The sequence below is a fragment of the Paenibacillus sp. JT22N7 genome, from assembly GCF_059383875.1.
Genome location: NZ_JBXENY010000001.1, coordinates 864,383 through 979,725, shown reverse-complemented (window position 1 = coordinate 979,725; position 115,343 = coordinate 864,383). Strand labels below are relative to the sequence as shown.

The following is a 115,343-nucleotide window of genomic DNA, read 5'->3' as shown; positions in this document are numbered from 1 at the left end:
CGATCCCCTTCAAACCCAAAAAACTAGCCATTTGTCCACTGAAGATGATTACGGCAATGCCCGCGGTAAACCCAATTGTAACAGGCCGAGGTATGAAGGCAATCAACGAGCCTAGCTTAAAAAGGCCCATAGCAACAAGCATAATGCCAGCCAGAAAACCGGCAAGCAATAAATTTTCGTACCCATATTGCAGCACAATAGCGAACAAAATAGGAATAAAAGCACCCGTTGGGCCACCAATCTGAAATTTTGAACCTCCGAAAGTCGAGATAAGGATGCCCGCTATAACTGTCGTATATAGTCCGTATTCAGGCCTGACGCCTGAAGCAATAGCAAACGCCATTCCAAGTGGAATGGCGATAATACCGACAATGACACCCGAGACCATATCCTTGCGAAGCGCAGATAAATGATATCCATCAAATCTCCCTCTCCCCTTCATTTTTCATAACCTTCTTTTCTTCATATATTTGATTATTTGAATATAAAGAAAAGATACTCCTGTGCTCCCTTTATGTCAAACACACGAATCAGCCAAGGATGCGTATAAGTCGTTATAAAAAGCAAAAAAACAAGGTTTTCCTATTTGATGCTCACGGATTCCCTTGTTTTTTCAATTATGGTTCTTTACGAATATTTTCCAATAAGGAAATAGCGTCGACGAGATGATTGTCAAAAATCTGCTTCGTTACCGACAATAAATCCTTAATTAATGGATCACGCAAGGAGTAAATGACCGAGGTGCCTTCTTTCACACTGTGGACAACGTTTTTGTTGCGTAATACAGCAAGTTGCTGCGATACGGCGGAACCTTCCGATCCTAAAATGCTTTGCAGCTCATTTACGTTCTTTTCCCCTTCGCTTAACACTTCAAGGATGCGAATTCTCATCGGATGAGCCAAAGCTTTATAAAAATCGGCTTTAAACTGTTGAATGTGCTGATTCATAAACTGCTCCTTAATAGTAAACTTTTGAATATATGAATATCATAGCATACATCCAGAAATGATTGATAATGAACTGTAGGCTTGTTGATTATTTTCATGGCGCGTATAATACTTAATATATTCATACTTTTGAATATTTGATTTTAAAATGATTCACAGGAGAGGAAAGGATTCGAATGCCCGGCTTTACGATTCAACAACCATCTAGAGAAAATTCGCTAATCCTTGATGAAGGACCACAAAAAATAAGCAAGCAAGTGGTCATTGACCTTGGAATGGCCTCCCTGCAAGCGATAGGTTCTGACCATATTTGCAAAGTTTGCATTTCAAATAGCGGTTCCTGCTGCAGCGGCTGCCGACATCTTTCAGATCGGGTTGGATGCCAGCGCCGCAATACAAGCTGTACCGCATGGTTATGTGGGTTTATTAAATATGTCCTTTATGAAACGGGATATTTGCAGCAGTGGAACGATTTTTGGGAGCAAGTGCCTGGACAGGACTTCCGCGTAGATTACACGCCAGACTCCTTTTCCATTCATCATTCTTTAAAGCTTCCAAACATGCGCAGCTTAAGCGAAGCGCTTGCTGCCGATTTGCAGGAATTGGCTCAAACCCATATCGCGATCGGTTTTATTTTAACACTTAGAGAGAAGCTGGATAAAAATATAGATCAATTCATGTTTTATCATGATGAACCGGCGAAACAAGCTCGCATTAGAAAAAGAATCGAATTTTTATCTCTCCCGTTTGAACGCTTCCATCTAGCCTTACATGATTTTATGGAGAAGCGCAGCGCTCTGACTGATGAAAAAGACGGATTATCGAGCTAAGTGAGAAAATCTAACTTTGATTAGGGACGGGCAAGCGGAAGCCCAGATTCTCTAGTTAATCAAATTCGATTTCTCTGAGATGGGAGCAGCTCATGCTGGGTTCTGCTGAATACTATGTTTGTTGTGCGGCAACTTACGTTTTATTCGAACTCACATGGGCTTTTTTTCTGCTGTTGCACCTCGTAACATTAACTATCCAATTTATGAATCATCCCCAATCATAATCAATGATTTTAACAAATTGACCCGTCTCGGTATTTCGTTCATATGCAGAAAACGGTTCGTCATCTACAAATGCTAAAAAAGAATCGTCAATATTAAGCGCCGCTCCAAGTGATACAATTTGGTAATTTTCCAGATTCCCATTGTATCCTTCAGGTTCATGGCCGCTAAAAAAGATCCAGCCTAAATGATTTTCTTCATTCGGCTCATCTTTCAGCATGAGACTGAAGCTTCTCTTTTCTAGAGCATCTCGGGTCATTACGATTTTTGTATCCATATAATAATTCCATTTGCTCGCTTCTGGATCTTCCAGCTTCGTATCGCATATATGCTCATAAGTAAATTGAATTTCTTGTCCATAGCTTAGTTCAGTTATGTAAGATGGTATATTTCTGAGTAAGCCCTTGAAGTTGTCCTCATTACGCTCCACAATTTCAACCCACATTCTTTCGCCAATAAATTGCTCGTGCTCCTCATCGGACAAAAAAATCAATTTTACAAGATCCCCGGCCTGTAACAGCTTTAACATTGGAGGGCTAGGCAAATAAAAAGTGTAAGGCGCTTCTTTGTTTCGATCATATACGCTATCAAGCGTCCAAGTCATGAATATTCCACCTTATTCATTCGTAGTATTTAGCAGCCGTATGCCCATAATGCCATTATAACAATAGTTTAATTGTGCGACTACAAGCGAGAAATTTTTTGAAAAATAAAATACCGTTTGTTATTGGACTATCACAATCCAATAACAAACGGTATAGGCAATTCGCTATTGGTCGGTTTCGACTTGCTGATGTTAATCGTATAGCCGAAGATAAATGAAATCGAATCAATGTTGCCGAAGCCCTGTGCATCAAGAGTATTGAGGGAGTGAAGTCATTATTTGGGACTTACTTCTTTAATGATAGACAACCTACCAAAACCAAATATTTATCGGGTTCCAGTAGGATTAATTACGGGCAAAATCGCCTAAGAACAAGTTAAGCGATTTTCGTAGTAATGTCAAATCCCTTCATTGCATTTCTTATTACTTGATATACTTTGTCTTATATGTAAATCGACGCGATTCAAGCGGGAGCAAAGACTTTATTGTAATACCATTCAACAAAGATAGGGTGTCGGAATTCGATGGGTCAATTTGTCGCTGTAGAATAAAATAAAAAAACCGTCCAACAACACGCCGTTAAACGGTTCTGCTATGTGAAAAGAAGTCTCGGAGGGTAATCCACGAGTTCGACAATACATCGTATTCGGAACGGGTTGGATTCGTGACGTTATTTCATATACGCTTGAATAAGCTGAGAACCAACTTTTTTTATTGAAAATCTGTCCTTCACTGTTTTCGCACCAAATTCACCTAATAATCGAGCCCTACGGGGTCTACTTAATATGCTATTGACATCTTCCGATAGCTTTTTAACAGTGATAGATACAATAGCTCCATGATCTCCAAAGTGAACTCGAATTATTTCGTTTATATTCTTAGGCTCTACTACACCGCAGTATCCCGCAACTCCTGTCGCGATAACTGGTCTTGCACACGCCATGGCTTCAAGTGCAACACGCCCTGTCCCCACAATGACATCTGCTGCATAATAAGCATGTTGTATGTCTGGTAAGGGAGGACGAATATATATTGCTCGTCTACCAAGACGGCGGTTAGCTTTAGCAGCAAGTTCTTCGAGTTTTGATCTCGTCACGGAAGAACCAGGGCCAAATAAAACAGCTACAAAATTAAGGTTATTTTTTGCAACAATCTCTGATGCCAAGATCACTTTTTTTGCTATGGGCAATTTATCAGATGAGAATCTTCCAGCATAAACAAGAATCTGGGCAGATAGTGGTAAAGTAAGTGCTTTTCTCCACTTTTTTTTATTAGATATCGAATTGAATGTTAGAGTATCGATCCCATTAGGTATCATTAGGATTTTATTGGAAGAAATTTTCATGTGTCTAACCAACCAGTTTGATAAATTTGGCGAAACAGCAATGAGATGTTTTGCCACTTTTGACGTAGCTAACAAAGCAGATTGTTTATGATAAGTACCATGCACAGTAGCAATCAATGGTATTTTATATTGTCGATGCAAAATTGCTGCATATCGAAATGACATAGAATCATGGGCGTGTAAAAGCCCGTACCTTCCTTTGGAAATGATCAAGGATAATAAGGATATTCGTTCTACTAACGATTTTTTTTTGGGGGATAGAAGGTGAACAGTAATCCCTGCTTTTTTAAACGAATTTAAAAGTGGCCCTCCCATAGTAACAACGCCAATTCGAAACCCTTTTGATATTAAATATCGGGAAACAGAATGAATGTATTTTTCGGTTCCTCCAGTATTTAACTGCGAAACGAACATTAAAATATTCACATTTTCACCAACCTCACTTAAGACTCTAACAGTGGAGATCAATAACTTACTGACCGTTTGGTCTATTCAGTAACATCGGTTATGTGCTTTTTTAGCAGTACATCAATTGGTTTGGAGTTACCGCCCTGGCAAACGTTAGTTACAATCTTTTTCGGATGGCCTAATCGACCGATCACACCTGTCGTTTCCCATTTGCCTCTTGGGTTTTTCTGCACCATAATCCTAAGGTCAAAAAGTCGGTTGTTGTGCCGCAGTAAATAGATTCCATATTGAATGACATATTTTTCGCTTTTCGTTTTCTTATGGATGGAACTAGTCATACTATTAATGGAGTTGAACGTCCTTGTGACAGTATTTAGTTGGTATTTATAAGAACCTTGCCCTAGCATTTCCACACCTATGATGCCCTTGCCACCAGTTCCCCTATTTGGCTTGACATAGACCATTTTGTACTTGTTTTGTAACGATTTGCTTACATTCTTTTTTAATTATAAGTCCAACCATATTCAGCCGACCCCTTTTACATAATGAGTATCCGTATCAAAGTATGTGCCTTTACTAAAGGCTGCTTGTGCTAATGTCCGTAGCATAGGGGCTGATTGGTGTGTACATTAGTCACTATATCTGAGTAGGTGACTTCTGCAAATGCAAATATCGACTCATCAACTAGCAAAAGGCACTAAGTTCGAAACGCACATTACATTATCAAGGTTAACTCCGTGGGAAATACAGTCATGATAACGGCGGGGGTACAAGAAGACGAAACGGCAAACATCCTAGCGGCAAAAAAACTGTTGGATTTACTACAGAAGGACATCCTCCACATCGAAAACGGAATGTTGATTATCGTTCCAATCGTTAATCAGATCGCCTATAAACGGCGTATCAGGGATATTCCCGATTTGAATCGGACAATCCTGCGTAAACCCAATCAAGCAGCGAGTCACCCACTTTCGGCCGCATTATTTCGGTTAACGACTGAGTAGTATATTGATCTACATGAAGCTAGAGGCATTTTTCGGTCCGTGTCCAGCTTCACCAGCACGAGCAAACAGCATGCGATGAGTGCGATCCAAATCTGTTACGGCATAGTCGATGTAGCCACCCTTCTTGATTTCTTCTGCCGTCAAAATTTTCTTGACCTTCCGCTGAACCTTTGGGTTCTCTACGCTTTCGACTGGATTCTTCGGTATCTCGCGTTCGACCTTGTAAAGATAATTGAAAAACACTTTGATGTTGCGAACGTAATTTGCAATGGTTGTCATTGACACTTCTTTTTTTGTAGTCGGTGCGATTCTCTGGGTGGTTTTTGTCTTTTGACTCAGCATTGTTTACGAGTGCGCACTTGCTCCTCTCACGAACATACTTGATGTATTGTCGAACATGACCCGACTGAACTTTTTTAACATCTTCATCTGGAATTCTTCAAGCAAGTACTTTCCGAACAGCTTTAACGTCTGCTCATAACTTGCCAAGGTTTTACGCGAAAGGTTTTTGGATGAACAGTAAAGCATGAAATTATCCAGTTGAAAGTCAAAATCGATCATAAGAAATACCACTTATTTATTGGTTTCGAAGAACCAATAAATAAGTGGTATCAGCTGGTTTGCTATTCAAAAGTTTATCGGTTCAAATTACCCATTTTCGGATATTTATAGCCATCCCTGTTTTTGACATTGACACTCTCAAACCCTTGATGCAACAGCAATTAACTCACCTTATGCTCAATCCGCAGTGGATCGTCTACACTTAGTTGGACAATAAAAATGAGGGCTTGTAGAATAAACCTATCATACTAAGGAGCGGATCTCTACAATGCCGAATCAACGACGTACGTTTACAGCAGAGTTCAAGAAACAAATGGTGCTACTATATGAAAACGGAAAATCCAGAGCAGATTTGGTGGAGGAATATGGTCTCACCGGATCGGCTTTGGATCGCTGGATTAAACAAGGCCAAACAACAGGCTCTTTCTCAGAGAAGGACAATCGCTCGCCAGAAGAAAAGGAGTTACTTACTTTACGCAAAGAAGTTCAACGCCTCAAAATGGAAAACGATATTTTAAAGCAAGCGGCGCTGATCATGGGACGAAAGTAGCTATCATCCAGAAAAACCGTGATAAATACTCGGTATCAGCAATGTGTAACGTCCTGCAAATCGCAAGAAGCACGTTTTACTATGAAGCAAGCGAACAGTCGCTAGAAGACGAAGTGACCACAGTCATTGTGGACATTTTTCAGAAAAATCGAAAAGCATACGGCACCCGAAAGATCAAAGCTAAGCTGCATGAGCGAGGACTCGTGGTTTCCAGGCGCCGAATTGGTCGGATTATGAACGAACAGGGGCTGGTTTCGACATACACGGTGGCACAGTATAAGCCCCATAAAACCGCTTGTAATGAAGCGGCTACCTCCAATACACTGAACCGCGAGTTTAATCAAACAGAAAGCAAGCGCGTGGTGGTCAGTGATCTAACCTATGTGAAAGTCCGGAACGAGTGGCACTATATTTGCGTGCTTATGGATCTGTTCAATCGAGAAATTATCGGCCATAGTGCTGGTCCTCATAAGGACGCAGCGCTGGTTTCCCGCGCCTTTGCGACCGTGAAAGGTGATCTGCGTCGGATTCAGTGGTTTCATACTGACCGTGGCAGCGAGTTTAAAAACCAAAAGATGGATGAGCTTTTAGAGACGTTTGAAATTGGACGATCGCTGAGTGCGAAAGGTTGCCCCTATGACAACGCTGTGGCCGAAGCCACCTATAAAATCATGAAAACGGAGTTCGTGAATCAGATGAACTTTCAGAGTCTTTGTCACTTGGAGCTGGAGCTATACGATTATGTTCATTGGTTCAATCAACATCGTATTCATGGAACTTTAGGCTATATGACGCCTGTTCAGTATCGCCTTACAGCCCTTAAAAAAGTTGTTTGATTTACTGTTGACAATCCAGACTCATACAAGGAGAATCGCAATCGCTCATCCAAACAAAATGAGTTAATTACCTTACAAGAAGAAAACCAGCGTTTGAAAATGGACATTGATATTTTAAAGCAAGCAATGTTGATCATGGTACGAGAGTAACTATCATTCCGCTCCACTGTGAAAAAACTCGTTTTCAGCCATGTGCTAAGAAGTGCATTTTACTAAGAATTGGAGGAACAAGCTAAAAAGACAGGATCAACAGAAGCGATTATGGAGATATCTCAAAACAACCGCTGAGTCTTAGTCATCGCAACGAAAACATAGAACATTGGGAATATCGTTATGCAGCGCTAAAAAGGCTTTTCAATCTACTATTGAAATTCTACTAAAGCAGTCATAGTATTTAAAATGGCTGCTTCACAACCCTTAATAAACAACTTAGATCCAATTTTCGTATAAATCAAAGCTATTCGCGCTGCTGATGTGCTAGCCCCTGTGCAGAGTTCCAATTAGTTTCTAATGCCGAAAACCACCCCCCACTACCTGTGTCTATATTCCCAAACAAAAACCCTCTCTCTGGAGGGCTTTTCACGTGTACTATATTTTATCATCTTCTTTAAAAGCGTAGGTACTTTATCCTTATACGCTCTCTTGTTGCTTGGCAATATGACCTTCAAACCCCAGCGCAGCTCCTCTACATACTGAACACTTGTAAAGGTTTATAAATCATCTGTTGTGCATGCTTTTGAAATCCAATTTACTCTTCAATGCAACATGCATATAAATCCACATAAAAGATTAATTATACAAGACAAATTGATTAAATACTCGCTCTAAGCAGCCTATGTCGCGAAACCCTAATTTCGCGACATTAAATATCGCTATATTCCGCAAATTAGTAGTGCATCATTATGCAATAAAAACTATCTGTTTCACGAGTTTATTATGTCAATATCCCATTGATTCTTAGGGATAACTCAAACTATCTCATTACCAGTAACATTCATTCCAATCTTACATAGCGACCCAATAATGATGCAAAACTCACAGGTTCATATGGTTCGAAACACAACATATAGATTTCAAAATTTTCAGCGAGTCAAAATATTGTACCTGAGTAGTAACAATAATGTCATCGCCTATTTTTATTATTTACATGAGTTATATATATGTTCAAGAAATTGATTTCTATTTTCAAATTTAGATAGTATTCTATACGATATTTTACTGAAAACTAAATATACAAGATAACCAATAATTACACCAGTAGCATTAGCTATAATATCATTAATATCGATTGTGCGATAATTGTAATTAATCAGGATTGAAATTAGTGCTTGTGATGACTCGATTATAATTCCAAAAAGAAGTATATGAATAAATATATTCACCTTTTTCAAAATAAATCTTATGGCAAAACCATAAGGAATAGCTAATAAAACATTTAAAATTGTTTCTCGTCCTAATGATTTTAAAGGAATAAAGTTTACATTATGCCAAAAAATTTGGCCTTCTCGAATAAATACTTCTGACTGGAATGGCACGGGGAATATTGTGAATTTAATAACATTTAAAATATATATGTAGAAAACAAGAAAAAAGATTAAATGTATGTTGCTGGTTTTTTTTCGAATTTTCAAAAAGGCCGCTATTATTAAAAATATCACCATAAATATAGATATCCAAAATGTATTGAAAAGTAACATGTTGTTCCTCCTTGATAAGCTGATGACATTAAAATGCCACCAGCTTTTCTTATTCAATAGTCTATTTAGTTACTAAACTACCACTACCCGAAACATCCCAACCGTCATCTTCTAATCTAGAAATATACATATAGAATGTACCTGTAGATACACTTCCTAAATTTTTACTAAATGAAGTAGTAGAGTGTAAGGATGCAGTAACGTTCGTACCTACAGAGCCAACCGATGAAGAACCTATTAAAGTCTTTTTGTACACTGCCACAGTGATAGTGTTAATACTATTATTATATACCGCACCTCTAGCATATGGGGTCATTGAACCGCTAACTGTCATAGTCCCGCCGTCAAGTCCGTGAGATTTACCGTTTGCTTCGCCATCAACTACTCTGTACGTCAAATCAAAAGTGAATGCACTACTGTTAGCAGACACGATAGGAACTAAAGTAGCACCAAGTAAGAAAACTGCAAACATAGAACTAGCGATTTTTTGTTTCATTATTACACCTCATTTTGTTATTTGAAGGCCTTCTTAGTAAAATATAACACCAAATAATCATAATGTAAATATAGGAAAAAATATTTTATATGTTTCATTATAGTTTTATAAGTTCTCTTAATTTTCAATATTTTCTGTAATTCATATATCTAGGAACGAAAAAAAGATCCTTTACAGTGGAATAGCAGGTATTTCCTGTCTATAGTCCACTAAAAGGATCACTCGCATGGATAAGGATACCCTATCCCCTTCATTTGGTAAATGGATTTCGCAAAATTGCACAAAAGAATTTACAGCTACATAACCAAAATAGACCTAGATAATTATACAAAAAAGATTACAACTGTTGCCCACCCGAAACTTTTTCTTCATACGCAATTTCTGAAGTATAATAGGCTGCGCGATATCCCTGTAGACCTTGCTCATCCGCATTTCAGCAGGTACCTAGACTCAAACTCCGCTTCCTACATAACTAAATGGAACCCCTTAGTGTTCTACCTAATAAGGTGCAATCTCTTTATGCCGTGACTCATCATACTTACTGTGTGATGAGTCTTATCAAAACACGAATTTCGCAAAATACTATTACACATACTTTAAAGCATACACAATAATTATACAGCCTTACCTTATCCAAATCGCTTTTTACACTCTAAAATTGTTGGGAAGTTTGTACCATGTGTAAAAGCATAATATTTCCTTAACACATTTTGAATCGCACCATTTTTATCGCCAAATTTCTCTTGTATTACTTGTAAAGTCTGATATGTCTGTTTATCATCCTTGACTACTACATCCAAATTAATACCTAATTCTCTTTCTATCTTACGACCTTTGCTTAATCTCGAACTCACTGCTTTATCTTTACTTGAAATACTATCAGATGATACAAGATAAGCAATAAATTGTTCTTCCTTCATGCTATCGCTCCTAATTATGAAATTTTATCGTTGGCTATATAAATCACTCCTTAAGTTCTCTGACTATCAACTACTGCCAACACCCTCTCAACCTGTAAACCTCAATCAATAAATAAATTTCCTCTATGATACTCTAGATATTGAAAATGTTTTTCAGAAGGTTTAATCCTCATATTGCTGTTTACCGCAAAAAGTTTTTGTACTTCATCGCTCACTCTAAGATATTCAAGCACTTGAAACTTAAGTGGATAGGAATCTGGAGTTTTGTCTTTCAGAATTTCAAAAATTCGACTTGAATTCAATGTATAATCTAAATATTTAATAGCTAGTGGACTGACACAAGTTGGATTTTGTCATAGAATCCTCCACGTTCATCCAACTTTCTGTGTCTAACTTTTTCCACCTCATCCACAGTAAAGCCTTTATACCTTGCGAAGCTGTAGATTACTTCAAGTAGATCAGCAAGTTCCTCCAACTGCTGGTTAACGTCCGTTGCTTCGAGAAATTCCATAAGTTCTTCCTGCATCTTTGTCTTTAATGAAACCCCATACTCAGCATCATTAAGCACCCTCAAAGTGCATTGCTTGCCGCTTGCTTCGATGATCTGAGGAATCTTATCACGTACCAGCTTATTGTAGGTCTTCAAACTATAACCCTCCTATCATCTTCTTAGCCTTGACACGCAATCCAAAACTTTCGGACAAGGTTACTCTCGATAGCCAGTTCGAGTTCTGAAACATGCTTATCAAGCTTGCCTTGTTCCTTCATAAGTTGAAGCATTGTCCTATTCCTATCTTCAAGTCGCTGAATCATTCCCTCATTCGGTATGACATTAGACTTACTACTATTACATGACTGGTGTGCGAACACTAGGTTCCACACGTCATCCGAATAGAGATACGACCATGGGATAACATGATCTATTGCTGGTGTTTCTCCTTCTATTTTTGTCCCGCATAAGAAGCAATAACATTCAGGATTCACAACTTTAAGATATGATGCAAACTTACCAAGCGGTTTCCGTCGTACCTGATCTTCATCAATTATCCTCACTTTCTTCGACAGTCTTGGTGAGTGGTTGAAATTCTCCAGCATTTGCGTCCAACGATAATTGATGGCATCGAAAACCATCAGCCTATTCACTTTAAGTGCAAGCAAGCTATCCGTTCGAATGAACAGGCTATCAGCTTTCTGCTCGTATTGATAGACTCCCTCAACCTCTTTGCCTTCAACTCGTAGGAATCGATAACTCACATCAGTCTTCAACGCCTTCACAGTAGCGCTAACAGCTTTCTCATACTCTGTACTGCACACTAATTCAATGTTCGATCTGAACCATTTCACTGGCTTCACTGACCCTGACAGAGCCTGATAATTCATTATCAGATTCTTCGCTATTGTTATAGCCACAGGAGGCTTCACTGGATTCGAACTTTGTTGCAGACTGAAGAACATCGTTTGTTCGAAGTAATAGCGAAGCACCTTTTTCGCAATCTCTCGTAGTTGGACTTCTATCAGACTTGTTACTTCTAATGCAAATTTTTCTTCATACTCCACAGCTATTTCAGTAAGAGCCTTTGCCCAAGCCATTTTGTATGTATTATCAAATGAACAGTTTCTTATGATATGCAGCCATTTGTCTATGAAATTCATATTCTACTCCGATTCGATTAAAATGTTGTTCCAGAGGGAAAGTACGACATCCATTTGGTAGTTATGGGACTTTTCTACTCCATTCATAACCTCTCTCCATAGTCCAAGCTTATCATCTACCAACTCAGGCTTGTCTCTCAGAATCTGCACAGCCTTAACAGCGTAATTCTTGTTCTTCTGTGACGTACTTCTCTCTGCATAACTTCCTGGTTTAATACCCTGTACCAATCCTTCTTCACATAATCCGAGAAAAGCATTTTTCGGACACCCTTTACGTTGAGCCCAAGTCCCTTCACCAAATGCTTCCGCTGCTGCTTTTTTCCATGCAATCAGAGGATGTACGTCTTCTCCACTCAACATAGAGTGGACTGCATTAACTGCCACCACACCATATCTATTCATCGACATTTATCTCCTAAATTTATTAATATGCGCAAGCACCTTCCACCAACTTAAAGAAGTAGTTATAATTACTCATATACATCCTAACATATACCAAATGCGTAGAGGTAGATGTATGGGCAAGAAGACCTGAAAAATCGCCAATATTCGTAGATATTATATTGCAACTTGTTTTTGGCTGTGCCTTTTTGCTTGCCTTCAACATCACCTTCACCAAGTATGGCAAATTAATCGGTGGGACATGGATGAATATCCTCCTAATATTCATAATCGTTGTGTTTGTGGCTAGTATCGGCTTTCGCATTTACTACATTGCAAGAGAAGCTAAAGAAAGCCATCAACCACGAGATCAATAAGATGAGCAGGGCGATGTTCGAGCGTTACCTATAGCAGTATTTCAAACTTCAGGGATAGAACGTGATGTTTACAGGTGGTAAGAGTGATTATAATGCAGACAATATTCTGTCATGAGTAACGAAGAAGGTAGTCATTCAGACAAAACATTGGAAGAAGAGCATGGGATATGAAGCTATTCAGAAAGCATACACGAGTAAGGATGTATATGGTTACCAAGAGGTATGGGTAATCACAAACAGTGACTTCACTGAAAAAGCACGAGACGGTGCAAAGAACCTTGGCGTTAAACTATGGGATAGAGAATTTCTGATCAAGCAGATGGCCATTTAACTGCTGCACAAACGATTAAGGTGAATGAGTATGAGCCTAATGATGAAGTTATGGCTTTGGCTGCCCCTACTCCTTATAAACAAAAGATGACTAAAATATTTGTGCAAGATGCAGTATAACTGTTATGAAATAGGTTAAGTACTACTGTTTATCGATTCTGAAACAATTTAATGGACGAATATATTACTACCATCATTAACAAAATTAATGTTCTTTAGGAGGAATGCTATGAAAAGCTATCTTGAATATTTCCCAATACCTTTTCTGGAAGACCTTGTTAGAGGTAATTGTATCCCCTTTGTCGGCGCAGGCTTCTCAAAGAATGCAGATATTCCAGAAAATCTCTCTATGCCTTTGTGGGATGAATTAGGCTTGCACCTTGCAAGTTTAATACCTGATTATGCTTATTCTGGTGCAATTGATGCAATATCTGCATTCGAGTATGAATACTCTAGGTCAAAGCTTGTCGAAAAGTTAACTGAGCTTTTGTTGGTGAACAAGGCCAAACCAGGAAATACGCATAAGGCATTTTGTGAAATCCCCTTTGAAACAGTAATCACCACTAACTTGGAGTTTTTGTTAGAACGAGGATATGATGCAACACACAGATACTGTTGTCCAGTTGTTGAGGAGGATAGATTAGCAGTAACGATTGGGAATATTGGAGTAAACTTAATCAAAATTCACGGTGATCTGCATCATCCTAAGCATTTAATAGTAACTGAAGATGATTATGACTTATTCATTGAAAGGTATCCTTTATTTTCGACATACTTAGCAAACCTACTTATATCAAAAACAGCACTATTCATAGGCTATAGTTTGGACGATCCAGATATGAGGCATATTTGGCAGGTTGTAGGAGAAAGGCTAGGTAAGTTGAGAAGACTCGCTTATACCATAATGGTCAATGCTAAACCACATGTGGTAGCACGATTCGAACGAAGAGGAATAAAAGTAATCAATTTACCAGGAAAAGAAAGTGATTATAAAAATATCCTTGAAAAAGTGTTTGTTGAGCTTAAAGAATATTGGGAAAAGCAGTTATTACAAACAAGCATTGTGGTTGAGGAAGGTTTAAAACAAGCTCTGATAATTCCAACAGACTCTAATAATAGACTGTGCTACTTTTCAGTGCCAAACCATCTCCTGTCATTTTATCGTAGTAATATATTCCCACTAGTACTAGAACAAGGACTCACGCCAATTACTGCTGATGAGATAATTACACCCGTTGATACAATATCGGCAAAGATAAGCGCACTGATTGAAAGAGCAAGTATTTTTGTAATTGATATTTCTACTGCATACACACAACGTGAACTTAACATGATTCTTTCTCGGAAGCTACAAAGTAGTCGAATATTAATTATCAATGATGATACTAACTCTAATAACACAGAGATTGACCAAAACCAAATATTGCTAAGACCGAAAGATGTTCTTAACCAAAATGAAGATTTTATAAATCGATTACTATCCTGGCTACGGATTCTATCTGAGGAACTTGCTCCTCAAATCTTTGATGAACCAAATAGGCTAATATTAGCACACGAATACAGGCCTGCAATCGTCTCTGCTATAACTTTACTTGAAGCTCAGTTAAGAAATAATGTTTTCTTTGATATACCAGATAGCACTAGGCATAGGTCTCTTAGAGAACTAATCGAACTTGCAACCAATAAGGATTTGATTACAATTAAAGAAAGTAAATTTATTTATGATGCACTTAAAATACGTAATGATATTGTTCATGGTATAGAACGAAACATAACTCATCAACAAGCGATCAAAATTGTTAATGGAGTTTATTCGATCATTCAGAAATTTACAAACAGAAACAACAAATAAGATCTACATAAAACTCAGATTTTATTAATGGCACATTCCTATCCTACGTTAAGGAGTAGACGGGAATGTGCTTATTTTATTTGTATTTAGCACAACTTAAATAATAACAATCAGTAAGTCTGACGGTGTATTTAACAACAAACTGTCCGCTGAAGTGTTCATTTATATTATGTAATGGCACTTTACATTGAATACTGTCAGTAAACTTAGAATATCTGGCGCTAACCGCCTACGCCTTCGTCTAACAAGCATAAACCATTAAGGACATTAATCCTCCACCATACTCCTTCTTACAGTTACAATGGAAGCAGTATCGTTTAGAGAGCATATAATCTATAGCGCCTACAACGGCTTCTCATTGACAACTCCATCTAGGTCTACACGTAAGCAGCACTTCACTTAGCTAGCTATAGTTAAACGTGCTGCTCTTTCACATTAGCTCACTCCTCTAATAGCTGTTCATTTAAGTCTTCTAGCTGCATTAGTATTGAAATGTCCTCTATTTTAAGCGCTACTGCGATTCTCTCCAGAATAGCAATATTCAACTCTTTCATATTATTGTTACAAAGGTTAGAGATTTTTGATTGTGTTACATTGGAAAGCTCTGATAATTCATTTTGTGTCATATTACGCTCTTTAAGTATTTGTTTGAGTTTTATTTTTAGTCTCATCTTTGATGACCTCCCGATTTGATATGTTGACAATATACCGACGTAGGTATATTATAATTCTTATCCTAGACTTTAATTAGTATATATTTGCAGCATTTTCAATTCAACCTATACCCAATATAAGGAGTATGATTATATGAATAACGAATTTTTAATCTCTGGAGAATCAATTATAGCTACTTCCGACAACCTAGTTACCGCATTTGCATGCTATGGTTCAAAACGCACCATTCTACACAAGAATAGAATCCTCAATACTCGTGACTTTACATTTACATTTGATATTGAAAAAGCTCTGGAGTATGAGGACTATAGAATCGCTTATGGTGAAGAGATTAATTGGTGGACAAGCGCTTTCAGCGACTTACCTAAAGATAAATGTATTATTTGCCAAGATGGAGTGTACATTTGGCAAGAACTTCGGGAATGGACAAGTGAAGGCTTCGACATTATAGATATGGGTTATGAAAAGATATGTCCTCTTTTTAGTGCCATAAGCTTCTAACGATCATGTTCGTAGCAGCAGCCATCAGTAGATTGTATTAGGCATTAGTTAGCCCTTATATCGTCATTTTTTTCTGGATAAGTGTTAAATGTCATGTTAATATGTAATTGTATAATCTCGGATAAGTTAGAAGCATGATAGGCATTCCCCCCTTATCTTTTTATCAAGGAGATGCTGTCATGGAATACGCTTTTGAACTTCGTCTTTCTATTCAAGCATTAGTTATTATTTCAGTTCTTACTTTGTTTATGACTTATCTGATTGGACGAAATAAAAGATCCTGAATCATTTTAGGCTGTCGGCTAGTAATTCGCTAATGCATTGATTGTTGAAGAAACAAAGATAGACTTACTAACATCCACAAAAAATACACTTATCCGAGTATACTTCTCACAAGGGGGGAGTGTACTCGGAATAAAAGAGAAAAATATAAATTTAACAAAAACATCACTGTTTTCAACGAAAAAAAGGAATTCACTTTGACTTGAGTGAGTTCCTTTTTGCTGACAAGAATACTTGAACAGACACTTGCTTTTATTCTAAATAAGGTTGCTCCTATTCTAAATTGGGATTTTAAATAAATCAGTCTTTATAATTTCCTAATATTAAGACTTCGTAAAAGATAGTCTGCCTATCGGCAGACTGCTGGACTGGAAACAAAACTAGGTAGTCTTTTTGATATTTTTAGTCTTTTTAGCATTTTTCATTATTAACATCTCATTCCAATCTTTCGCACCACTTCTCAAAGCAACCGTTACCATGCTTCGACAGCGCTTCTTGTGCTTCCTTCAACTCTCGACCTAACTCCGTATATGCCTTACCGACAATCTCACGCATGTTGACTTCTTCGTTTTAAGGAAATCCGCTATAGGAGCGTCTAACTGTCCGTAATGCACACCTGTGTTCCGCCTCCTCCGTATTATATTTTCGTCAGGAATTTCCTGCAACTACCGCAATTAGCGTTTCCCTCAAGACGCGGAAATTAATTAATGACGCTAATAACCGGTTTTTATACGGCTTTCACCGTACTCGTTACGCTTATCTTCCTAGTGAGAAGGGATATTCCCAACTTTTTTCGGCACATATTAGATTAGCTAAGTTATCCACAACTCCGTTATTCTCGCGATATCTCTTTAATTTGCTGTTTCATATATTATCTCATTCCGCGCTTACTCTCGCCCTTAAACGTCAGCCTTCCGCACTGTTCTTGTATCCGATCGGCCAACCGTCGGTCGAATAACGCTGTTAATTCGATTATCGCGATATTGGACGTATAAACCGTCGGTAAGTCCGCCGCTACTCGCGAATTAATCAACGTATGAAGATCGGCGCGAAAAGCCTCGGACGCATCTCGAACGCCGATATCGTCCATAACGAGAAACGGTACACTCGCGGCAATACGTTGCGCTGCGTAATATCTGGCGGCGGCTGGCGCGGCTACGTCTTCGGGAACGCGCGGCCTGTTAAACGTATTATAGTCCGTTTGCCAGGCGTTCACGTCAAGAAAGTATGCCGGTTTTTCCGCCGGTGCTAATCCGCGCTTGATGCTGCCGATATAATGCGCGATCAAGTAGGCGTTAAGTAGCGCGGCGGCGGCCGTCCTTCCTGTACGTATATCATATAAAAGTCATTCATAAAAAACACCAAATAATCGGCCATCTTTATTTTTTTTGAAACGCTCCTACGCTAATCTTTCCGAAGTATCAACTCATCGCCGTTTCTCGCTTTTATTATCCTTACACTATATTCTAAGTAAAACGAGTGAAAAAGGTAAAGTGGCGTAAGAAGGCTAGGTGGGTTAAAACACATCAAAATCTCAGCGTTATCAAGGGTTTAAGTTAAATTAAAATTTTATTTAGTATCGGATATTTTCGCATCTTTCCGCCACTATAACCACGCCTCCATTCCGCTATAAGCCGCTCCTTCAGCGCTCACCTTTACACTTTCCGTAAAACAAAAAAAAAGCGGTCACTCCTCGTAAGGAATAACCGCATATTTATCGCGTACTTTATGTTCTTTTGCTCAGTTTGTTGAGGTAACGCAATATCTCACCGATTCCCATTACTACAAACCCCAGCGCGAATATTGTGGTACCGGTCGATATACTTGAAAATAGCGCTAGTAATACACCTATTACAATAATGACTATTCCAGCAACTCCGTATAAATTTATCGCAGATTTTGCTTCTGCGGCTTCTATTTCCGAAGTACTACGCTGCGCCCAACTCGACGCTGTGTCTCCACTTTTAACTTCGTTCTTCGACTCCATGGCGTAATCCCCCTGCGATTTCCTTTTTAGGTAATACGTATAATATCGGTTTATGTAACGGAAAAATGAAGAAAGCGACCGCACTACGGAATAAGCTCCGTAAGCGGCCGCCTCGATCGTCAGTAGATTTAATCCGTATATTCGTGTAATATAATGGCTACGTTGACTATTCGGAACTGTGCGAGTTTATCGCAATCTTTGCGAGATTGTTTATCGGAACGATGAGGCGGGTTTAGCCGCAAATTCACCGTTTCAGCAAACGTTTAAAGAGCGAAAACCCAGTAACGACGCGGTTTTACGACACTTTATGCTCAATCCGCAGCTTGTCAGCAACCATCGCGATAAATTCGGAGTTCGTTGGTTTCGACTTGCTAATATTAATCGTATAGCCAAACAGGTGGCTGATGCTGTCGATGTTGCTAAAGCCTTACGCATCAAGGGTTTGGAGGGAATAGAGTTCTTGCTAGGGACTTACTTCTTTATTGATAGTCAACCAACCGAAACCAAATATTTATTGGTGTCCCGTTGAAGTATTTATGGGCAAAATCGCCTTATAACTAAGGTAACTTATTAGGAGGACAAATGTCAATTTTTTTCATCTTGTTCGTCATACGAACTTCCTTTATTCATTAACTGTACAACAGCCGAAACAAGGATTCGCAAGTTTTCAAATTCTTCAGGCATAAATTCTTCATTATGTTCTAAAAAAAAGTAGTCAGAGTCAAGGTCAAAACAAGATAAAAATGCTTCGTCATACGGAACGTTCAAATGATTTCCTGATTCTCTAATGTTTCTTAATTTAATACTATGGAAACTAAAATTAGTCCGAACTGATTTTGTGCTTGTTGTGTAATGATACCATCCATCTAAACAATAAATTGATGCGACCTTTTCGGATAATCCTGCTATAGTCACAGCTAAAAAGTCAGTCCTTGTTATAAAATTGGCTTGATTAAGAATTTCATCAATCTTTTCCTTATCTATGTGTTGATATTTAACAATGTCAAGTACACAGGGTTGTCTCTGTTCTTCACCCATAATAGCTTCATAGTAGCCGAGATATACTTCCGTTTTTTTATAGGCATCTAAAGCTTCCAGTCCAATATATTTTTCAACAAATTCCTCCGTATAAGATTCTGTCAGCAAGTCCCCTGTCCTAGAATAAATTTCATAATCCATAAGCAACACTGGAAATGGGTCTATTGCCAGCCTAAACACAGCTACAGCCCCAATACAACTAACTAAACAGTTTTCAAAATCCTTAATGAGGTGTTTTCTGTCATTATTTCTAGCTGCCATATGATTTCTTGAAACATAAAATGTGTTGAAGCCTTGTTTATGTACATGTTTGTTCATGTATTCCTTTACACGTTGAAGATCATTAAAGTAGTCTTCCATTTTTCCTTTTATATCAGAAAATGCATTGCCATTCTCATTTAAAAATTTTAGCATTTGCCCATACATCGGAAATCTACTTTTACTTTTCCATTTTCTCAGTTCTTCCTTTTTCATATCCGATTCAAGTTCCATTAGGTATACCATAGTAGTAGATACCTCTAACGACTGTCTTAGCGAATAGTAAGCACAATCGAGATAGCCTTTCTCAAATAAGGCAATTGCATTAATGATTAGTTGAACAGCTTCTTGAATGAACGTATTGGCTAGTTGTGCGTCCATCCTTCCAGTCCAACTTTGTTCAAGATTCACAAGGTCTCTATAATAAATTTTTTTCTCCAATAATTCTAACGGCATCAGATTATTAGTTTCTTTATATGCAGTAAAATCAAAAGCCATCATTATCCCTCCCGACATCAACTATTCGATTATAAGCAAAGGTATGTATTCCATTATCATTGAAAGAAATTCCTCTGAACAGGGCATAAGTATTACTAAGTTATAGACAACACCCCAACAAAAAAACCGCTAATTTCAGCGGCTAATCTTAACACATCCTATTAAAGCCTTGTCATCAAACGAAGCAGAATGTTTATCAATAAAAAATCATTAATACAACCTTCTTAGACAAATCTAATTAACGTTCTCAATATCAACAGTAGCCTCATCAGTAACCCATATTACCATGATATTTAGTGTCTTTATTACTGACTGAATCTGATCTACCAGTTTTCTATGCCCATGATTATTTGGCAGTGCTATTGCTACCCTGAAACATTCTCCTTGCTTTTGTGTTAATAACTTTGAAACAGTTAGCAATGCTCTTGATACATGAGATTCGATCTGATTATTATTAAATGGTTGTCCATATCGTTTCGTTGTACTTAATGCACTTGTTTCTCCTTTAGCTTCCACGTACAACATAAGATCGTGTTGCTTAGCAATAATGTCAATCCCCTTCTCAGAGGTATGTAAGGATTGTATAATTTCAAAATCTAATGATTGCAATTTTGTACATGCAGCAGAAATCACATCATTTTCAGTCAACATTTTTTTCACCTCTTTTTGATTATAAAAAGTAACCTTTTCCCCTAAGACAACATCTGATGTTTTCCATCCAACATCCAACCATGCACGAGCATGTGAGTGCTGACCTTCTTTTTCATTTCCCCACCAAGCTGCATAATTAAACGCTGATGCAGGCAGTTTGAAACCCAGAATGCCTTCGATTTCTGTTGTTGTAAGAGTGATGGCAAGAGTTTCATTACTTCTATTCAAGTAATCAAGTAAACCAGAGTATTTACCTCTATACAAAATATAATCCCCCTTATCTAGAGCAAGCTCTATTAGCTTTTTTGCTCTATTCCACTAGTCTCAAGTTAAATCATTTCACAATTGAGTTCAATGGGGATTGTCAAAGTCTGTGTATTTTTTATTTGAACCATATGCTTTTTCAATCGGATACTTTTTCTGATTCTTATCTAATTTAGCTAATATCACCTCTTCGACATTCAATTGAAGTTCATTAGCCAGTAGGATACTATAAATTAATATGTCTGCTAGTTCATCCTTGATATTTTCTGTATTTTTATTAATCGCTTCTTCACTACTCTTCCACTGGAAATTTTCTAACAACTCATTTGCTTCCAATGATATTGAAATGGCTAAATCCTTTGGATTGTGGAACTGTTTCCAATTTCGTTCATCTCTAAACATAATTACTTTCGCAATAATGTCATTCATCCACGATTCATTTTTAGACATATATATCTCTACCTCCATTTTGAGTGTGATAAATTAAATTTCATATTGACAACTTCAAATACTCCATTATTATGACATTAAGTATATATTTTTGTTACCATTATGTTCAAATATCAAAATGAAGATGGAAGTGAGAGATTATATGAAATACGGACTAATTAAATTGTCTCTAAATAAAAATCTAACAAGTACTAATCAGAAATGCATAGAGGCTTTAAGAGATAGTGAGCAACAGATATTAATCACTGGGTTCGTGACTTATATCTATTATAATTTATCAAAGAAGACTGTATACATTGGTCAAACCAAACAGTTTTGGGAACGCCATAATCAGCATCTCAATGTTAATGAACATCAATTCAAAGATGGAGAGTTCAACAACTGTATTGTAGTTTATAATGCTAGCTGTTTTACAGAATCCCATACAAAAGATTTAGAGTATATGATTATTAATCACATGATTGCAGAAATAGACATAACTAAATTCAAAATGTACAACCGAAATAACGGTCAAGCTCAGCCCGCCTATAAAGACCATGATTTAGTAGAACAGGACGTGTTTAGTCGTCTATGGGGGAATGAACTATTTGATACAGGATTAGTGAAAACAAAAGACTTACAAAAAATAAAACAGAAGATTCTCTTTAAATACTCACCCTTTACCCAATTGAGTTTTCAACAAGCAGCCATAGAGGAAAAGATAGTCCAAGAGCCCTTTCAAAAATACTTAATACATGGAGGTGCTGGAACAGGGAAATCCGTTTTATTAATGTCACTCATGTATAGATTAGTAAATGATTATCCAGATAAAAATATTGGGTTAATTACTACTAGTAACTTAATAGATAAGTTCAATAGAATATTAAAGCAATTGAATTTGAAAAACAAACTTACATTTGTTCGAGCTGGCAAACTAATTGATGAAGCACGCAAGCAAAATATGAAATTCGATATTATTTTGATTGATGAGGCGCATCGTTTACAAAGATACTATCCAAAAGGGCATCCTGAATCGAAGAAACACTTTGATAAAACTACTCTTGAGGTTAATGAAATACATATGCTTGAGGAAATTTCTGAAGGCTTAGTTTTATTCTACGATCGATTTCAATCTATCCGCCCGCAAGATATTGTCAGAAGCGATTTTATTAAACAAACTAAAAATTATATAGATAACTCATTAGATAAACAGTACAGAATAAAAGGAAATGGATCGTTTAGCGGTGATGACTATATAAAAGGGATTCTTTACTCATTAGATATTGATAATGACTCTACATTTAATTCAGATGTTTTTACATATTGTAATGAAGATTCCTATTTTAAAATCGTAAATTCAATAAATGATTTATTTAAATACACTGAAGATATCGAGCTATTACATGCAAATACTACTAATCGTGTAATTGCTGGCTATACTAGAGAATGGGCATCAAAGCCAACTGCTCCACATAATAAAGGAGTTAAAAAAGAGGATTTACCTTATGATTGGGTTGAAGGTGAAAACAAGTGGAGATGGAATAATCAGTATGAAAAATGGGTTGAAATTGAAAGTACAAAAGAAGAGATAGGCTCAATCCATGCAATTCAGGGAGCAGATATTGACTATGTAGGAGTTATTATTAGCAATGATATTCAAGTTTCCGAAAATGGGAAACTTAGAGCAGTCAGAGAAAACTATAAAGATACTGGTGGAACACCACTATTAAATGAGTTTAATGAAGAAGACTTCACCAGATATGTACTTAATATTTATTACGTTTTATTAACTAGAGGAATCAGCGGGTGCAGGGTTTATTTTGAAGACCCTAATGTACGGAAATACTTTGAAGAAAAAATACAAAAACGAAATATATAGTCAGACTGAACCCCTAAAACTGTGGCAGCAAAGAAAATACTTCTTTACTGCCACAGTTCATTTTGTTAATTCCTTCATAACTTCCACCGTTTCTTAATACTACACCCTACCGAACCTCTAGTTTCATGTTCATTTTCATATTTAGTTAGGAATTGAATATTAGTATTGTCTAAAACACGATGTTGGACAAAGAAACAATTAGCAGAAAATAAAAATTCATATTATAGTTACCTCTCCTCAATTAGTGGGGTGAATGTAACGTCTCCATTGAATCATCGGAGAAGGTTATTAATACCTAGGTGTTAATCCTAGGCAGATTTTTAACTTCGCAGATTCTGAGATTTTGGAAGGCAAAGCGGACAAAGAAGCGACAAGGTGCTGTTGTAATTTAAATGGTTCTAGTGCCAAGCTAATTCGTTCCCTTACGCCTAACTTCCATACCAGCAGTAGAAGGATATTAAAGACTTAAACAGAAAAGCTTTAGAACATAATACAATGTCAAGACTAGTTTTGCTTTAATTGAGTATAATATAATTTCATTCTTAAAATGAGTCTCAATCCTTTGTATCATTTTCTTTCTTCCAATCCTCAACAAGTTTTGATCTATCAATTACTCCATCAAGAGATGCAAATTCAAGTTCAATAATATCTCCAAGTAATAGTCCACAAACTGAACAATCAAATGAGACAGGATTAAACTTCAAATATTCGAGGACTATTATTTTTGAGTTATCCCATAAATCTTCTATTAATTCGTCCTCTTGAAAAAATTCAGTTTCACCATATAAAGTTGCTTTGGATTTGCAAATCGGACAGATCATCTGAAGTTTATTCCAATCATCAGTCAAAATGGCTTCACTTTGAACTTCAAAACCTGCTGACTTTGATTTACTTTTTGCTTCTCCAATTTTCCTTTCATATTCTTCTACTTTAGTTCTTTTATAATCTTCTAAAAATTTCATTTCAAAATTGTCCTTACCAAAAATGTGGTCGATAAATAAAAGCATCTCACAACATAAGTCGTGAACTTTTATTGCTGTATATACAATTCGATCTAACTGATGTTTATTATATTTAGGAAGATATGCATGTACACTGTTATTTCTAATATCGGAAATGTTATCTAAATAACCAGAATACTCTTTTTTTCTATCTGGAAATAACTTATAGAAGCGTGTAACCGCCTCATTAAATTCTATACTCTTAGGTTTCTTGAATGAAGATAGTTCACTTGCAAAATTATATGCTTTTACTTTGTTAGGGTATGTTAGAGCCATTGCGATTTCATCAGAAAGCGCAGAGTATAAAAAAATAAATGCTTCTTTTGCAATTATTGCCTTGAGCATTAATTCTATTGATATACACAGATTTCCAATAATTACTTGGACGTTATTTTTTTTGATAAATGAATCTTCCGCGATCTCCTTTAGATATTGCTTGTAAAGATTAATGCCAACTTGATAATAATCATGCGCACTCTTTTTTATTCCTTCCTGTATTTCTTCGACTACACTTTTTAATTGCTCACTATATTTTTTATTTTCTTCGTTTTCAAATGAAGTATACTCAAAAGTCATTTAAAATCATTCCTTATATTTTTACGATTTTATTCCTTACTTTCCCATCACTCTCTTTACATACTTCTCAGCTTTGTAGTCCTTCTTTATTTCTTGAAGCACAGAACTATTAGCCTCACTCCATGATTCTAAAATCATTCTTGGCTCTGCTTCAATCCTATCTATTACTCCCTGAATATCATCTCGTTTGAAATCGTCAATCATAACTATCAAGTCACTTCTGTCTAACAACTTCACATGATTAATACCCGCTAATGTCTCACAAGGCTCAGTAAACTTGGCTGATGCAATTACAATAGCTTTCTTCGCTTTGTAGTAACGCATGCATGAGAAAACCTCCTGCACTGCACTTATGCCAACTGGATTGTCCTCCGAATATCGCTTCGCCTGCACCACATTCCTTATGCCCTCTCGATCAGTAAACACAATATCTGCGCCAAAATCTCTGCTGCTTGTTGTTTTGTATACACCATGATAGCCCAATTCTATAAAAAGCCTGTATAGGTACATCTCAAACTCAGAACCATCGAGCATCATGTCAATATCAGCAATTCCAATTGTTTTTATGTCGCAACCGTCAGGAACAGTTCGAGTTATATGAATCTTTTGCTTTCTACCAAACCTGAAAATTAAAACAAGCCCTAAACCAAGGGTAAAGATTAATATTCCCATTATTAGATAGCCACTCACTAAATATCAACTCCATTGGTTTAAAACTAACGATTGTTCACAGGCTTATTTGTGAGAGTGAAATATCACTATGATCAAAAATTCACATAAGAATCACACTACTCGAATACAACAAAGTAGTGTGATTTTAAGTTAGCATTATTTATTCTTGCTTGTTATTTTACCATTAACCTGACCATTCAAGATGGATTCAGCAGATTGCAATTAATGTAGATTTTTCAAAAACAATTTCAATAACTCATTTAATTGCTCGTCTTTAATTCCTTTTGGACTAAACTTTGCACGAATTAATTGGAAATCTGCTGAATCCTTTACATCAATATTCATTAGATTGATGTAATTTATTACCTCTAATACTAATTTTAAAAATTTCTTCGCGTACATACGAGGCGGTACTATCTTTAAAAGTTCCCCTAGTGCATCTGCTGATAAATGTATTCTAACTTCTTGTTTAGCAATCTTTTCATTAACTATAAACTTGGTATTAGGATTGTTTAATGTAATTTCATTCTTTGTTTTCACTTCAAATATTGTTGCGTTGTTCTCTATTTCTCTAATTTCTCTAATTTCTTTGCTTTCTTTGCTTTCTTTAATGTTGTCATTTACTTTATTTATTATTTTTATAAATAATGATTGACCTTCATCTGTTACTAATTTATATGTAGTTACAATTGTATTTTTTACGTTCACCTTATGTTTTATTTTTTCAACTAACCGCGCAGAGTTAAATGGACCAATACTTACTTCATTTCCAATTCCTATATTAGGCAATTGCTCTTTTACTTTTTTGTTATCAAAGAAATCCCATAGTCTTTTTTTAGACTCAAAATTATCCTCTGTTCTAAAAGTATTCACTAACTTCCTTATATACTCGTAATCTTGAACCATTAACCACTCAGGTGGAATCCATTCTGTTCCATGTAATGCACCTAATAATCCTCCAACCATAGAAGCATTAGTATCAGAGTCTGAGTCCTCTAAAAAGGCAGTCTCTAACACACCAGCAACAGGGTCTGCTGCAAACTTTGAAGCCATGTAAATAGACACGAGAACTGCAACTGTACCTGCACCGCGAGTTGACTTATCAAAACAATTTAGCTTCCTCAAAGTATCTTGACCTGTATCTAGAATCCCTCTTTTTATTGCTGCTTGTGCAATTTTCAAACCCTCAAGCAACTCTCCTAAAGTATTACTCCAAAGAACCGAGTATTTATTGTTTGTTGATACATTAGCAGCTTCTAGCCAATCATTCATATTATTTAAAGTTGGCTGGAGACTCCACGCATCTTTTTGGTCAATTAAATAATTAATTAGTTCACCATACTGGAGAGTCTCATCTTTGTTCAATAGGTAATTAAGCGCGCAAGCATACAAGTTTGAACTTAACAATGCTCTAGGGTGACCATGAGTAGATATTCCATTTAGAAACACATGATTGATTATCTCATCAAGCTTTCCATTAGAAAATACAACATGTGGCAAAATACGCATAGCTACGCCATTACCACCTGCGTCAAAGTACTTCTTAACATTGCTACTACCTTGTTTTTCGATATCCCAAGGCATACTTCCACTACTCCAAGCTTGCGCCGCTCTTTTAGTGGCACCACCACCACCTCTTTCATAGAGAACCCAAGAAGGAAGCTCAATTTTCACGAAATGAGTGAACCAATTTTTATACTTCAAACTTCTTGCTGTAGAAAAAATTAATTGAGTATCATCACTATAAGCACCTGCTTGTATTTCTTCCTCATGGGAGTAGTATCTTCCACCTGATTTTCTCTTCCATTTTTGAAGTAGAACTTGTGTTTTCGTTGAAGGCCCCATTCTTGAACCTCTATCTTCTTGGGGCCAACCTATTGCATCTCCAGCTACTGCACTTAATATTGAACCAAACTGTTTATCAACTAATTGCAACCTGTGCTGCTCATTCATACTAACACTCCTCAATATATGGAGTTTCCATTGGGCGTATTCCACCCCTAATCATTGCATTCCAGTTTACATCAAACAATTCTGGAGCAACAATCCAGTTTAAATCTTGCGGTACATCTGAGAGTAAACTTAACCTAGACTTTTCTTTTCTAGCCTGTTCCCTGTTAGGGGTTGCAATCCCGATAATATCAGAGCGCGAAATATTTTTGTGAATCAATACCTCTGCTTGTCCATCCGTTGGACAACAACTCAACATTGACTGTGTACGGTACAATGTTCTCTGACCTTCAACGGGATTGTTAAACATACCTCTAAACGCATCTTCACCAGATTTAATATGTCTACCTCGGTCAGCTGCTGCGTTTCTATGGCAAAATAAAGTACTTTCGTCCAAAATCAAACGTGGATGTATTAAGAGTACAACCCACTCTTTGAATATTGGGTCATTGTCCTTTATCCTTTTCAAATACCATGTGTTTGGATATTGTACTGAGCAGCAAACATAATCCTCTTTACCATCATAACGGTATTGATCATTCTTTTCTAGCAAATCAAGTTGATCGTCTAAACTTGTGTTCGAAATGATGCCAGACTCACTTCGAAGAATATGTAACAATTTGCTTGATCTCGTGAAGTGACACAACCTAGTGATTCCTCGTTCCTTAATATCATTATCCAATTTATTCATTTTCAAACTCCTGATAAAGGTTATTGTCGCGCGGTAGCATCTCCGTAAGTTCACCAGCATATGTGATAATTAAACCTCGTCTTGCTCTTGTAACACCAACATATAACAACTTTATCTCTTCGCTCGTTGCTTCATCTTTGGAATCAAGAGCTGTAATTCTTTCTTGTGCGGGTAGCCTATCCTGAGTACAAAATGGCATTATAATTATATCAAATTCTAATCCTTTTGCAGAGTGATATGTTCCTACCGAAATGCCTGGTTTTGTATTCCAAGATATCATCTCACCACTAAGTTCTGTCGTATCAACTCTTCTGTTTGCAAATTCAGTGCGTAGGAACGCAACTGTTTCTCTATCACGAACTAACAACGCTACAGTCTGAGTGCCAGCTATTTTGGGTATCTCATTTAAATGGTACTCAATTTCATCATCTTCATTATCGAATTTTAAAAGTGCGGGCAACGGACCAGAAGCCCTTGGGAATTTCGGCTCAATTAAATCAGCGTCATCTTTAAAATAAGACATCTTCGATATTGCAAGACCCAGCGCTGCAATTTCTTTTGTGTTCCGATAATTCTGGCTAAACCTCCAAATCTGAGGATTCATAAAACCAGCTGAACGCCAAGAAATTCTACTACCGTAAATTTGTTGGGCAACATCACCAAAATATGTGAGGCTCCCATCACTTGGAATAGCAAGCGCAAGCGATTGTAACATTGTTGGAGAGAAATCTTGCCCTTCGTCGATTATAATATGTTTGTACATACGCTTAGTGTTGTCTTTTTTCAATTCTTCACGTACATAGTAAGCAAGGTCTTCCATATCATATAAATAGCTTTTTTCTTGACGTAACGACAAATATCTATCATATACCATATAGAAATATTTTCTGTTTACTCTTGTAATTCTGGTTCCAGCACGACCGGTCCTCTCAACATCCTCATATTCAACTTGGCTTGTTATACCGTTCTTTTGAATCCAGTTAATTTCTTCAATGAAAACTTCTACTGGTCGTTCCAATGTGGAAACACCTTTATTTTTTGATGTAATTTCCTCATGAGCAATTCTGATTAAGTCGGTTTTTGTATAATATCGTGAAGAATATGGTGGTACTATATCATATCTTCCCATTTTTTCTCGACTAGCTAAATAACCTCGTGCGAATTTGTGATAGTTAAGTACATGTACGTTTTTTAAAAGCTTATTTGAAATTGACTTTAAAAATGTTACTAGAGCCTTATTAAATGTCACAATCATTGTATTTTCGTCAGAGGCACAAAATGTCTTCGCAAGATAGGCTGCACGATAAATAGCGAGAGTAGTTTTACCACTACCCGCGGTACCTAAAACAACATAATGACCTTGCTCAGGTAGCGCAAGTACTTCAACTTGTTGACCAACTGGATTTGGAAGTGTCATATTCTATCTCCTTACTAATTGTGGAAGTATACTCATTATAGTATAATAGACCCATAATTAATAGCCGAAAATGTTAAATACAACAAATGCGGGTAATATGAACCACAAAATCCAGATAGTCCAAATGGTAGTGTTCTTCTTTTTAAAACGTGTTAAAAGTCTTAAATGTATAAGTACGATTATTTGTGATTCAATAGACTACATACTTTGCGCACTCCCATCTTAGGACCTTTAATGCTATGTTCTTTGAATTACTTTCTTCTGTCTTAAAAAAGTTACAACATACATTTTATTATTCGACGCTAACGATTATCTATATAATTAATGTTCAATAACAGCACCTACATAAAAAAATGTAATTATCAACTTTTCAAAGTTCCTAATCAAGAAATTTTAAGAAAATAAAAGAATATGAAAAGAAGTATAATATGGATCTCATAAGTTATAGTGGCTGAGGTAAACCAGCCTACAAGTAAACAGATTTTAATGCGTACTTAATATATTAATACTGCATAGTAAAAAACTTGCTGACTCAACCTAATTGTAACAAACATCTTTTTCTTACAAATTTCGAGCTTCAACATATAACGAAAAGGAGTTCTATTCGTAAATGTCGAATCATGTATTTTGTAGTAAGATATTGGTAGATAAATAGTACCTTAATCGAGGTGTATCATGTCAAAAAATATTAGGCGAGAACCTACTCAAAATGAAAGCATCATCCTTTTTAATGAAGTCGATGGTCTGTGTCCATTATGCAATAAAAGTCTCATGCAAACTAAGAAAAAAGTAAAAATTAAAATATTTGAAGCAGCACATATCTACCCTTTAAACCCAACCGAGGAAGAAATAGAATTATTGAAAAATGAAGAACGACTGACATCAGATGTGAATGACTTAGATAATTTTATAGCCTTATGCAGGGCATGCCATAAAGTATTCGATCATCCCAGAACTGTGGAGGAATACAGAATATTATACAAGATAAAAAAAACTATTATCACTAGAAATATCACAAAAGTGAAATTCCACGAGTACCCTATGGAGAATGAAATTAGAGATATACTCTTGAAGTTAATAGGAGTAGCAGACGAAACGAGGCTAGTTAAATTAAATTTAGAAGCACATAAACTTGATGATAAAGCAAACACAACTTTATCACCATTCACCAAAAGAAAAATTAGGAGTGACATAACTGATTATTACATATTTATAAGAGATGAGTTTAGTCAACTGGACAAGGCGCATCCAAAATCATTTAAAAAAATCGCTTCACAAATCAGGTCTTTTTATGTTCAAGTTGATTCCGTTGAGGAGTCTCAAGAAACCGTTTACGATATTGTTTCTGAATGGTTGTCTAAAAAGACAGAAAACAGTTCGAAAAGTGCGTGTGAAATTATAACTGCTTATTTTATTCAAAATTGCGAGGTGTTCGATGTTAGTTCCAAATAAAATTATGCGATATAATGATTCTATTATTAAGAAAATGATTTCTATCTTAATAAAACTAGAAAATGAAGAAATAAAAATCGAGAAATTATATCACGAAACACAGAATGACTTTGAAGAAATAGATGAATTTCTTTACTCATTGGATGTATTATACATACTTGATAGTATTGAAGTGGATTTCAGCAGAGGAGTAGTGAAATATGTTAAAGCTAATTAAATGCGATATATTCCAAGAAAAAGAGATACGATTTCATAATGGATTAAATGTAGTTCTAGGCGACAATCTTGGTTCTAATTCAATAGGGAAATCTACATTATTAATGATCGTCGATTTTATTTTTGGTGGTAATACATATATAACTCATAATAAGGATGTTGTTGCTAGACTTGGGCATCATGAATTTTTCTTCATATTTGAATTTAACAAAGTCGAGTATTTTTTTTCTCGCGGTACGTTAAAGCCAGAATTAGTTTACAACTGTAATAATCAATTTATTAAAAACACCTCAATAGAATTGGACAAATATAATGATTTTTTAAAATTATCTTATGGCATTCACTCTGAGAAATTAACATTTAGATCCGCGGTAAGTCCATTTAGTCGAGTATGGGGTAAAAATAATTATGATGTAAAGAGACCATTACATGCTCATCACTCTGAAGCTAACCTAGAGACAGTTAATAAACTAATTAAGATTTTTAATGAATATCATAAGATAAATACACAAGATAACGAATTAAAAAGAGCAACTGAAGAAAAAAAAATATTTCGAAAAGCAAGTGATTTTGAATATATTCCAAGAATAACAAAGATGAAATATAAAAATAATTTAAAGGTAATAGAAGAACTCCGGACAGAAATTAATAATCTAGGAAAAGCTATTTTTGATCCTACAAATAACATAACAGATCTAATTACAGATGAACTTCTCATCTTAGGTGACAGGAAGAGAATTTTATTAAAAGAAAAAGAATATTTGAGATCCCGATTATTTCGAGTGAACAAAGGATCAACAAAGACAGTCAATGCTGAGTTCGATAATTTATTAGAATTTTTCCCACAAGCAAATATTACAAAGATACAAGAGATCGAGCGTTTTCATAACGGGATTTCTTCAATTTTGGGTGATGAATTTGAACGTGTAAAAAAAGAATTAAACAACGGCATTGAATCGTTAGAAGCAGATATCCGTGAGATAAATAATAAAATGGATAAATTAATAAATCCTGATGAGAAGCCTAATATATTTATAGATAAGTTACTTGAGGTTTCATCTAAACTGAAAAATGTTGAAATTGAAAATGAATACTATACCAAGATGAATAAGATTAGCAGCGATGTAGATTTACAAAAAAACACTCTTAATAATCTTAAAGAAACCATCCTTAAAACCATTTCACAAAGCATCAACAATAAATTGTCGGAAATAAATACAGAAATCTATATGGGACAAAGAATGGCTCCTGAACTTTTATTGAAACTAAATGACTATGAGTATAAGTTCTTTGATAATACTGGAACCGGAAAGGCATATACAAATTTAATAATTTTTGATTTAGCAATCTTTTTGTTAACTGATTTACCATCAATTACTCACGATTCATTTTTATTTAAAAATATAGAACAACCCGCTATAGAAGAAATTATTAAATTATATAATTCGAGTGCAAAACAAGTTTTTATTGCTATCGATTCTATACACTTTTATAGTAAGTTAACTCAACGGTTATTAAAAAAGAACAAAGTAATACAACTTGATGATAAGAAACTTTTGTTCATTTTGGATTGGAGAAATATGAAAAACGATGAGCCAGAAAGTAATTAGTGTTTTAAAAAACTCTATCAGCTTATTAATCACTTAGATAGTTTTTCATTCATTTACTACGGCACAAAAGATTAACGTGAACGAACATGAAACAGCTAATGAAGTAGCAGCTGAAGCTATTCCTACCTCTATGAAGATGATTTGTTTGTGCTAAATGAGTGACTACTCAAGATTGAAGATTACTGTTTGTCCATTCCTATATGATTCAATGGAAGGATATATTGCTATAATTATCAACGATAATGAGGTGCCGTCATGCTGAATTATGGAGAGGAATTGGTTTATTGGTATTTACGTTTTAATGGTTTTTTTTTAATTGACAACTTTGTTCTTCATTCTTCTCATTCAAGAGGTAGTAGAACATCTGATTCAGATTTACTTGGTATTAGGCTACCATTTGTTTACGAAGAAGTAGGGGGACAAGAAACAGATTGGGACAAACTCAACCTTTTCAAGAATCTTGATATTAGAAGACGAATTGCTATAATATGTGAAGTGAAAACAGGTAGCTTTGATAAAGATAAAATTTTCAGAGAACAAAATATTGAAAAATCATTGGCTAGATTCGGAATTTCCTCTGTTTATTCGAAATATGTCTCTCAGATTCAGAACAATGCTATTACAACTATTGATGACTTTCTAGTAGCTAAAATTTTATTTTCAAGAGAAATCGAGAGTCCTCGGGATGATTGCCTTCATGTTGGAATTGACGAAGTGAACAAATTTATAAAAAAAAGATTACGGAAATACAATAACCGAAAGTACAATGATAGAATGTTTTTCTCTTCCTCTTTAATTCAATACTTGACTTGGGAAGAACAGCAGTAGCTAGAAACTTCTTCAATGCACCATATTCCATTAGCTCGGTCAAAACAAAAGAAAGGGGCTAACCAATAAGTCAGTGAAACTGACTACTGGACAGCCCTTTCTTTTCAATCACTTTAGTTAATATCAATCCTCGCACCAACCAACTTGATATTACCTGATGCTTTCAAATCAATGTTACCGTTGATATTTATATTTAATCCTTCACTGCCTAACTCTGCTATACTTCCATTGGGCAACTGCATATAAATTGTCTCTCCCGCTTCATCCATTCCCATTTTCGCGCCCGATGAGTGTTTCAATTGAATCCCTCCACCTTCTGAGTTGATTCGAACCTCTTTGCCCATAATATTAACTGGTTTATTCAGACTAGTTATATCAATCCCCTGATCATACAGCTTAATCTCACGCAAATCACCAGAACTACTCGCGTTATACTTGAAGTGGAACTCATTCGTTGTTTTATAAATGTAGCCTCTTGCACTATCTCCCCATGTCGAGCCTGTTGTTCCAGTAATGACACCATCACCAGCACCCCATACGCTATATGGATACGAAAGCGCACCAGAGTCTTGGAATGCGAATTTCAGCTTCTCGGTATCATCGAACTCGTAGCTGTAAGCAATGTGAGCTGTCACCTCTGTAGTGAGATACTTCTTATCAGCATCCTTCCAGTACAGCGTATTGCCACGCGAGTCAATTGCAGGAGTTTTACTGGTTACCTTTCCTGTAATCCATTTAGAGTTATTGTCTTTAATGTCGATGTAGTCTACGTACTGCCCTATCTCTGCGTCCTTAGCCAATGTTCTCAAATGGTTAACAGTCAGATCAGCAATATATCCATCATCTGCTGTAATCGTGTTTGTAATAATATGCTCAGATGTGATCAAGCCAGCTCCAATGATATCAAACTTGTTGAGGTATAATTTTCTTTCATCTCCATCAATTAGCATATCACCTTCACCAGAGAAGATTCTGAGACGAATCGCTTGAAGTTCTTCTGCATAAAGATTTCCTTCTATATCAGCGTAGAACTTGTCTACCCAAATCGGGGACTGAGCTGTGTTGACATTCTTTTGCAGTACAAAGCCTCTTGTAGCGTTCATGATTGCCCTACTCATAACGTTACCTCTCGTCACCATAATGCCATTCTCAGCGTCAATAACAGTAGAATTGTACGACCTCCCAAGCTGGACTGAACTCTTCTCTAGAAAGTCAGCCAGCTTCGCTCTAGCGCCCTCATAAGCCTTGTAGAAGTCTTCCCACTTCGTATGGAAGATAAGTCTAGTGGAGCTGAGATCGTAAACGATGTGTGTAGTAGCGTTCATGTTTGCGAAGATAGGATTCATGTAGGTTGTCAAGGCATTATACGCTGCTTCTAATGTGCTTTTTGATGCAGCTAACTGGTTCTTAGCATCATCAAGACCGTAGTAGGAAGAATCTCTGTCATTGTATACAGAAGAAATATATCTCTCCAACTGAGTTCTCAGCTCAATATACTGCTTCGTGATGCTCTTGTAAGTGTTCGACAGTGTAATCTTCTCCGTAGACACGATAACATCATCTAAGATGATAGAATCCAATACAGAGAAGTCAAAATTGAGAGCATCAGCATCAAGCAAAACATTTCCGCGCTTAGTCTCAATTCGCAAACGTTTCGCCACTAAGTCCTCTGCAATCAGTGTACCATCCTCATAAGTGGAGCTGCCGATAGATGCATAAACTTTGTTAACCCATTGCCCCTCCCACTTCTGTAAAGCCAAGCCATTCGTAGCATTAAGCACCGAACGATACTTGCCATCATTACGCAGCGCAATAAATCCATATTCACCAATGACCACATTGCTGTAAAATTGTCCCATGCTAATTCCAGAGTAAAATTGAGCATCCTCGATCTTATTCCGAAGATTTTTCTCTTCATCATAATAGGTCTTGAATTTCAAGATGAATACTGCCCGATCTGTGATCTCACTAGTCTGGTTGATCATCGGGTCGTTAACATCAATGTTTAATGGATCAATGGAGTTGACTTTAATGTACTGAGACATGTACTGGATGAGTGATACGTAAGCATCTGTGAGCGGTTGCGTTGAGTACAGGTCGATTGTGCTTGGAGTTTTCGTGAAGAATTGAGCGTCCATGTCAAATATATCGTCCCTTTGAGATGTTTTATACTCTTCTGCCTGCTCAAGCATTCTGTGATAGCCAGCTTCAATCTTATAAAGTTCAGTGATGATCTGCATTTTTTCAATTGTCGTAAGCTTGTTATCAGCAACAATAGTACTGAAATCTCCAATATCAAGGTAATTATTCTCAGCATCCAGAATGACTTTTCCGACATTGTTAACGATCTTGATGTTCTCAGCTACAAGACCCTTCGTGTATAATATTCCGTCATTAGTGTCCGACCACATAAGCTTTTCCCATCCATCAGGATAAGTTGATGTGTCTGTTGTTTTTCTATCAATGACAAAGCCATCTAACTGATCTATCTTAACTCTAGTAATGTCGTTGAATGCATGTAGTCCGAACGTGTCAGGATTTTCATCAACCAAACCCATCTTCATGACCAGCGTACCATCACGATCAAAGATTTCACCTTTGGAGCCTTGCCACTTAACGACACCATCTTCGTCTTCAAGGGCGAGGTGTATACCAGTATAAATTTTTCCGTAGATATACTCCCCAACAATACCTCTACCTGTGATTGCATGCTTCCATGTGTTTCCACCATCATTGGTGATTGCAAGCATACCATTCAGACCCACAAGGTACGTTGAAATGTCATTCGGATCGCGAATGATAAGTCCACGATCAGAAATCTCAATCACTTGGTCTTTTGCACCAATGATTGCTTGCTTATTGGCATCCCAAGCATTATTGATAATCTGATTGATAGAACCCTTATTCTCCATCGACAAATCCCATTTCCATGCATCGATAGAAACCTGTGTCGATGTGCTGTAGGACTTGTAGAGCATATCAAGGAACTTATCTTTATTTGCATACAAATCTTTCACATTACTCAATGTTACACTGATGCCCGAATCTTCAAAGTTATATTCGATCTCAGTCAGCTTTGCTTTGAACTCAATCATCAGGCGTTCATGTTCAATTGCTACTGTATCACCAAGTCCAAGCTTATCCCAATTCCTTTGCTCTGTAATCATGGAAAGGAAATTAGCGATATCAACTTTCAACGTAATCTTCTGTTCTTTAAACTCATTGAAAGCTTTGATTCCTTCTGCTAAAAGATCATTGGGATCATCAATATTAGAGTCTTGCCATTCTTTCTCGATGATGTACTGATTTCTCTCGTCAAGCAATTCAGGAGTAAAGTTATTCCTAACATCTAGCATGACTTTGAGGACATTGATTTCGCTCAGGACAGCTTGGTATAAATCATCTTGAATGACAATCTCAGCTTCCTTGCTGCCAACTTCTACTTCCTTCGCTCTAATCTCAATCAGCTTCGCATTCAGCTCGATAAGAAGTGACTCCCTGTCACTTTTAAGGAGTGCTGTATCCTCATACACATTATCAGCGCGATCAATATCGTCACTAAGTATTGCGATTCGAGTGTTAAACACATCTCTCTCATCGAGGAGAATCTTGTATTGAGCTTTTAACGCAGCCAATTCAGTTCTCTTCGTATTTAAGATTGAATTGAATGTTCCCCTTTTAGCCACCAGAGTAGCAAAATCATCTTTATAATCCTGCAAGAGTGCATCATACTCAATAATGGAATGACAGAGATCATCAGACATATAATCACTGTGACTTAGCACATCATGCTCTTTGCTTTCGATAGAAATCTCGCTTACAGTGAATGCTTGATTTTGTCCGATGTATCCAAGCGAACCAGATGAATGTGTACTATCTTTGGCATTCAATATAAGCCTGTCACCAATCCATACTTTGATCGTGCTGTTATAAGCTTCTACAGCCATCTTGTAGTTTACATTTTGACTCCAACCATCAACTGCTGTCGTTTGGGCAAGCAATGTGGAAACGCCATTCTCGACCTTGTAGATGCGAACATGATTTGTTCCCCATCCAAGACCACCATCCACCTTGCCAGAATCCCAGCCTACATAATAGTAGTTTGCAGCATCTTGATAGCGGACTACAAAGCCCATCACATTGTCATCACCTGACGCTCTGAATGTAGCAGAAATTTTGTAATTAATGCTGTCTTCATAATTAGGAACAACAACAATCTCATTGTTTACTGCATGACTAGCGATCATCGCTTTAGAGTAATGACGAGTTTCTTGGTAAGGGTAGATGAAGTAATTGAAATCCTCAATGTATGTTGTACCAGTAGGATTAATCTCGCGAATGGAGATGTCTTCCTTACCATACATCTTTAATCTGGTGATTATCTCCTCCGCATTATCTTCTTGATTAAGCGATTCAAGGTACTTGCCATACTTGATCTTAAACCCCTTGTCCTGACCCACTAGATCGGGCTTCCTAAAGCTTACAGTACGTTCTAGGGTGTCCCATACCACCAAGGCATTGAACGTCTTAGCGACCTCAAATACAAGCTCTAAGACAGTGCTGGATGATACCTCTAAACCTCTACGCTTCAACTCATATTCAGAGTCGATATAGCTGACCTTCCAGATCGTATCCACCAACAGATCGTTCAGGAGTTCAGTAGCAGACTTGGAGACAGCCGTATAGTCACGAATGATCTTGTCATTCATTTCAAATCCCAACGAGAGACATTGTACATCTATCGTTTCCCCATCATCTTTACCATCTCTGGTTAGTGTAGTGAGGACAAAGAACTCAGTGTATGAGCCTAACACAAGCTTCGCCAGATAACGACCTCTAATGGTATCAGCATTAATGTTGCGACTGATCTCATGATGTTTGTCAACAAATACTGGTAAAGTGAAGCTCAGCTCATTTAATGCACCAAGCTTCTGGCTGAAAACAATGTTGTATGCTTCACTCAATTTTGATACCGCTTCTTTATTTGGCTTGCATAGGAATAATTGCGGCGTAACAGGCTTTCTCTTAAAATCTATGTCACCAAGTCTTGCTACCATGGTAGCACCTCCATCAGTTTGAATTGAAATTGCAGCATTTGAGTTAGAAAAATCATCTCTCATTTGGGTAGTTGTTGTGGCGTTACTCATTGCTATTCACTCTCCATTTAATTTCGTATAAAACAAAAACCTACGAGCATTTAAACATGCTCGTAGGTTGTTTTTCATTTCAATGCTTATTCTTCTACATCAGTATCTTCGTCACGCATGGCTTCTAAGCTTTGTTGTTGGTAAGCTTCGCTCTGAAGTTCAAATCGCCGTATTTGTCTGTAATGCTTAGGTGTCTTCAGCAATTGCTCTACCTCGTTTTCATCGCGCAAGACACATATAGTCTCCTCTCTCGCTCTCTCGCTTAGAAGATGAAATGGTATTGATGAAGAGTGTTGCTCCCGCATCTTCAACCAATACTCAATATCTCCGATGACATCGAGAGTATTTGAATCATAGTATTTCTCTAAACAATCAGGTTTTGTGCATTGCGAGCCAGCAACTCTAATGCTCAAGAGTTGCTTATTATTAGATTTCAACGGAACATCAAGTTCGACACTCTTCACTTCATCACAACCGCAGATTACACAGTTTAAAATATTAGGTGCATCTTCTCGAAAATCAGGCATTCGCTTCCTCTCCTCGTATTTTGCTATTTGTTCTTCCAAAAAGCTTTTGCCATCAACGGATTCTGGGGTATTACCATTGTCTTGGCTTCTCTTCATTTTCCCTACTCCTTTATATCAACTCAATAAAAGATGAGTTCCATTTAGAATTTTCAATAACGCTTGAACTTCCGAATGATGTACATCAATTATTTCTCCATCTTCAACTTTAGACATTAATCACCTCCATATTAGCCACTCTCCAATTTCACATTTATACAACTTACTGGCTCTGCGCATTAAGATTACATTTCAATCCCCCCCCTCGCAACGAATGCCAAATAAAGTACAGTGCCTAATTTTCGCATTAAAAAAGCAGAGTAGCTTATTAGCCACTCTGCTTATCAATAACATATAGAAAAGTCTCGGGAATCAAATCATTAGGAAAGCTCATATATGCTCAGCTCTTTCGTTATAGATAATGTATTAAAAAAAGAGTATCACACTAACAGCATAATAACAATATATTTGTTTGTAACTATATTTATGAAAGCTAAATAAAGTACCGAGCTATATCGATTATTTCAAGTGCCTGACGCGGACTACGCTTCGCTCAAGTCCTTGTCACGATTCGAACGCTTCGCTTTTCGAATCGCAAGTTTATAATTCTCTTTTTGCACATCCTTAATCGAGTATTTTATCAACTTCTACTTTAAGGATTCTGATAAAAAAGCCTTGATTTTACTGGCTTTTTTCGAGGTACTTAGGAAGCCTCTTCCCTTAAACCTATACATTCCAATCGCTAGGTGGTTCATCTATGATTGCATTCTCAGGCGGCGTCTCAAAGAAATCACTGCTTAAATATTTCTCCAACAAGCCACGCATCCGACTGCTTGGTATATAAAGATTGACTGGTTCAGGGATTATTTTTCTAATTCTGCTTCGCCACAACCACTGAACAAGTTCTGACAAAGCCCAGGCATCCTGATCGACTGATACCCCATACTGTTCGAAGAATTTCTTCTCAATAGGGTTCATGAATCTGTTTATTAAATAGGCAAGGTGATACTTCTCATCAAATTTATTTGTCGCTCTGGCTGTCATAGGAACAAAAGAATCTTTAAACCCCCTTGGTCTGACTTTATTCATAATACTATGGTCGTCTTTTGATTTATTTTTTGTCTTATTCGCTTTATTTCCCTTAACAGTTGTCCACATTGATGAAGTCGTTGTGGCTTTACACTTGTTGGTCAAAAAATTATATGTGTTGTTCCTTAGTGTAATAATCAAGTCTGGATTTTTTCCGAACCAGCTAGACGATAATGCATTCCTATTATCTCCAATCTTATTCAGGCTTCCATGATAGATGTTTATTAGCGGAGCAATCTTTGTTTTGTCATGCGTGCATCTATCGACATATGGAACAAGATCGTATTTATCTTGGGTCTTACTCACAGAAAGATATCTATACTTTATCTCATGTAAATCATAGTAATAACGTTGAAACTGTGCCTTGAATAAATAAGTCAAGATGAATACATCTTGGAACATTGAAAAAATATCACATGGGAGATTCCATATTAGAGCGGAATTATCACAAAGCATGAGATTCCCTGTTTGTGCCAAATACATTATGTCATTGTATTCAGTATCATAATTAGTTTTGTCCTCTATCCAAGTTACATACTTCAACCCTCTGTCATTGGTCTTAATGTCAATAACACCTGCATCAAACAAGATATCCAAGTCATTCTTTCTGAGCGGTACCTGCCCAATGACATTCATCACTTCATCTAATATAAGCGTATAACAATTACTTCGTATCAATTCACGCGTCTCTGCATTTGCCAATTGAAACAACGCATGTGTAGTAGCAATATCTTTCCCTTCTCTTAGAAGGCGATGCAAGTCATCCAGCTTCGTTATGCCTTTATTGAAACTGGGTTCGTAGAGTTTTCTCGAATAAACTTTGTTTTTAACTCGATCAGCCTCATCTAAGAATGGAGTGACATAGATGAACTTATGAGACATAATGTCCATTTCATTCATATATTGAATAGCCCACGATGTTTTACCATATCCACATGGTGCATCTATGACATTTACTGTTATCATTTTCACATTGCTCCTTTCACAAATTGTTTAAGCCTTTTCTTGAGTTCTTCTGAGATCATATAGGACTCATTGTGCAGCCATCTGGACATATGTTCCCTTGTTACTCCACATCTTCTTGCAATGTAAGCAAATGAAGCCCCATATCTTACTTTGAACTTTATAACCGCTGCTTTCAGTTCAGTATCTGTCATAATATTTTCCTCCCCACGAAAAACGTGATCTAATTAGCAAAAATAAAACCTCCGAGATATTTTCTCGGAGGTGCTTCAATACTAAAACTGTTTTATCAAGCAGTACTTCTGCTGTTTTGGCAGATTGCTTGTTTTAACGTACTTAAAAGAGTTTAAAAAGGTTTAAACCCCGTTAAAGATACTTTAAAAGATCTCGGATTATATGTCGTGCTAATCTTTAAAGTGTTTTAACCGCGTTAAATTTCTTTAAAAGCTTACAAAGGTTTGAACCGCGCTAAAAGAGCAACTGACTTCTAGCGTTAATGAACTCTCACTAAAACCATCATATTCAATTGACCAAGACATCAACATTGTTGCAGAGGCTAAGTCTTTATCTCATGACGAACTGTTGAATGCAATTGCACAACTAAGCGATAGCGCGAAGTTTGAATTGTTGAGAATAATCAATAAAGAGTAGGGTTTCAACCCTACTCTTTTCGGTGAAAAACCCAAAAGTATGGTTTTTGACCTCACCTATATAAATAGATATATAATTATATATATAGTATTATATAAAACAGTATAATGATTCTATTTATAAAGGCGAGGTCAAATTCAGTACTTTTGGGTTTTTGATTATGAAAGACAAATAAAGTACCGTCTATCAATTTTAAGACCTCTACAAGCCTCTCAGATCGATTTTATGTCTCAGAGCATTACTTATTCCTTTTCGTCTCACAACGTCTTAAAACCCCTTCCAGATTGTCTCATGCCCAAAATAATAGCCCACGACCTCTGGTCATGGACTCATTTAATCGTATATACCTTCTCTAGCAGCTTGTTTCCAAGCAATTTTCTTCTACTTCCCAGCACTCCAATGGCTTCAAGTCGCTGCGTATATCTCTTCATTGTGCTGTCGCTGCAACCTACCATCTCACACAATGCTTGATTCGAAACCTGATAACCTTGGGGAAACTTGTCACACATCATGGCGACATAAGCGTAGATGTATAAGCCAACATGACCCAATTTATCGTCAGAGATTATCTTCATGTATCGTTTAATGTCAATTAAATGTGTATTTTGAAACGAGTAGAATGTCCCTGTATAATGCTCCTCATCGAATCTTGTCGTTGCTTTTAGCGGCAATTTGACACAGAAGCTGGGATTATGTTTCGAATCTAGATTAGGTATCCTCTTTCGCAGCTCCTTGATTGTCGCAAACTCCAATAAGTCATCATCCATATAGTAAGCAATGGGATAATCAGTCGTTGTTCTGGTATAGCCTATTACATCAAGCAGCCCCTCCTTCTTTGTTATGTAAGAGACAGCACTTTTATCGCTTGTGAATACCTTGATGATATTCTGCTGGCTGTATCTCTCTATGTCACTCCTACCAAATATCGCGTTCCTGTACAGATAGGTAGTCATATAGTAATAGGCATATGCAAAACACCTGTGATTGAAACTTTTAAAATCTGCTGCGCAAAAGTCATCGAATATCTCATTAGGCATTTGGATATTGACGCAATTCGATGTGTCGAGCCATTTTTCTAAATTAACCTTGCCCATTATACACCCTCTTATTGATATTATATAAATGCGATATTATTGTACTTTATTTCGTATTCATAGTCAATTTAACTTATAAAGGTATACTTTTAACGAAATTAAAACTCTTTAAAATCCTTTTAAACATTTTCAAACACTTTAAAACCTTTTTAAATAATTTAAAACCCTTTAAAAGATTTTAAAACTGTTTCAAACAGTTTTAACTAGATTCAAAGTGTTTTAAACTCCTTTAACCTCGTTAAAATAAATGCTATTTGCATGTTTAAAATGAGCAAAATCCCCTGAAATGAGCCGAAAATGACTCAAAAAAGCTTAAATATCGTTCAAAATGGGCAAAAATAGATCAAAAACACCCAAAATGATCGATTTCCTGTTAAATGTGTCGCTCGACACGCCTAATTACACTTAAAATGACTAGAAAAAGCGGCTGCTTAAACGGAGGATCACCCCTCAGAATGTCTAAAACCTCTCCTACGCGATTCAAGGAAAGCCTTATGTATTTATACCCTTTTGCCGACAGAGCCTTATCGTAGCCACGATAGGGGATTTGAGACGAATCGGTTCGTAAATCACCGTCGGAAGACTGAGAGTATGTGTTATGCCCTTGAGAACTAAAAATATTTCAATTTCACCTGTAAACCATCCCCCCCCACCACCTCCACACTTTTTCCATAATTATAGTTATGGAGAAAATGATTCATCCCCACTCTTAGCATGACTAGAAGCAGGCAAAGTGCAAAAAAGCGAGGTAACGATGATCGGATTCTCACATAACTTTTAAAGGTTTAAAACAATTTTAAACAGTTTCAAACTGTTTAAAAGCTCAGGTTTGATTTAACTAATCACTGACCCTATCGCATCGCAAAATATAATTGGTCATTTGCTGGGAGCAAGTAACCTCACTCACTTCGATACACAGCAAACGATTTGCCTCCCTTATATAGCTATGGTGAACTAAGTTAAAAACACACGTATCGTATAAAAATTTATGCTTGCCAAATCAAAAGAACAAATGGTGTTTACGACACTTTTAGAATTGAGAGAGTGAAAAGCAGTACATACCGCTTTTATAAGAGTGACTAATAGATAACCCTTTGCCAATATTGGCAAAGGGTATTTGTCGTTCTCTCCTCAACAATTCAATATAGAGGATGGGATATTATGAAATTTAATGAAATGAATAAGCATCAAATTGAGAATTTGCAAGGCGAAGAGTGGCTTCCAGTAGTAGGTTATGAAGAATTGTATGCTGTTTCGAATCTTGGACGCGTCAAGCATCTCAGCAATAATGCTAAAAGCAAAGAACGGATTCTGCAACCACAAATACAAAGAGATGGTTACGCAAGAGTCGATCTGTCCAAAAAAGGTCAGAAAAAGAGAATGGCTATCCATCGTCTCGTAGCCATTGCATTCATTCCTAATATAGAAAACAAAGAGCAAGTTAATCATTTGGACGCTGATAAATTGAATAATAAACTAACGAACCTTCAATGGGCAACGCGAAAAGAAAATATAGCTCATGCAATCGCCCTTGGACTAATGAAGAAAAATAACATTCCAATGATCGCTACTCACTTGGACACAGGAGAACAGCGCCAGTTTAAGTCGCAGACAGAAGCATCTAGGGAGTTGGGGGTTAGTATGAAGAATATCTCTAACACATTCAACGGAAGAATCGCGCATGTAGGTAGATGGGTATTCGAGCGTAGTTCGTTAGACCAGAAATCATCTTAACAACAAGCATGAAATTATTGAAATGTTTTATGTCGACATAGTTTGTCTTCTCATATCAACCCCTTATACGAATAATTGTGTTTGGGGTTTTCGCTTTAATTAAGTGAAGTTAAAGGAGTGAAATCAAATGAACGATAAGTATTTTTTCTGTTACTCAACAAACTTGAAGATGTTTTTAAAAAATAAAGGGTTCAGTTATATATGTTGCGCTTATCACGCAAAAACTTTAAAAATGTTCTGGCAGTTCAAACACAATCAATCTTTGCAGGATGCATTAGACAAATATCGTGAACAAGGTCTTGAGTTAAATAGGACTTAACAAGGAGACTTGTTGAGTCTTTTTTATTTAACTATACGCTGATTATTCAAAAGACAATTGATAATTCAAAGGGGCGTTCATTAATGCAAAAGGAAGTTATCAAGAAACTCAATGATCTATATATAGTACAGACTGGAAAATATTTAAAGCAATCTAAGCGGGGTTACATCACTTGCATTGCAGGGCGACCAAACAATCAAAAAAAGAAGACTCTAAAATTAAATGACTGGCACTTTGAACAACATCTAAATGGTAAGTTTACAGTTGGCACATTCAGCGGCGAACAAACAACAAGATTTATGACGTTTGACATAGATTTTCATAATAAAATAAAAGCAAAATGGATTACAGGTAAAGTTGCAAACACATTGAACGACTTGAATATCGAACATCACATCAGTTTTAGCGGCAACAAGGGTTATCATATCGATTTATTCTTTGAAGACCTAATCAAAATTGACAATGCAAAGAAATTCTTTAATCATATTATTCAAATTTCAGAGATAGTTGAACATTCTGACGCTGGCAACAAGGTTGAGTTCAGGGTTACTAGTAGCCAAGGTGTAAAGTTACCGCTAGGGATTCACCAGATGACAGGAAGGTATTGTGGATTCATTGATGATGATTTTAATGTGATGAACAAGCAACAATCAGAAGCGTATCTGCTAACTATTAACAAAATAGATAGTCATCAAGTATTAGACATACTTAAGATCAACGACACAGATAAGCAAATGATTAATACGAAAGATTTGATTAAAGTTGAAGATGCAGTAAGTCCATTCGTGCCACCAAAGAGTCACGAACATTCTGAGGTCTATTCCATTGAACTTGCACAGGATTATTTACTGAATGGATTAAAAGTTCAAGGTTCTAGGCATAAAGTAACTCTTTTAATTGCCATGTACTTAAAATACTCTGGAAACAACAAAGATGAATGTAAAAACTTGTTGTGTAGTTGGATGGATACGCAAAACCCTGATTCATATACAACCAAGTTAAGCGATTGTTACAAGGACATTGATCTAATTGTTCGAGATGTTTACGAGAAAAATTATAATCTAAGCGGTAACAATAAAGACTTGACTGTCAATATAAACGAAATGAAATGGATTATTGACCGATGCCCTGAAAAGAACCAGAAATTAATCACTTATGCAATGCTGAAACAATCTAAACGCCATGCGGATATGCAAGGCGTTTTTTATATGCCATTTTCAATGATTGAATCCGCAACAGGTGTAGTTGAGAAAACAGCAAGAAACCAAGTAAACAAATTGATTAAACTAGGTGTGATTGAAGTTGTCGCTCGTAACAGAAAGCCTCTAGGGGGCAAAGGGTTGCAACGTAATCTACCGAATCTGTATCGCTTAAACATTGATATTATTGTTGATGATTCAAATGAGTTGACGATTAATGAATCCCATGATTTCAAGGCATGCATGTTGTTTTTCTTTGACAAAAAGGAATTGAAAAAGAGGTTACCTAGAAAGCAATATGAGAGTTTGGTTAGCTGATTTTGAATATTACTTCCACATTGATGCTGTTGATATAATTAGCGCGCATACTAACTGTTAATCACTTTATATTAATTGAGTACACTATACTGTAGTGCATGTGGTTCTTATAGCCGCTGAGTTACAGACTTAAAAGAGATAAATAATCTATTGTAGGTAATATCGTACAATGATTAAATGCTAATAAGTAAATTGAATGCGAGTTCTATTGAGAAACAAGGGAGCGAAATAAATGAATATACGTTCTGCTCGATTTTGTACGTAAATCCAACTTATCCAAAAGCAGTAGTACATTATTTAGAATTTGATATGTTTTTTCATTATTATGGCGATAGGTTAACGTTAACATCATCGGTGGAAGCTGCTAGAGTTGATTCTAATTACGACTGACAAAAAACAGTAGCAGATAAAGATACCTGCTACTGTTTTTTCTTCTTTATCCTATTAGCTTTTTCTTTTGAGATTCAAACTCATCTACACTGATTATTCCCTCATCTTTAAGCTGGACAAGTTTTCTAAGTTCATCAGCAACGGACTCATTGCCTTGGAAATTGTTGCTACTCGTTGAAGTCTCTTTTCGCTTGTCCTCCTCGTCGGCTTGCCTAATAAGAACTCCAATTAGCTGATGGCAATGATACGCTGTATTGTAGCAATCTTTATATTCTTGACTGTCCTTTGGATATGCAGAAAACTCCGAATCTAAAAATGCAATCTTATGTATGGGGTTTGCAGTATCATTGACAATTACGTTCAAATAAATTTTTTTCACTTTTTCTTGGCTTGTCGTCGAACCAGAAAGCCCTCCAATCAATGCTCCAACACCGCCAGCAATTATACCACCTATTAAAACACCGCCTAATTGACTTCCCCTGTTTGTAGACGTAATACTAATACCGTCAGTCATAATCTCAGATTTCAAAATGTCATGATAGCTATATACTTTATCCTTATATGAATTAAGGGAAATGAATGATATTTGCTTGTTAGTCTCATCGATTGATAATGTAACATCTCCATTTACTGAGATGAATCTTTGTGACGACTTGTGATTGGGAATACGCTTTAATCTGTCATCCGCTTCACACTGCTTCTGTGCCATTTTCTCTTCTTCCAGTTCTTTATGTTTTTTATAACAGTACCACGAACCAATTCCAAATCCAATAAATAGAGTCCATACTGCAATTGGATTATCACCGCCACCCAATAGAATGATGATGAACATGAAAAAAGCAAAGATTGCTAATATGCCGCCAAAACCAAGATACATTTTATTCTCCCCCAAATCCATAGTATAACTTAACACTTACCCGCTTTTTTGCAAGTGTCGAGATAATCATTCATTAAATCGGTATCCTTTTTTAACTGATTTATCTCCTTATCGAGTTGTTTAACTCTTGCCTTCCGTTTATCGCTCTCTGATTCACATGCTGTTCCCAAAAGAACCAAACAAATACAAGTAAAGCTGAGTATGTAGTTCGTTATTCTCACATGTATACACCTCCGTAGTTGTAAAAACATATATCAAATATAATATCGTATATATACGATTATTTCAAAAAAACTTCTGATATATGATTATGTGAAAATCTACAATCCTTCCATACGCTTGTATGGAAGGGAAGTGATAAGAGTGTCTTCTGATTTTTTAAAATTCTTTGGTGAACGTATTCGTGTAATACGGAAAGAAAAAGGCTACACTCAAGAATCCTTATCAGAAAAAAGTGGAATACATGTTACATACATTTCGGATATTGAGCGCGGTGAACGAAACATTTCGATGGAAACAATGGAAAAAGTGATTATCGCTTTAGATGTAAGTCCTGTCGAGGTATTTAGAATTGAGGGTATTGAAGGCATCGAGGAGCGGACTGATAGACAAGAATTGATTGGAGCGCTTAACTCTCTGTTGACTGGAAGAAAAGTTGAAGAAGTACAGATGATTCTAAGACTCGCTAAGGACGTTTTAGAGACATACGATAAATTGAGATAGTACATCACCCATTCGAGTCGCTACGAATGGGTGATTCTACATTTACATATGAACATTTTCAGTTAGAATTAGCGATTCCCACATAGTGTATCACACTAAAAGCTATTAATTATATGTGTAAACCCTTGAACTAAGTCTCTATACTAGTAAAATCATCGCTATGTTCGAGGAATACTCTCTATGGCACTTCACGTTTTTACGTAACCTATTTGAATATAAGCAGCCTATCCAGCAAATACTCGATCTCATCGATTCTGTACATGCTGCGGTACTCAACAATTTTGTGGTATATCTCGTTCGCCTTTTCTTTCTTTTTCTCGAACAGAATTACTACTTTATTGAGCATCGATTGGCTCGCCTTTTTAACCAGCAGCTTTTGAATAATTTTTTCTTGAGCTGCTACATTAATATGAGGTTCATAAAAACAGCTTGTGAACTCATCGAAATCAACAAATGACTGCTTGTCCTGCATGTGCTTCTTAAATTTATGCACAAGTAGCAGACTGGTTACCGCTCCCTCTTCCTCTTCGGTTTTTAGAATGAAGTTATAGAATGCATACAATGTATCTTCATCCACGATGATGCTGCGTAGGTCGCGCAACATACTGCCTTTGAAGCCTAGTGCTGATAACACATCTCTTATTGATTGAATCTTAATTTTATCTTCTGCGGAAATCATCTTTATCAATTTACATCCTCCTAATTAAATGAATTGGTTATTCTTTCTCAGGTTACTTAACTGAATAGACATACTTTAAGAATCTTAATTAACACAAAAAAGTAGAGTTTCCATGTTTATAATGATATGATTATTATACGATCTAGCGTATATTAACTATATTATACGCTAGATCGTATAATGTCAATATAAAACATTGGAGTGATTCATATATGCTAAAGCTTCGTCTAAAACTTGATGAGATACTAAAAGAACACAAGATAACACAGAGCAAACTAGCCCAAATCATTGAAGTCAGACAAGCTACCCTTTCAGACATGTGCCGAAATGCACGAACTGAAATCAACATTCCGATAATAGAAAAGATATCAAATTATTTCGGAATCACTGATATTACTCAACTAATGGAGATTTATGAAGAAAAGGAGGAGAAATAATGATCTCAGACAAAGCACTTGCTGAATTTGGAGTCGTAAAAAGCGAAGCAGGGGTCTTCATTCCCAATGATTTCTGTTTGGTATCTCTGTTGAATTGGTATCAAAGTCAAACTAATACGCTGTCGGACGAACAACATAAAGCCATTACGGATTTTTTATTTCATTTGGAGTTGGATTTTGGAATCTGTGATGGGACAAACGGAGAATACCTGAAACAGCGGGTTGTTGAAGAAGAGTGAAACTTGGGTGATGTTATGCAAGAATTTTATACCGCTCGGCTTTCTCAACTGTTTTAGTATTACTTCAAACCTCTCGTATCGGCTGACTAGCAATTTCTCTGTCTATATCCAGCAAACATCCATGCGTGCTTCGTTCTCTGATGCTTATGAGGCGGAGATTAACATGGGTAAAATCCAGAACAAAGCCTCTGGATGATTTTGAAGTACCAATCAAATATCAAACATTTTCGAGGTGAAATTCAAGAAACCTTACCACCTCTTTCATGCAGTAAGGTTTCTCTCTTCACCTAGCCTCTGTATGCCATGCTTGATTGATTCAAGACATTCAGACGCTGAATTGCTTGTCCAAGTTCTTAAGCATGCTTAGAATGGCTTTGTGCAATCCTCATGAGCTATAGTGTAGAATGTTCATCCCCCATAACCAACAATATTCCCCTTTGATGTCTTAGCTTATATCTCCAAAAAAGCAAGCGGGCTATGCTTCTGATATTTTTTCGCAATTTCATCATCAGTAAAATCGAGATATGCCTTTTGCGTGACCTCAACGGAACTATGACCAAGTATTCGGCACAAGCTGAACCAGTCGCCATTATTCATAATGTAATACTTCGCAAAGTTGTTCCGCAGTTGATGTGGATGGATTGGCACTCCTACCCGCTCCCCTGCCTCCCTTAATGCCCTTTCATAGTTCCTTACCTCTAATTGTGTTCCTCTTGTGGTCGGAAACAGGAACGGACTCTCAGAGTAACGATCTTTGTATCGCATCCATTGTTTCATTTCATTTGCCGATTTGAATGAGAAGTAAACATATCTTTCTTGCCCATTCTTAGGGTTCCTAATAAGAATAGACTTATGCTTGAAATCAAAATCTTCTGGTTGAAGGCTCAAACATTCCCCAATCCTCATTCCTGTGTCGAGGAGGATTCGTGTAATCGCATAGTTCCTGTATCCATGAAATGCTGACGTATCGAACTGACCTAGCACCTTCTTAATTTCTGCTGGTGTCAGTGTTTTCTTAACCTTACGCTGTACTTTCGGATTTTCTACACTCTCAACAGGATTCTTTGGTATCTCTCGCTCAACCTCATACAAATAATTGAAGAACACTTTGATGTTACGAACGTAATTTGCTATTGTCGTCATTGATATATCTTTCTTATAGTCAGTTCGATTTTCGGGATGATTCTTATCCTTGGACTCCACTTTATTTACAACGGTGTATTTACCCCTCTCACGTAAGTACTTGATGTACTGTCGGATATGACCAGACTGAACCTTCTTTACTTCCTCAATCTGAAACTGTTCAAGCAAGTACTTTCCGAACAGCTTCAACGTCTGCTCATAACTTGCCAAGGTTTTACGCGAAAGGTTTTTGGATAAACAGTAAAGCATGAAATTATCCAGTTGAAAGTCAAAATCGATCATAAGAAATACCACTTATTTATTGGTTTCGAAGAACCAATAAATAAGTGGTATCAGCTGGTTTGCTATTCAAAAGTTTATCGGTTCAAATTACCCATTTTCGGATATTTATAGCCATCCCTGTTTTTGACATTGACACTCTCAAACCCTTGATACAACAGCAATTAACTCACCTTATGCTCAATCCGCAGCTTATCGGCAACCATCGCTATAAATTCGGAGTTCGTTGGTTTCGACTTGCTAATATTAATCGTATAGCCAAACAGGTGGCTGATGCTGTCGATGTTGCCGCGCGTCCAAGCGACTTCAATAGCGTGGCGAATCGCTCGTTCGACGCGGGAAGGTGTCGTTTTGAATTTTTCGGCGATTGCTGGATATAGCGTTTTTGTAATCGCACCCAAAATTTCGATATTGTTATACACCATTGTGATAGCTTCGCGCAAATACTGGTAGCCTTTAATATGAGCAGGCACGCCAATTTCATGAATGATGCTTGTAATATTGGCATCCAGATTTTTGCCTTTAGCAAGCGGAACAACATTCGATTTCACTGTTGACGAACTCGAATTGTAAGAAGATGATGCCGAGTACGAAGAATTCCCGAACAGCTGGCGAATCCGGTTAGCCAAAATATCCATATCAAATGGCTTAAGAATATAATAAGAAGCACCCAATTGAACTGCTTTTTGTGTAATATTTTCTTGACCAAAGGCGGTCAACATAATGATTTTAGGCATTGGCGAGATATTCATTTCCCGCAAGCGCTCCAAAACGCCAAGTCCGTCCAAATGAGGCATAATAATATCAAGAATGAGTACATCCGGTATTTTACGGGATTCTTCCAAGTGCCTCAGCACTTCTTCACCGTTATACGCTACACCACTCACATTCATATCACTTTGATCGGATATGTATTCCGATAACAAATTAGTAAATTCTCTGTTGTCATCTGCCAATAATACATCAATTTTTTGCAAGATATTATCCTCCCTCAAATGATAATCCAATTTTCACTCTTGAACCTTCCCCTAGTTGTCTTGAGTAACATTTTCGACACGCTGATATAAATTCCTTCTGTCGAAAATTATTTTTCTTTATTTTTTTTCGCAATACCGTTATACTGATTATTTATTTACAATTAGCGCTTCGTTTCGCTGAGTTTCGACAAAAGAAGGTGTCCAACAAAAGTAAAACAACCGCCTGCAGCGTATTCGCTCCCTGCCGCTGGCGGTTGTTTTTATGCTGCCGTTTGACTGCCTTGCTGCAATGTAGATTTTAATAACACCCCTGCATCTTGAAGCATCCATTCAATGAAACATCCATAACCCGATGTAGGGTCATTTACGAACACATGGGTCACCGCTCCAACCAGCTTGCCATTTTGAATGATGGGGCTGCCCGACATACCTTGTACAATGCCACCTGTTTTATCAAGCAGACGCTTGTCCGTTATTTTAATAACCATTCCTTTAGTTGCCGGACTGTTCTGCTTCATAACATGAGCAATTTCAATATCAAATTTCTCAACCTTTTGACCATTTACTACGGTATAAATTTGAGCGGTGCCTTCAGCTACTTCCTCAGCAAAAGCAACCGGCATCGCATTGCTGTTATAGCTGTGGGTAGGATTTTCATTCATTTTGCCAAAAATGCCAAATGGGGTGTTTCGTTCCACATTGCCGAGCACTTTACTTTCCTTCACAAAATGGGCCCTTTTTTCGCCTGGCTCGCCATTTTGGCTTTTGTTAATCGACGTTACGCTGGATTGAAGAATTTGGCCATCACCAACTTCAATAGCTGTTTGCGTGTCCATATCTGTAATGACATGTCCAAGCGCGCCGTAAACGCCCTGATCAGGGGCATAAAACGTCAGTGTGCCTACACCGGCAGCTGAGTCGCGTATATAAAGCCCTAGCCGCCACGTTCGATCCTCAGCATCATAAGAAGGATTCAAAACGGTTTTGCCTAAATGCCCGCCTCGCTTATATACAATATCAAGCGCTTTCTTGTTGTTGCCTGCATGATCAACGAGCTCTGCAACTTTCCTAACTTCAGAAACCTTTTGACCATTGATCTTGACGATTAAATCGCCCAGACGCAATCCTGCGAGCTCACCTGGAGATTGTTTACTGCCATTCTGACTAGTCACTTGATGATGACCGACGACTAAAATTCCGGCTGACTTCACCTTGACCCCAATGGTTTGACCACCAGGAATGACCTTTAAATCAGGTACAACATTGACTTTCACCGTCTTGAAAGGAATTTTACCGAATAATTTCACTTTCATCCTCGTCTCGCCGCTTTGCTGCGAATGTAAGGATAGCGGTTCGTTCAAATTGACTGATAAAGACCGGGTCGATGAGCCATTCACTTGAAGCATACGCGGGTCCACCGTAACTTGAGCATGAACAGGAACTCCATATTGTAATCGTTTCGATTGGCCAGTGAACAAACGCAGTTCATTCGGGATTGAGGCTAAGTGCTGAAACGGTGTGGAGAAGCCTACCATGCAAATCAAAATCACGAGAACCAGACCGAACCATCTCTTCCTCTTGCTGGAGTTCAATGATTTCACGCTCCCTGTAATTCCATCGCATGACGATAAAGGATTAATCGCCATTGGCGTACCTTTAAGTTACCCCGCCCCCACCGTTTTATGACCACAAAAAACTTCCCTTAATGCCCTCCATTAGGCTCCTTTCTGCCGCAATGCCAAATCAAGCATTTCTTGTGCATGATGTCTCGTTTTCTCGGTCACTTCAACCCCGCCCAACATGCGGGCTAGCTCCTCTATTCGGGTATTGCTCATAATTTCTTTAATGGAGGTAGCTGTACGTTGATTAACGACTTGCTTGCGAATTTCATAATGGTGATCAGCCATACAAGCTACTTGCGGTAAATGCGTGATCGAGAAAATTTGGCAACGACGCGATAGTTGGGAAAGCTTCTCCGCAATCGATTGAGCTGCACGTCCGCTAACACCTGTATCCACCTCGTCAAATACGAGTACTGGAATTTGGTCATGCTCAGCAAATATCGCTTTCAGAGCCAGCATAACGCGCGACATCTCGCCGCCTGATGCGATTTTATTCAATGGCTTAAGCGGCTCTCCAGGGTTCGGAGCCAGCATAAATACCGCTTCGTCACAGCCATTGCTATTAAGCACAACAGCGGTTTCCTTTTGATCGTGCTGCTTGATTATGTCCATTTGTACAGAAAAAATCGTGTTAGGCATTTGCAGTTGACGCAGCTCGCGCTCAATGGACTCAGCCAATCGTGTAGATGCATGATTGCGCAGCTTGGACAACTCCTCAGCAAGTTCAAGTGCTGACTTATACAACGTTGCTTCGCTATTACGCAGTTTTTCTAAATAGTCATCGCGGTTTTCGATCTTGTCGCGTTCCACGACGATGCTTTTATAATAAACGAGAATATCCTCAATGCTCTCGCCATATTTGCGTTTCAAACCATGAATGAGATCGAGACGATCTTCGATAGTCGCAAGCTGCTCTGGATCTGATTCAATGGTATCTCTGTAATCTCTAAGTTGAAAAGCGGCATCCTCAGCTTGATAATATGCCGATTGGAGCTGTTCCAGCAATGGCCCAACAATAGTGGGATCATATGTCTGAATATCCGAAAGCTTAATAATCGCTTTGTTTAAAGCATCCAAGCCAGCATCGCCATACAATAAAGAATATGCTTCGGTTACATTGTCCATCCGTTTGCTGGCGAATTGCAGCTTGCGTTTCTCTTCAGCCAAGCTTTCATCTTCTCCAACCTTGAGCTGGGCATTTGAAATTTCTTCGATTTGAAAACGGTACAAGTCCAGCATTTGCACATTATGGCGTGCTGAATCTTCAAGCTCACGCAGCGCCGCTCTTGCCTGCTGCAGCTCTTTATATACCGCTTTATAAGTCTGCTTGCGCTCAATGAGCAGGTCACCTGCGAACATGTCAAGCCATTCCAAATGCCTCTCTGTGCGCAGTAAAGATTGATGCTCATGCTGACCATGAATATTAACTAAGCATTCTCCAATTTCACGAAGCATCGTCATAGTAACCAGCTGTCCATTCACTCGGCTGCTGCTTTTGCCTTGGGAAGTGAGCTCACGACGAATGACGAGCATCTCGTCATGTGATGCCTCTACCCCTAGTCTCTCCAGCACATGCCATACGGGATGCATCCGCGGCAAATCAAACATCGCATCCATTTCCGCCTTCTGACAGCCATACCTGACCATATCTGCGGAGCCTCGTCCTCCAACAATTAAGCTAAGCGCGTCAATAATGATGGATTTACCCGCTCCCGTCTCCCCCGTCAAAACATGAAAGCCATGGTGGAACGAAACCGTCACCTGCTCAACTACAGCTAAATTTCGAATGGACAGCTCTCGCAACATAAACTGATGCCTCCTAAAATTGGTATGTTAGTTTAGTTCAACAGCTCCAGCAACCTTTCTACAACCTCATTGCTTTGAGCTTTCGTGCGGCAAATGATCAAAATCGTATCATCTCCGCAAATGGTTCCCATTACTTCCTGCCATTCCATATTGTCCAGCAGCGCGCAGATCGTATTGGCTGTGCCCGGCAAACACTTCATTACGACAAGATTGTCTGTAAAATCGATGTTCACGAAGTGATCGAGCAGTGCCCGCTTGAGCTTGTGAATCGGATTGATCCGTTGTTTCTCCTGCGGCAATGAATATCTATATCGGCCATCCTCTGCTGGAACTTTAATGAGCATTAGCTCCTTAATATCACGTGATACTGTAGCTTGCGTTACCTGCAATCCGGTATTGCGAAGCGCTTCAACTAGCTCCTCCTGCGTCTCCACAACCTGATTCGTAATTATTTCCTTGATTTTAAATTGACGTATCCCTTTCATAAATAAAGCGCCTCCCAAACATGCTATTCTACAACTGAAAAACAACTTTTCTAATGGAGCGTTCCTTCACATTAATAAACAGGATGCCCTGGCATTTCGGCAGCAACAACGCGTATACAAGCAGCCTGTCTCTTATTCCGCTTCCCGTCCAATCCATCGGCATACGATCCCTTGCAGTCTTCACGATGTATAACTCTCCGTCAAGTTCTGCAATATAATCAATATACAAACGGCTGTCCAGTTCTTGGCCATCCAGGTCAATCTGAATGGGAATTCGGTGTTTGCCTGAGACGACATGATAGCCACTCTGTTCAAGAAACAAAATGTTCTCATCATTCGGATCAAGCGGGACACCTTTACCAAGCTTCAAGCGGTTGAAGGAGGCTGGCTCATGAAGCCAGCGATGAAACAATCGAAACAACCACAGGATTAACAAGGCTGAGGCAACTAGCATAATTAACCAGTCACCGTATTTGTCCATATGCAACCCTCCATCCAAAACATCCATATATGTAATGGTTCGAGATGGAGGGTGCATATTCCTGTCAATGTTTATAAAGCGAACGCATGTTTGGTTGAGTTCAGTGTATCAAAAAAGACCCAACTCTGTAAAGCAAAAAATAGGGGAACACCCGATCGCCTTAGCGATGCAGGCATTCCCCTCGCAGCTTGCTACTGTTTTTCAGCGGAAAAGGTGCCGCTCGCCTGCTTGACGAGCTCCATAATTGCCGCATCATCGGGAACCTGCTGATTAGGCTGGTTTTCCCAAATCCAGTAAGCCAAAAATTCAATATTGCCTTCTCCGCCTGTAATAGGAGAAAAGGAAAGATCACGCAGCGTATAACCCATCTCAGCGGCCGCCAGCGTTACATGCCTCAGCACCTCTGCATGCACCTTCGAATCCCTTATAACACCTGATTTCCCTACTTTATCGCGCCCTGCCTCAAATTGCGGTTTGATCAATGCCATCACGCCTGAGCCCGGATCAATCAATCCCGAAAGTGCAGGCAAAATGAGCTTCAATGAGATAAACGAAACATCAATGGTAGCAAAAGTAGGCTTGGGCCCAAGCAGTTCCTCAGGCTTCATATAACGGAAGTTAACACGCTCCATGACGTTCACGCGTGGGTCTTGGCGAAGCGACCAATCCAGCTGATTATAGCCGACGTCAATGGCATAGACGTATTCCGCTCCATTTTGCAAAGCGCAATCTGTAAAGCCGCCTGTTGAAGCACCAATGTCCAGCATCGTACGTCCAACGAGATCCAGCTCAAAGGCGCGAATTGCCTTCTCCAGCTTTAAGCCCCCACGACTGACATAGGCATGAATAGCCCCTTTTACTTTAATATCCGCCGTGCGGGCAACTTTCATTCCGCTCTTGTCGATCGGTTCGTTATCCACCAGAACAAGGCCTGCCATTAGCGCTTTCTTCGCCTTCTCCCTGCTTTCATAAAAACCGCGCTCGACGAGCAGCACATCTATTCGTTCTTTAGGTGTCGTCATTCTTTTACCTAGCCTTCTAATGCTGTCCGGTTACGCGCATTTTACTGCGAGGATGCATGTTTTTAAGCTCAGCTGCTATGCGTTCGCCCGTCAGGCCAACTTCAGCGCGCTGTTCTTTAATGGAACCATGTTCAATAAACTGGTCCGGAATACCAACGATACGAATCGGCAAACCATAAATGCCGCGCAGCGAATAAAATTCAAGAATCGCACTGCCCAAGCCGCCAAGCTCCGCGCCTTCTTCCAGCACGATGATGTTTTTACCTTCATTCGCAAGTGACAGAAGCATTTTCTCATCCATCGGCTTAATAAAACGTGCGTTTACAATGCGGACATTCATGCCGTCGCGCTTCAGCAGATCCGCTGCTTCTTCCGCCACTTGAAGCATGGGGCCAATAGCAATAATAACGGCTGAATCGCCTTCGCGAACCGTCTCCCATGAGCCTATAGGCAGCGGCAGAAGCTCAGCATCAATCGTTACGCCAAGTCCATTGATCCGCGGATAACGGACTGCAATCGGACCATCATTATAATTAACCGCCGTCTTCATCATCCGGCGAAGCTCATTTTCATCCTTAGGCATCATTAAGACCAGATTCGGCACATGGCGCAGGAAGGGAATATCATACACGCCATGATGGGTTTCTCCATCGGGACCTACAAAGCCTGCACGGTCGATAGCAAAAATAACATTCAGGTTCTGGCGGCAAATATCATGCACAACCTGATCATAAGCCCTTTGCAGGAAGGTAGAATAAACGGCAAATACCGGCTTCATTCCTTCGATCGCAAGTGCTGCAGACATCGTCGCCGCGTGCTGCTCGGCAATACCTACGTCGATCATGCGGCCTGGAAAACGCGCTGCGAATTCCATTAATCCCGATCCACCCGGCATAGCAGGTGTAACCGCTACGATACGCTTATCCTTCTCTGCGAGCTCAATCAGCACATCGCCAAATACTTGCGTATACATAGGCGAGCCAACGGCCTTGACGACCTGACCTGATTCGATTTTGTAGGGGGAGATGCCATGCCATTTATGGGAATCTGCTTCAGCAGGAGAGTAGCCTTTCCCCTTCACCGTCACGACATGCACAAGAACAGGGCCTGGAACTGAATCAGCCTGACGGAAAATATCAAGCAGCTGCTCCATATCATGCCCGTCAACCGGTCCTAAATAAGTAAGACCGAATTGTTCAAAAAGAATGCCCGTTACGAGCAAATATTTCAGGCTGTCTTTAAACTTTTCTGCCGTCTTGGCCAGCTTCCCGCCGACAGCAGGAATTTTGTTCAAGAAATGCTGCAGCTCTTCCTTCGCTTTCTGGTAATGGCGGTCTGAGCGAATTTTGCCCAAATATTGATGCATCGCGCCGACATTTGGCGCAATAGACATCTCATTGTCGTTCAGCACGACAATCATTTTCTTCTTTTCATGGCCGATATGATTAAGCGCCTCGAAGGCCATGCCGCCAGTCAAGGCTCCGTCGCCAATGACGGCTACGACACGATTGTCTTCGCCTTTAAAATCTCGCGCCATCGCCATGCCGATTGCTGCAGACAGCGATGTGCTGCTATGTCCAGCTTCCCACACATCGTGCTCGCTCTCGTCGCGTTTCACAAACCCGCACATGCCTTTATATTGACGCAACGAATCGAAGCGATCCATGCGCCCTGTTAAAATTTTATGCACATAAGATTGATGGCCTACATCAAATACAAATTTGTCATTCGGGCTGTCAAATAAATAATGCAGAACGAGCGTTAGCTCCACAACTCCCAGATTGGAAGCAAGGTGACCACCCGTAACGGAAAGCTTCTCAATGAGAAACTGGCGCACTTCGCTTGCAAGCTGCTCCAGCTCTTTCTTGGATAACCCTTTTAAATCCTGAGGCCCGTTTATATGTTCAAGCAGCACAGTACTTCCTCGCTTTCGCGAACAGCAGCCTTCACTGTTCAATAGACGTCAAAATATTTAAACTATTATAACATAGGCATTGTTTTTTTCCCAATCCCCAAGGCATTAGAGCGAATTAATGATCCCTCTGCACCAGATAATCGGCGATTTGCAGCAGTCTGTCCGGTGCTGCAAGTCCTGCATCAAGCACAGCCGACTTCGCGTCCTGCGTCAAACGCTCTACTTGAGCCTTGCTCTCCTCAAGCCCCATCAGATAGGGATAGGTTACTTTTTGTTGCTCGACATCGCTGTTCGTCTTCTTGCCAAGCTTGCTCTCATCGCCAATCAAATCTAGAATGTCATCTTGAATTTGAAAAGCCAGCCCAATATTGCGGCCATATTGCTCGAGCAGCTTGATTTGCGCTTCTGTAGCACCGCCAATACGTGCGCCAGCTGTAACAGAGAACACAACCAAATCTCCGGTTTTGTGCAAATGAATATATTCAAGCTCTGCAAGCGACGTGATGCCCTGCTCACCCAGCATATCTGCTACTTGCCCGCCAACCATGCCTCTGGCTCCGGCAAGCATTGCCAAATCTTCCACGATATCGAGTGCAACCTGTGCACTGACACCACCAGCTTTAGCCGCTTTAGGAATTAAATGAAACGCATGGGTCAGCAGCGCGTCACCAGCCAAAATCGCCATCGCCTCTCCGTACACCTTATGATTCGTGAGCTTGCCGCGGCGGTAATCGTCATCATCCATCGCTGGCAAATCATCATGGATTAAGGAGTACGTATGTATGCATTCAATTGCGCATGCAACAGGCAAAGCTTTGCTCACCGTATCTTCATTACCGCTAATAGCCTCAGCTACTGCAAGCACAAGAGCGGGCCGCAAGCGTTTTCCACCTGCTTCAAGGGAATACATCATGGATTCACGGAGCTTATCCGGAACCTGCCACTGCGCAGGCAGCACTTCGGTCAGTGCTTGTTCTACGATGGCGGCGCATTGCGCCAAATAGGATTTTACCAAAACCGTGTCGCTCAAGCGTTATTCTCCTTTGTCTTCGCTCGGTGGAGCAAACGTTTTTTTCTGAAAGCCCTGCTCTGTCTCAATAAGTGTCTCGATCTTCTGCTCCACCTGCTCCAGCTTGCCACTGCACAGCTTCGACAGACGCATGCCCTCTTGAAATAGATCAATCGCTGTTTCCAGCGGAACATCGCCGTTTTCAAGCTTTTCTACAATCGTGTCAAGCTGCTCCATTGCCTGTTCAAAACTAAGCTCGGCTGCTTCCTTTTTTGCCACTGCTGCTCTCTCCTTCCAACGACGATACTTCGCAGGTCATCTGCCCATCTGCTAGTTTAACCTTTACGGTATCCCCTGCCTTCACATCTGCTACTGACTTGACCAAGCGCTGCTCCGATTCTTCATAAACTAACCCGTATCCTCTCGCCATTACCTTCAGCGGACTAAGCGCATCAAGCTGGCGTATGGAGCTATGAAGCTTAAGCTGCTTCTCCTGCAGCGTTTGCTGGATAATCTGTTCCAGCCGTTTCGAAGTTCCTTTGAGCCTGCTTGCCGCAAACTGCACGCGCTGCCCTGGATGATGCCCGGCAAGCGTCGCTTGCAAACGCTCCAGCCTGCTTCGCCCGCGATGTGCTGCCTTTTGCGTCCGCTGGCGCAAGCGTTCCTCCAGCAGATCAAGACGCTGCGCCTGCTCCAGCAAATATTTGCGAGGATAAAGAAAAAATGGCGAACGGCGCACACGCGCAAGCTGCTCCTTGCGGCTGCGAATGACCTGGCGCAGCGATTGCTCCAATTGCTGGCGCTGCCTGCTTAAATGCTTCTCCAGCTCGGCTGCATGCGGTACGGCCAGCTCGGCCGCTGCCGTAGGCGTCGCCGCCCGCAAGTCTGCAACGAAGTCAGCAATCGTGTAATCGGTCTCATGGCCGACGGCGCTAATGATTGGAATAGCGGATGCCGCTATGCTGCGCGCTACCTGCTCTTCATTAAACGCCCAGAGCTCTTCAAGCGAGCCGCCGCCGCGCCCTACAATTAATACGTCGATTTCTCCAAAACGGTTCATTGCTTCTATTGCATGTGAAATGGAAGGTGCTGCTTGCGCTCCTTGCACTAAAACCGGATAAACATAAATACGCGCAGCAGGATAGCGGCGCTGCAGCGTAATCATCATATCGCGGACTGCTGCCCCTGTCGGCGAAGTAATCAGACCGATCGCCCCAGGAAAGCGTGGAATCGGGCGTTTGCGCTCAGCGGCAAACAGCCCTTCTTCCTCCAGCTTGCTCTTCAGCTGCTCGAAAGCGAGGTACAAGCTCCCAATACCATCTGGCTGCATGGCAGAAACATAAAATTGATAGTTGCCATCCCGCTCATAGACAGAAATGTTTCCGCGCGCCATCACTTTAGCGCCTTCACGAGGAATAAAAGGCAGCCGCTGGTTATGCGATGCAAACATGACGCATTTCAACCGACTGTCTTTATCCTTGAGTGTAAAATACATATGGCCGCTGGAATGATGCGTAAAATTAGATATTTCTCCGCGCAGCCATACATCGCCAAGCACAGCGTCCGAGTCCATTTTCATCCGGATATATCGGTTAATGTCCTTTATCGAATAAACCCGCGGCTGTTCTTTCATCGCCTTACTCTCCGATTCCGTTTGCGCGTTTGGCTGCCTTAATCGTGTTCTGGATCAGCATCGTAATCGTCATCGGACCAACGCCGCCCGGTACTGGCGTAATATAACCAGCTGTTTCCAGGCAATCCTCGTAATCCACATCGCCCGCCAGCTTGCCATCAGGCAAACGGTTAATGCCAACATCAATAACGACTGCTCCTGGCTTCACAAACTTGCTGTCAATCGCTTTCGCTTTGCCAATGGCTACGACAAGAATGTCCGCCTGCTTTGCGATCTCTTCCATGTTGGCTGTTTTGGAATGGCAGATCGTCACCGTGGCATGCTCTCTAAGCAGCAGCATTGCGACTGGCTTTCCGACAATATTGCTTCTTCCAATGACAACGGCATGCTTGCCTGCAATATTAACGCCGCTGCGTTTAATCAGTTCAATAACGCCCGCTGGCGTACATGGCAGCAAGCTGTCATCGCCTATTACGAGATTACCCACACTTTCCGGATGGAAGCCGTCTACGTCCTTTTCCACGCGAATCGCGTCGATAACGGCTTTCTCGTTAATATGTTTAGGCAGCGGCAGCTGCACCAAAATACCATTAATGGTATCCTGAACATTAAGCTTGGCGATCAGCGCCAAAACTTCCTCTTCCGATGCCGATTCAGCCAGTCGGTGAACCTCGGAATATAACCCCAACTGCTGGCAGGCTTTTTCCTTGGAACCGACGTATACTTTAGAAGCAGGATCATCTCCAACCAATACAACTGCAAGACCCGGAACAACACCCTTTTCTTTAAGCGAAGCTGTATCTGCCCCAATTTCCTCACGAATAAGATCCGAAATCTGTTTGCCTAAAATGATATGTGCGCTCATAATGTGTCGCTCCCCTTCTTGCCGACCGGCCTTCTGTGCCGGCGGTTTCCTAGTTTGTATGATCAGGCTCGGCTTTCAGTTGCTCAAGTCCGCTAATCAGCTTGCCTAACACGCCATTTACGAACTTGCCAGACTCTTCCGTGCCAAAATGCTTAGCGAGTTCAATTGCTTCATTTATAACCGCTTTCGGCGGTACATCGTTGCTGAATACCATCTCAAAACAAGCCAGACGCAAAACCTGGCGGTCTACCCGAGACAGCCGGTCTACCTGCCAGCCAGTCAAATGATCCTGCAGCATGTCGTCAATCGCCGCTTTGCGCTCCGCGACGCCCATCACAAGCTGTCTTACAAAATCATCATCCGTATTGCCAATATCCCCTGGCTCCGCGCCGATTTCGTTGGCAGAATGCGCCTCTTCAAGAAGCATGTCTACCGCTTCGTCAGCAGTAACTTCATTCATTTCCATCTGGTACAAACTTGATACTGCAATTTCTCTCGCTAATCTACGTTTCATGGGACCTCCAAAGCAGTTGCACTGCTTACTGAAATTTATTATTGCTAGCGTAAACGGTTTTCGCCCTTAACATATCGACAAAGCCTATTTCGCGGTAAAATAGAAGCCCATTATAAGCATTTCACTTATAAAGCCTTAGAACTTCAAAAAAACCTATGATCTCCTCCCTGCCTCGAACAACCGGCAATCCGGCTTCCGGAGAACGGAGGAGACCACAGGATTATCTAAACGGGCGAAATCTTTCCATTAGTACGCTCCACACTTGCTGCCATGGAGCGGCCGGATCCTGCCGCAAGTCTTTCTTTTTGCCTATCCAATACCCAATTGAAATGAGCAGCATAAAAACCAGCATATCCCAAAAACCTGCAAACAAATACACGAAGCCAAAAAAGAGTCCTGCTGCTGCGCCAATTGTCCGCTTTCCGTAATGAACCCAAAATTCCCTCCACATCCGCTAGCCCACCTCTATTCCACGCGACTCTTGTACATGCCTGTCTGAATGACATTCGCCACAAATACCGTCACATTTGAAACCGGTATCCCTGTAATATCCTCAATATGGCTTTTGACAGCAAGCTGAATCTCTTCCGTGAGCGTTGGGATTGAGCTTTCTCCATCAACAAACACGCGAAGCACAATGTCAAGGCCAGAGTCGGAAGTACGAATGCGCGCACGCAAATCTTTAACCCCGCGACGCTTGGAAGCTGCTTTGAGAGCTAGATTTTCAATCGTTTCAATGGAAATGCGAATGTCGCCAAAATCTGTCCGTTGATCAATTGAAGGCGGAGCTGCAGAACCTCGATGCAAGGAAACAATAAAAAATCTCAAGCTGAGCAAAAACAATACAATCCCAGCAATCATAACGGAAATCTGAATCGATGGCTGCTCAAACATACGGTCTAAAGCCGTAAGAAGCGCTCGCTTCGAAATCCAATTAAAGCCAATACATGCGATCAGAATGGAAGCGGCACCGATTACGATGCTATAAATAAACAATAGCAGCTTGTCCACAATTCTAAACAATGCAAATGCCTCCTCCGGGCAGACCGAATGAAAACCCCCTTGCGCCGAGCGGCATGCCGATCACGAGGGGGTTATAGTCAATTCTCTTCCATGCAGTTATTACTTGACGCGCAGCAGTTGGTCTTCCTCTACCGGCTTCTCAGCAGCTTTGAAATGAACATCGTGAATATGTACGTTCACTTCAATAACATGAAGACCTGTCATCGTTTCAATCGAACGTTTCACATTACGCTGAATTTCCGAAGCGATTTCTGGAATGCGGTTGCCATATTCCACAATAATGGATACATCAATCGCCGCCTCACGCTGTCCAACATCAACTTTAACGCCTTTAGACAAATTTTTACGGCCAAGCATCTCTGCGATTCCACCTGCGAAACCGCCGCTCATGCCAGCTACACCAGGCACCTCAACTGTAGCCAGTCCAGCAATGACTTCAATAACCTCGGGTGCGATTTGAATAACGCCAATGTCCGTTTTCTCATACTCCGTTGCTGTTGTACTCATGATAGCTTTACACCTCCCTAAAGTTGCGCGTCCCGCCCTGCATCGGACGGGTAAAGCTTCCGCATCTTATTTCTATACTATATCATTCGCCATGAAATATGACAAACCATTACAGATTGTCCCCAGCTTTTGCCGCAGCCTGCTCTGGATGGAAAACATCATATTCCTCGAGGAACTTGATATCAAAATTTCCTTCAATAAACTTTGGATGCTCCAACAGTTTTTGATGGAAAGGAATCGTTGTTTTTATGCCTTCAATCGCGAATTCAGACAAAGCTCGCTTCATGCGGGCAATCGCTTCCTCACGCGTTCTTCCCCAAACGATCAGCTTGGCAATCATGGAGTCGTAATGCGGCGAAATCGTATAACCCGGATAAACCGCGCTGTCGACCCGCACGCCCGTACCGCCCGGCGCCAGATAGAACGGAATGTGTCCAGGAGACGGCATAAAATTGCGCTCGGAATCCTCGGCATTAATCCGGCATTCTATCGACCAGCCATTAATCGCAAGATCTTCCTGCTTAAAGGAAAGAGGATTGCCTTCTGCTACGGAAATCATCTCTTTTATCAGATCGACATTCGTTATCATTTCTGTAACGGGATGCTCGACCTGAATCCGAGTATTCATTTCCATAAAATAAAACTGGCCGTCCGGCCCAAGCAAAAATTCAAGCGTACCTGCACCTGAATATTGAACGGAAAGCGCTGCGCGAACAGCCGCTTGTCCCATCGCTTCACGAAGCTCAGGAGACAAAACTGGACAAGGCGCTTCTTCGACCAATTTCTGGCGACGACGCTGAACCGAGCAATCGCGTTCAAAAAGATGTACAGCATTGCCATGCTTGTCCGCCATTATTTGAACTTCGACATGCTTCATGCCTGTCAAATATTTTTCTAAATAGACGCCTGCATTGCCGAAAGCTTTCTGAGCTTCCTGCTGCGCCGTCGTAATTTGCTGAACGAGCATTTCCTCGCTGTCAGCAATACGGATGCCTTTGCCGCCGCCGCCTGCTGTCGCTTTAATAATAACGGGATAGCCGATCTGACGTGCAACTTCAACCGCTTCTTCCATTGTCTCAATGAGGCCTTCAGAGCCGGGGATAACCGGAACGTTCGCCTGCTGCATCGTTTGCTTGGCTACCGCCTTGTCGCCCATTTTGCTAATCGCCTCAGGCGAAGGCCCTATAAACGTAATGTTGCACGATTCGCAAAGCTCCGCAAAATTCGCATTTTCAGCAAGGAAGCCATAGCCTGGGTGAATCGCATCGCATTCCGTTATAGTAGCAACGCTCATCAGGTTCGTTAAATTCAGATAGCTGTCCTTCGACAAAGTAGGACCGATGCAATAAGCTTCATCTGCAAGGCGCACATGGAGCGAATCGCGATCCGCCTCCGAATAAACGGCTACGCTTGCAATGCCGAGTTCGCGGCAAGCCCGAATAATACGCACGGCGATTTCGCCGCGGTTGGCAATAAGGATTTTTTGGAAATTCACATTGTTACTCCTTTCAAATGGCTAGTTCTCCCAGAAGGAGCAATGCTGTTATTCCGGCTTCACCAGAAATAGCGGCTGCCCGTATTCCACCAATTGGCCATTCGTTACAAGCACTTCGACGATTTCGCCGCGCACTTCCGCTTCCAGCTCGTTCATTAGCTTCATCGCTTCCAAAATGCAAACGACGCTTTTCTCGGATACGCGATCGCCTGGTTTTACGAATACCGCAGCATCAGGGCTTGGCGAGCTGTAAAACGTACCAACCATCGGGGAAGTGATTTGGTGCAAATTCTCACTTGCAGCGCGCGCTGCAGGCGTCTCAGACGCTGTAGACTGCGAAGCTGGCTCAATAGCAGGTGCCTGTGTGTAAACGGGAGCAGGCTGCTGTGAATATGTATGCGTTAGCGGGGCTGCTTGCACATTGACGACTTCCGTTTTCCCGGGCTTGCGAATTAGCAGGCGAGTCCCTTCGTTTTCGATTTCCAGCTCATGAACGGAGGTTTGATCGACCAGCTTGATCAATTCTTTAATCTCGCTCAATTTGAACATGAATGTTTCACTCCTTAAAGTTTTGCGGTAGCAAAACCGCTTCGTAAGCATTCGCTTAGTTTTGCGGTAGCAAAACCGCTTCGTAAGCATCCGCTTAGTTTTGCGGTAGCAAAACCGCTTCGTAAGCATTCGCCTAGCTTTGCGGCAGCAAAACCGCATAGTAGCTTAGCTTGCATTGTTCACTTTTATTAATGGGCACAATAACGTTTAACATTATATCATAAACGCTGAGGAACACGAATTATTTTTTACAAATGCATAAAATAACCCTTAAACAGCCGCCTGTTCCCTTCGTAAAAATCGTTTTAAGCACTCTATAGCTTCAGTCGCTGTATTAAGAATAATGGGCGAGGCAGGCAAAAATTGAACTGCCCATCAATAAAAAACGCAGTCCAGGCAATAAAATCATAGCCTGAACTCCGCTCTTTTTTGATCATGAGGATCAAATGGAAAATAAAGAAGGAAACTGCCGGATAATTCCGTTCGTCATGACATCTGCCATTCCCATTGCCTGCGATTCGATGGGATCGCTTAGGGCGACGTTTTGCTCATAGTTTTTTGCGAGTCGTGCCGCTACTTCGCCCGTAAGCAGTCTAAGATGCTCATCGAGCATCCTCTTCCATTCCTCTTTGGACCAATAAGGATTTATTTGGCCCAGGAAGTCGGCAATGGCTTCTGCATTCATATACCAGCGTTTTTGTGCATCCGCTGCCGCTGCGCTATCGCCAGCCTGGAGAGCCTTGACGAGTTCAGCTGCAATGACAAGATGCTCCCTCAGCAGTTCGGCAAACTTTGCCGCAATCACCCTGCCATACAAAGGTTCAAGCAACGCTGCAAAGTCTGTAGCGTTCCTTAGCAGCCTAGCCGTCGTTGCTTGTTCGTCACCAAGGCGGTCAACAATGCTGTTCACCGTCAATCTTGTCCAGTACACATGCTGTACCCACAATGTCCGCAGTTTGCGGTTCAATTCCATGCTGGATGATGTCCAGCATGCAGGATGAAGCGATTTGGCCATTTGATGGGGATGGGTAGGATAATAGCGATACATAATGTGTCGTAGCTCCTTTTTATTTTTTTACATTATATAGGCGCAGGGCGAGTGTCGTGCACGATCGGGCATAAGAAAAATCCCGGAAGCGCCAGCTTAACTGACTTCCGGGATTTTCTGCTCAGGCAACGATTAATTAAGGTACAAATTGCACCGATACCTGATCCGCATTGATTTCCATTTTTTTCATAACGAGATCCACAATATCAGCTGCTTGATTTTTCTCCAGCTTCTCGCTCGCTACGACGACTTTATAAACGTTGTTTTCTTCATCTACAATGGCGGATTCATAATTTTGCATCAGCTGCTCTTCTAGCTCTGTCAGCTTTACATTTTTTTCTTCAAGCATGGACAGCTGTTTTGCCGCTTCAGTGGATTTTTCTTTATCTACCTGCGTATTTGCGATATCTGCCATCAGCTTATCAAGCTCCTCGTTGTTTTCCTGCGTCCGCTTCTCCTGAATATCGGCGAATACGCTCGTTGCGGCCCCCCCTTGCTCATACTGCTCCAGCACCTCTTTGTCAGTCTCGCTCACTCCATTGTCCGCTCCTTGCTGCACCTCATCCACAACGATGCCGCTGCCCGCTGCCTCAGTCGCACCTTGTCCCACCGTCTGCTCGAGCTGCGAGTTGTCTGTCAGCAAATCTGGCGAGCTTGCATCCTGCGTAAACAAGTAATAGGCGGACAGTACCACCATCAAGCTGAGCATCGATACGAGCCAAATCGTTTGTCTTTTCGTGTTCATGTGAACACCCTCCTCAAAATGGTATAAAAGCTAATCTACTGCTTCCTTGGTGCAACAGAAATGCGGGATGCCGCGACATTTACGCCTTTTTCGACCGCATCTATAATTAAACGCCTGACGGTTACGTTTTCCGCCCCCTTGGCTACGATAAGGACACCGCGAATGCGCGGGTTGATCGTCTTTTTAATAATCGGCTTCTGATCGCCGGACACCTCGACGAGTACAACCTCGCCATCCTTGTTAATCGCCGTAATATGCCGTTTGCCCCCGTTTTTGTCATTCTCGTCTGTAACCGACTGCGTCTCCTTCTCGTTGCGTTCAACGACGATTTCCTCTGTTGAATCAATGGTGACCAGAACATCCACCTCGCCAACACCGACGATTTTCTCCAAAATTTCCTTCAGCCTCGCCTCCAGCGGCTGCTCCACCGCTTCGAATGAGGCTCCTTCATGCGAGCCTGGGCTGGTCCAGGCCGTGTCATCTACTGACTGCAGATTTTGCCCCTGCCCCTGTACGGAAGGCTCAACCTTGTTATAGGTGAGAAAAGAATTAATCAGCATCAGCAGCGCTCCAACACAGCCGATAATGAGCAGGAGGCGCAGCATTTTTACTCGCTTCGGTCCCCCAGGGCCTCCGCCCGCCATCGCTTCCAGCTTCTCCAGCCACTTCGCCACCTGTCATTATCGCTCCTTTCGCTTCACTTTTCTCCGCGAATGCTTGCCGGCTGGCGAATAATGATGGCCTCGGGAGATAAACCCCAGCCCTCGGCGAGCACAGCTCTCGTCTGCTTGTCAAGCTCTGCGTTTACGGGCTGCCATAACGGTTCATCCGCAGCACTCTGCGCTTCTGATGAATGATTCGGTCCAGTCTCCAGCAGCTCAGGCACCATAACCTCAACGCTCACTGGCTCCACTGCTTCGACCTGTCTATTTCCCTCCTGTACTTCCTGTGTTGAATTCGCATCCGCAATTGCAGGAGATCCTCTCGGCGAGGCTGCCTCTTCTTCAGGAAGCATCTGAGGAAACGTCACTGTCACCGTATCCATATCGACCATCTCAACATCCCCTTCCTTGATCCATTTTAGTTTGACTTCAACCGAGCTTGCCGTCTGGCCCGTATAGCGAACGATTGCGGTTTCCATTGCTTTGGAAAGCGTACTGCCGGTCAGGCTAGCCGCCTGCTGCTGCTGCTTGCGTTTAAGCTCCTCCGCCTGACGCTGAATGTCGGCAAGTGTTGGCATTTTCACCTGCCGCTGCGCCGTGCTCATCTCCCATTGCTGGATGCCCGCGCTCAGTCCCGCCGTTACGTCGCCTTGCAGCAGGCGAAGCAGTGGAGACAGCAGCGTCAGCAGAACAAGAAGGCCGATAACAAGTCTGGCATAGCGCAGCATCGCCCTGTTGGGCAGCAGCAGCTCGGTGCATACAGCGAGCATTATGACAGCGATAATGTCACGCAGCCACTCGCCCAGCCAAGCTACCATGCGATTCGCCCCCTTTTTGTCAAAGCATCCCGTTTACCGCACCATCATTGCTGCATTTCCTGCTGTCAGCACGATCGTGACGGCCAGGAAAAACATTAAGCTGACGGCAGCCAGCGCAGCAAACACATAGATCAGCGTCTTGCCAATCGTTTGCAGGCAGGCCACAATCGGTGAATCTCCCAGCGGCTGCATGACGGCGGCGCATACATTGTAAATTAGCGCCAGCGTCAAAATTTTGATTGCGGGAAAAGCACTGATAAACAGCAGCATAATGACGCCAGCGAGCCCGATTGCATTTTTCGCCAGCATGGAAGCCGATATGACGGTATCCGCAGCATCCGAAAACATGCGCCCGACGACAGGAACAAAATTGCCTGTGACGAACTTGGCCGTTCGCATCGTTACACCGTCGGTCACCGCTCCCGTTGCTCCCTGCACTGAGACGACACCGAGGAAAATCGTAACCAGCGCGCCTAAAATGGTAATGCTGATGCTGCGCAGCAGATTGGCAAGCTGGGTCACCTTGAAACGCTCGGTCATGGCGCTGACGATATGCAAAATGGCCGAGAAAAACAACAGCGGGAATACGAGCGTATAAACAAGCGTGCCTACGACATGAATCATAAAAATAATGAGCGGATGCAGCACCGACACCGTCATGACATTGCCCATCGACGCAAGCAGCGCGAGCAGCAGCGGAAGCATCGCCAGCATGAATTGGATCATGCTTTCTATCGCTTCCTTCGCATAGCCGATCGCTACATTAAAGCTGTTGACCGTGATGATAAGGATGACCATAAAGGTAATGGAATAAGCTACCTTGCTGACCGCATTGCGCTCGAAGGCGCTTTGCAGCGTTTCCAGCATCATGCTGAATACGGTAAGCGTGACGATTGTGACCAGCAGCTTGCCATTGTAGAGCACTTCGTGCAGAAAATAAGACAGCAGCCCTTTCAGCACCGTTTCCAGCTTGAGCCCTTCTCCGCCCGGCAGCAGCATTTGGGCAAAGCTCGGCAGCTTCTGCTCAGGGAAAAATCCGCCATATTCGTTTTTGAGCTCGTTCCAGTATTTCTCCACCGCATCCGTATCCATATCGTTCAGCCCGCTGCCGGTCAGCTGACCGAGTGCGGCTTGCGCCTGAGCCTGCTGTGTTTGCTGCTGCTGCAAGGACTGCGATTGCTGGCTTTGCTGAGTCTGCTGCGACTGATGGGTTTGTGGAGAAGACGTTGGCTGTGAAGCTAGCTGCTGATAAGAAGCCTGTTCCGACTGCCTAGCTGACGTTGATACATCTTGCGCTGCGGCCTCTGAGCTTGGCACAAGCAGCAAAAAGTACAATACAGCCGCTAACAGCGTAAACCAAACGGCGTTCGACGGATAGGAGCTGCCAGCAAGCTTTATCCTCAACTGGCTCCTCCTCCTGTCGGCAGCAGGTTGATGACCGTTTCGATAATGACGCTGATGATCGGCACCGCCATGACGAGAATTAATATTTTGCCAGCGAATTCGATTTTCGACGCAATGCTTTCCTGTCCGGCATCCCGGACAATTTGAGCGCCAAATTCAGCGATGTAGGCAATGCCGATTATTTTCAGCACCGTCTTCAAATAAATAGAAGGAATGCCGGAGCGATTCGCCAAATCAGTAAGCACCGCGATGACGGAATCGATTTTGCCAAGCAGGAACAGAAAAATAAAGAGGCCGGTAAATGCCGCAAGCAGGAAAGCGAACAGCGGCTTTTGCTCTCGAACGACAAGGATGAGGACTGTTGCAATCAGCCCAAGACCGACGATTTGAATGATTTCCACTTCGCTTCACCTACTTGCGGCTTCTCTTCAAGCTAGCTACTGGAACAGAAAAATCGTTTTAATTTCCTGAAACAGCTCGTTCAGCATACGCACGACCATAAACAGCACTACAACAAAGCCGATTAATGTCACCCAATGCGCCATATCTTCCTTCCCCATCTGCTTAAGCACCGTATGAATCATCGCGATGATAATTCCGATACCGGCTATTTGGAAAATGGCGCTCACATCCATATTCATTTCCGCGGCACCCCATTAAACCATCAAAATAACGAGCAGCACGGCGATTAAAACGCCGAGGCTTTTCCACATCGTCTCATACCTCGCCTGGTCTTCCCGCGCCGAATCTTCCTCCGCCTTCAGTTGAATGAGCGCCAGCTTCAAATGCTTAAGCTGGTCCTCACGGTCGCTAATACCGAGCGTTGAGCCAAGACGGATCAACACCGCCTGCTCGCTTGCCCGCATGGCCGTAGTTCCCCAAACCTCGCGAACCGCCCGCTCCCAGCTTTCTGGAAAAGAAAGCCCTTCCTCGCTTGCAAGCCCTTCTGCAGCCAGCATCAGCATCCGGTTTAGTGGAGCCGGAACAAAAGCTGCGGTTCGAGTCAGCGCCTCCGGCAGCGGTGTATGCCCGTAGCCAATTTCCGTTTCAAGCCTCTGAAGCGCGTGAGCAGTATGGCGAAGCTGGCGGGGTCTAGCGGCAAAACGCGCCGCCTGTTGAAAGCCAAGCATCGTTCCGGCGAACAAAATCAGCAGCGCGCCAAGCAGCTTCAGCACATGGCATCGCCCCGCATCAGCCCGGAAAACAGCGGCGCAGCATCTTCGGCTAAACGCGGTACTGCTGCCGTTGGCTCGCGCGCCGCCCAGCCTCTTACGCAAGCTTCTGCCGTAAGCACCCGGTGCATAATGCCCGAAGGCGTTCGGCGCAGCTCGACAATAAGGGCGAAAGCCCCTTCCTCTAGCAGCGAGCGCAATACAGGCCGCCCTCTGGCATCCTCGGCATCATACGCATGAGCTGTCGCTATGACGCTGACACCGGCATGGCTGGCTTCCCGAATCGCCTCGCCATCCTCGGGACGTCCAATCTCATCTGCAATAATGACATCGGGCGACATCGAGCGCAGCAGCATCATCATTCCTTCTGCCTTGGGGCAAGCATCCATGACGTCGGAGCGCGGGCCAATATCAAAGGTTGGAATGCCGCGGACACAGGCGGCTATTTCCGAGCGCTCGTCCACGATTGCAACTTTTCTGCCCGCCCAGCTTGCAGCATCCCCGCCTCCCCATAACCCGTAGCTGACGGATCTTGCAATGTCGCGAACGAGCGTCGTCTTGCCCTGCTGAGGAGGGGCCAGCAGCAGTGTGGAGCGGATCGTTTTGCGCGATCGGTCCAGCAGCTTCGGCATGAGCGGGGTCGCTGAGCCGGGTACCTCCCTGGCAATCCGAATATTAAAGGCGCCTATTTCACGAATGCCGCGGACACTGCCGTTATCGAGAACGGTACGCCCTGCAAGTCCAACCCGATGACCGCCTGCAACTGTAATGAAGCCCCGCCTGAGCTCCTCTTCCATGGCATACAAGGAGTAGTTGGTCATCCGCTCCAGCAGCTTGCGGCAAAGGTCAGCAGTAGGCTTGTACGCTCCGCCTGCTTGGGTTAAGAGCGTGCCGTCGTTTGCAGCGAAACGCGATTGGCCTGCCATGCCAATTTCCAGCGGGCGCCCTTCGCGAATCCGTATCTCTTCCAGCTGCTCCTGAACCTGCGCAGGGAGCCGTTCCAATATCGCTTTCAGCTCTAGCGGCAACAAATGCGTAATACGGCTAAGCATGCGTTCATCACTCCCGGATGTTTGTCCTTAGTCCTCTTATATGTATGCTTGGCCAGCTAAAATATGTCCAACTGGATCGAAAATGCTAGATTAGAATTTATTTAACTAGGAGCAGACCGCCTCTTATAGCGAGAACGGCAGCTAAATATATAAAAAGGCCTTCGTTCTCGGGTACAGCGCCGATTCTCGTTATTTTTTCAAAATACCAATCATTAAACATAGAATGCCAGCTGCTACCCAAGCAAATTTGCTATAGGACAGCTTGTCTGCAAGCCCTACCAAACCAATCGTCGTCGTCGCAATCAAAATCAGCGGCCCTACTAGCGCCAAAGAGGAATTGACGAGAAGCGCCTTGTCGATCTGATTGAGTTTAAGCATAATAATAGCTGCGCAAATTTCGATGGTTCCCGAGGCAAAGCGCAAGGATGCCATTGCCAGCACGATTTTATTCAGCATAAAAATCCACCTCCACCCTTGTCCAGCCGACCTGTTTCTAGCTTATGCAGCAGACTACGGCATTCATGACCGCTGCACTTGGGACACATGCCTAGAAGAAGGTGCATATATTGCAGGCATAAGGCTATGAGAAGCTAAGGCAAAGAAAGGCGGATAACGACATGCAAGTTGAGGTCATATCAAGCGTGAATGAAGCCAGCCAGGCGCGCTTTCATCATAAAACAGCCATCGTTGTCGATGTATTGCGGGCTGGCAGCACGATTGTGACGGCGCTTGCGGCCGGGGCCGAAGCCATCGTTCCGGTAGAAACAGTTATGGAGGCTAAAGCAGCGCAGCAGCAGGGGGATTTACTAGGGGGGGAACGATTTTGCCGCAAAATATCCGGCTTTGACCTTGGCAATTCGCCTGATGAATATGAAGCGAATACGATTCGCAACCGACGTATTATATTGACCACAACGAACGGAACGCGCGCGCTGCAAAAATCGGCCCGTGCCGATTACGTATTGACAGCCGCGCTAATGAACGCTGCTGCCTGCGCCCGTGCGGCGCTCGCGCTGCGGCGCGATGTCGTCATTTTATGCGCAGGCTATAATGATGCTTTCGCTGCCGAGGATGGCTATGGCGCCGGACTGCTGCTTGAGCGGATGATGCAGGCAGGCATAAATGCTTTGGAACTGGACGACTTCGCAATCGCTATGCTCGGCTTCTACCGCAGCCGCAGTTCTGCTGCGCTCGAAACACTCGCCTCCGGATCCACAGGCAAGCGGCTGCTCAAGCTTGGTCTCCAGCGGGATATTGAAGCATGCGCAGCCGTCGATATTTATAAAGACGTTCCCGTACTGCAAGGAGAGAAGCTCGTGCTGTTGACGCGCTGAATCGCTTATAAAAATAAAAGCAGCAGACTAAGGCGAGAAAATAATCACGCCCTAGCCTGCTGCTAGTCTCGCTTTAGGCTGCTACTCCAGCACAAGCGCTTTATTGAGAAATTTATTTTTCATTATTTTGTGATTGATCCGTCCGATCGTTGACTCATCTTTTGGAACTGGTGCGAATCGATAGAGCAATAACCATCTGAGGCACGCAATGGCTTCAAACCTTTGAACTTCTTCTTTATCAAATTCACTTTGTGCTAAATATGCATTTTGGAATAACGTGGCTAATGGTTCCCCATTGTATAAATAAATTAAAAAGCTCGTCCAGGCAAAATCATACCTGACATCCCCTAATTGCCCATTGGTCCAGTCAATGATCGTGTATTTCCCTTGATTTTCTACTACGTTCCCTAAATTAAAGTCACCGTGGATAAACTTATTTTGCTGCATATTTGAACCATTAATTAGCTCTATTAATTCCGTTTGAATGTCTTGATGCTCTTCGATTTGCGGGTAAAAATAACGGATAAAATCGTATTTCCTATGAAGCAGAGGATCTAATTCCTGGTCGGATACTTTATGGATGTCCAACAATAATTGAGCCAAATGCTCAACTTGCTGATTCGTTATTTGGGAAAGCGGGCTGCCATCATAGCTGGTTAACAGCGCCTTATGCCCGGAAGCGGTGTGGCCCCATCCATATGCTGCCGAAACAGAAATGCCTATGTTCCAAAGCGCTTGCAGCAGGACATATTGAAAATGAACATCTGGATCGGAATCCTTGTCCCATATTTTTAGAACAAAGCTGTCCGTAACAGACGAATATTTCCACACATGGGCCTCCAGTCCAGCCGGCATGCTGCTGCAGGCTAGTTCTTGTTTCAGCAGCTCATTCATGAAGCTCGTGCTCTCAGCCCAAACCATTTCATTTAAGAACACCACATTTGAACTCCTTCCATTTTGTTTAATCATATCTAATTGTACTTAATCTTACCTCTCTGTAGATCCCCATATATGCAAAAAAGGCAAAGAGCGATTGCTCCTTGCCTTTTTGATTTCTCTTACATGTTTCTTACATTAAAGCAAGTCGTCTAACGACGGTCCTGTGGCCCACCAACGAAAGCTTGCTCAGCTGTATCCAAACCGTATGCCGTATGCAGCGCACGCACCACTTCTTGCAGCGGCTCAGCATCGATGACGCAGGAAAGTCTGATTTCAGAAGTGCTGACCATCTTAATGCTGATGCCAAGACCTGAAATCGCTGCGAACATCGTTGCAGCAACGCCTGGATTGCTGACCATGCCAGCACCGACGATTGAAACTTTAACCAGGTTTTCTTCAGAAGTCACTTTGTTGTACGGAAGCTCTCCGTGCAGATTTTCAATGACTGCAACCGCTTTGTCTTTATCATCGAGCGAAAGCGTGAAGGAGAAGTCGGCTGTGCCGTCCTGTACGCCGCTTTGCACAATAATGTCCACATCCACGCCATTATTTGCAAGCGCGCCAAATACTGTCGCGAGCACGCCTGGCAAATCTGGAACGCCCAGAATGCTAATTCTAGCTACATTTTTATCGAATGCAATACCGCGAACGACAGCGCCTTGTTCCATCGTTACTTCCTCCTTTACACTTGTACCTTCGTTGTAGGTAAAGCTTGAACGAACGACCAGCTTTACATTGTAATGCTTTGCGTATTCAACTGCACGCGGATGAAGCACAGCAGCTCCCAGATGGGCAAGCTCCAGCATTTCATCATACGAAATTTCTTCGAGCTTGCGAGCGCATTTCACAACGCGCGGATCGGTCGAATAAATGCCATCCACATCGGTGTAAATTTCGCATACATCCGCTTTAACCGCAGCTGCCAGTGCAACTGCTGTCGTGTCGGAGCCGCCACGTCCCAGCGTCGTAATGTCGCCTTCCTCGGACATGCCTTGAAAACCGGCTACGATAACAATATGGCCCGCATCCAGCTCCTTAATCATGCGCTCAGTACGAATATCTGTAATTTTCGCCTTGCTGTGTACAGCATCCGTACGGATTCCCGCCTGCCAGCCTGTCAACGAAACGGCGTGGTGTCCCAGCTGGTGAATCGTCATCGACAAAAGCGCTACCGATATTTGCTCGCCTGTCGTAAGCAGCATATCCATCTCGCGCGCTGGCGGATTAGGATTAAGCAGCTTCGATTGGTCGATCAGATCATCCGTTGTATCCCCCATTGCAGATACGACAACAACAACGCGGTTTCCCGCCTGCCTATTTTCAATAATTCGTTTTGCTACCCGTTGCATCCGCTCCGGCGTTCCCACCGAGCTTCCGCCAAACTTCATCACTATCAACGACAAAGCTGACTCACTCCCAACCTTGACATATACATGCAAGTCAATATTATAGCACAACCATCATACATCTGGGTATATCCCATCACAAAAATACAAGCAACCTTCACAGCTTCAGCATGCTATTTGGAAACGTCGGTGCCGAAATATTTTGTTGAAATTTCCAAATATGTACCGTCCTTTTTCATATCCGCAAGCGCCCTATTGACGGCGATAACAAGCTCATCATGCCCTTTCGTAAACAAAGCGCCGCTTGCCGTTGCCTCCGACATTTCATCAACAATTTTGAGCGGCGCCTCCGGCTCGCGATGCTTTAAGTCTAAATAAGTTAACCCATCATTAACCGTCGCGTCCACTTCACCGGACAACAACAAGGAAATCGCATCATCAAAGCCTTTGGACGGCACAATTTCCGCCCCGTACCGCTGTGCAATATCAAGCAAATTGCTTGTCAGCGATTGTGCCGCCTTTTTCCCTTTCAAGTCAGAAAGCTTCTTAATATCCGTGTTATCCTGATTCACAATGAGCACAATATGGGAGTAAATATAAGGATCGGAAAAATAATATTGCTCCAGTCGATCGTCCCGAATGCTGACTTGATTAAAAACAACATCAAACTTCCCCGCATCAAGTCCCGCAAATATTTCAGCCCATGGCGTTTCAATAAATTCAGGCTCCACGCCAATACGCTTGCTAATTTCTGCAGCTATCTCTACATCGAATCCGACAAGCTTGCCGTTTTCGTCATGATAAGTAAAAGGCGCATACGTTCCTTCCGTTCCTATACGCAGCTTGCCGCTTGCTTGAACAGCCTTCAGGGAGTTTTGCCCACCAGTTGCCGCTTCCCCCGAACTTGCAGCTGGCTGATTCGTTGCATGCGGCTCCGGTCCAGTGCCACAGGCCACCAGCAAAAACCAACAGGCTGCCAGCAGAAAAACAAAGCTTTTTCTTGCCATTCACTCTACTCCTCTACGTCATCGCTAGATGCATGAGCTTAACTATTATATTGAATGTTACAATAGTAAGCCTTTATACATCAATGCTTTTTACGATAAAAATGAGAAGTTCGTGTGAAGTTTAGACGGTTCATATAAAAAAGCTGCTCCAAGGGCCAATTGCACCCTTGAAGCAGCTCATTGCCATCTCCTATGCGCGGGAGATGTATTTTCCTTCGCGAGTATCGATCAACAGCACATCGTCCTCATTAATGAACAATGGAACTTGTACGTTGTGTCCCGTTTGAAGCTTTGCATTTTTAGTTGCGCCGGTTGCCGTGTTGCCTTTAATGCCTGGCTCCGTCTCAATAACTTTCAGCTCAACGCTGTTCGGCATTTGGATACCGATGATTTCCCCTTGGTAGCTCGAGATGTTGACCGTCATGTTTTCGATCAGGAAGTTGATTTCCCATTTCAGCTGCGATTCGTTCAGTTCGAACTGGTCATATGTTTCGTTGTCCATGAACGTGTACTCGGAACCGGAGTTGTACAAGTATTGTACAGCACGGTTTTCGATGATCGCACGAGCTAGCGATTCGCCTGCACGGAACGTTTTCTCAACAACGTTGCCGTTGCGGAGGTTTTTCAGCTTGGAGCGTACGAATGCCGCGCCTTTGCCTGGCTTAACGTGCTGGAAATCGGTTACGGAGAAAATGTCTCCGTCTACTTCAATTGTCAATCCTGTTTTAAAATCATTTACTGAAATCACTGCTGATTACCTCCTGGGATTAGAAAAATAGCAAGCTTGATCGTGCTCGTTTACCGCTGTTACCACAACTTAGCCTAAAGTAAGAAACGCTTTAGTCGATGCGGTTAATATTTTAATACCGGTGTCCGTAATTACGATGTCATCCTCGATCCGTACTCCGCCGAAACCGGGGAGATAGATGCCAGGCTCAACCGTTACCGTCATACCGGGGGTTAAAATCGTTTCGCTAAGCTTGGACAAACGGGGAGCCTCGTGCACTTCCATGCCGAGTCCGTGTCCGGTGCCATGACCGAACTTGTCGCCATAGCCGTATTTCGTGATGACATCACGCGTCAAAGCATCCGCTTCACGGCCTGTCATGCCCGGACGGATATGAGCAAGCGCATTCAGCTGTGCCTCCAGCACAATGTCATAAATTTCGCGATGCTTGTCCGTTGGCGTACCAACGACAACCGTGCGCGTAATATCAGAGCAATATCCTTTCAGATAAGCGCCGAAATCCAGCTTCACGAATTCATTGTTGCCGATAACCCGCTCGCTTGCTTTGCCATGCGGCAAGGCTGAGCGCTCTCCGGACGCTACGATCGTCTCGAACGAAGAGGAATGAGCACCATGGCTGCGCATGAAAATTTCCATCTCCAGCGCGATATCGCTTTCCTTCACGCCAGGCTGCAGCAGCTTCTGGATATGCGTAAATGTCGCATCCGCTAGATCAGCAGCCTCCTGCATCACTTGCAGCTCCGACTCGTCCTTGATCATCCGCAGGCCTTCAACAAGCCCCGCTACTGGATGAAGGGCAATGTCGCCAAGCACAGCTGTCCAATCAGCGAATTCGCCGTAAACGACATGCTCCTGCTCAAAGCCCAGCTTGCTGATTTTTCTCGCTTTCAACAGCTCTTTCACCGTTTCCATCGCTTTAGGCGCATGTTCAACGATTTCATAGCCGATCGCCTGCTCAGGAGCCTGCGTCATATAGCGGAAATCGGTCAGCAAAATGCTGTCACTTAACGTAATGAGGACCATACCAGAGGAGCCTGTAAATCCGCTTATATAACGGCGATTGTATTCGCTGTTAATAAGAATAGCTTCCAGACCCAGCTCCGTAAGGGCGCTGCGCAAGAGATTCACTCTTTCCTTTGACATTTATGTTCATCCCCTTTCCGTTTTTTTAAGCCATCTTCAGCTTACGAGCAAGTGCCGCAAGGCCAAGCTCATAGCTCTGTGGACCGAAACCGGCAATTTGCCCGACCGCTACAGGTGCAATAACCGACACGTGACGGAATGCCTCGCGCGTATGTATGTTGGACAAATGCACCTCAACTACAGGAAGAGCTACCGTACTTAAAGCATCGCGCAGCGCATAGCTGTAATGCGTAAACGCTCCGGGATTAATAAGTATGCCATCCTCTGCGCCATAAGCGCTATGTATCCGATCAATAAGCGCGCCCTCATGGTTGGATTGGAAAAAATCCAGCTGTACATTCAGACCCTTCGCCTGCTCCAGCAAGTTAGCCTCAATATCAGCAAGCGTAGCCGATCCATAAATTCCTGGCTCACGAACACCAAGCATATTCAGATTCGGGCCATTAAGCACCAGAATTTTGAGCATTTGCACACCTCCCTAACGGACAAATCAATGCTAAAGACAAAGATCAATTGCCATTTTACCACATATGCCCGCCGCTTGAGAAGGGACAACTATTCAGCTTGCTTGTACAGGCTCTCGGGACGCCTCGTCTGTAAATTCAAAAGCAATGGTGTAGCCGATAAAAACGCCCCATAGCAAAAAGACACATAGTTCGGCGCTAAGCGTATTCCAGCCTGTTTTCCACACCGTTCGAGTCACATGCAGCATCGGCCCTACAGCAAGAAAAACGATCGCCCACCAGGCGAGCCCATAGAGCACACCAGGCCATGGACCTTTGAGCTTGCGGAACAGCAGACCGTATAGCAGCGCAGCAATTATTGAAAAAATAATGTAGCAGCCAACGCCTACTACTATGCCCCAGCCCGACTTCAAAAAGGAGGAGCGGAAAAACGGGTCCGCCATTATGCCTGGCAGCTCCAGTGTAAATTTCATTTCATAAAAAAACCAGCGCAATATGCCCCAAATCAGGCCAGCAAAAAAGCCCGTCGATAAGCAATACGTCCAAATATTCGTATGATGCTTGCCTTCATATGGATTGCCGCCTTTTCCGGCGGTCCGTTTATTTTGTTTATTTTCTGCCATCGTTTTCCTTCGCCTCCAGCTTGTGATCACCTGTCGCCTCCTAAATAAAAGAAGCCATGTTTTAGTATGTGAAAAAAAGCATAGAAGTAACCGCCTCTGTTGGCAGCTGTTTCTGGATTGCCCAAGCAGCTCAAACGTTGGCAATTGCCGCACCGATCAAGTACAATAGAACTATTCGCAAGAAAATGAAAAAAATGATTCGTCACCTGATTGGGACGATACACTTTTAAGGAAGGTGACCAACACTTGTCGCAAAAGCCAAAAAGCATCTATGGAGGACAAGCTGTCATTGAAGGCGTCATGTTCGCAGGAAGCCATGTCAATGTTACAGCTGTTCGCCGAAAAAATGACGAAATCATCTTTTATGAGGTTCCGCGGACGACGAAGCGCTGGATCCAGCAGCTGAAAAAAATTCCGATTGTGCGCGGTGTTGTCGGCATAATAGATTCCAGCGCCAAAGGCTCGCAGCATCTGAACTTTTCTATGGAAAATTACGCGGAGGATGAGGCGAAGGAAGAAGCCGCCAAAAATCCCGAAGCACAGCCAAAGCCTGAGAAGGAGCAAAAATCCGGTTTCAGCCTAAGCATGATTGTCGGTGTTGCCGTGGCAGGCGTGCTGTCGTTTATTTTCGGCAAGCTGATTTTCACCGCAGCTCCCGCTGCGCTGGAAGAACTATTGTTCAGCAATGTATTTGAGAGCAAAATCGGTCATAACCTATTAGAAGGACTTATCAAAATCATTTTATTGCTTGCTTATTTGTATCTGATGTCGCTCACGCCGATTATCAAAAGACTGTTTCAATATCATGGCGCCGAGCATAAAGTAATTAGCGCTTATGAAGCTGGCGAGAAGCTTACGATCAGCAATGTGCAAAAATACAGCCGCCTGCACTATCGCTGCGGCAGCAGCTTTATTATTTTCACCGTCATTGTCGGCGTTATTATTTATTCGCTGCCTTTCTTCACTTGGGATTCCATCTGGGAAAGAATTTACATTCGTATTTTGCTGCTCCCTATCGTTCTCGGCATTTCTTATGAGGTGCTGCGCATTACAAATGCGATGCGCGACATTCCCGTGCTGCGCTATCTCGGCTACCCGGGCCTGTGGCTGCAATTGCTGACAACGAAAGAACCGAAGGACGATCAGGTTGCCGTATCCATTGCTTCCTTCAACCGGATGCGCGAGCTTGATCAACAAATGACCAATATTAAAGCGTAAGGGCGGAATGATTATGGCAAACAGGCCTAAAAAATGGAGCGTGCCGGCAATTATTATTATGTCTTTGCTTGGCATCGGAGTTATTTATGGCGTTTTGACCGATATGCGTTCATTCCTAATCCCGATTATCGTATTCGGCCTCATTTATGTGCTTTACAAGTTCCCGCCTGACCGCTGGAGAGGCCGTTCCGGTTCTGCTTCGCCTAAGGTGCGCCCTGGCAACCGCTCACAGCCTGCCAAACGCCCGAAATCGCAGCGTACGCCGTTCCGCGTTATCGAAGGCGGCAAGGAAGATGATGATCTGCCGAAGTATCATTAAGCCACTGTAGTCCGCTATGACAGCTGGCCAACCACGCAAAAAGAGCGTAACCTCGATTTCTCGGAGGTCACGCTCTTTTTTTGGGTAATTGCACATCATACTGCGTTTCACTTCATATTTGCGTTATCACTCATTATCGAGCTCGGCGCGGACCGCTTTAAGGTCGTCCAATCGGGAAGGATCACGTTCGAAAAATGCGACGAGCGTCTCGATGCAGGTGATCGAATCCCAGCTTAAATGATGCTCAATGCCTTCGACATCCTGATAAATATTCTCATCTTGGACGCCGATAATGGCCAGAAATGATTCCAGCAGATGGTGGCGCTCCACAAGCCGCTTGCCCATCTTCTTCCCTTTTGTCGTTAATACAAGACCACGATATTTCTCATAAATTAAATAGTTATCTTTATCGAGCTTTTGAATCATCTTCGTCACTGACGAAGGGTGAACCTCCAGCCCTTCCGCAATATCCGACACTCTCGCGTAACCTTTTTCGTCTATGAGCTTATAAATTCGTTCCAAGTAGTCTTCCATGCTCGGTGTCGGCATTGAAGAACCCCCTAACCCAACTTCTTTCACCTTGTTTCCTCGGCGTTACTCTAGTATCATACACTGTTTTGAAACCTGTCTGCAACCTTATGGACAATCCCGGCCGCGCAATAATTAATGGCATTAGCGATTTAGAGCATTTCTTGAAATATAAGAATTTATAAGTTTCACATTTATCATTAGGCTTATATTTCTCGGACTGAAACGCGCTGCGCCGCCAGAGGTGGCTTTTGGCCGTTTCACCTTGCAACTCCCAGTTTGAAGCCCTTTCCTTTGTCGCACATTATAACTTAAGCTTCTTATTTGAAGCAACAAAGCACAGGAGGTGCCGCTCATGGCTTCCACCATAGAGGAGCGTCCAAAAACAGCGCTGAAGAGCTTATCCTTCGTTCCCGAGCTCGTCTATTTTGAACCGGATGCGCTTAATTATCCGAAGGGCAAGCGCATTTATGACTGGGTGCAAAAGGAAGGCATTCCTTTCCGCATGACAAGCTCGCATAACCGGATTACCAATTTGCCCGGTGAAACCGAGCTTGAGAAATACCGGATTGCCAAACGCACCCTCGTCGTCGGCATTCGCAAAACGCTAACCTTTGATACGTCCAAGCCATCAGCGGAATATGCCATTCCCATTGCGACCGGCTGTATGGCGCATTGCCATTATTGCTATTTGCAGACGACGCTCGGCGCAAAGCCCTATATTCGCGTTTATGTCAACATCGATGAGATTATCAGCGCTGCCAAGCAATACATCGACGAGCGAGCACCGGAAATAACCCGCTTCGAAGCCGCTTGTACGTCCGATCCCGTCGGGCTGGAGCCCATTACAGGCAGCCTGCGCGAGCTGATTGAATTTATGGCGGAGCAGCCGCTAGGCAGACTGCGCTTCGTGACGAAATTCCATCATGTCGACTCTTTGCTGGATGTTAAGCATAATGGCCATACCCGCATTCGCTTCAGCGTCAACAGCAAATATGTGATCAAAAATTTCGAGCCAGCCACCTCCCGCTTCGAGCAGCGAATTGAAGCCGCAGCCAAAGTAGCTAAAGCCGGTTATCCGCTCGGCTTTATCATTGCGCCGATTATCTGGCATGAGGGCTGGGAGGAAGGCTACGCCGAGCTGCTCGTATCGCTTGCAGAGGCGCTGCCTGAAGAGGCACAGCAAGCCGATCTAACCTTTGAGCTTATCCAGCACCGTTTTACGAAAACAGCGAAAAATGTGATCGAGCGCCGCTATCCGCGCACGAAGCTGGAAATGGACATTGAGAAGCGCAAATACAAATGGGGCCGCTGGGGACAAGGAAAATATGTCTACCCTACAGAACAAGCAGATGCGCTCCGATTGTTTATATCAGAGCGCATCTTTGAGCATTTTCCACAAGCGAAAATTGAATATTTCACTTAAAACTTCAGCCAATCCGGCGTAATGAGGTTAAGCCACGACGTAATTTGCGTCATTTGATCGGTGAAGAGCATAATGCCGAGCACAATCATAATCGCTCCGCCGACCTTCATCACCGTATTCGTATATTTCAGCAGCCATCTCGCTGAGCCTAGGAAAAAAGCCAATACGAAAAACGGAATGGCAAAGCCTAAAGCATAAGCCGTAGTCAGCTTAAACCAGGTATTCGGCTCGGATGCCGCCAAAGCCAGAATCGCCGTTAAGGCAGGACCTGTGCAAGGCGACCACCCGGCCGAAAATCCAATGCCAAAAATAAAGGAGCCTAAATAGCCGGTTTTTTTCGAAGCATCAAACGGCAGCTTGCGCGTCTTCATCAGCAATTGCGGCTGAAAAACGCCGAGCAGGAACAGCCCCATCAGCACAATTAAAATCGCCGATAATTTGCGGATGAGCGGCTCATATTCGCTGAACGTTTCCGCGAACACATTCGTACCGTAGCCAAGCGTGTAATACACCGTACAGAAGCCGATAATGAAAAACAGCGTATGCAGCATCGTACGGGAGCGCATTTGCTTGCTCGTATGCTCATTATTTTTGAGATCGCTGACGGAAATGCCGGTTATGTAAGATAAATAAGATGGATACAAGGGCAAGCAGCATGGGGAGATGAAGGAAGCAAAGCCCGCCCCCAATGCGAGCCAAATATTAAGATCGTTCACCGTACAGCACCTCGATTTTGATTAACTCCCTGTTCTTATTCCCCGCTTGAACAGCAAGAGGCCCAGCAAAATAACAATGAGCAGAAGCACGATCGTGCCGCCCGGAGCCAAATTCCAAATCCCTGCAATCATCAAGCCGCAAATAACGGCAATTTCACCAATAATGACGACGGTAATAATGCTCTGCCGAAAGCTGCGCGCAATGATAAGACTGCAAGCCGCTGGAATCGTCAGCAGTGCAGACACAAGCAGCGCTCCAACAATTTTGATGGAAGCACTAATGACAAGCGCGGTTAGCACGCTAATCATAACATTATAAAAACGGACGGGCAACCCGCTCACCGCTGCTGCATCCTCATCAAAAGTAAGCAAAAACAGCTCCTTCACCTGCAGCCTGATGGCTACAAGAACGACAATCGTCACCACGGCAATCGTAATTAAATCGATATTGCTCAGCGTATAAATGCTGCCAAATAAATAGCCGCTGACATTGACATTAAAGCCCTTGCCCATCGTGAATAAAATCGAAGCCAGCGCAACGCCGCCCGACATAATAATCGCAATGGACAGCTCGGCATAGGATTTATAGGCTTTCCTCAGCTTTTCAATCGCAAACGAAGCTGCAACAGCGAACAGCAGGCCTACCGCAACCGGATATACCCCAATTAAGAAACCAAGCGCTACGCCCGCAATGGACACATGCGACAGCGTATCGCCGATCATGGACAAACGGCGCAGCACGAGAAAAATGCCCATAAGCGGCGCTGTTACTCCGATAAGCAAGCCGCCAATCAGCGCCCTTTGAAAAAATTCGCTAGTAACGATCTCCAACCTGAACAACCTCTTCTCTGCTATCCATTTCCTGACGAAGCCCGCGCAGGCTGTGAGTCAGATCATCTTGCGCACAATTTTGCAAATCATGCGAATGCTTTTTGTAAAACTTCAGCTTGCCGCTTTGCGCTGCCTGATGCAGCCCCAAATAAGTGCGGATCATCTCCATATCATGGGACACCATGAGGAAGGTGATATTGTGATGCTGATGCATATGCTTGATCATATGGAAAAAGCTTTCCTGCGTCTCTGCATCGATCCCTACGGTAGGCTCATCCAAAATAAGCAGCGACGGATTGTTAATAAGCGCCCGCGCCAAGAAAGCACGCTGCTGCTGGCCGCCGGACAGCTGGCCGATCCGCTTGTCCGCCAAATCCTCGATTTTCATCGCATGCAGGGCATCATCTGCCTTTAAGTGATCGCTCTTCGTAATACGGCGAAACAGCTTATTGCGCCCGTAAAGGCCCGATAGCACCACTTCGCGAACCGTCGCTGGAAAAAGGGGATTAAACGCATTTTTTTGCGGCACATAACCGATTTTTTCCCATGCCTTAAATTGGCCTACCGGCTCGCCGAACAAACGAATGACGCCGCTCTCCGGCTTTAGCAAGCCGACAATCATTTTGAGCAGCGTTGTTTTTCCCGCGCCGTTCGAGCCAATCAGCCCGATAAAATCACGCTCGCGAACGCTCAAATTAAGTCCGGTGATGACGCGCTGCTGCTGGTACGAGAAGGTTACGCCCTCCAGCGATATAATATCCTGATGGCAGTCGCCTTCCGGGCTGGAAAGCAAGTCCGCTTCTGGCAGCCTCTCTGTCACTTGTTGCATCCTGTCAACCTCCCTTGCTTTTTACTATATTGCTATACTTCCCTGATTATATCATTTATAAAGCGCCATTTACCTAGAGACTGCGACGAAATAAAGTACCGTTAATTTCCTCGCAGCTCCTTATTGCAGTGCTTTCAGAAGATTTTGCAAATTCGCTTCCATCAGCGTAATGTAGGTATCGCCATTTTTCTCCTGCTCTGGCGTCAGTCCTTCTACTGGATTCAGCATCAATGTGTCAACCTTCGCTTCGCTCGCGAGCGTATCCGCAAGTGCCGGAGATACAAGCTCCTCGAAGAAAATATAGCGAATGCCTTGTTCCTTCACAAATTTGGCGATATTCAGCAAATCCTGCGCTCTAGGCTCAGCATCAGCCGATAATCCCATTATAGCCGTTTGCGTCAAGCCATAGTCGCGGGCCAAATAACCAAACGCCTGATGGGATACTACGATATCCTTCATCGTCGTTTTGGACAGCTCCTGCTCGAACTTCGCATCGAGTGCTGCAAGCTTGCTGTGCAGCGCCGCATAGTTCGCCTCATATTCGGTTTTGTGGGCACTGTCCACTTGAATGAGGCTATTTTTCACATTTTCAGCCATAATGATTGCCGATTTCGGGCTGACCCAAGTATGCGGATCGACATCGAGAGCGTGCTCATGATCATGCTCGTCAGCAGCTGCACCGTCTGCTTCTTCGCTATGCTCTTCATGATCCGCATGCTCCTCTGCCGTTTCAGCGCTATGATCATGCTCCTCTTCGGAATTGCCTTGAATCAGCTCAATACCTTTGCTCATTTCGGCCGTAATGATCGTCTGATCGTTCGGCAATCCTTTCAGAAAGCTGTCCGTCCAGCCTTCCAGTCCTGCTCCATTGTAAAGAAACAGCTGCGCTTTGGAGGCGGTGCTGAGATCTTGGCTTTTCGGCGTCCAATCATGCGGCTCCACTCCTGCCGGGATGAGGTTGACGACATTGACATATTCACCGCCAATTTCTGAAGCGAAATAATAGAGAGGATAAAAACTAGTCACGACATTCGTCTTGCCTTCTACGATAGAAGACTTCGAATTGCTGCCGCATGCGGACAGCACAAGAACAACCGACAACAATAAAGCGGCCATAGCCGTTATTTTCTTGCTTGAAAATACCTTTTTCATTTCGCAAATGCTCCATTTCTGTGAATACCGTTTTCTTTTAGTAATCGTTATGATTACGTTCAGATTATACGAGTGCTTGGCATCACTGTCAACTGCTATTCGCATGTTCCCGGTCTACACCGAGCAGAACGCTATGCGAGTATGGCGGTTGTGTGTCTATTCCGCCCCCGCTGTCGAAAAAAATAAAGTCCTAGACTCATAACGTCCCATTAAGGCAACAGTCACTTATGTTGAGAGTAACATAAGTTGCCTTTGGTACGTCTATGTTACAAACAAGGGGGGAAGAACATGAGGATAATAGGGTGCGTTTTACTGCTGCTACTCATGGGGCTTGCGATCATAGCTTGCAGCGAACCTCAAGCTGAGAAGCTGACCACAAAGACATTGCAAGAACTCTACCCAGGGGATATTATGAATGTGGATTCCATGGAGATTACGGACGGCAGCTCGGGCGAGCGGAAATGGTTTGCTAACAAAAAACAGATTCAAGAGTGGATCGATCAAGTGAAAGACATGAAATTCGAGCCAGATCCGAACCAAGAGGACCGGAGCGGCTTCCTGTACGCAGTATCCTTGCGGGAAGGTCACGAGAGCAAGCTGGGATTCACTCCGAATTCGCAGGGCAGGCATTATTACATCCACAATGAGGAGTTGACAAACCGAATTCAAGAGATGTTTGTAAACGGGGATACCACAAAAAACGATTAATAAGAACCGTACCAAATCGGCATTCATTGCGCTAACAGAGAACGTTATTTCAATGACAACAACGGCAGTCTAAAACTTATTTATCAAACACTAATAAAAAGAGAACCGAAGCGGAATAGCTCCGCCCGGTTCTCTCTTATGCTGCTTGCTTTACTGCAATTCCCTTTATTTCACAACAGCGCCATTTGGCATATCGTCCGGCACCGTCGCCAGCGTTAGCTGGTCGCCGTGCGACGCAGCCAGAATCATCCCTTGCGACAATTCTCCCCGCAGCTTCACCGGCTTCAGGTTCGTCACACAAATCACCTTCCGGCCGACAATCGACTCTGGCGTATAAAATTTCGCAATGCCCGAAACGACCTGGCGCTGCTCATAACCGAGATCAAGCTGCAGCTTCAGCAGCTTGTCGGCTTTCTTCACAGGCTCGGCAGCAATGACTTGCGCCACTCGCAGCTCTACCTTGGCGAAATCGTCGATGCCGATTTCTTCCTTGCTTTCTACCGGAGCCGCGTCTGCTGCGGCACCTTCCGCTCCAGCGCCAGCCGCTTGCTGCGCGGCTTCCGGCTGCGCTTCCGCTTTGGCAACGCCGCCCCCCATCTCGGCTGCGATAAAAGCAACCTCATCCGCCGTCTCCAGGCGTGGGAACAGCGGGCTGTCTTTCTGCACCCGCGTGCCTGCCGGCAGCTGCCCGAACGTGCGCATGCTCTCCCATGACGTCAGCTCGCCCGGCTGAATGCCGAGCTGCTTCCACAGCTCACGCGGCGCATGCGTCAGGAACGGCTGGAGCATAATCGACGTGATGCGCAGCGCTTCCGCCAAATGCTGCATGACCGCAGCCAGCTCCGCGCGCTTGCCTTCATCCTTCGCCAGCGTCCACGGCTGTGTCTCATCAATATATTTATTCGTCCGGCTGACGAACTGCCAAATCGCAGCGAGCGCTACAGAAAACTCCATGTTTTCCATAGCAGCCTCCACAGAAGCAATCGTATCCTGCGCCAGCGCTTCAAGCGAAGCGTCGAATGGTGTGATTTGTCCGGCATAAACTGGAATCTCGCCGTCAAAATATTTATCAATCATCGCAACGGTACGATTAAGCAAATTGCCGAGGTCGTTGGCAAGATCAAAGTTAATACGCTCGACGAAATTTTCCGGAGTAAAGGTGCCATCGGCGCCGAAAGGCACCTCGCGCAGCAAATAATAGCGGACAGCATCGAGGCCATAACGGTCGATCAGCATAACCGGGTCCACAACATTGCCCTTGGACTTCGACATTTTGCCGTCCTTCATGAGCAGCCAGCCATGGGCAAATACCTTTTTCGGAATCGGAAGATTGAGTGCCATGAGCATAATCGGCCAATAAATCGTATGGAAACGAACGATTTCCTTGCCCACGAGATGGACATCCGCCGGCCAGAAGCGCTCATATTTAGCCGCAGCCTCGGGATCATCGCTGCCATAGCCAAGCGCCGTAATATAGTTGGACAGTGCATCAATCCACACATAGATGACATGCTTCGCATCGCCTGGCACTTTAACGCCCCAATCGAAGGTCGTACGCGATACGGCTAGATCCTCCAAGCCCGGCTTGATGAAATTGTTGATCATTTCATTTTTGCGTGATTCCGGCTGAATAAAATGAGGGTTGTCCTCATATAGCTTAAGCAGGCGGTCTGCATATTTGCTCATCCGGAAAAAATAGCTCTCTTCCTTTACGAGCTCGACCGGTCGTCCGCAATCCGGACAATTGCCGTTTTCAAGCTGGCGCTCTAGGAAAAAGGATTCACACGGCGTACAGTACCAGCCTTCATACGTACCCTTATAAATATCGTCTTGCTTCAGCAGCTGATCAAAAATTTTCTCAACGACCTTCTTATGGCGCTCCTCCGTCGTGCGAATAAAGTCATCATTGGAAATTTCCAGCTTCGCCCACAAGCTTTTAATGCCGACAACGATATCATCGACGAATTGCTGAGGCGTCTTGCCTTGCTCCTGTGCTTTGCGTTCGATTTTCTGCCCATGCTCATCGGTTCCAGTCAGGAACCAGACGTCGTAGCCGCGCAGCCGCTTGTATCTTGCCATCGCGTCGCCCGCCACCGTCGTATACGCATGCCCAATATGCAGCTTGTCGCTCGGATAATAAATCGGCGTAGTCAAATAAAATGTTTTGTTGTCATTCGCCATTTCAGCAGCCTCCCAAATTTCGATTCTAAAAACACATAAAAACGCAAAAAACTCCCGTCCATCATGGGACGAGAGTATAAAACTCACGTGGTACCACCCAAATTCCCCTTGCATCTTCTCCTGATTCGCAGAAAAAAACGCAATGGCTTCGTGTGCCGCCGATTGAAGGCGGACAATACCGTTAACGCCGGTCAAACGCTGCTCTCTAACCCGCTCCCGCCTAGTCAAACCTAAGGCAGCGCGCTGCTCAAAAGCAGATCCTCCAGGACCATCTTCCAACTTTGCCCGTACCGGCTCACACCTTATTGCCCGGCTCTCTGCGACGCAGCTTCCATTGTACTTATCCATTCATCAGACTCATATATGACAAAATATACCGAACAGCCAGCCCTTCTGTCAAGTAGGCTGATCCCCCTCGCTCTGCTTCCCGCCCTTTACGGGGGGAACCGGATCGTAGCCTCCAGCGTGAAACGGGTGACAGCGGCTAATCCGCCGCGCCGCAAGCCATGAGCCCCTGAGCACGCCATGCTTCTCAATAGCCTCCAGCGCATAGGCGGAGCATGTTGGAGCAAAGCGGCAGGAAGGCGGCAAATGCGGTGAAATCGCTTTGCGGTAAAAATGAATCGGCGCCTGAGCGACACGTCTGGCAACAGGTCTTTTTTCCATTAGCTTTGCGCTGCTGCTTCTTCCTGATCACAGTCTTTACAATAACCGAACACTTCAAACTTGTGCTTGACGATTCGGAAATCAGCGGGCGCAGTCGTCTGTTCCATTGGGCAGCATAAAATCGGGTACGTTTTGCCGCAGTTCAGACAAATCATATGGTGGTGGTGGTCATGCTCGCGGCAATGCAGCTTGAACTTGACGCCCTCCTCGAACACTACCTGCTCCAGCACGCCCAGCTCCTCCATGACACGCAAGTTGCGGTATACGGTATCAAAGCTAAGTCCGGAATAAGACTTTCCCATGTATTCATAAACGTCCTTAGGGGCCAAATAGCCCGGCGATTCTGCGAATAGCTTGGCCAGCGTCTTGCGCTGGTCGGTAATGCGCAGTCCTTGGCTCGACATGATTCTCACAATATCTTCAATCGTATGCGTATGTGAATGTGCATGTGTACTCATGCCACAAACCTCCTGCTTCTGAAATTCTCTCTCTCCCAATAATGCCGAAAAAAAAGACTCTCGTCAATGAGAGCCTTCCTGCCGCTGCTATTTTAACCGTTCAACCGCATATTAATAAGGAAGCTCGCGACCATGGCCACAAACAAAATCAGGCTGATAATTCCAAACGTCAGTCGTATTTTGTGCGCCTTGCGAAGCTTGTCCCCGTTGCCTGATTCCAGCTTGGCGAGCGTATAAGAGCGCTGCATAAAAAGAAATAAAATTAATGAAGTGACAAAAAACATATTGACGATAAACCATACTGCTGTCCAAAACATATCGACGCCTCCTCTAACCGCAAATTCCCTGAGCTACAGGAACCATCGATTTAATATCCACATAAATACAACGAAGCTGACAACTGCCCCACCGATGCATATCCAACCGGAACGAAACCGCTGCCCGAACATACGTAAAATGCCAAAGCTCAGCAATCCGAAAATGAGCAGCAAAAAAACGACGCCCAAAATAAATAACGCTGGCGATACATTGCTGACATCTACTAAACTCACGCGATACACTCCCCCATAACATTTCTATCTAGCATTATAAGGGATTTGCCCTGCATAAAGCCAGTGCTAACGATAGGCGTGCCGCCACTTTCCTGCCATAAGTAACGAATTTGTCACGATTTCAGGTTTAAAATATCGGGACTGCCCTTTATAGAAGGATCATGTAGAGGGGGATTTGATTCCATTCATCAATATGGAAACCCCAGTTTAAATATTCGATACCCATCTTGATAAAGTTGGCTCCACAAAATGGAAGAACTTAATCTTCAGAATAACTTCAGAATTACCTTATTAAAATCTAAAGCTTTATAAAGTAAGCTAGAAGCAGTGTCTACAAATATGAAAGCTTTGCTACAAGACGTTTAGCCTTAGGTCACGTTCAAGTTGCAGGAGATATCGTCTATACTTACGCAATACGCTTGCTGTGAATCGCTACCGCACTGACAGCAGCCATTGTCCTCGTCCAATTATTTCTGCCAATTCAGAAAGCGATTTATAAGGAGATAGATGCATGAAAATGACCATTCTAGTAGCTGAAGATGAACAGGAAATTCGCGACGTCCTTCACATTTATTTGCGGAATGAAGGCTACCTTGTCCGGGAAGCGGAGGACGGGACGCAGGCTTTGAAAATGGTTCAGCAGGAAAATATTGATCTGATTATTCTCGATATTATGATGCCTCATTTGGATGGCATTCAAGCTTGCCTCAAAATCCGCGAAATATCGAATGTTCCTATTATTATGCTCTCTGCTAAAGGGGAGGATTTAGATAAAATTATGGGTCTTTCCACAGGCGCAGATGATTATGTAACGAAACCATTTAACCCCCTTGAGCTGATCGCCCGGGTAAAAGCCCAAATCAGGCGGCAGCATTTCGCTTCCAGCAAGCCTGCTATAAATGACTCTGAAATAGCTATGGATGATTTGGTCATTAATCGAGACCAGCATAGCGTTGTCGTGCGCGGCCATGAAAAATCGTTAACCCCCATTGAATTTTCCATTCTGGAATTGCTAGCGATGCACCGGGGGCAAGTTTTTAACGTCGATAAAATCTATCAAAGCGTCTGGAAGGAGCATACCGCGTTTTATTCGGAAAATACAGTGATGGTTCATATACGCAACATCCGCGAGAAAATCGAGGTCAATCCTAGAGAGCCGCAATATATTAAGACGGTCTGGGGAGTGGGATACAAAATTGAAAAATAAGCTATGGACTTATTTATTCGGCAAAAAAAGCATTCGCGTCCAGATGCTTTGGGCTTTTATTTTCAGCCTGATACTTGCTACTTTATTCAGCACGATCTATTCCATGCAGCGACCCCAATCCGGTTTTATTTATAAATTTTTGCCTATAGGCATTTTTGTGCTCTCTTTTTGGTTCAGCTTCATATTAATGACCCGCCGTACGATCCGTTATTTCAAGACCATTACCGATGGCTTAAAAAAAATGTCCTTCGGGAATTTAAGCTACCGGATCCCGTTATCCAGCCAGGATGAATTAGGGCATGTAGCACAAAATATCAATGATATGGCGGAACAATTGCAAAGCAAGCTGGAGCGGGAGCGACAGCTGGAAAAATCGAAGATGGAACTGATCACCTCCGTTTCGCATGACTTGCGAACACCGCTGACCAGCATTATTGGCTATCTGGATTTATTGAAAACCCACTCCTTCCAAGATGTTCAGGAGCAAGAAAGGTATATCGACAATGCTTATAACAAAACCCAGCAGTTGAAAAAGCTAATAGACGATTTATTCGAATATACGCGTCTTAGCGACCCGGATGTCCATCTATCTTTTCAGGAAATCGATTTCAACAGATTATTGGCGCAGCTTGTTACTGAATTTGAGCCTGTAGCTCAGGAACAGAACATTATAATAAAAAAAGCGTTGCCTGCTGTACCTGTCATAGCTCTCATGGATACTGGAAAAATGGTCAGAGCGATCGACAATTTATTAATGAATGCCTTGAAATTTTCCGTGAAGCCCGGAGAAATCACCGTAAAGCTTTTTGTTCAAGAAGGACGAATTACTTTAAGTGTTGAAAATGCGGGCCAACCGATAACGAAGGAGCAGGAGGAGCAATTGTTTGAACGATTTTATAAAATGGAGCCCTCCCGCAACCATGCCCATATGCCTGCCGGCTTTGGCCTTGGTCTATCGATTGCTAAACATATCGTCGAGCTGCACAATGGACGGATCTGGCTTAACCATCATCAGGGGCATTATGCGTTTTGCACCGAATTTAAGCACCCGCAGCAGCAGCTTTAAGCATCCCGCTTGCTTTTCATGATATCTCGCCTATAACCGCACCTCCTTTTTACGGCAAACATATACAAATGCGGGAGGCATGTTTAAGGGCACAAATGTAATTTTTTCAATTTCAAAATGCTCTTTAAGCTGCGATCTCATCTGCAAGGAGTATTGAAAAGCAATGAATAGACCGTCATCTTTAAGCGATACGAGAATTTGCTCCATCAGCTTGTCTCGCAGCGTTTGCGGGAAATTGGTAAATGGCAGTCCGCTAATAATGCAGTCCAACTGCTTGATCGCTTCCGTATGCAGCGATGCCTGGAGGTAGCTGCTGTCCTCATAGCTTGAAAATTCGGGATAATGCTCCTGCAATTGTTCACGCATATAAGGGTCTTTTTCAAAAAGGATAACCTTAGTCGCTTTCTTTTTGGCTGCTTGAATGTATTTGGTTATCGCACCGGTACCGGCTCCCAGCTCTGCGATACTCGTTGCTTTGTTCCAGGGAACTGACTCCAGCATTTTTTTCGCGAGAAATTTTGAGCTTGGCGTTACGCTGCCGATTTGTCTGGGCGAACGCAAAAATTTATGTAGAAAAAGCAGTTTTTCCTTTTTCCAACCGTTTACATTTATCATCATCGTATCCCCCTTTATTTCACTTTCCTTATGCTATCCAAAAAATCTGAATATAAAGTGAGGGGGAAACTAAAGGAATTCTTAAGATTCTGAACGTATACAGTGGCATCGAAGATTATGGCGGTATACCTCCCCCGACATTCCCCTGACTCAATAACCGTTTAAAATATGTGTCAGCATGAAGCGCAGCGTATAGTCATTCCCTAGCTCAGGCGGTATACTTTTTTCAGAGGTGACTGTATGTTAGACCGCCACATCGGAGGATTACTTATGAATACGATTATGATTGTCGAAGACGAGGACGCCATCTCCCGGGTGCTCGCAGCCTATATACGCAAGGCGGGATTTGATTGCCGCATCTATCGCAACGGACGGGAAGCTATTGAAGCTTTTGATGCGGCAGTTCCTACGCTCGTTATTCTCGATGTTATGCTGCCGGGCATGAATGGCTGGGAAGTGTTGAACCATATTCGCTACAAAAGCGCTTGTCCCGTCATTATGCTGACGGCTAGAGGCGATGTAAGCGACCGGATTCTGGGGCTCAACGAAGGAGCCGATGATTATATGACGAAGCCGTTTGAGCCAGAAGAGGTTGTCGCCCGCATTCATGCGGTGCTCAGACGGCCGCCCCGCTCCCTCGTCAGCTCGGAACAGGTTACGTTTGGGAGCATTCGCATCGATTTTAAATCACATACGGTTTACTTGAATGGTGCCAGTCTTTCGATCACTCCCCGCGATCTGTCGCTGCTCATGTTCCTCGCCGAGCATCCGAACCAGATTTTTTACCGCGAGCAGTTAATAGATAAAGTTTGGGGAATGGATTATGAGGGCAGCGATCGGGCAGTAGATTTGGCCATCAAGCGTTTGCGCAAGCTGCTGCTGCATTGGCCGCCAGAAGAAGGAGAAATCCGCACCCTGCGGGGGACGGGGTATATGCTTTATGCCAACATCCACTAATCGTCGCCAAACGCTGCTCAGCCGCTGGACTTTTCGCTATGTGCTCACCTTATTCATAGGGCTGCTTATCATTGGATTGGTATCGATTTTCTGGATTCGCCAGGAGACGCTGCATGAGCGGAAGCAAAACCTCAAAGCCTTTGCGCAGGTCGCCTCGCAGTATGTGAGCCAAGAAAGTGGACAAATCGTCATTCCGGGCCATTTCTATGAATGGATCGACCGCACCCAGCGCCGCTACTCGCTGCCGGGACAATTTTCATTGCGCGTATTTGATCATAACGGGACCGCTATTTTTATTAAACAGGGTCCCAGAGACAGAGATGCTGCTCCAGCCCTCCCTCCACTTTCGGGTGAGTTGAACGTCACCCTATCAGATGATCAATATACGCTGACAACGCCAATATGGGGCAAAAACAAAGGGGAGGCCATCGGATCGCTTGCCATTTCCTACGACTACAAGGAGTTAGTCCATGTTAATCAGAATTACGGCCTCATCGGTTCACTGCTGCTTGGCTCAGGCTTGCTGGGCTGGCTCATCATCTACTTTCTGTCGCGAAATTTAAGAAGGCCGATCAAGCAGCTCGCTGAAGCGCTGAATCAGATGGAGGCTGGCAATTATCAGGTAGTCGTACCTAACCATGTGAAGGAAAAGGAAATACACGACCTGCTGGTATCGTTCCAGACGATGGCTGCGCGCCTCGGCACATTGGAAGAGCTGCGGACGGAGCTGCTTGCCGGCGTGACACATGAGCTGAAAACACCGATTTCCTCCATTCATGGCCTTATTCATGCCGTTCGCGATCAAGTGGTTGCGGAGGAGGAAGCAGAGGAATTTCTGGAAATTTCCTTGCAGCAGACACGCAGGCTTCAGCATATGGTCACCGACCTGCTGGATTTCAATGCCTTCGCTTCCGGTAAAATCAGCGTCCGACAGGACACGCTTGATCTCGGCAAGCTAGTTGGCGAAATTGTATACCAATGGGGACTGCTGGATCCTGTAGAGGGGCTCGAGCTATCAGCCGATATTCCAAACGGTGCTTTTCTGGCTGTCGGAGATGCAAGCCGCATTCAGCAAATTATTGTGAATTTGCTGAACAATAGCAGGCAAGCGCTGCAAGGCCAAGGCCGCATTCATGTCTCTCTATCGGAATCTTCAGCTGGCAGCTATGAAATTAACGTTCAGGATAACGGTCCAGGCATATCGGAAGAGGAGCAGAAAAATATTTTCGAGCGATACTTTCGCGGTGAGCGTAAAAAGCTTGCTGTCGGCGGCCTAGGCCTCGGTCTTACCTACAGCCGAATGCTTGCCATTGCCATGGGGGGCCAGTTGAATTTAAAGCACAGCACGCCGCAAGGGACGACGTTTCAGCTATTGCTCCCTAAGCAGCCGTAGCCACTCGTTTGGCCGTTTCGAGGCGTCCAGCAATCTTGGTGTCTGTCTAACCATCTTAGTGTCTGCCAATTAATTAAGGTCAGTCAGCAGCATCTGGCTGGCACTTTTCTTTGCAATCGTATGGCTACTTTCGAATTTAGTCTCAAACGTATTCAATAATCGACTTGGCGGACACAGCAGCCGCTATTTAAATAGAATCACGGGTTTTGGCACAGGCTGCGGACTCAGGAGACGCTAATGTGCTGCCAAAAGCCATTTTGAGGCGATGATGTGGGCAATAGCGGTTTTCCTGTCCGCATAAGATCCGAAACCAGATTAATAGCCAGAATAGCGGAACCTCTGTCCTTCAGAAAAGAGTTGAGCGTCCCCCGGCTGCGTTTTCTACGCAATAGTGTTTTCAGCATTCGTTTTTTAGCATTCGTTTTTCAGCATTAGTGTTCTCAACAATAATGTTTCAGCTACAATGGCATGCTGCGGTTCCGTAAGCCTTGAATCGTCAGATGAGATTTTCCTCGAATAAGTGCTTAGTAAGGCTCCGCAACACGGCTCCGGTTTGTCTATACACCTACCTGGCAACTGAAATGGATTTAATTATTTTGGTTTTTTTCTCCCCATTCACATAGCTGTTCCAAAACGGGTAATAGCGTTTCCGCTTTATCGGTGAGACTGTATTCGACTTTAGGCGGAACCTGAGGATACTCTTTCCTGTTCACCAAACCGTCCGCTTCCAATTCCTTCAGGTGTGAACTTAATGTTTTATAAGTAATCGTGCCAATCTGTCTTTTCAGATCATTAAAGCGAACCGGCTGGTTTTCTGCCAGGAGATAAATGATGACCATTTTCCATTTGCCACCAATAACGGATACTGTATAACCAAAAGGTGTATCTTGAATATTTTTAACTTTACCTTTATATTCAGCCATACTCATATTTACACTATCCTTTCGGGTAGTACCTATCAATAAAGTGCGTACTACGTTTTAATTTACGTTCAGTTTATACTAGCCTTACTTTGACGTAAAGGAGAACAAAACATGACTAATCAAACAATACGCCTGTTAATGCCGCAATGGCAAGGGGGCGACAACCCTAACTACTCTTTTGGAGCCGAACTGCTCGCTTGGCTAGCTCCGGACAATGATCAACCTCTTATTCATGTGCCCGTGCAAGCGTATGATGGCACTCCACTTGAAAACGAGAACGGTATAAAAGGGAGACAGCAGCTGCTTGAACAATTAGAGTCTGCTCAGCATATCATTAATGCCCATAAGCCAGATCGCATTATCATGTTTGGTGGCGACTGCTTAGTCGAACAAGCCCCATTTGCCTATTTGAACGAACGCTACGGTGGGGAATTAGGCTTAATTTGGATTGATGCTCATAGTGATTTAGTTAGATATGTGGGCTATGATAACGGACATACATTACCGCTCGGGAATTTGTTGGGAGAAGGGGATGAGGAGTTCGCAAAACATGTGAAAGTCCCTCTAAAGCCTGAAAATGTCTTTATCGCGGGATTAGCAGCTCCAACAGAGCAGGAATTTGAAGTAATTTCAGAAGCATTTCAAAGACTAGGAATAGCCCCTGTCGAACCAGACACCGAAATGATTCAAAGACTAGGTATTAAAACCGCAGGCACCGCAGAGCTATCAAGCAGCACGGAATCTATAAAGAAGTGGATTAAAGAAAGCGGCATTAAGCACTTAGCGATTCATCTCGATTTAGATGTGCTTGATCCAAAGGCATTTCGTTCTTTATTGTTCGCGAATCCCGAAGCCCCTTATCCTTATTCTCCTGCGGGAACGATGCAAATACCTCAGTTACTTCATCTGATTAAACAACTATCTGAAGAAACAGATGTAGTTGGATTAGGCATAACGGAACATTTGCCGTGGGATGCGATAAACTTGAAAAATCTGCTCGGAGAAATACCTATTTTAAATCAGTAGAGTCATTATCGGTAATTCTAATAGAACACTGTTCTGCTTATTCATAAAATACACTTTCGCGCTTTATGTTTGCGAGGGTGTATTTTTATGTGGCCGAAATGCAAAAATCATGATTGGTTGGCGTTTCCATCCCCCATTCTCTCTCAACATCTTCCTGACACATAGCTATATTAATCTAAGTCCAGAACCACATCCCCCCATTTGAGAGGAGCTTCCCCTATGAAAGCCAAAAAAACGATCGTCACCCTGCTGATCCTGCTTGCGGTGAGTGCAGGTGCCGTTCAATTGACCACGGCCAACAGCAGTAATGCCAACCACGACAATAAGACGAATGAGGCAACAGCTCCAGCCCCAGTCCATAAGCAAAAAAAACCGGACAAACATCCCCCCTCCTCCCCGGTTTCTGAAAAGGCTAAGCCATCCGCTCATGCCGGGTCTGGATCAGGAGCAGGCACTAGCGTAATCGATCAGAACGGTTATACAATCTCGATCGAAGGCGGTTTTGACACGGATTCCGTGGACCATGGCAGACCCGTTGTTCTCATAGCTGCCGCGCTTGGCGTATCTACCGAAGTATTCCGTGAAGCTTTCAGCGGTGTAACACCTGCGGGTACCGAAAGCGGCGGCCCTACCTCTGAGCAGGCACAATCCAATAAAGCCGCTCTGCTGAAGGTGCTTGCTCCCTATGGCATTACCAACGACCGTCTGGATGAAGTATCGAACTACTACCGCTACAACGGCAGCAAGGGCGAGTTATGGACGCATACGGCGGCGACCGTTACACCCCTATTAACGAACGGCAAAGTGACCGGAATCAAAATCACAAATGCAGGTGCAGGCTATTCCTCCGCTCCTACGATAACCATCACAGGACCAACGGGCACCTTCTCCGCCACCACTACCGTATCCTATACAACGGATTTCAAGACAAACGGCAGTCTTACTGCGATTAAGTTAAATTAAAAAAGCAAAAAAAAGCTGCTATTGGTACTATACCGATAGCAGCTTTTCTGCTAAAACTTATTATCGTATCCATAAGATCCACACATGAATCTTCAACGATTGAATTTGCAATCGTCTAGTCACCCTGCCCTTTTGTCAACCACAATTGAGCGGCTTCGGGCAAGCTCTGCAGTATTCGGAGGACATTTCGTAATAAAAGCAGCAGGTTTGACGAATAGAGGTCAACATTTCTCCGGCCCTGCCTGCCTTGGTCGGTTTTGCAAACTTCGCAAGCGGGTTGCGGCGTTCTCCAAATAGGGCCGCTGGTGCAGTTTCTGTCAAAAACTTAAAATCGTCATGAAGACGCTGTATAACAGATAGATCGCCCTCTGCTTCCTCCAAACCATCCTCATATAGCGGAGCCACACGGACAAATGCATTTTCCCACAAAATCGCCAGCGGAACTTTGCCAGCTGCGGATAAAGAACGAAATAAGGGTGAAAGATGCTCCGCAAATAGCTGACGCAGCATCTGCTCCCGCCATTCCAGCCGTTTTCCCGCCTCTGGCTCAGTAATCTCCAGTCCATCAATGCTCAAATTAGGAAACTTGGAGCCGCTCACCTTACTTTCACTTTCATCAGGCGAAGCCAGTCGGCAGTTATTTAACGTTAACGACAAGCCCTTGTTATATACCGTCATCGCATATAAGACAGGTGCAGTGTATAGAAAAGCATAGCGCTTCGCAAGCATGGATGCTGCTACTCTTCTCGTTGGCGCGCCTATTTCACTTGCTAGTCGATCCAGATAGGACTTACATTTCTCTAGGTCTAGCAAATCTTGGGCTGCAATGGAGAGAGCAGCAGGCGGTTCCTTTTTTTCAGGCGTAAACTTGAACATGGCTTCAAGCTCTTTCCACTGTGCAGGTGAAAGATTAACCGGCATGTTATCGCGTTCCAAGGAAAATTTCTGCCGTTCTATCCACAATCATATTAATCGCGATCGGCCCATAATAAGCAATCCATATGTTCGAATCTACTTCATATACTTGATTATTTTTCACGGCTTCAACACTTTTCCAAGTTTCCGTCTGCTGGAACTCCTCAACGACCTCCTTGAACATGTCGTCATGTACGAGGAAATAATGGTCTGCCCCTACTTCTGGAAAAGCTTCAAACGAAATTTGATAAGCCGTATCCTTCTCATCGAGCACCTGCTGTGGAGCAGACAAACCTAGATCGTTATATAAAATGTCCCCTGTGCGGTGGCTCGGCGTATGAATCCGTATGCCTTCATCACGTGGACGAATGAGCGCAACGGTCTGGTCTCCAAGCCTCGCCTTAAGCTCTTCCTTCAGCTTAGCTGTTTTCTCGTTATAAGCTTCCAGAACAGCACTCGCTTCTTCCGATTTTCCAACAATTTTGCCGAAGGTCGTTAAAGTATCGCGCCAATTCTCATCAAAATCGAGCATGATGGTAGGCGCAATTTTAGACAAGCTATCATATACTTTTTCCTGAAACTCTGTGCAAATGATTAAATCCGGTTCCATGGCAGCAATAGCTTCCAAATTCGGCTCATCCCTCGTACCGAGCAATTTAACATCCGTCAGCTTCTCGGATAAATACTCAGGGAAATCGGTTTTATCTGCCGCAGCTTTCACACTGCCCGCTGGCTGCTCGCTTAACGTCACCAGCTGGTCCACAAATTTAGTATCAAGCACCGCAATTTTCGTAGGATGCTGCTCCAGCGTTATTTCACCCTTTGCATGTTTAATAACGACCGGATAAGCTTGTTGTGCCGTTTGTGAAGCATTTGTATTTGATGAAACGGTGCTAGTTGGGCTGGCTCCTCCCGTATTGTTCCCCGAACCGTTGCCGGACGCAGTTGCACATGCACCGAGCAACAAGATTAAGCTCAACATCAAACTGACCGCTAAAATAGACCCCTTGCTCCTATTCATTCCTAAAACTCCCCCGCTAATATGTTGATAATGATTATCACGCTCATTATTATAGGAGAGATTAGGACGGGAGCCAATGGAATATCCCGACACATTGGATGAACTTATGCGACTCTTTTGCCTATAATGCAGCGGGGAAACGCCACAAAACTTCTTAAATGCCCGGCTAAAATAATAACTATCCCCATAACCTACCGATTCCGCAATTACCTTTAGCGATAAATTCGTATTCAATAACATCGCTTGCGCATGGTCCATACGAATTCGAATCAAATATTCGAGCGGCCCAATGCTCAGCTTCGCCTTAAATAAGCGCTGCAGCTGCCTTTCGCTGCAATGAAGGGTACTTGCTATATCCTGAAGGCTGATGGGCTCAGCGTAACGCTCCTCCATAAACCGAATCGTCTGGCTAACGTAGTTTGGCTGGGCCATCGGCGTTCCCTCATGCGCATGGAGCTGCAGCAGGAGATCGTACACCAATTGGTGAAAAATAGCTCGCACATGGAATTTCTCCAATTGAGCATCAAGCAGCCAATAGGTGTGCATTTGCTCTATTTTGGCAAGGACACCGAGGGGATAGTTAGGAGCAAAGCCATATTGCATTTGGAAGGGATTATTGTCCCTATACACATTTAACAGCTCTTTGCGGCTGGGCACAGCGAGAACGGCTTTATAAAAAATCATATAATAATCGAATGGCTCAGCGACTTGGTTAATGTCGATCGTTGCGCCTTTCCCAGCGTGGCACACATAACAGCGATCGACGATATGCTCGGTACCGTCAATGAGGACTCTTGCCTCTCCAGCAACAGCTACCAAGAAGGCGCTCGCCGGCAAACGGAAACCTTGCACACTGTCACCCAATCGCAGCATAGACCGACGAACATCAAGCACCCGTATAGCCGCATGATTCCATAAGGGCAATTGTTCCTGCAACTTCATTATGTTCACCTTCCATGTCTATTTACCGCATCTTTTTACTGCTTCCAACTCTTTCATTATAGTAAGAATCATTCTCATTATCAAAGAGTTTTTAAGCTGTCGCCGTCCTCTGGCGGCAAAACTATCGTCTCGAGGGTGGATATAGAGAAAGGATGAAAAAAATCATATACTTTCCTATAAAAAAAAACCTATTTCGGATATACATGATCCTAAATAGGCGGTAAACATAAGCTGATTATTCTATATGAGCTGTTTGAAAATAAGAGGATGCGGCGCAATAAGCTGAAGCGCAGCAACGACACCGTAAACGGAGCAGCAACAGGGTTACAGGCTGTCAACAAAATTCAAATAAGCTAATGCGTTTGTTTCTAGTTTGCTTGCAGACGTTTCCGCCGCTGCACCAGGTTCATTTTCACCCGGCTCTGTTTCTGTACCATAAGAAGCAAAATAGGAACGATAATCAGCACTGCAATACAGGAAGGAAATTTCAAAAGGAGCCAATACTTGTGCAAGTGTGTAGCGATATTTTCCCTCTTCCCGATAATTCTCTTCTGTTGCTCCAGCGGATACCGCTAACGCCACTTTGCGATTTTTTAATTTGTCCCCACCTTTAGAACCGAAGGCCCATCCATAAGCTAAAACCTCATCCAACCATTTTTTAAGAAGAGGCGGACAATTAAACCAATAAATAGGGAACTGAAACACCAGATTGCCATGTGCTTCAACCAACTGCTGTTCTTTCTCCACGTCGATGTTTCCATCAGGGTAAACCTTATGCAATTCATGTATCGTATATTTTTCTGGATATTTCGCAAGCTCTTCTATCCATCGCTTATTGATGACCGATGCTTCTATGCTGGGATGTGTGACAATAACGAGTGTTTTCAATGAAAGCTCCTCCTAAAGTGTGATTGGCCTCTTGAGTATAAAGCGCACGCTGCAATTATGTAAGTACGCACTTTAAGTACAGCTACTTACCTCAAGGTTAGTGTCAATCAGTCATCACACATAGGCAGTTGGCTAGGAGCCGCTTATATTGCCGCATGTGCTTTCCGCAGCTCATCCTGCAATTTGGCAATAGGTACTTGAGCTGGCTCAACCTCAGTCAGTACCGCTAAAGCTGCCGCTGTTCCGGCTGCCTGTCCGGTTGCCATACAGCTCGGGGTCAGGCGAGTTGTTGCGAGCGCCTCGTGTGAAGTCGAGATGCACCTTCCCGCCGCGAGCAAATTGGGCACATTATGGGAGAGCAGACAGCGAAGCGGAATGTCATAAGCGCCATCACCGGAAATAAAAGCAGCGGTTACCCCTTTTCCGGTTGGGTCATGGATATCAATGGGGTAGCCACTGCGTGCTATAACATCGCTGTGCTTCCTCCCCTCTATCACATCTTCCTTCGTGAGTGAGTAATGGCCAACAATTCGCCGCGATTCCCGTATGCCGATTTGCGGAGCAACCGCTGAGATGGAAGCCCGCTCAAAACCGGGTACATCGCGCTGCAGAAACTCCGCCATCATCAACACCTGCCGTCGCCCCTCCTGTTCAGCAAGTGTCAGATCCTCGGCACTAGTCGCATCCAGCCCCTGCACCCGTGTACAGTTAATCAGCACCTCATCCTCGGCTGGCCCCGTAAAAAACAGAATTTGATCACGGTTAATGGGTACATTCGCCTTCTTCCAGTGCGAATAGAATCCGCTCACACCAGTCAGCGGTAGACCCGGCAGCTCTGAAAAAGGAGTTTTTTGATAAAAGTCCTCCGGGTGGTCCATCATATATTGCTTTACTTTATCCAAGTTAACACCGCGCATCCTGAACTTCATCGTCATTGGCTGTGCCTGTTGATCCAGAGCACGCCCATGAAGCGTTTCTGCCCCGGAAAGGTAAGCGACGTCCGCATCACCGCTTGCATCCACAAATACTTTGGCACACACTTCCGTTCTGCCAGACTTATTGGTTACATGTACAGCCTCAATAACGCCTTCCCTCACCCCAACCTCGTCCACCATACTATGAAGCAGCAATTTGACCCCAGCCTCGCGCAGCATATCTGCCGCAACGACCTGATAAATTTCTGGATGATAAGGCGTCAGCGTATGAACGAAACCGACCGTATCCCTGAGATGGCCAGGCGAGCCTCCGCGAGCCTGCAGCCGATCTACAATTTCCTGGGCGATGCCTTTAATGACCTGCTCGCCGCTGCTCGTATGGAATGTCATCCATGGATAGACCATTGCTGCCGTAGACATGCCGCCAACAAAGCCATAACGTTCGATCAGCACGGTTCTCACACCTTGCCGGCCTGCAGCAATGGACGCCGCTATTCCTGCAGGCCCTCCGCCAACAACGACAACATCTGCCTCTATTTTGTTATTCATTTTATCCTCCCTTTCGAAGCTGCACTTATTCCTTCAAGCCCGTCATGGCCACCCCTTCAATAAAACGCCGCTGGGCCAGAAAAAATACGATTAACAGCGGCACCGTTGCCATTACGGTTGCACTCATCAAATAATGCCAGGATGTGCCGACCTCATCCGTAAATAGCGACAGGCCAAGCGGAAGGGTCATCAAATGACGCGAATTAATGAAAATAAGCGGGTCAAAAAACTCATTCCATACCGTTACGAATGTGAAAATCGTCAACGTCGCCAGTCCAGGCTTGGCAATCGGCAGCATAATTTGTGCATAAATCCGAAATCGGCTACAGCCGTCTATCATCGCTGCCTCTTCCAGCTCCGTCGGCACCGTAATGAAAAACTGCCGCATCACAAAAATTCCGAACACTCCACCCGCCCCAAAGATCGGCAGCAGGATAAGCGGCAAATGCGTATCAATCCAATTAAGCTCACGCATGAACAGAAACATCGGAATCGCCGTTACCTCATGAGGAATCATCATCGCGCTGAGCAAAATCAGAAACAGGATATTTCGGCCCTTGAACGGTATTTTTGCAAACGCATAGCCGGCCAATGAGGCAAAAAAAACGGTGCCTAGCACAACTACAAACGCAATATATACACTGTTGAAATAAAAGCGGTGGAACGGAATCAGCTGGAAGACATCGACATAGTTTTGCAGCCGGAACGCAGGCGGGATCAGCTTCGGCGGATAGGTGAAGATGTCCTGCGGCTCCTTGAAGGAGGTAGACAGCATCCACAAAAATGGTACGAGCATAATAAGCGAGATGAAGCTTAAAAGGCTATAAACGCCAAACAGCGTCAGTGGCTTGCTAATGCCTGCATTAGGTGTCGCTTTCATTGAACACCCACCTTTTTCTGAGCTGCCATTGCAGCAGAGTCAACACAAGCACCACGAAGAACAGAACGAACGCCAGTGCTGATGCATATCCCATCTGAAACAATTTGAATGCTTTTTCCCAAATATAATACACCAGCACCTTCGTACTGCTGCTAGGCCCGCCTTGCGTCATGACATAAATTTGGCCAAATACCTTCAGAGAACCGATAATGGTCATAACGACGGTCAGAAATACAGTAGGCGTTATCATTGGCAGTGTTACATTAAAAAAGCTTTTGCCCTTGCCTGCGCCATCCAGCATCGCAGCTTCATACAAGGAGCGTGGCACCTGCTGAATGGCAGCAATAAAGAGCACCATGTTCAAGCCTACATTTTTCAAAACGCTGGTTACAATAACCGATGGCATGGCCAGCTTCTCGTCGTACAGCCACGCCGGCCCTCTAATATCCAGCAGCAGCAAAACCTGATTGATAAGCCCCGAATCCGTTGCGAACATATATTTCCATACAATCGACCATACGATAAGAGAAGTCATGACGGGTACAAATATCGCTGTTCGGAACAGCCCAATCCCCTTGAAGCTTTTGGATAAAAGCAGCGCCAGCAGCAGGGCCAGCACAATATTAAACGGAACAAGGCCCACTGTAAAATACAGGGTATTACCGAACACTTTCCAAAATAAATGATCTATTGCAATATTCCGATAATTATGAAGCCCGATAAAGTGGTGTTCACCAAGCAGCGGCCAGTCCATCAAGCTCATATAGAAGGCCTGCGTCATCGGAAACAGCAGCAGCAAAGTAAAACCGAGTACCATTGGCGAAACAAACAGCCAGCCTGCAATTTGCGCCTCCCGGACAAGCGGCCCTCTTCTTCGTTTTTTGCCCATTTCCTTCATGAAGATAACACCGCCTTCTAGCTCAATCTATCCATTGCATTGCGGAACTCGCTGACCGTTCTCCGCAGCTGATCCTCCGTCTTCCCGACTACAATTGCCCCCAGCATAATCGCACTAACGCCAGCATCATTCAATACCGCTACATCGCCGGGTACAAGCCGCCGCTGTGATGGAATAACAACCGGAAGCCCCGAATGCCCTACTAAATAGCGATATTTCATCACATCTGCAAAGCTGAGCGGCGTCCCATATTCGCTTCCCGGCACAATTGAAGCTTCCAGAGCGGTAAAGCCGAACTGCCCTGCGCTCTGCACAAGTGTGAGATCATAATGTTCATTGATTGCAAACGTTCGGTCAAGGCCTAGCTCCTCCAACAGGAGCGAAGGAAGATGATGGGCATATATTGAATAGAAATCAAAGCCCAGCGGAGCCAGTCTTTCCATGTCTGGTCTGGTCACGCCTTCAAGGCTCCCAGCTGGCACAACACCGAATGGTCCGTCAAACTTTTCCCGTATGCTGTGGAATACCGCCTCGTATTCGTCAAGTGAACCAAAGTGCGTGCCGCTAGCACGATGGCCCACATTGACATGCACCTTCAGTGCGTCAGCGCCCTCATCGAGCGCAGCTTGAGCCAGCGCCGCATCATTGGCGGGCAGGCTGATGAATAAAGATAGCTTATGCTTGTTGAACTGCTCCTTTAATTTTCCCAAATCCATCCACTCCCTTAAATTTTTTTGTAGAGCTAGGCGGCCCGTCAGACGGACTGTCCCCCTTATACGGCTGCTTATTTCAAAATAGCGTCAACTTCCGTTTGCATTTTTGCCAAGTTTTCCTGCGTGCTGCCCGATCTGCCGAACAGGCGGTCGAAGCCCTGAAGAACGGCGTTGTCGATGTCCTGCCAGCGAATATGCCCCGGAAGCATGCGGGCCTTCGGCATTTCGTCGATAACCGCCTGAGTAATATGCTCTGCTGGCGGGTTGTTCGGCTGATTCAGGAACGCATCCGAATGAAGCACTGAGGTGCGCGGCGGGACAAAATAAGTCGCTGTCGCCTCTATACCGGCCTGGCTAGCGAAATATTTCAGAAGCTTCTTCGCTTCCTCAGGATGCTTACTGTCCTTGAACAGCGTGTAGCCCGCCTGTCCAAGCATCGGCACACTGCCCTGCGAGCCGGACGGCATCGGCGCTATGCTCCACTCGAAGCTCGTAATCTCTCTTGCTTTCGATACATAGCTGTAGTTGTCGAAGAACATCCCGACGTTGCCCGCATCAAAGCTGACCTGCTCGCCAGCCTTCGGATGAGACTGGTCGGTGAACATCATGCGGCTCAGCATATCGAACGTTTCCAAGCCGTACTGGTCATTCCAGGTGAAAGCAGTTAAATCTGCGTTGAACGGTCCGCTGCCATTGGACCAGGAATAGGAGGATAAAATCGCCCATGTTTTCCAGTCGCGGAAAAAGTTTGCGCCATAGATGCGGCTTTTCGCATCGCTGTTTGAGATCGCCTTAGCGGATTGCTCGAATTGTTCCCATGTCCATTTGCCTTCTGAGGCAAGTATGTTCGGGTCTGTCCATTTTGCTTGATCAAACAGCGTCTTGTTATAGAACATAACGACAGGCGGCGTCGAGAAAGGCAAGCCCAGCAGCTGCTCGCCGTCGCGGAATAGGTCAAGGGTGCTAGGAATGTAATCGCCCAGCTTAAAGTCCGCGTCATTTTTAAATTCGGATACATCCGCCAATATGCCATTTTCCTTAAACTGGGGGATCATCCGCTCGGATACCCATGCGATGTCCGGCAGCGTCCTTCCGGCTGCCAGCACTGAAATTTTCTGCTGATACTCGGCGAACGGCACGGATTCCATCACCACCTGAATACCCGGGTTCTCCTGTTTGAAGCCAGCAATGAGCTTGTTGTACACATCCATATGCCCCTGATTGCCCCACATTAAAAACGTTAATTCGATGTCCTCCTTCTGCTCCGTACCCTTGTTTACAACGTTGCCAGAGTTCGTACTGTTGCAGCCGACAGCTATTACAATCGGTAAAATGGATAGAAGAGCCCGACTCGCTTTTTTCATAAAATCCCCCTTAGCAGCCATTAGTTTGTATTCCCTACTTAAGTATAGCGGTGGCTGTTGCCTTCCTTAAACCATGCAAATTGCAGAAATGGTGCGTTTTATTCCTCTATTTTCTTATCGCGGCTCATCTAAAAGCTGGAATCGGTAAATTGATCGCGATACTCGCCTGCTGTCTGACCTGTCTGCTGCTTGAATACAAGCATGAAATGCTTCGGGCTTTGGTGTCCGGACAGCCGTGCCACATCATAGATTTTCAGCTGCGTATGCACCAGCAGCCACTTCGCCCTTTCCATGCGCGCCTCCAATACATATTCCGAATAATTGACCCCCGTCTCGTTCTTAAACAGCTGGCTCAAATACGTCGCATTCAGGCTCACTTGGGAGGCGACGGTTTGCAAGCGTAAATCCCCGTCAATATGCCGTTTTACATACTCCCTGATGTCGCGGATAATTTTGCGAGTATCTCCGCCACTTCCCGTCTGTTCCAGATCTGCGGCTGCGGGCAGCGAAGTAGAAACGCCATACTTGCGATCCAGAAGCAGCTGGGCCTTTCGCATTGCAGCTACAAGCTCGTGCCGCTCAATCGGCTTCAGCAAATATTTGAACACGCCATATTCTATCGCCCTTTGCGCATATACAAACTCCCCGTAGCCGCTTAAAATAATAACGATCAGCTCCGGATACATTTGCTTCACCTTTCCCATCATCACCAGTCCGTCCATCTCTCTCATCCTGATGTCGGTGATCATGACATCGGGCATGTCACCCTTTAAATAAGCAATTGCCTCGCTGCCGCTTGCAGCCTCTCCTGTTACCTCAAACGAATGTACCGACTGATGGATCAGTTCCCGCAAGCCCTGGCGTATAACCGTTTCATCCTCTACGAGTAAAACCTTATACATCCTGCCCAGCCCCTGCCCTCTTAAAGTGGAATCGTAATCGTAACCGCGAAGCCCTGTCCCGGACTGCCATCCACCGCCAGGCTGCCGCCCTTGTCATACATAAGCACGATGCGTTGGAATATATTGCTTAGCCCCAATTCATCCTGACCGCTGAGCTGCAGCGACTGATTGGTCTGGTGCTTGCCTATCGCCTCGTTCAGCTTCTCCATTTCCGTCTCACTCATTCCTTTGCCATTGTCACGCACCGTAATAAGCAGTTCATCCTCGAAACGCAGGGCAGAAATCCAGATCGTGCCTCCCTCTTCTCGATCATCTATGCCATGATAGACTGCGTTCTCAACCAACGGCTGCAAAATAAGCTTCGGTATAAGGCAGTCCTTCACCTCATCTTCAATTTCGTACAGTACCTGCAGCTTGCCACCATACCGGACCTGTTGAATCCGCACATAGGAATCTACAAAATGGATTTCCTCCCAAAGCTGAATCCGTCTGTCCACCTTATCGATGGTGTATCGAAGCAGCTTGCCAAGGGCGGTCACCATATCAGACACCTCGGCATGCTTGCGCTGAATGGCCATCATATTAATCGACTCCAGCGTATTATAAATAAAATGCGGGTTGATTTGGCTTTGAAGCGCAGACAGCTCCGCTTCCTTCTCCCGCATGCCCAGTACAAATACCTCATGAAAGAGACGATTGATTTCCTCCATCATTTTGTTGAAGCCGCGCCCAAGCTGACCGAACTCATCATTGCTTAGCATCGTTACCCGCTTATTGAAATTCCCCTGCTCAGCTCGGGCCATCGCCTTCTTCAGCTCAATAAGCGGCCTTGTAATACGATAGGAAAGCAGCACGGCCAGCCCTGTAACCATTCCGACGCAAACCGCAGCAAACCATAGCGTAAAAGTCATCATTTCACGCGACTCCTTCTGGATAACGGCGATCGGCGTCAAGCTGATTACGGACAAGCCTGTATAGGAGGAATTATGCTGCACGAATAAATAATCGCGGCTGCCAAGCTTTTTCTTTTGCCTGTTCCTCATTTCCTGCAGCTGACCATCCTTTAACAGCTCGCCATAGGCGGAAACGCCGCCCTCTTCCACTCGCTCGAATATTAATCGCTGCCGGTCATCGACGATCAAAAGGCTTGCCTCCCGCTCAAAATTCAGGTTCGATAAAATATGGCCGAACGCCTCCACCTTGACGTCAATAATAATGTAGCCTAATCTCACTAGCGTTTTAGGCTCTCTAATAACTCTTGCGACTGATATGTAGGACTCCGAGTTTGGGCTGCTGTAATAGGACGGTTCATGAGGCGGGATGATTCTCCATTCCCCATCGGATTGATTCAGCTCTGAAAACCATGAATCCCGCCTGCTATCCCATACCGCATCGGCCGACATCGCATCTACGTTCGAAAATAAAATGCCGCTGTTGCTGATTAGATGAATGCCGCGAATTTCAGGTCGGTTGTATGCTTGCCCAGATGTATACAGCTTCATTTTCAAATAATCGTCGGATAGCGCCCAAGTCCCCGAGCCCATCGGCCCGTTGTATTTCGCCAGAATGGACAACACCATCTGATCATACAACGGCATAAGCGATAATCGTTCCAGGTCTTTCAGCATCCGATCAAGATTGGTGTTGATCTGTTGAACAATGTCGATGGTAAATTGTTCCGTCTTGTGATTAACCGTTGCTGAGAAATGACGATACGTCACCATACCCTGCAGGCTTAAAGGCAGCAAAATAAGCACGCTGAATAGGAGCAGCAGCTTAGTGCGCAAATTGCTTTCACTCAGATGACCCTTGAACCACTGATGCAAGAATGTCAAGATAATCAAGCTTGTCTTCCCCCTGTCGTGAATGGATAGGTCCTCCATTTCTTATTTGAAGTTTATATTATAATGGGAGAGGAATGAATCCTATCCCGTACCATTCGGAAAAGGTATGGAATATTTAGCAACAAAAAAACCACGCCTGTTGGACATGGTTTAGTCATAGTATAGTTGCTTGCTTTTGCGGTGAATTCTTGATCTACGACCTAACAAAAAAAGGCTATCCCTCACTTCCCCTTTCTATAAAATAATGGTTTATGTCCAGTCGTTGACTTGAACACTCTGCCGAAATGCGTCACGCTTCCGAAGCCTACCTTCCTCGCAATCAGATTGACCTTCATCGACGATTGCTCCAAAAGCTTTTTCGCCTCCTTGATCCTGACGCTGTTCAAATACTCCACGAACGTAAAGCCTGTTGCCTCTTTAAAAAAACGACTTAAATAATAGGGGCTGACATAAAATCTCTCTGCTAGCGGATGCAGCGACAGCTCTTGCATATAATGACTGTTGATATAGCGGACAACCTCCGAAATTCTTTCATGCATTGGACTTGGCGACTCTAGAGGCTCGATGCTGTTTTGTCTAATATGCCGGCAGCAAATAAGAAGCAGCTGTAGAACCAAAGTCTGCGCATACATCTCGAAGCCAGCTTTTTTATCCTGAATCTCCTCGATGATACGCTTGGATAGCGCCTCGATGGAGAGCCTGTCCTGCAAGGAGCATTTAATGATGATGTACTCCTGCTCAAACAGCGGCTGCAGTGTATCTATATAGGAGCCATTAGCCGAGGCCATGTTGCTCTCATGAATATTAATAATAAGCCGCTCATGCTGAGGCGTTTCCGTATTGGTCGTCCGGTGCAAAATATTTGGAGAGATGATAATAACATCCCCCTCATTGATCACCATGGTCCTGTCCTTAATAAAAAACTCCCGTTTTCCCGACATTAAATAAAAAATTTCATACGTGCTGTGAAAATGGCTGGCAGGCATATTGTGGCTTAGCGCCTTCCGGTGGGAAACCAATAAAGTCCCGTCCTTATTTTCATATTGAAAATCTCCCATCTTTAGGCTCCGCCCCTCATCTGTTATGTCATTTTATTATACGCCTCAGCTTATTTTCTGCAAGATATAAGAAGAATAAAGGTATTTTCGCAAAAAATGTACATAATCCTCTGCTAAACTAAGCTTAATACACGAAGGAGGAATGCACTCATGCAAGACACCCTTTCCCCCATCCAATGGGCCGAGAAGGCCTGCGAGGCGTTAATGGATAAATTTGAGCCGGAATTGCTTCCGCCAGACCGGTTTCACTATCATCAGGGCGTATTTCTGTCGGGTATGGAGAAATGCTGGCAGGAAACGAAGAAGGACAAATACAATGATTATATTAAACGCTGGGTAGACAGCCAAATTCTCGAGGACGGAAGCATCAAGAAATACAATCCGGATGAACTGGATGATATACAGCCTGGTGTTCTTCTATTTAGATTGTATGAGCAAACGGGCGACGAACGGTATAAAAAAGCGCTGCATACTCTTGTTCCCCTGTTAAAGTCATGGAAAACGAACCCTTCGGGCGGGTTCTGGCATAAGGAGCATTACCCGAATCAAATGTGGCTGGAT

General features: G+C 43.1%; 116 protein-coding genes and 2 pseudogenes (2 of these 118 running past the window's edge). 29 read left to right on the top strand and 89 right to left on the bottom strand.

The window, feature by feature from the left end; genetic code table 11:
- Positions 1 to 442: the beginning of a SulP family inorganic anion transporter gene (locus AC50Y5_RS04335; RefSeq protein ID WP_494858668.1), read on the bottom strand. Its footprint begins 1,325 nt before the window's first position; 442 of the gene's 1,767 nt are visible here — the first part of the coding sequence; its start codon is at positions 440 to 442; its stop codon lies beyond the left edge, outside the window.
- Between the two features lie 175 nt (positions 443 to 617).
- A complete protein-coding gene (locus tag AC50Y5_RS04330; protein WP_056028951.1) occupies positions 618 to 947 on the bottom strand; it encodes an ArsR/SmtB family transcription factor in 330 nt (109 codons plus the stop codon).
- Positions 948 to 1,123: 176 nt separating this feature from the next.
- Between AC50Y5_RS04330 and AC50Y5_RS04325 the strand changes: the two genes are divergently transcribed.
- A complete protein-coding gene (locus AC50Y5_RS04325; RefSeq protein WP_056028953.1) occupies positions 1,124 to 1,777 on the top strand; it encodes a hypothetical protein in 654 nt (217 codons plus the stop codon).
- 208 nt (positions 1,778 to 1,985) lie between these two features.
- On the opposite strand, the gene AC50Y5_RS04320 is transcribed toward AC50Y5_RS04325, so the two are convergent.
- From AC50Y5_RS04320 to AC50Y5_RS04310, 3 genes and pseudogenes are all read right to left on the bottom strand, one after another.
- The gene (locus tag AC50Y5_RS04320; RefSeq protein ID WP_494858666.1) at positions 1,986 to 2,603 is read right to left on the bottom strand and encodes an immunity protein Imm33 domain-containing protein; all 618 of its coding nucleotides are present in this window, start codon (positions 2,601 to 2,603) and stop codon (positions 1,986 to 1,988) included.
- A 670-nt stretch (positions 2,604 to 3,273) separates the two neighbouring features.
- Positions 3,274 to 4,374: a glycosyltransferase gene (locus AC50Y5_RS04315; RefSeq protein WP_494858664.1), complete on the bottom strand. Its 1,101-nt coding sequence runs from the start codon at positions 4,372 to 4,374 to the stop codon at positions 3,274 to 3,276.
- 62 nt (positions 4,375 to 4,436) lie between these two features.
- A pseudogene (locus AC50Y5_RS04310) lies at positions 4,437 to 4,832 on the bottom strand (YheC/YheD family protein); the annotation flags it as partial.
- 276 nt (positions 4,833 to 5,108) lie between these two features.
- On the opposite strand from AC50Y5_RS04310, the gene AC50Y5_RS04305 reads away from it, so the two are divergent.
- Positions 5,109 to 5,360 (top strand): hypothetical protein, encoded by a 252-nt coding sequence (locus AC50Y5_RS04305; protein ID WP_494858662.1) that lies wholly within the window; start codon positions 5,109 to 5,111, stop codon positions 5,358 to 5,360.
- A gap of 9 nt (positions 5,361 to 5,369) precedes the next feature.
- Here AC50Y5_RS04305 and AC50Y5_RS04300 read toward each other — a convergent pair whose 3' ends face one another.
- Entirely contained in the window at positions 5,370 to 5,639 is a 270-nt protein-coding gene (locus AC50Y5_RS04300) for a hypothetical protein (protein WP_494858660.1), read from the bottom strand.
- Between the two features lie 550 nt (positions 5,640 to 6,189).
- Here AC50Y5_RS04300 and AC50Y5_RS04295 point away from each other — a divergent pair.
- Positions 6,190 to 7,307 (top strand): IS3 family transposase gene (locus AC50Y5_RS04295; RefSeq protein WP_494858658.1). Its coding sequence is split into 2 segments (ribosomal slippage): positions 6,190 to 6,436 and positions 6,436 to 7,307, totalling 1,119 coding nucleotides; the frame shifts between segments, so codons are not numbered across the junction.
- A 1,139-nt stretch (positions 7,308 to 8,446) separates the two neighbouring features.
- Here AC50Y5_RS04295 and AC50Y5_RS04290 read toward each other — a convergent pair.
- The 6 genes from AC50Y5_RS04290 to AC50Y5_RS04265 form a co-directional block, all read right to left on the bottom strand.
- Entirely contained in the window at positions 8,447 to 9,004 is a 558-nt protein-coding gene (locus AC50Y5_RS04290) for a VanZ family protein (protein WP_494858655.1), read from the bottom strand.
- Between the two features lie 61 nt (positions 9,005 to 9,065).
- On the bottom strand, positions 9,066 to 9,500 hold the full coding sequence (locus AC50Y5_RS04285) for a hypothetical protein (RefSeq protein WP_494858649.1): 435 nt from the start codon (positions 9,498 to 9,500) through the stop codon (positions 9,066 to 9,068).
- Positions 9,501 to 10,129: 629 nt separating this feature from the next.
- A complete protein-coding gene (locus AC50Y5_RS04280) occupies positions 10,130 to 10,420 on the bottom strand; it encodes a hypothetical protein (RefSeq protein ID WP_494858646.1) in 291 nt (96 codons plus the stop codon).
- A 325-nt stretch (positions 10,421 to 10,745) separates the two neighbouring features.
- Positions 10,746 to 11,066 carry a pyrophosphohydrolase domain-containing protein gene (locus AC50Y5_RS04275; protein ID WP_494858642.1) on the bottom strand — a complete coding sequence of 107 codons (321 nt, stop codon included), beginning with the start codon at positions 11,064 to 11,066 and terminating at the stop codon, positions 10,746 to 10,748.
- Positions 11,067 to 11,089: 23 nt separating this feature from the next.
- On the bottom strand, positions 11,090 to 12,073 hold the full coding sequence (locus tag AC50Y5_RS04270) for an HNH endonuclease (RefSeq protein ID WP_494858640.1): 984 nt from the start codon (positions 12,071 to 12,073) through the stop codon (positions 11,090 to 11,092).
- Positions 12,074 to 12,076: 3 nt separating this feature from the next.
- Entirely contained in the window at positions 12,077 to 12,475 is a 399-nt protein-coding gene (locus tag AC50Y5_RS04265; protein ID WP_494858639.1) for a DUF6979 family protein, read from the bottom strand.
- A gap of 489 nt (positions 12,476 to 12,964) precedes the next feature.
- On the opposite strand from AC50Y5_RS04265, the gene AC50Y5_RS04260 reads away from it, so the two are divergent.
- Together AC50Y5_RS04260 and AC50Y5_RS04255 are read left to right on the top strand one after the other, a co-directional pair.
- A complete protein-coding gene (locus AC50Y5_RS04260; RefSeq protein ID WP_494858809.1) occupies positions 12,965 to 13,162 on the top strand; it encodes a restriction endonuclease in 198 nt (65 codons plus the stop codon).
- A 228-nt stretch (positions 13,163 to 13,390) separates the two neighbouring features.
- Positions 13,391 to 15,013 (top strand): SIR2 family NAD-dependent protein deacylase, encoded by a 1,623-nt coding sequence (locus AC50Y5_RS04255; RefSeq protein WP_494858637.1) that lies wholly within the window; start codon positions 13,391 to 13,393, stop codon positions 15,011 to 15,013.
- Positions 15,014 to 15,453: 440 nt separating this feature from the next.
- On the opposite strand, the gene AC50Y5_RS04250 is transcribed toward AC50Y5_RS04255, so the two are convergent.
- Positions 15,454 to 15,684 carry a helix-turn-helix domain-containing protein gene (locus tag AC50Y5_RS04250; RefSeq protein ID WP_494858635.1) on the bottom strand — a complete coding sequence of 77 codons (231 nt, stop codon included), beginning with the start codon at positions 15,682 to 15,684 and terminating at the stop codon, positions 15,454 to 15,456.
- 136 nt (positions 15,685 to 15,820) lie between these two features.
- Here AC50Y5_RS04250 and AC50Y5_RS04245 point away from each other — a divergent pair, with 136 nt between their 5' ends.
- Positions 15,821 to 16,189: a hypothetical protein gene (locus tag AC50Y5_RS04245; protein WP_494858633.1), complete on the top strand. Its 369-nt coding sequence runs from the start codon at positions 15,821 to 15,823 to the stop codon at positions 16,187 to 16,189.
- Positions 16,190 to 17,342: 1,153 nt separating this feature from the next.
- Here the strand turns inward: AC50Y5_RS04245 and AC50Y5_RS04240 are convergent.
- From AC50Y5_RS04240 to AC50Y5_RS04215, 6 genes and pseudogenes are all read right to left on the bottom strand, one after another.
- Positions 17,343 to 17,687 (bottom strand): ATP-binding protein, encoded by a 345-nt coding sequence (locus AC50Y5_RS04240; protein ID WP_494858631.1) that lies wholly within the window; start codon positions 17,685 to 17,687, stop codon positions 17,343 to 17,345.
- Between the two features lie 510 nt (positions 17,688 to 18,197).
- Positions 18,198 to 18,458, bottom strand: coding sequence for a hypothetical protein (locus tag AC50Y5_RS04235; protein WP_494858629.1), 261 nt, complete (start codon positions 18,456 to 18,458; stop codon positions 18,198 to 18,200).
- A 295-nt stretch (positions 18,459 to 18,753) separates the two neighbouring features.
- Positions 18,754 to 18,876: pseudogene (locus tag AC50Y5_RS04230) on the bottom strand (sporulation initiation factor Spo0A C-terminal domain-containing protein); the annotation flags it as partial.
- Between the two features lie 167 nt (positions 18,877 to 19,043).
- Positions 19,044 to 20,255, bottom strand: coding sequence for a hypothetical protein (locus AC50Y5_RS04225; protein ID WP_494858627.1), 1,212 nt, complete (start codon positions 20,253 to 20,255; stop codon positions 19,044 to 19,046).
- A 231-nt stretch (positions 20,256 to 20,486) separates the two neighbouring features.
- Complete coding sequence (locus tag AC50Y5_RS04220; RefSeq protein ID WP_494858625.1) at positions 20,487 to 21,167, bottom strand: DUF7662 domain-containing protein; 681 nt, start codon at positions 21,165 to 21,167, stop codon at positions 20,487 to 20,489.
- 87 nt (positions 21,168 to 21,254) lie between these two features.
- Positions 21,255 to 21,596: a nucleotide pyrophosphohydrolase gene (locus tag AC50Y5_RS04215; protein ID WP_494858808.1), complete on the bottom strand. Its 342-nt coding sequence runs from the start codon at positions 21,594 to 21,596 to the stop codon at positions 21,255 to 21,257.
- 163 nt (positions 21,597 to 21,759) lie between these two features.
- Between AC50Y5_RS04215 and AC50Y5_RS04210 the strand changes: the two genes are divergently transcribed.
- Positions 21,760 to 23,475: a DNA/RNA helicase domain-containing protein gene (locus tag AC50Y5_RS04210; protein ID WP_494858623.1), complete on the top strand. Its 1,716-nt coding sequence runs from the start codon at positions 21,760 to 21,762 to the stop codon at positions 23,473 to 23,475.
- Positions 23,476 to 24,029: 554 nt separating this feature from the next.
- Here AC50Y5_RS04210 and AC50Y5_RS04205 read toward each other — a convergent pair.
- The 5 genes from AC50Y5_RS04205 to AC50Y5_RS04185 form a co-directional block, all read right to left on the bottom strand.
- Complete coding sequence (locus AC50Y5_RS04205; protein WP_494858621.1) at positions 24,030 to 25,052, bottom strand: hypothetical protein; 1,023 nt, start codon at positions 25,050 to 25,052, stop codon at positions 24,030 to 24,032.
- Between the two features lie 36 nt (positions 25,053 to 25,088).
- Positions 25,089 to 25,742: a restriction endonuclease gene (locus AC50Y5_RS04200; protein WP_494858619.1), complete on the bottom strand. Its 654-nt coding sequence runs from the start codon at positions 25,740 to 25,742 to the stop codon at positions 25,089 to 25,091.
- Positions 25,743 to 25,946: 204 nt separating this feature from the next.
- Complete coding sequence (locus AC50Y5_RS04195; RefSeq protein ID WP_494858617.1) at positions 25,947 to 27,677, bottom strand: ADP-ribosylglycohydrolase family protein; 1,731 nt, start codon at positions 27,675 to 27,677, stop codon at positions 25,947 to 25,949.
- A 1-nt stretch (position 27,678) separates the two neighbouring features.
- The gene (locus AC50Y5_RS04190) at positions 27,679 to 28,365 is read right to left on the bottom strand and encodes a DarT ssDNA thymidine ADP-ribosyltransferase family protein (RefSeq protein ID WP_494858613.1); all 687 of its coding nucleotides are present in this window, start codon (positions 28,363 to 28,365) and stop codon (positions 27,679 to 27,681) included.
- Positions 28,358 to 29,782 carry a 3'-5' exonuclease gene (locus AC50Y5_RS04185; protein WP_494858609.1) on the bottom strand — a complete coding sequence of 475 codons (1,425 nt, stop codon included), beginning with the start codon at positions 29,780 to 29,782 and terminating at the stop codon, positions 28,358 to 28,360. The genes AC50Y5_RS04190 and AC50Y5_RS04185 overlap by 8 nt, the downstream gene beginning before the upstream one ends.
- A 675-nt stretch (positions 29,783 to 30,457) precedes the next feature.
- Between AC50Y5_RS04185 and AC50Y5_RS04180 the strand changes: the two genes are divergently transcribed.
- The 4 genes from AC50Y5_RS04180 (at position 30,458) to AC50Y5_RS04165 (ending at position 33,888) form a co-directional block, all read left to right on the top strand.
- Entirely contained in the window at positions 30,458 to 31,234 is a 777-nt protein-coding gene (locus AC50Y5_RS04180; protein ID WP_494858607.1) for an ABC-three component system protein, read from the top strand.
- Positions 31,218 to 31,451, top strand: coding sequence for an ABC-three component system middle component 7 (locus AC50Y5_RS04175; protein ID WP_494858605.1), 234 nt, complete (start codon positions 31,218 to 31,220; stop codon positions 31,449 to 31,451). Before AC50Y5_RS04180 ends, AC50Y5_RS04175 begins: the two co-directional genes overlap by 17 nt.
- Positions 31,435 to 33,060, top strand: a complete 1,626-nt coding sequence (locus AC50Y5_RS04170; protein WP_494858603.1) for a DUF2326 domain-containing protein — start codon at positions 31,435 to 31,437, stop codon at positions 33,058 to 33,060. The genes AC50Y5_RS04175 and AC50Y5_RS04170 overlap by 17 nt, the downstream gene beginning before the upstream one ends.
- 255 nt (positions 33,061 to 33,315) lie before the next feature.
- Positions 33,316 to 33,888: a hypothetical protein gene (locus AC50Y5_RS04165; protein WP_494858601.1), complete on the top strand. Its 573-nt coding sequence runs from the start codon at positions 33,316 to 33,318 to the stop codon at positions 33,886 to 33,888.
- A 113-nt stretch (positions 33,889 to 34,001) separates the two neighbouring features.
- On the opposite strand, the gene AC50Y5_RS04160 is transcribed toward AC50Y5_RS04165, so the two are convergent.
- The 5 genes from AC50Y5_RS04160 to AC50Y5_RS04140 all read right to left on the bottom strand — a co-directional run bounded on the left by AC50Y5_RS04160 (position 34,002) and on the right by AC50Y5_RS04140 (position 43,395).
- Entirely contained in the window at positions 34,002 to 39,035 is a 5,034-nt protein-coding gene (locus AC50Y5_RS04160; protein WP_494858599.1) for a phage tail spike protein, read from the bottom strand.
- Positions 39,036 to 39,121: 86 nt separating this feature from the next.
- Entirely contained in the window at positions 39,122 to 39,658 is a 537-nt protein-coding gene (locus tag AC50Y5_RS04155; RefSeq protein ID WP_494858597.1) for a hypothetical protein, read from the bottom strand.
- A gap of 666 nt (positions 39,659 to 40,324) precedes the next feature.
- Positions 40,325 to 41,653, bottom strand: a complete 1,329-nt coding sequence (locus AC50Y5_RS04150) for a YonV family putative phage-derived protein (protein WP_494858595.1) — start codon at positions 41,651 to 41,653, stop codon at positions 40,325 to 40,327.
- 2 nt (positions 41,654 to 41,655) lie between these two features.
- Positions 41,656 to 41,844: a hypothetical protein gene (locus AC50Y5_RS04145; protein WP_494858594.1), complete on the bottom strand. Its 189-nt coding sequence runs from the start codon at positions 41,842 to 41,844 to the stop codon at positions 41,656 to 41,658.
- Positions 41,845 to 42,630: 786 nt separating this feature from the next.
- Entirely contained in the window at positions 42,631 to 43,395 is a 765-nt protein-coding gene (locus AC50Y5_RS04140) for a hypothetical protein (protein ID WP_494858592.1), read from the bottom strand.
- A gap of 1,161 nt (positions 43,396 to 44,556) precedes the next feature.
- Between AC50Y5_RS04140 and AC50Y5_RS04135 the strand changes: the two genes are divergently transcribed.
- The 3 genes from AC50Y5_RS04135 to AC50Y5_RS04125 all read left to right on the top strand — a co-directional run bounded on the left by AC50Y5_RS04135 (position 44,557) and on the right by AC50Y5_RS04125 (position 46,965).
- The gene (locus AC50Y5_RS04135) at positions 44,557 to 45,129 is read left to right on the top strand and encodes an NUMOD4 motif-containing HNH endonuclease (protein WP_494858590.1); all 573 of its coding nucleotides are present in this window, start codon (positions 44,557 to 44,559) and stop codon (positions 45,127 to 45,129) included.
- A gap of 127 nt (positions 45,130 to 45,256) precedes the next feature.
- Entirely contained in the window at positions 45,257 to 45,448 is a 192-nt protein-coding gene (locus tag AC50Y5_RS04130; RefSeq protein WP_494858588.1) for a hypothetical protein, read from the top strand.
- A gap of 83 nt (positions 45,449 to 45,531) precedes the next feature.
- Positions 45,532 to 46,965, top strand: coding sequence for a TOTE conflict system archaeo-eukaryotic primase domain-containing protein (locus AC50Y5_RS04125; RefSeq protein ID WP_494858586.1), 1,434 nt, complete (start codon positions 45,532 to 45,534; stop codon positions 46,963 to 46,965).
- Between the two features lie 436 nt (positions 46,966 to 47,401).
- On the opposite strand, the gene AC50Y5_RS04120 is transcribed toward AC50Y5_RS04125, so the two are convergent.
- Complete coding sequence (locus AC50Y5_RS04120; protein WP_494858584.1) at positions 47,402 to 48,232, bottom strand: SHOCT domain-containing protein; 831 nt, start codon at positions 48,230 to 48,232, stop codon at positions 47,402 to 47,404.
- 363 nt (positions 48,233 to 48,595) lie between these two features.
- On the opposite strand from AC50Y5_RS04120, the gene AC50Y5_RS04115 reads away from it, so the two are divergent.
- Positions 48,596 to 48,955, top strand: a complete 360-nt coding sequence (locus AC50Y5_RS04115; RefSeq protein WP_494858582.1) for a helix-turn-helix domain-containing protein — start codon at positions 48,596 to 48,598, stop codon at positions 48,953 to 48,955.
- Positions 48,956 to 49,160: 205 nt separating this feature from the next.
- Here the strand turns inward: AC50Y5_RS04115 and AC50Y5_RS04110 are convergent, their stop codons facing one another.
- Positions 49,161 to 49,643: a hypothetical protein gene (locus AC50Y5_RS04110; RefSeq protein WP_494858580.1), complete on the bottom strand. Its 483-nt coding sequence runs from the start codon at positions 49,641 to 49,643 to the stop codon at positions 49,161 to 49,163.
- Positions 49,644 to 49,846: 203 nt separating this feature from the next.
- Here AC50Y5_RS04110 and AC50Y5_RS04105 point away from each other — a divergent pair, with 203 nt between their 5' ends.
- Entirely contained in the window at positions 49,847 to 50,071 is a 225-nt protein-coding gene (locus AC50Y5_RS04105; RefSeq protein WP_494858578.1) for a helix-turn-helix domain-containing protein, read from the top strand.
- Positions 50,071 to 50,310: a hypothetical protein gene (locus tag AC50Y5_RS04100; RefSeq protein WP_494858576.1), complete on the top strand. Its 240-nt coding sequence runs from the start codon at positions 50,071 to 50,073 to the stop codon at positions 50,308 to 50,310. The genes AC50Y5_RS04105 and AC50Y5_RS04100 overlap by 1 nt, the downstream gene beginning before the upstream one ends.
- Before the next feature lie 450 nt (positions 50,311 to 50,760).
- On the opposite strand, the gene AC50Y5_RS04095 is transcribed toward AC50Y5_RS04100, so the two are convergent.
- The 28 genes from AC50Y5_RS04095 to AC50Y5_RS03960 form a co-directional block, all read right to left on the bottom strand.
- On the bottom strand, positions 50,761 to 51,735 hold the full coding sequence (locus tag AC50Y5_RS04095) for a tyrosine-type recombinase/integrase (protein WP_494858574.1): 975 nt from the start codon (positions 51,733 to 51,735) through the stop codon (positions 50,761 to 50,763).
- 161 nt (positions 51,736 to 51,896) lie between these two features.
- The gene (gene spo0A, locus AC50Y5_RS04090) at positions 51,897 to 52,709 is read right to left on the bottom strand and encodes a sporulation transcription factor Spo0A (RefSeq protein WP_056028967.1); all 813 of its coding nucleotides are present in this window, start codon (positions 52,707 to 52,709) and stop codon (positions 51,897 to 51,899) included.
- 260 nt (positions 52,710 to 52,969) lie between these two features.
- The gene (spoIVB, locus tag AC50Y5_RS04085; RefSeq protein ID WP_200931578.1) at positions 52,970 to 54,301 is read right to left on the bottom strand and encodes a SpoIVB peptidase; all 1,332 of its coding nucleotides are present in this window, start codon (positions 54,299 to 54,301) and stop codon (positions 52,970 to 52,972) included.
- Positions 54,302 to 54,424: 123 nt separating this feature from the next.
- On the bottom strand, positions 54,425 to 56,137 hold the full coding sequence (gene recN / locus AC50Y5_RS04080) for a DNA repair protein RecN (protein WP_494858571.1): 1,713 nt from the start codon (positions 56,135 to 56,137) through the stop codon (positions 54,425 to 54,427).
- 32 nt (positions 56,138 to 56,169) lie between these two features.
- The gene (gene ahrC / locus AC50Y5_RS04075; RefSeq protein ID WP_046231955.1) at positions 56,170 to 56,622 is read right to left on the bottom strand and encodes a transcriptional regulator AhrC/ArgR; all 453 of its coding nucleotides are present in this window, start codon (positions 56,620 to 56,622) and stop codon (positions 56,170 to 56,172) included.
- A 28-nt stretch (positions 56,623 to 56,650) separates the two neighbouring features.
- Complete coding sequence (locus AC50Y5_RS04070; protein WP_056028973.1) at positions 56,651 to 57,103, bottom strand: hypothetical protein; 453 nt, start codon at positions 57,101 to 57,103, stop codon at positions 56,651 to 56,653.
- Positions 57,104 to 57,294: 191 nt separating this feature from the next.
- Complete coding sequence (locus AC50Y5_RS04065; protein ID WP_056028976.1) at positions 57,295 to 58,125, bottom strand: TlyA family RNA methyltransferase; 831 nt, start codon at positions 58,123 to 58,125, stop codon at positions 57,295 to 57,297.
- A gap of 16 nt (positions 58,126 to 58,141) precedes the next feature.
- The gene (gene dxs / locus AC50Y5_RS04060; protein ID WP_494858569.1) at positions 58,142 to 60,040 is read right to left on the bottom strand and encodes a 1-deoxy-D-xylulose-5-phosphate synthase; all 1,899 of its coding nucleotides are present in this window, start codon (positions 60,038 to 60,040) and stop codon (positions 58,142 to 58,144) included.
- A 115-nt stretch (positions 60,041 to 60,155) separates the two neighbouring features.
- Complete coding sequence (locus AC50Y5_RS04055; RefSeq protein WP_056028980.1) at positions 60,156 to 61,070, bottom strand: polyprenyl synthetase family protein; 915 nt, start codon at positions 61,068 to 61,070, stop codon at positions 60,156 to 60,158.
- A 3-nt stretch (positions 61,071 to 61,073) separates the two neighbouring features.
- Entirely contained in the window at positions 61,074 to 61,328 is a 255-nt protein-coding gene (xseB, locus tag AC50Y5_RS04050; protein ID WP_150131581.1) for an exodeoxyribonuclease VII small subunit, read from the bottom strand.
- Positions 61,300 to 62,682, bottom strand: a complete 1,383-nt coding sequence (gene xseA, locus AC50Y5_RS04045; protein ID WP_494858566.1) for an exodeoxyribonuclease VII large subunit — start codon at positions 62,680 to 62,682, stop codon at positions 61,300 to 61,302. The genes xseB and xseA overlap by 29 nt, the downstream gene beginning before the upstream one ends.
- A gap of 4 nt (positions 62,683 to 62,686) precedes the next feature.
- Positions 62,687 to 63,547, bottom strand: coding sequence for a bifunctional methylenetetrahydrofolate dehydrogenase/methenyltetrahydrofolate cyclohydrolase FolD (folD, locus tag AC50Y5_RS04040; protein ID WP_056028984.1), 861 nt, complete (start codon positions 63,545 to 63,547; stop codon positions 62,687 to 62,689).
- A 49-nt stretch (positions 63,548 to 63,596) separates the two neighbouring features.
- Positions 63,597 to 64,061: a transcription antitermination factor NusB gene (gene nusB / locus AC50Y5_RS04035; RefSeq protein ID WP_046231948.1), complete on the bottom strand. Its 465-nt coding sequence runs from the start codon at positions 64,059 to 64,061 to the stop codon at positions 63,597 to 63,599.
- Between the two features lie 220 nt (positions 64,062 to 64,281).
- Positions 64,282 to 64,512, bottom strand: a complete 231-nt coding sequence (locus tag AC50Y5_RS04030; protein ID WP_494858563.1) for a DUF2273 domain-containing protein — start codon at positions 64,510 to 64,512, stop codon at positions 64,282 to 64,284.
- A 14-nt stretch (positions 64,513 to 64,526) separates the two neighbouring features.
- Entirely contained in the window at positions 64,527 to 65,084 is a 558-nt protein-coding gene (gene amaP / locus AC50Y5_RS04025; RefSeq protein ID WP_494858561.1) for an alkaline shock response membrane anchor protein AmaP, read from the bottom strand.
- Positions 65,085 to 65,183: 99 nt separating this feature from the next.
- A complete protein-coding gene (locus AC50Y5_RS04020) occupies positions 65,184 to 65,591 on the bottom strand; it encodes an Asp23/Gls24 family envelope stress response protein (protein WP_046231945.1) in 408 nt (135 codons plus the stop codon).
- Positions 65,592 to 65,700: 109 nt separating this feature from the next.
- Entirely contained in the window at positions 65,701 to 67,086 is a 1,386-nt protein-coding gene (gene accC / locus AC50Y5_RS04015; protein WP_056028990.1) for an acetyl-CoA carboxylase biotin carboxylase subunit, read from the bottom strand.
- Between the two features lie 48 nt (positions 67,087 to 67,134).
- Positions 67,135 to 67,635 carry an acetyl-CoA carboxylase biotin carboxyl carrier protein gene (accB, locus tag AC50Y5_RS04010; RefSeq protein WP_046231943.1) on the bottom strand — a complete coding sequence of 167 codons (501 nt, stop codon included), beginning with the start codon at positions 67,633 to 67,635 and terminating at the stop codon, positions 67,135 to 67,137.
- A 442-nt stretch (positions 67,636 to 68,077) separates the two neighbouring features.
- Positions 68,078 to 68,683 carry an acetylglutamate kinase gene (locus AC50Y5_RS04005; RefSeq protein WP_081418566.1) on the bottom strand — a complete coding sequence of 202 codons (606 nt, stop codon included), beginning with the start codon at positions 68,681 to 68,683 and terminating at the stop codon, positions 68,078 to 68,080.
- A gap of 136 nt (positions 68,684 to 68,819) precedes the next feature.
- Positions 68,820 to 69,428 (bottom strand): SpoIIIAH-like family protein, encoded by a 609-nt coding sequence (locus AC50Y5_RS04000; RefSeq protein ID WP_056028992.1) that lies wholly within the window; start codon positions 69,426 to 69,428, stop codon positions 68,820 to 68,822.
- A 35-nt stretch (positions 69,429 to 69,463) separates the two neighbouring features.
- Positions 69,464 to 70,102 carry a stage III sporulation protein AG gene (gene spoIIIAG / locus AC50Y5_RS03995; protein ID WP_056028994.1) on the bottom strand — a complete coding sequence of 213 codons (639 nt, stop codon included), beginning with the start codon at positions 70,100 to 70,102 and terminating at the stop codon, positions 69,464 to 69,466.
- Between the two features lie 23 nt (positions 70,103 to 70,125).
- Positions 70,126 to 70,908 (bottom strand): stage III sporulation protein AF, encoded by a 783-nt coding sequence (gene spoIIIAF, locus AC50Y5_RS03990; RefSeq protein ID WP_056028996.1) that lies wholly within the window; start codon positions 70,906 to 70,908, stop codon positions 70,126 to 70,128.
- Positions 70,909 to 70,941: 33 nt separating this feature from the next.
- Positions 70,942 to 72,312, bottom strand: coding sequence for a stage III sporulation protein AE (gene spoIIIAE / locus AC50Y5_RS03985; protein ID WP_494858557.1), 1,371 nt, complete (start codon positions 72,310 to 72,312; stop codon positions 70,942 to 70,944).
- On the bottom strand, positions 72,309 to 72,713 hold the full coding sequence (gene spoIIIAD, locus AC50Y5_RS03980) for a stage III sporulation protein AD (RefSeq protein ID WP_056028998.1): 405 nt from the start codon (positions 72,711 to 72,713) through the stop codon (positions 72,309 to 72,311). The genes spoIIIAE and spoIIIAD overlap by 4 nt, the downstream gene beginning before the upstream one ends.
- A gap of 36 nt (positions 72,714 to 72,749) precedes the next feature.
- Complete coding sequence (spoIIIAC, locus tag AC50Y5_RS03975) at positions 72,750 to 72,953, bottom strand: stage III sporulation protein AC (RefSeq protein WP_046231940.1); 204 nt, start codon at positions 72,951 to 72,953, stop codon at positions 72,750 to 72,752.
- 15 nt (positions 72,954 to 72,968) lie between these two features.
- Entirely contained in the window at positions 72,969 to 73,487 is a 519-nt protein-coding gene (spoIIIAB, locus tag AC50Y5_RS03970) for a stage III sporulation protein SpoIIIAB (RefSeq protein WP_494858555.1), read from the bottom strand.
- Complete coding sequence (spoIIIAA, locus tag AC50Y5_RS03965) at positions 73,481 to 74,536, bottom strand: stage III sporulation protein AA (protein ID WP_056029002.1); 1,056 nt, start codon at positions 74,534 to 74,536, stop codon at positions 73,481 to 73,483. The genes spoIIIAB and spoIIIAA overlap by 7 nt, the downstream gene beginning before the upstream one ends.
- Positions 74,537 to 74,725: 189 nt before the next feature.
- A complete protein-coding gene (locus AC50Y5_RS03960; protein ID WP_056029004.1) occupies positions 74,726 to 74,992 on the bottom strand; it encodes a YqhV family protein in 267 nt (88 codons plus the stop codon).
- A 161-nt stretch (positions 74,993 to 75,153) separates the two neighbouring features.
- Here AC50Y5_RS03960 and AC50Y5_RS03955 point away from each other — a divergent pair, with 161 nt between their 5' ends.
- A complete protein-coding gene (locus tag AC50Y5_RS03955) occupies positions 75,154 to 75,870 on the top strand; it encodes a 2-phosphosulfolactate phosphatase (RefSeq protein WP_494858553.1) in 717 nt (238 codons plus the stop codon).
- Positions 75,871 to 75,951: 81 nt separating this feature from the next.
- On the opposite strand, the gene AC50Y5_RS03950 is transcribed toward AC50Y5_RS03955, so the two are convergent.
- From AC50Y5_RS03950 to AC50Y5_RS03920, 7 genes are all read right to left on the bottom strand, one after another.
- Positions 75,952 to 76,839 (bottom strand): aminoglycoside phosphotransferase family protein, encoded by an 888-nt coding sequence (locus tag AC50Y5_RS03950; RefSeq protein ID WP_494858551.1) that lies wholly within the window; start codon positions 76,837 to 76,839, stop codon positions 75,952 to 75,954.
- 119 nt (positions 76,840 to 76,958) lie between these two features.
- Positions 76,959 to 78,212 carry an aspartate kinase gene (locus tag AC50Y5_RS03945; RefSeq protein WP_056029010.1) on the bottom strand — a complete coding sequence of 418 codons (1,254 nt, stop codon included), beginning with the start codon at positions 78,210 to 78,212 and terminating at the stop codon, positions 76,959 to 76,961.
- A 116-nt stretch (positions 78,213 to 78,328) separates the two neighbouring features.
- Complete coding sequence (locus AC50Y5_RS03940) at positions 78,329 to 79,162, bottom strand: amino acid ABC transporter substrate-binding protein (protein WP_494858549.1); 834 nt, start codon at positions 79,160 to 79,162, stop codon at positions 78,329 to 78,331.
- 190 nt (positions 79,163 to 79,352) lie between these two features.
- Complete coding sequence (efp, locus tag AC50Y5_RS03935; protein ID WP_046231928.1) at positions 79,353 to 79,910, bottom strand: elongation factor P; 558 nt, start codon at positions 79,908 to 79,910, stop codon at positions 79,353 to 79,355.
- Between the two features lie 69 nt (positions 79,911 to 79,979).
- The gene (locus AC50Y5_RS03930) at positions 79,980 to 81,053 is read right to left on the bottom strand and encodes a M24 family metallopeptidase (protein WP_494858547.1); all 1,074 of its coding nucleotides are present in this window, start codon (positions 81,051 to 81,053) and stop codon (positions 79,980 to 79,982) included.
- A 25-nt stretch (positions 81,054 to 81,078) separates the two neighbouring features.
- Positions 81,079 to 81,519, bottom strand: coding sequence for a type II 3-dehydroquinate dehydratase (gene aroQ / locus AC50Y5_RS03925; protein WP_056029016.1), 441 nt, complete (start codon positions 81,517 to 81,519; stop codon positions 81,079 to 81,081).
- Positions 81,520 to 81,612: 93 nt separating this feature from the next.
- The gene (locus tag AC50Y5_RS03920) at positions 81,613 to 82,140 is read right to left on the bottom strand and encodes a YqhR family membrane protein (protein ID WP_081418569.1); all 528 of its coding nucleotides are present in this window, start codon (positions 82,138 to 82,140) and stop codon (positions 81,613 to 81,615) included.
- 300 nt (positions 82,141 to 82,440) lie between these two features.
- Here AC50Y5_RS03920 and AC50Y5_RS03915 point away from each other — a divergent pair, with 300 nt between their 5' ends.
- Positions 82,441 to 83,358: a DUF1385 domain-containing protein gene (locus AC50Y5_RS03915; RefSeq protein ID WP_056032677.1), complete on the top strand. Its 918-nt coding sequence runs from the start codon at positions 82,441 to 82,443 to the stop codon at positions 83,356 to 83,358.
- 13 nt (positions 83,359 to 83,371) lie between these two features.
- Positions 83,372 to 83,677, top strand: coding sequence for a hypothetical protein (locus AC50Y5_RS03910; RefSeq protein WP_056029018.1), 306 nt, complete (start codon positions 83,372 to 83,374; stop codon positions 83,675 to 83,677).
- Positions 83,678 to 83,803: 126 nt separating this feature from the next.
- Here AC50Y5_RS03910 and mntR read toward each other — a convergent pair whose 3' ends face one another.
- On the bottom strand, positions 83,804 to 84,226 hold the full coding sequence (mntR, locus tag AC50Y5_RS03905) for a transcriptional regulator MntR (protein ID WP_056029020.1): 423 nt from the start codon (positions 84,224 to 84,226) through the stop codon (positions 83,804 to 83,806).
- A 334-nt stretch (positions 84,227 to 84,560) separates the two neighbouring features.
- On the opposite strand from mntR, the gene splB reads away from it, so the two are divergent.
- A complete protein-coding gene (gene splB, locus AC50Y5_RS03900; RefSeq protein ID WP_494858544.1) occupies positions 84,561 to 85,631 on the top strand; it encodes a spore photoproduct lyase in 1,071 nt (356 codons plus the stop codon).
- Here the strand turns inward: splB and AC50Y5_RS03895 are convergent.
- The 4 genes from AC50Y5_RS03895 to AC50Y5_RS03880 all read right to left on the bottom strand — a co-directional run bounded on the left by AC50Y5_RS03895 (position 85,628) and on the right by AC50Y5_RS03880 (position 89,159).
- Positions 85,628 to 86,347 (bottom strand): cytochrome c biogenesis CcdA family protein, encoded by a 720-nt coding sequence (locus tag AC50Y5_RS03895; protein WP_056029024.1) that lies wholly within the window; start codon positions 86,345 to 86,347, stop codon positions 85,628 to 85,630. The genes splB and AC50Y5_RS03895 overlap by 4 nt on opposite strands.
- A gap of 21 nt (positions 86,348 to 86,368) precedes the next feature.
- On the bottom strand, positions 86,369 to 87,178 hold the full coding sequence (locus AC50Y5_RS03890; protein ID WP_494858542.1) for a metal ABC transporter permease: 810 nt from the start codon (positions 87,176 to 87,178) through the stop codon (positions 86,369 to 86,371).
- Complete coding sequence (locus AC50Y5_RS03885; RefSeq protein ID WP_494858541.1) at positions 87,162 to 88,007, bottom strand: metal ABC transporter ATP-binding protein; 846 nt, start codon at positions 88,005 to 88,007, stop codon at positions 87,162 to 87,164. Before AC50Y5_RS03885 ends, AC50Y5_RS03890 begins: the two co-directional genes overlap by 17 nt.
- 120 nt (positions 88,008 to 88,127) lie before the next feature.
- The gene (locus AC50Y5_RS03880; RefSeq protein ID WP_494858540.1) at positions 88,128 to 89,159 is read right to left on the bottom strand and encodes a metal ABC transporter solute-binding protein, Zn/Mn family; all 1,032 of its coding nucleotides are present in this window, start codon (positions 89,157 to 89,159) and stop codon (positions 88,128 to 88,130) included.
- Between the two features lie 288 nt (positions 89,160 to 89,447).
- On the opposite strand from AC50Y5_RS03880, the gene AC50Y5_RS03875 reads away from it, so the two are divergent.
- Positions 89,448 to 89,867, top strand: a complete 420-nt coding sequence (locus AC50Y5_RS03875) for a hypothetical protein (protein ID WP_494858539.1) — start codon at positions 89,448 to 89,450, stop codon at positions 89,865 to 89,867.
- 165 nt (positions 89,868 to 90,032) lie between these two features.
- On the opposite strand, the gene metG is transcribed toward AC50Y5_RS03875, so the two are convergent.
- The 5 genes from metG to AC50Y5_RS03850 all read right to left on the bottom strand — a co-directional run bounded on the left by metG (position 90,033) and on the right by AC50Y5_RS03850 (position 93,723).
- A complete protein-coding gene (gene metG, locus AC50Y5_RS03870; protein WP_494858806.1) occupies positions 90,033 to 92,048 on the bottom strand; it encodes a methionine--tRNA ligase in 2,016 nt (671 codons plus the stop codon).
- A gap of 396 nt (positions 92,049 to 92,444) precedes the next feature.
- Positions 92,445 to 92,714, bottom strand: a complete 270-nt coding sequence (gene yidD, locus AC50Y5_RS03865; protein ID WP_099519819.1) for a membrane protein insertion efficiency factor YidD — start codon at positions 92,712 to 92,714, stop codon at positions 92,445 to 92,447.
- Positions 92,714 to 93,172: a Fur family transcriptional regulator gene (locus tag AC50Y5_RS03860; RefSeq protein ID WP_494858537.1), complete on the bottom strand. Its 459-nt coding sequence runs from the start codon at positions 93,170 to 93,172 to the stop codon at positions 92,714 to 92,716. Before AC50Y5_RS03860 ends, yidD begins: the two co-directional genes overlap by 1 nt.
- Before the next feature lie 92 nt (positions 93,173 to 93,264).
- Positions 93,265 to 93,489 (bottom strand): hypothetical protein, encoded by a 225-nt coding sequence (locus AC50Y5_RS03855; RefSeq protein ID WP_056029042.1) that lies wholly within the window; start codon positions 93,487 to 93,489, stop codon positions 93,265 to 93,267.
- A gap of 33 nt (positions 93,490 to 93,522) precedes the next feature.
- On the bottom strand, positions 93,523 to 93,723 hold the full coding sequence (locus AC50Y5_RS03850; protein WP_046231914.1) for a hypothetical protein: 201 nt from the start codon (positions 93,721 to 93,723) through the stop codon (positions 93,523 to 93,525).
- A 511-nt stretch (positions 93,724 to 94,234) separates the two neighbouring features.
- Between AC50Y5_RS03850 and AC50Y5_RS03845 the strand changes: the two genes are divergently transcribed.
- Together AC50Y5_RS03845 and AC50Y5_RS03840 are read left to right on the top strand one after the other, a co-directional pair.
- Entirely contained in the window at positions 94,235 to 94,930 is a 696-nt protein-coding gene (locus AC50Y5_RS03845; protein WP_056029044.1) for a response regulator transcription factor, read from the top strand.
- Entirely contained in the window at positions 94,920 to 95,996 is a 1,077-nt protein-coding gene (locus AC50Y5_RS03840; RefSeq protein WP_494858534.1) for a HAMP domain-containing sensor histidine kinase, read from the top strand. Before AC50Y5_RS03845 ends, AC50Y5_RS03840 begins: the two co-directional genes overlap by 11 nt.
- Positions 95,997 to 96,026: 30 nt before the next feature.
- Here AC50Y5_RS03840 and AC50Y5_RS03835 read toward each other — a convergent pair whose 3' ends face one another.
- The gene (locus AC50Y5_RS03835; protein ID WP_494858804.1) at positions 96,027 to 96,611 is read right to left on the bottom strand and encodes a class I SAM-dependent methyltransferase; all 585 of its coding nucleotides are present in this window, start codon (positions 96,609 to 96,611) and stop codon (positions 96,027 to 96,029) included.
- Positions 96,612 to 96,881: 270 nt separating this feature from the next.
- Here AC50Y5_RS03835 and AC50Y5_RS03830 point away from each other — a divergent pair, with 270 nt between their 5' ends.
- The gene (locus tag AC50Y5_RS03830) at positions 96,882 to 97,568 is read left to right on the top strand and encodes a response regulator transcription factor (protein ID WP_056029048.1); all 687 of its coding nucleotides are present in this window, start codon (positions 96,882 to 96,884) and stop codon (positions 97,566 to 97,568) included.
- A complete protein-coding gene (locus AC50Y5_RS03825) occupies positions 97,552 to 98,961 on the top strand; it encodes a HAMP domain-containing sensor histidine kinase (protein WP_056029049.1) in 1,410 nt (469 codons plus the stop codon). The genes AC50Y5_RS03830 and AC50Y5_RS03825 overlap by 17 nt, the downstream gene beginning before the upstream one ends.
- A gap of 587 nt (positions 98,962 to 99,548) precedes the next feature.
- Here AC50Y5_RS03825 and AC50Y5_RS03820 read toward each other — a convergent pair.
- Positions 99,549 to 99,890 carry a winged helix-turn-helix transcriptional regulator gene (locus tag AC50Y5_RS03820; RefSeq protein WP_056029051.1) on the bottom strand — a complete coding sequence of 114 codons (342 nt, stop codon included), beginning with the start codon at positions 99,888 to 99,890 and terminating at the stop codon, positions 99,549 to 99,551.
- Positions 99,891 to 99,995: 105 nt separating this feature from the next.
- Here AC50Y5_RS03820 and AC50Y5_RS03815 point away from each other — a divergent pair, with 105 nt between their 5' ends.
- Together AC50Y5_RS03815 and AC50Y5_RS03810 are read left to right on the top strand one after the other, a co-directional pair.
- Positions 99,996 to 100,910, top strand: coding sequence for an arginase family protein (locus tag AC50Y5_RS03815; protein ID WP_494858531.1), 915 nt, complete (start codon positions 99,996 to 99,998; stop codon positions 100,908 to 100,910).
- Positions 100,911 to 101,129: 219 nt separating this feature from the next.
- Entirely contained in the window at positions 101,130 to 101,873 is a 744-nt protein-coding gene (locus AC50Y5_RS03810) for a hypothetical protein (protein WP_494858530.1), read from the top strand.
- Positions 101,874 to 102,008: 135 nt separating this feature from the next.
- Here the strand turns inward: AC50Y5_RS03810 and AC50Y5_RS03805 are convergent, their stop codons facing one another.
- The 11 genes from AC50Y5_RS03805 to AC50Y5_RS03755 form a co-directional block, all read right to left on the bottom strand.
- Entirely contained in the window at positions 102,009 to 102,809 is an 801-nt protein-coding gene (locus tag AC50Y5_RS03805) for an IucA/IucC family C-terminal-domain containing protein (RefSeq protein WP_494858529.1), read from the bottom strand.
- Positions 102,796 to 104,751, bottom strand: a complete 1,956-nt coding sequence (locus AC50Y5_RS03800) for an ABC transporter substrate-binding protein (protein WP_494858527.1) — start codon at positions 104,749 to 104,751, stop codon at positions 102,796 to 102,798. The genes AC50Y5_RS03805 and AC50Y5_RS03800 overlap by 14 nt, the downstream gene beginning before the upstream one ends.
- Before the next feature lie 324 nt (positions 104,752 to 105,075).
- On the bottom strand, positions 105,076 to 105,639 hold the full coding sequence (locus AC50Y5_RS03795; RefSeq protein WP_494858525.1) for an NAD(P)H-dependent oxidoreductase: 564 nt from the start codon (positions 105,637 to 105,639) through the stop codon (positions 105,076 to 105,078).
- 143 nt (positions 105,640 to 105,782) lie between these two features.
- Positions 105,783 to 107,123: an FAD-dependent oxidoreductase gene (locus AC50Y5_RS03790; RefSeq protein ID WP_056029070.1), complete on the bottom strand. Its 1,341-nt coding sequence runs from the start codon at positions 107,121 to 107,123 to the stop codon at positions 105,783 to 105,785.
- Positions 107,124 to 107,148: 25 nt separating this feature from the next.
- Complete coding sequence (locus tag AC50Y5_RS03785; RefSeq protein ID WP_056029071.1) at positions 107,149 to 108,003, bottom strand: carbohydrate ABC transporter permease; 855 nt, start codon at positions 108,001 to 108,003, stop codon at positions 107,149 to 107,151.
- Positions 107,987 to 108,901, bottom strand: coding sequence for a carbohydrate ABC transporter permease (locus AC50Y5_RS03780; protein WP_494858520.1), 915 nt, complete (start codon positions 108,899 to 108,901; stop codon positions 107,987 to 107,989). The genes AC50Y5_RS03785 and AC50Y5_RS03780 overlap by 17 nt, the downstream gene beginning before the upstream one ends.
- A gap of 17 nt (positions 108,902 to 108,918) precedes the next feature.
- The gene (locus AC50Y5_RS03775) at positions 108,919 to 109,617 is read right to left on the bottom strand and encodes a hypothetical protein (RefSeq protein ID WP_494858518.1); all 699 of its coding nucleotides are present in this window, start codon (positions 109,615 to 109,617) and stop codon (positions 108,919 to 108,921) included.
- Between the two features lie 68 nt (positions 109,618 to 109,685).
- On the bottom strand, positions 109,686 to 110,978 hold the full coding sequence (locus AC50Y5_RS03770) for an ABC transporter substrate-binding protein (protein ID WP_494858516.1): 1,293 nt from the start codon (positions 110,976 to 110,978) through the stop codon (positions 109,686 to 109,688).
- Between the two features lie 128 nt (positions 110,979 to 111,106).
- On the bottom strand, positions 111,107 to 111,880 hold the full coding sequence (locus tag AC50Y5_RS03765; protein ID WP_056029078.1) for a response regulator transcription factor: 774 nt from the start codon (positions 111,878 to 111,880) through the stop codon (positions 111,107 to 111,109).
- Between the two features lie 20 nt (positions 111,881 to 111,900).
- Positions 111,901 to 113,724 (bottom strand): sensor histidine kinase, encoded by a 1,824-nt coding sequence (locus AC50Y5_RS03760; RefSeq protein WP_494858513.1) that lies wholly within the window; start codon positions 113,722 to 113,724, stop codon positions 111,901 to 111,903.
- A gap of 221 nt (positions 113,725 to 113,945) precedes the next feature.
- Positions 113,946 to 114,782 carry a helix-turn-helix domain-containing protein gene (locus AC50Y5_RS03755; protein WP_494858509.1) on the bottom strand — a complete coding sequence of 279 codons (837 nt, stop codon included), beginning with the start codon at positions 114,780 to 114,782 and terminating at the stop codon, positions 113,946 to 113,948.
- 150 nt (positions 114,783 to 114,932) lie between these two features.
- Here AC50Y5_RS03755 and AC50Y5_RS03750 point away from each other — a divergent pair, with 150 nt between their 5' ends.
- Positions 114,933 to 115,343 carry the beginning of a glycoside hydrolase family 88/105 protein gene (locus tag AC50Y5_RS03750; protein ID WP_494858506.1) on the top strand. The gene runs 687 nt beyond the window's last position, so the window shows 411 of its 1,098 coding nt (coding positions 1–411); it begins with the start codon at positions 114,933 to 114,935; the stop codon falls past the right edge of the window.

What these genes read in the sequence shown, in the direction of transcription:
- AC50Y5_RS04095 (WP_494858574.1), bottom strand. Translation starts at nt 51,735, where the DNA reads ATGATCGATTTTGACTTTCAACTGGATAATTTCATGCTTTACTGTTTA.
- AC50Y5_RS03880 (WP_494858540.1), bottom strand. Translation starts at nt 89,159, where the DNA reads ATGAAAAAGGTATTTTCAAGCAAGAAAATAACGGCTATGGCCGCTTTA.
- AC50Y5_RS04265 (WP_494858639.1), bottom strand. Translation starts at nt 12,475, where the DNA reads ATGAATAGATATGGTGTGGTGGCAGTTAATGCAGTCCACTCTATGTTG.
- AC50Y5_RS04245 (WP_494858633.1), top strand. Translation starts at nt 15,821, where the DNA reads ATGAATAACGAATTTTTAATCTCTGGAGAATCAATTATAGCTACTTCC.
- AC50Y5_RS04225 (WP_494858627.1), bottom strand. Translation starts at nt 20,255, where the DNA reads ATGATGGCTTTTGATTTTACTGCATATAAAGAAACTAATAATCTGATG.
- AC50Y5_RS03860 (WP_494858537.1), bottom strand. Translation starts at nt 93,172, where the DNA reads ATGAGTACACATGCACATTCACATACGCATACGATTGAAGATATTGTG.
- AC50Y5_RS04255 (WP_494858637.1), top strand. Translation starts at nt 13,391, where the DNA reads ATGAAAAGCTATCTTGAATATTTCCCAATACCTTTTCTGGAAGACCTT.
- AC50Y5_RS04300 (WP_494858660.1), bottom strand. Translation starts at nt 5,639, where the DNA reads ATGACAACCATTGCAAATTACGTTCGCAACATCAAAGTGTTTTTCAAT.
- AC50Y5_RS03820 (WP_056029051.1), bottom strand. Translation starts at nt 99,890, where the DNA reads ATGAGTATGGCTGAATATAAAGGTAAAGTTAAAAATATTCAAGATACA.
- AC50Y5_RS04285 (WP_494858649.1), bottom strand. Translation starts at nt 9,500, where the DNA reads ATGAAACAAAAAATCGCTAGTTCTATGTTTGCAGTTTTCTTACTTGGT.
- AC50Y5_RS03855 (WP_056029042.1), bottom strand. Translation starts at nt 93,489, where the DNA reads ATGTTTTGGACAGCAGTATGGTTTATCGTCAATATGTTTTTTGTCACT.
- AC50Y5_RS04325 (WP_056028953.1), top strand. Translation starts at nt 1,124, where the DNA reads ATGCCCGGCTTTACGATTCAACAACCATCTAGAGAAAATTCGCTAATC.
- AC50Y5_RS04005 (WP_081418566.1), bottom strand. Translation starts at nt 68,683, where the DNA reads ATGTATCGCTATTATCCTACCCATCCCCATCAAATGGCCAAATCGCTT.
- AC50Y5_RS03790 (WP_056029070.1), bottom strand. Translation starts at nt 107,123, where the DNA reads ATGAATAACAAAATAGAGGCAGATGTTGTCGTTGTTGGCGGAGGGCCT.
- AC50Y5_RS03765 (WP_056029078.1), bottom strand. Translation starts at nt 111,880, where the DNA reads ATGTATAAGGTTTTACTCGTAGAGGATGAAACGGTTATACGCCAGGGC.
- AC50Y5_RS03960 (WP_056029004.1), bottom strand. Translation starts at nt 74,992, where the DNA reads ATGCTGAATAAAATCGTGCTGGCAATGGCATCCTTGCGCTTTGCCTCG.
- AC50Y5_RS03835 (WP_494858804.1), bottom strand. Translation starts at nt 96,611, where the DNA reads ATGATAAATGTAAACGGTTGGAAAAAGGAAAAACTGCTTTTTCTACAT.
- AC50Y5_RS03815 (WP_494858531.1), top strand. Translation starts at nt 99,996, where the DNA reads ATGACTAATCAAACAATACGCCTGTTAATGCCGCAATGGCAAGGGGGC.
- AC50Y5_RS04135 (WP_494858590.1), top strand. Translation starts at nt 44,557, where the DNA reads ATGAAATTTAATGAAATGAATAAGCATCAAATTGAGAATTTGCAAGGC.
- AC50Y5_RS03885 (WP_494858541.1), bottom strand. Translation starts at nt 88,007, where the DNA reads ATGCAACAAGTGACAGAGAGGCTGCCAGAAGCGGACTTGCTTTCCAGC.
- accB (WP_046231943.1), bottom strand. Translation starts at nt 67,635, where the DNA reads ATGTTCAAATTGAGCGAGATTAAAGAATTGATCAAGCTGGTCGATCAA.
- splB (WP_494858544.1), top strand. Translation starts at nt 84,561, where the DNA reads ATGGCTTCCACCATAGAGGAGCGTCCAAAAACAGCGCTGAAGAGCTTA.
- AC50Y5_RS03830 (WP_056029048.1), top strand. Translation starts at nt 96,882, where the DNA reads ATGAATACGATTATGATTGTCGAAGACGAGGACGCCATCTCCCGGGTG.
- AC50Y5_RS04180 (WP_494858607.1), top strand. Translation starts at nt 30,458, where the DNA reads ATGTCAAAAAATATTAGGCGAGAACCTACTCAAAATGAAAGCATCATC.
- AC50Y5_RS04160 (WP_494858599.1), bottom strand. Translation starts at nt 39,035, where the DNA reads ATGAGTAACGCCACAACAACTACCCAAATGAGAGATGATTTTTCTAAC.
- AC50Y5_RS04020 (WP_046231945.1), bottom strand. Translation starts at nt 65,591, where the DNA reads ATGAGTACAACAGCAACGGAGTATGAGAAAACGGACATTGGCGTTATT.
- AC50Y5_RS03940 (WP_494858549.1), bottom strand. Translation starts at nt 79,162, where the DNA reads ATGGCAAGAAAAAGCTTTGTTTTTCTGCTGGCAGCCTGTTGGTTTTTG.
- AC50Y5_RS03920 (WP_081418569.1), bottom strand. Translation starts at nt 82,140, where the DNA reads ATGGCAGAAAATAAACAAAATAAACGGACCGCCGGAAAAGGCGGCAAT.
- AC50Y5_RS04270 (WP_494858640.1), bottom strand. Translation starts at nt 12,073, where the DNA reads ATGAATTTCATAGACAAATGGCTGCATATCATAAGAAACTGTTCATTT.
- AC50Y5_RS04120 (WP_494858584.1), bottom strand. Translation starts at nt 48,232, where the DNA reads ATGTATCTTGGTTTTGGCGGCATATTAGCAATCTTTGCTTTTTTCATG.
- AC50Y5_RS04305 (WP_494858662.1), top strand. Translation starts at nt 5,109, where the DNA reads ATGATAACGGCGGGGGTACAAGAAGACGAAACGGCAAACATCCTAGCG.
- AC50Y5_RS03825 (WP_056029049.1), top strand. Translation starts at nt 97,552, where the DNA reads ATGCCAACATCCACTAATCGTCGCCAAACGCTGCTCAGCCGCTGGACT.
- AC50Y5_RS04250 (WP_494858635.1), bottom strand. Translation starts at nt 15,684, where the DNA reads ATGAGACTAAAAATAAAACTCAAACAAATACTTAAAGAGCGTAATATG.
- AC50Y5_RS04210 (WP_494858623.1), top strand. Translation starts at nt 21,760, where the DNA reads ATGAAATACGGACTAATTAAATTGTCTCTAAATAAAAATCTAACAAGT.
- AC50Y5_RS04105 (WP_494858578.1), top strand. Translation starts at nt 49,847, where the DNA reads ATGCTAAAGCTTCGTCTAAAACTTGATGAGATACTAAAAGAACACAAG.
- AC50Y5_RS04155 (WP_494858597.1), bottom strand. Translation starts at nt 39,658, where the DNA reads ATGAAGAGAAGCCAAGACAATGGTAATACCCCAGAATCCGTTGATGGC.
- mntR (WP_056029020.1), bottom strand. Translation starts at nt 84,226, where the DNA reads ATGCCGACACCGAGCATGGAAGACTACTTGGAACGAATTTATAAGCTC.
- metG (WP_494858806.1), bottom strand. Translation starts at nt 92,048, where the DNA reads ATGGCGAATGACAACAAAACATTTTATTTGACTACGCCGATTTATTAT.
- AC50Y5_RS03780 (WP_494858520.1), bottom strand. Translation starts at nt 108,901, where the DNA reads ATGAAGGAAATGGGCAAAAAACGAAGAAGAGGGCCGCTTGTCCGGGAG.
- AC50Y5_RS03910 (WP_056029018.1), top strand. Translation starts at nt 83,372, where the DNA reads ATGGCAAACAGGCCTAAAAAATGGAGCGTGCCGGCAATTATTATTATG.
- spoIIIAA (WP_056029002.1), bottom strand. Translation starts at nt 74,536, where the DNA reads ATGCTTAGCCGTATTACGCATTTGTTGCCGCTAGAGCTGAAAGCGATA.
- AC50Y5_RS04145 (WP_494858594.1), bottom strand. Translation starts at nt 41,844, where the DNA reads ATGACAGATACTGAACTGAAAGCAGCGGTTATAAAGTTCAAAGTAAGA.
- AC50Y5_RS04165 (WP_494858601.1), top strand. Translation starts at nt 33,316, where the DNA reads ATGCTGAATTATGGAGAGGAATTGGTTTATTGGTATTTACGTTTTAAT.
- AC50Y5_RS03875 (WP_494858539.1), top strand. Translation starts at nt 89,448, where the DNA reads ATGAGGATAATAGGGTGCGTTTTACTGCTGCTACTCATGGGGCTTGCG.
- AC50Y5_RS04070 (WP_056028973.1), bottom strand. Translation starts at nt 57,103, where the DNA reads ATGGACAAATACGGTGACTGGTTAATTATGCTAGTTGCCTCAGCCTTG.
- AC50Y5_RS04130 (WP_494858588.1), top strand. Translation starts at nt 45,257, where the DNA reads ATGAACGATAAGTATTTTTTCTGTTACTCAACAAACTTGAAGATGTTT.
- AC50Y5_RS03930 (WP_494858547.1), bottom strand. Translation starts at nt 81,053, where the DNA reads ATGTCAAAGGAAAGAGTGAATCTCTTGCGCAGCGCCCTTACGGAGCTG.
- AC50Y5_RS03915 (WP_056032677.1), top strand. Translation starts at nt 82,441, where the DNA reads ATGTTCGCAGGAAGCCATGTCAATGTTACAGCTGTTCGCCGAAAAAAT.
- nusB (WP_046231948.1), bottom strand. Translation starts at nt 64,061, where the DNA reads ATGAAACGTAGATTAGCGAGAGAAATTGCAGTATCAAGTTTGTACCAG.
- AC50Y5_RS04170 (WP_494858603.1), top strand. Translation starts at nt 31,435, where the DNA reads ATGTTAAAGCTAATTAAATGCGATATATTCCAAGAAAAAGAGATACGA.
- AC50Y5_RS04190 (WP_494858613.1), bottom strand. Translation starts at nt 28,365, where the DNA reads ATGAATAAATTGGATAATGATATTAAGGAACGAGGAATCACTAGGTTG.
- recN (WP_494858571.1), bottom strand. Translation starts at nt 56,137, where the DNA reads ATGTTGCGAGAGCTGTCCATTCGAAATTTAGCTGTAGTTGAGCAGGTG.
- AC50Y5_RS04215 (WP_494858808.1), bottom strand. Translation starts at nt 21,596, where the DNA reads ATGAATGACATTATTGCGAAAGTAATTATGTTTAGAGATGAACGAAAT.
- AC50Y5_RS03955 (WP_494858553.1), top strand. Translation starts at nt 75,154, where the DNA reads ATGCAAGTTGAGGTCATATCAAGCGTGAATGAAGCCAGCCAGGCGCGC.
- folD (WP_056028984.1), bottom strand. Translation starts at nt 63,547, where the DNA reads ATGAGCGCACATATCATTTTAGGCAAACAGATTTCGGATCTTATTCGT.
- AC50Y5_RS03775 (WP_494858518.1), bottom strand. Translation starts at nt 109,617, where the DNA reads ATGGATTTGGGAAAATTAAAGGAGCAGTTCAACAAGCATAAGCTATCT.
- AC50Y5_RS03770 (WP_494858516.1), bottom strand. Translation starts at nt 110,978, where the DNA reads ATGAAAAAAGCGAGTCGGGCTCTTCTATCCATTTTACCGATTGTAATA.
- AC50Y5_RS04320 (WP_494858666.1), bottom strand. Translation starts at nt 2,603, where the DNA reads ATGACTTGGACGCTTGATAGCGTATATGATCGAAACAAAGAAGCGCCT.
- AC50Y5_RS03845 (WP_056029044.1), top strand. Translation starts at nt 94,235, where the DNA reads ATGAAAATGACCATTCTAGTAGCTGAAGATGAACAGGAAATTCGCGAC.
- AC50Y5_RS04205 (WP_494858621.1), bottom strand. Translation starts at nt 25,052, where the DNA reads ATGACTTTTGAGTATACTTCATTTGAAAACGAAGAAAATAAAAAATAT.
- yidD (WP_099519819.1), bottom strand. Translation starts at nt 92,714, where the DNA reads ATGGAAAAAAGACCTGTTGCCAGACGTGTCGCTCAGGCGCCGATTCAT.
- AC50Y5_RS04030 (WP_494858563.1), bottom strand. Translation starts at nt 64,512, where the DNA reads ATGTGGAGGGAATTTTGGGTTCATTACGGAAAGCGGACAATTGGCGCA.
- spoIIIAF (WP_056028996.1), bottom strand. Translation starts at nt 70,908, where the DNA reads ATGGTAGCTTGGCTGGGCGAGTGGCTGCGTGACATTATCGCTGTCATA.
- AC50Y5_RS03755 (WP_494858509.1), bottom strand. Translation starts at nt 114,782, where the DNA reads ATGGGAGATTTTCAATATGAAAATAAGGACGGGACTTTATTGGTTTCC.
- spoIIIAC (WP_046231940.1), bottom strand. Translation starts at nt 72,953, where the DNA reads ATGAATATGGATGTGAGCGCCATTTTCCAAATAGCCGGTATCGGAATT.
- ahrC (WP_046231955.1), bottom strand. Translation starts at nt 56,622, where the DNA reads ATGAAAGGGATACGTCAATTTAAAATCAAGGAAATAATTACGAATCAG.
- AC50Y5_RS04150 (WP_494858595.1), bottom strand. Translation starts at nt 41,653, where the DNA reads ATGATAACAGTAAATGTCATAGATGCACCATGTGGATATGGTAAAACA.
- AC50Y5_RS03800 (WP_494858527.1), bottom strand. Translation starts at nt 104,751, where the DNA reads ATGAAGTTGCAGGAACAATTGCCCTTATGGAATCATGCGGCTATACGG.
- AC50Y5_RS04280 (WP_494858646.1), bottom strand. Translation starts at nt 10,420, where the DNA reads ATGAAGGAAGAACAATTTATTGCTTATCTTGTATCATCTGATAGTATT.
- AC50Y5_RS04195 (WP_494858617.1), bottom strand. Translation starts at nt 27,677, where the DNA reads ATGAATGAGCAGCACAGGTTGCAATTAGTTGATAAACAGTTTGGTTCA.
- AC50Y5_RS04140 (WP_494858592.1), bottom strand. Translation starts at nt 43,395, where the DNA reads ATGGGCAAGGTTAATTTAGAAAAATGGCTCGACACATCGAATTGCGTC.
- AC50Y5_RS04330 (WP_056028951.1), bottom strand. Translation starts at nt 947, where the DNA reads ATGAATCAGCACATTCAACAGTTTAAAGCCGATTTTTATAAAGCTTTG.
- AC50Y5_RS04000 (WP_056028992.1), bottom strand. Translation starts at nt 69,428, where the DNA reads ATGAACACGAAAAGACAAACGATTTGGCTCGTATCGATGCTCAGCTTG.
- AC50Y5_RS04235 (WP_494858629.1), bottom strand. Translation starts at nt 18,458, where the DNA reads ATGGAGTCGAAGAACGAAGTTAAAAGTGGAGACACAGCGTCGAGTTGG.
- AC50Y5_RS04185 (WP_494858609.1), bottom strand. Translation starts at nt 29,782, where the DNA reads ATGACACTTCCAAATCCAGTTGGTCAACAAGTTGAAGTACTTGCGCTA.
- AC50Y5_RS03785 (WP_056029071.1), bottom strand. Translation starts at nt 108,003, where the DNA reads ATGAAAGCGACACCTAATGCAGGCATTAGCAAGCCACTGACGCTGTTT.
- AC50Y5_RS04290 (WP_494858655.1), bottom strand. Translation starts at nt 9,004, where the DNA reads ATGTTACTTTTCAATACATTTTGGATATCTATATTTATGGTGATATTT.
- AC50Y5_RS03810 (WP_494858530.1), top strand. Translation starts at nt 101,130, where the DNA reads ATGAAAGCCAAAAAAACGATCGTCACCCTGCTGATCCTGCTTGCGGTG.
- AC50Y5_RS04100 (WP_494858576.1), top strand. Translation starts at nt 50,071, where the DNA reads ATGATCTCAGACAAAGCACTTGCTGAATTTGGAGTCGTAAAAAGCGAA.
- xseA (WP_494858566.1), bottom strand. Translation starts at nt 62,682, where the DNA reads ATGAAAGAACAGCCGCGGGTTTATTCGATAAAGGACATTAACCGATAT.
- AC50Y5_RS04175 (WP_494858605.1), top strand. Translation starts at nt 31,218, where the DNA reads ATGTTAGTTCCAAATAAAATTATGCGATATAATGATTCTATTATTAAG.
- AC50Y5_RS03950 (WP_494858551.1), bottom strand. Translation starts at nt 76,839, where the DNA reads ATGATTAAACAAAATGGAAGGAGTTCAAATGTGGTGTTCTTAAATGAA.
- AC50Y5_RS04065 (WP_056028976.1), bottom strand. Translation starts at nt 58,125, where the DNA reads ATGACGACACCTAAAGAACGAATAGATGTGCTGCTCGTCGAGCGCGGT.
- aroQ (WP_056029016.1), bottom strand. Translation starts at nt 81,519, where the DNA reads ATGCTCAAAATTCTGGTGCTTAATGGCCCGAATCTGAATATGCTTGGT.
- AC50Y5_RS04125 (WP_494858586.1), top strand. Translation starts at nt 45,532, where the DNA reads ATGCAAAAGGAAGTTATCAAGAAACTCAATGATCTATATATAGTACAG.